Here is a 115343-nt window from a genome sequence, read left to right as displayed (position 1 = left end):
TCTTTAATAATTATTTCAATTCTTGTTTAGATTTTACAACATTAATAAAAATGAATTAGGATTAATCAGAATCGAAAAAAAATAACCCTAATATTTTGTTAATATAGAAAATTTGTTTTACACTTGTAGTCAAATTTACCATAAGATAAATTCAAATTGACTATAAGTTTAAAAGGCAAAGATAAAACTTAACTTAAACTTACCACAATTGTTTTTTTAAAAGTTGGTTTCGATTGGTTTTTGGATGTTGACAACAACAGCAAAAAGTAAAATTTAAATCGGCTTTGATAGGATGAAGATTTAGTTTTCAAAATATCTGCATATAGTCGTTGCAAGTACTAAATGTTAGAAATGAGATTCAGGCCCTCATTTTTGGCATGACCTGCTTGGGAAGTTTTCCAGATTTCTCTTAGGGTAAAGATTACTAACTATAACTTAAACTTAATCAATTCTTATTATGAAAAGCAAAAATTGTATTAAAACAACAAAGCTTCCATATTTTATGGCGGTGCTGCTTAGCGTATTTATGATGCAGTTTGGATTTGCGCAAGAATCCAAAACTGTAAGTGGGACAATCACCTCTTCCGAAGACGGATTTGGGGTTCCCGGAGCAACTGTACAAGTACAGGGAACAAAGTCGAGTACTGTTACCGATTTTGATGGAAAATATAAAGTGGAGGCTAAAACAGGAGATGTTTTAGTAATCACTTTTGTGGGGTTCAAAACACAGAATATTACGGTTGGAACTCAAAAAGTTGTGAATGTAGTTTTGAATCCAGAAACTGCGGAACTTAAAGAAATTGTAGTAATTGGTTACGGTACTCAAAAGAAGAAAGTAAACACTGCTGCAACTTCATTGGTATCTGGAAAAGATATCCAGCAAGTTGCCAGTCTTGATGTTGTAAATGCTTTACAAGGTCAGGCTTCTGGGGTTTCTGTAACTTCATCTTCTGGTCAGCCGGGAGCGAATATGGTGGTAAATATTCGTGGAGCAGGTACAGCAGGAAACAGCGATCCTCTTTATGTGGTTGATGGTGTAGTGGTAGATAACGGAATTGGATATCTTGATCCGTCTGTTATTGAAAGGGTTGACGTTTTGAAAGATGCTTCTGCAGCTTCTATCTACGGAGCAAGAGCGGCAAACGGAGTTATCTTGGTTACAACTAAAAAAGGAAAAGATGGTAAAATGAATGTGTCTTTCAGCTCTTATACAGGTTTTCAGCAAATTGCTAAAAAACTAGATTTGATGAATACACAAGAGTATACAACAATCATGAACGAAGCTCGTGTAAATTCTGGATATGCTCCATTATATTCGAAAGAGCAAATTGCTGGATTTCCAAATCATGATTGGCAAAAAGATCTTTTTAACGAAGGTGCAATGAAACAAAATCACTCGCTTTTGATTACAGGCGGTGACGAAAAATCTACTATTGCAACTGGTTTGTCTTACTACGGACAAGAAGGTATGATTGGAGGTTCTACCAATCAATCTCAATACGATCGTGTTACTTTTTCTGTAAATTCTACTTCAGAAGTAATTAAAGGTTATTTGAAAATTGGTGAAAACTTCACTTTATCAAACATCAAATCAAGCGGTGTTGCAGATGACGGAATCTACAGCAATGCAATTAGAAGTTTCTTAAACGCTGCGCCAATTGATCAGGCGTATGACGAAAATGGAGATTTTGCTCGTTCTATCATTTCTCAAGATATTAGCAACCCTGTTGGATCTTTATATTACAACAACTTCAATCAGACTAAAACAAATCGTTATGTAGGTAACATTTTTGCTGAATTGAAATTTGCAAAAAACTTTACTTTCAGAACCAGTTATGGTGTTGATATGACAGATAGCAACTACCGTTCTTTCAGACCTGTTTATTCTCTTTCATCAAATGATAATAACACGGTTTCGAGCGTAACGCAAAGTGCTACAAAATCTTTAGGATGGATTTTTGAAAACACACTTCAATACAAATTTGATATTGCAGGTTCTCATAATTTTGATGTTTTAGTTGGTACTTCTGCTAAAAAGAACACTTCAGATTATATGGAAGGTCAAGGAAGAAACTTGATTTTTGATGATTTTGAGCATGCTTATTTAGATAACGCAAAAGACCCAACATCAAATGTGGTAAAAGGAAATCGTAAAGATTATGCGATTCAGTCATACTTCGGACGTTTATTGTACGATTACAACAATAAATACTTATTCTCTGCAACAGTTCGTCGTGACGGTTCATCAGAATTTGGTCCAGACAACAAATATGCTATTTTCCCATCGTTCTCTGCGGGATGGAATTTAGATAAAGAAGCTTTCTTCAAAGAAAACAAAGTTTTAAATACATTCAAATTAAGAGCAAGCTGGGGACAAAATGGTAACGACCAATTTGGTAGAAGATTTGCTTATTTGTCAACAGTAAATTCAACAGACAAAACGTACCATTTCGGAACGGGTGACGAAACTTTATTAGTAGGTTCAAGCCCAGATCAGTTAGCAAACCGTAACCTTAGATGGGAAACTTCTGAGCAGTTAGACTTAGGTTTTGATGCTACATTATTCACAAACTTTACTTTGACTTTCGATTACTATGACAAGAAAACTAAAGATTGGTTAGTATTGGCATCTATCCCAACTTATGCGGGAGCAACTGCACCTTACATTAATGGTGGAGACGTAAGCAATAAAGGTTTTGAAATTGGATTATCTTACCGCACACGTTTTGGAAAAGATTGGAATTTTGCAGTAAACGCAAACCTTTCTCGTAACCAAAATGAAGTGTTGAGAATTGCAAATAACGAAGGAATCATTCATGGAGAATCTAACGTATTATTCCAAGGTTTAGACGAAATGAACCGTGTTGAGGTTGGAAAACCAATGGGTTATTTCTACGGATTAAAAACAGATGGACTTTTCCAAAATGCAGCTGAAGTTGCGGCGGGCGTTCAGCCAAATGCACAGCCAGGAGACGTTCGTTTCGTAGATTTAAACAATGACGGAAAAATCGATGCTAATGATAAAACACAAATTGGTGATCCGAATCCAGATATTAACTACGGTGTTAATTTAGAATTATCATACAAAGCTTTTGATTTCTCTATTAATACTTACGGTATCGCTGGTGGACAAAACGTTTTTGGAGTTCATGATTACACTCGTGCTTACACAAACAACACTACAGAAGTATTAGGCAGATGGACAACTGAAGGAACTTCTAACAGAATTCCAAGAGTAACTTACGGAACAGACGATAACGGGAACTATACTAAATTCTCTGATTTGTATATTCAGGATTCAGATTTCTTCAGAATTAAAAATGCTACAATCGGATGTGATTTGACGAAGTTAACAAACAAATTAAGTTTCTTCTCTAAATTCAGATTGTATGTGGCAGGAAACAACATTTATACTTTCACGAAGTACAAAGGAATGGATCCAGAAATTGGTTTCGGAAACGTAAATCAATCTTGGGCTAAAGGAATTGATGTTGGATATTATCCGCAGCCAAGAACCTATATGATGGGTGTAAATGTTAACTTTTAAATTTTGAAAATCATGAAAACATATATAAAATTATTTGCCCTTTCAAGCTTACTTGTTTTGGGTTCTTGTTCGGAAGATTTTTTAGAAAATGAACCATACACTGATAAAGTAACGGAGAATTTTTATAAAACTCCTTCTGACGCTTTTGAAGGCTTAGTAGCGGTTTACGATATTTTGCAAAGAGAAGCTTACGGTACACAATTGATCGTAAGTGAGCAAGCTTCTGACAACTGTTTCGGTGGATTTGGAATTGCAGATCCAACAGTAGATTTGCAATGGGATCGCTTTCAATACAATACAGATAAAGATATGAACGCTTTAACGTGGACAAACTCTTATCTTGGAATTTACCGAGCTAACATTTTGTTAGAAAATCTTGATAAAGTAAATTGGGGAGCAGACACTGCTTTGAAAACTCGTTACGAAGCTGAAGCGCGTTTCTTAAGAGCACACTTTCATTTCCAAGCTGCAAAAATGTTCGGAGATATTGTTCCGTTAGATCATACTGTAACTACAAGTGAGTTCGAATTGCCAAGACAAGCACCAGAAGTGACTTATGCTTTAATTGCAAACGATTTAAAATTTGCTGCAGACAATTTAGGACCAGAAAATTACTCGCAAGCAGGAAATGCAAACTACGGACGCATTACAAAATGGGCGGCTGAAGCTTATTTGGCTAGAACATTTTTATTCTACACTGGAGCTTACAGCAAAACAGATTTGGCTGGTGTAGTAACAAAAGCACAAGTCATAACTTATATTAATGATGCTGTAAATAATAGTGGTCACGGATTAGTGGCTGATTTTGCTAATCTTTGGTTAGCAGCTTCTTTCGAAAATTTTGCTGGAGAAGACAATACAGAAATGGTTTGGGCAGTTCGTTTTAACGGATCTGGAAAAGGAAACTGGGATCTTCATGAAGGAAACCGTTTTCAAGTAAACATTGCGCCTCGTGGCGGTTCAATCGGAAGATATGCAACAGGATGGGGAGGAGCAACGGTTAACCCTAAATTGGTAAATGCTTACGAAACGGGAGATTCTAGAAAAGCAGCTTCGTTTATTGATTACGCAGGAGAAAATTTAAATTTTGATGCTCAGGCGAGAGAACAGCGCCAGTACACTGGATATTCTTGGAAAAAATATTGTCCGATTACCAATGCAGCTGGAACAGCAGTTGTTGAGGCAAACGGAGGAAATTTCCAAATTGACAACTATCAAGATTATGCAATTATTCGTTTTGCAGATGTTTTATTAATGGCAGCTGAATTGAATTTGGGTACGAATGATGCATTAGCGCAAACAGATTTAGACAGAGTTCGTGATCGTGCTTTCAAAAACACAACACATAGAATTCCGGTAACTAAAACTGCTATTATGGAAGAGCGTCGTTTAGAATTGGCATTGGAAGGATTACGTTATTTTGATTTAATCAGACAAGGAATGCCAGCAATGAAAGCTGCGATTGATAACAATACTGGAGACTCTCAGTTTGCAGTAACCTTTAGACCAGAAACTTTAGGATGGTTTGCTTTGCCACAGTCTCAGATTGTACTTTCGAACAATACTATTCAGCAAAATCCAGGTTGGAATTAATTTAAAACAAAATGACTATGAAACGTATATTATATATTTTAATAGCAGCTGTTACGATTGGTTCGCTGTTATTTTCATGTGAAGCAATTGATGATCGCGAAAGCCTTCCAGCAGTTACTTTGACACCAGAAACCCTTAAGTTTTCTATCACTCAAGATGCTACAAACAAAAATCTTGTAAATTTTAAAAGTGATGACCCAACTGTTATTGCATTTTGGAAATATGTAGATGCATCAGGAAATGAATTAGGATATTCGAACAAAAGCACAGACCAAGTAATCTTGCCTTTTGCAGGAAAATATAAAATCTATTACACAGCCTACACAAGAGGAGGTTTTGTAGAAGCGGCTCCGGTTGAAGTAAATGTTCCCGAAAATGATGAATCTTATTTTAGAGATCCAAAATGGGAAATGCTGACAAATGGTGTTGCTGGTAAAACTTGGGTTTTAGATTTCGTTGATCCAGTAGGATGGGCAGGTTTAGATTACCCAGCTGCATCTGGAGATAACTGGAGCTGGCTGCCAGACTATGCAAGCAATTCTTGGGTAATGGCAAATAAAGATTGGGGACAAATGTATTTTGATTTGAACGGAAATTACAATACTTCTGTTACGCAAACAGCGATTGCAAACAACAATCAAACAACAAAAAAAGGAACTTATTCATTTGATATTGCAAATAATAAATTAGTTTTTAATGGTGGAGTAGAAATGCTTTATGGTGGAGACTATTATGGAGACTGCAGCAACTGGATCAGTGTAAAAGTAGTTGAGCTTACAGCAACTTCTATGAGACTTGCTGTTATACGAGACAAAAGTAGAACTGGTGAAGGAGTTTGCTTAATTGTATTCCACTACAAGCCAAAATCATAAGTTAGTTAGTTTTGAAGTCTCAGTTTTAAACATGTTTCTAATATGCTTTAAGACTGAGACTTAAATTATTTTATGAAGAAATAAATGAAATCGTTTTTTATTTCTATCTTCAAATTCCAAAAAATAAAAAGTACCTATGCATATTAGAAAAAACATAAAAAATATACGTTTATGGGCAATTGCAGCTGGAGTTCTTTTCTTGAATTCTTGCGCTAAAAAAGAAGATGCATTTGTAAACAGAAAAGTTTCTTTTAATGCAGATTGGAGTTTTCATCTTAATGACAGTATAATTGATAAAGACACTATCGGAACTGCAACCAAATGGAGAACTTTAAACGTACCTCACGATTGGAGCATCGAAGGAAAATTTGATGAAAAAAGTCCTGGCGGTTACGGTGGAGGATCGCTTAACGGAGGTTTAGGCTGGTACAAAAAAACATTTAAAGTTGCTGCACAAGACAGCACAAAAGTAACTTCAATTACTTTTGATGGCGTTTACAGAAACAGTGAAGTTTGGGTAAACGGTCATTATTTAGGAAAACGTCCAAATGGCTATATTGGCTTTCAATATGAAATCTCTAAGTTTTTAAATTATGGAGAAAAAAACAACGAAATAATTGTTAAGGTTGACAATTCAAAACAGCCTAATTCACGCTGGTATTCGGGTTCTGGAATTTTTAGAAATGTCTGGATCGAAACCACAGATAAATTGCACGTTGGATTATGGGGGACTTATATTACAACTCCAAAAGTTACAGCCGAAAAAGCTTCAGTTAATTTTGAAACAACAATTAAAAATCAATATGCTGAAAACAAAAAGGCAACTGTAATTACCACTATTTTTAAAGAAGACAAAGAAGTAACATCGGTTACTCAAGATATAACGATCAATGCTGGCGAAAATCAAACTTTAAACCAATCAGCTGAGGTTGAGAATCCATCTTTATGGTCGGATGAAAAACCAGAATTGTATACAGCAGTTACCGAAATTTCGCTTGACGATAAAATAATCGATCAATACAAAACGATTTTCGGAATCAGAGATTTTAAATTTGATTTGAACAAAGGTTTTATTTTGAATGGAAAGCAAGTCAAAATAAAGGGAGTTTGTATGCATCATGATTTAGGTCCATTAGGTTCAGCAATCAACACGCGCGCTATCGAACGTCAGTTAGAGATTTTGAAAGAAATGGGTGTAAACGGAATCAGAACTTCTCATAATCCTCCCGCTCCGGAACTTTTAGAACTTTGTGATAAAATGGGTTTCATCGTGATGGATGAAGCGTTTGACATGTGGAAACAAACGAAAACCAAATACGATTACGGAAACGATTGGGACAAATGGCACAAACAAGATCTAATTGATCAATTACTGCGCGACCGAAATCACGCCAGTATTTTTATGTGGAGTATTGGAAATGAAATTCCAGAACAATGGAGCCAAACAGGTGTTGAAATTGCAAAAGAATTAGCAGCCATCACTCGCGAGTACGATAAAACCCGTCCACTTACTGCAGGAATGAATCCGCCAGTAAATATGAATATCGATGCCGTGACTTTGCAATTTGAGAAAAAAGATGTTTCTATTAATCCGCTTGCAGGATCAGGAGTTTTAGATTTGATTGGCTACAATTACGCGCATCAGACATTTGAACACCATTTGAAAAATTTCCCAAAAACGCCTTTCATTGCAACTGAAACGACTTCAGGTTTACAGACAAGAGGATATTATGATGCCGTTTCAGATACCATAAAAAAATGGCCGGTAAGATGGGATCTTAAATTTACAGAAGGAAATCCTGGAAATACCGTTTCAGCTTACGACCAAGTGCAGACTCCTTGGGGTTCAACGCACGAAGCAACTTGGAAAATCATTAAAAAACACGATTTCTTAGCAGGAATGTATGTTTGGACCGGTTTTGATTATATCGGAGAACCAACGCCGTACGAATGGCCATCGGTTAGTTCGTATTTCGGAATTGTCGATTTAGCCGGTTTCCCGAAAGACGTTTATTATATGTACCAAAGTGAATGGACAACAAAAGATGTTCTTCACATTTTCCCACATTGGAACTGGAAAGTCGGACAAACCGTTGATGTTTGGGCCTATTACAATAATGCCGATGAAGTCGAACTTTTCGTAAACGGAAAATCAGTTGGAAAAAGAGCTAAAAAAGGTGATGATTTACATGTAATGTGGAGAATTCCTTTTGAAGCAGGAACGCTTAAAGCCGTTTCTCGTAAAGGCGGAAAAGTAGTTTTAGAAAAAGAAATCAAAACTGCTGGAAATCCTTCGCAATTAAAATTAACTGCAGACAGAGCTTCAATAAAAGCTGATGAAAATGATTTGTCTTTTGTAACAGTTGATATTTTAGACGATAAAGGAACATTAGCGCCAAATGCGAATAACGAAATTAATTTCTCTTTAAAAGGAGACGGAAAAATCGTTGGTGTTTGTAGCGGTGATCCAGTAAGTCACGAACCGTATAAAGGAACAAAACATACGGCGTTGGCTGGAAAATGTTTGGTGATAATTCAATCTTCAAATAAAACAGGAAGATTAGAATTAACCGCAAAAGCAAACGGATTAAAACAAGCAGCAATTGTAATCACAGCAGAATAATAACTTGGCTCTCCTGCAATCCCGAAGCGTCGGGAAAAACCTTGTAGGTATGAATTTAACGAACAGATTTTAAAAAGAAAATATAACCACAAATTACACAAATTACCGCGAATTATAATTTGTGAAAATTTGCGCAATTTGTGGTTAAAAACACATACAGCTATGTGCTTTTAAACAAATGAAATGCCTTTTTAACGCAAAGAAAAGCTATGATTCTATGTGTTAAAAATTAGTAAAAGTTTAAACCTACAAGGTTTTGAAAACCTTGCAGGATGGAAAATAAAAAAAACAACCAATGAAAAAATCACATTTAAAAACCCTGTTCTCGATTTGTGCTTTCGGACTTCTAACCGTTCCAAATGCTTCAGCACAAATTCAGAATGCAGACGTATTAAACGCACCGATCGATATCAGTAAAGATTTTCAGAACTACCTGAACACCTTTTATTTTGCAGATGAACTAGCTTCTTTTGACCCGGCAACAGGAAAAGGAACTATTAAATATTTGAGATACAATTACAAAACACGTCAGGCTTTCAACAATATGATGATGAAACCAGATGTGGAAAAAGCCAACGAATTCCCAACAACAGAATACGCAGAATCTCCAGTTTTGCCTTTTGAAATTCAGTTTGTTTCTGATAGAACAATTAGAATCAAAACCACTTCTGGACCGCAATTTCATCCTCAAAAAGAATCTTTAATGTTGGTTGACGGTGTGGCACCAAATCATCCTGAATTATGGAAATATGCTAAAATCGAAGGAGGTCACAGCTACACTAGCAAACACGGAAAAGTCGAAATTTTGACAAAACCTTGGCACGTAAAAATCTACGATGAAAAAGGAAAATTATTGACAAGCACACTTCACGATACCGATTTTAAAAATACCTATACGCCGACACTTCCATTTTCTTATGTTCGCAGAAACAGCGATTACTCAAGAAGTATGGGTGCTGCGTTCAGTTTAGAACCGGACGAAAAAATATTTGGTTGTGGAGAATCATTCACACAATTCAACAAACGCGGACAAAAAGTAGTTTTATGGACAGATGACGCCAACGGAATCCAAAATGAAACGATGTACAAACCGATTCCGTTTTATATGAGCAGCCGTGGTTACGGAGTTTTCATGCATCATTCAACACCAATTACAGTTGATTTTGGAAAGTACTTTTCTAGTGCAAACGAAATGTACATTGGCGATGACGAAGCCGATTTGTTTTTCTTTATCGGAGAACCAAAAGACGTGTTAGACCAATATACCAATTTGACGGGAAAAGCAGCTATGCCGCCACTTTGGTCATTTGGATTCTGGATGAGTCGTATTACGTATTTCTCAGAAAAAGAAGGACGTGACGTTGCCAGAGATTTAAGAAAATACAAAATTCCAACAGACGTAATTCACTTCGATACTGGTTGGTTTGATGTAGATTGGAGAAACAATTACGAGTTTGCAAAATCCCGTTTCCCAGACGCGACAAAAATGATGTCTGATTTAAAGAAAGACGGGTTCCAAGTTTGTCTTTGGCAATTGCCGTATTTCACTCCAAAGAATACATTGTTTCCAGAAATAATGGACAAGAATTTGGCAGTAAGAGACAGAAAAGGAAATCTTCCTTACGAAGATGCAGTTTTAGATTTCTCAAACCCAGAAACGATTTCTTGGTACCAAGGCAAACTGAAAAAATTATTTGACGAAGGTGTTGCCGTTTTCAAAGTAGATTTTGGTGAAGCTGCACCGCCAGATGGAATTTATCATTCTGGAAGAACAGGTTTCTACGAACATAATTTATACCCATTACGTTACAACAAAGCCGTTGCTGAAATCACGCAGAAAGAAAAAGGGTATACTTTAATCTGGGCGAGAAGTACTTGGGCTGGATCGCAGCGTTACCCGTTACATTGGGGAGGAGATTCTGAAACTACAAACGGCGCTATGTCGGCAGAATTACGCGGCGGACTTTCATTAGGTCTTTCTGGATTCAGTTTCTGGAGTCATGATGTTGGAGGTTTCGCAACTAAATCTCCTGAGAATATTTACAGAAGATGGACGCCATTCGGCATGTTAACTTCTCACGTAAGAAGCCATGGGGAACCACCACGCGAACCTTGGTTGTACAGCAAAGATTTCTTGGAAGGATTCAGAAAAGCTGATAATATGCGTTACGAATTAATGCCATATATCTACGCACAAGCCAAAGAAAGTTCAGAAAAAGGATTGCCAATGATGCGTGCTTTATTCGTAGAATATCCAAACGATCCAGGAGCTTGGTTGGTTGATAATCAATATTTATTCGGTTCAAGTATGTTGGTTGCACCGCTTTTTGAAGAGGTTGAAGAAAGAGACGTGTACCTTCCAGAAGGAACGTGGATCGATTACCAAACTAAAAAAGTATACCAATCAGGATGGCATAAAATCAAAGCGGGTGAAATTCCGATTATTGTTTTGGTAAAAGACGGAACAGCAATTCCGCACATCGGTTTAGCGCAGTCTACAAAAGATATGGATTGGAGCAAACTGACGCTTAAAGTTTTTGCTAGTGATAAAACAAATGCCGCTTCCGCGAAAGTGTATCTGCCAAACGGAGACGCCTTACAAGAAATCAAAGTAACCAAAAACGGAAATAATTTCGAAGTAAACGCAAATCCATTAAACGGAAAAACCACTTTCAAAACGGAGTGGGTAAAATAAAGTTATAGCCACGAATTCACGAATTTAATTTTTTTTATAATTCGTGAATTCGTGGCAAAAAAAAACATAACCACAAATTACACAAATTACCGCCAATTAAAATTTGTGATAATTTGTGCAATTTGTGGTAAAAAAACAAACACACAGAAACATAAATTTTTTGTTTTGTTAACTATGATTCTATGTGTTTAAAATAATCTAGCCAAAGATTTATTAATAAAATTCGTGAATTCGTGGCTAAAAAAACATAATTCCAAAAAACATGAAAAACTATCTAATTCTCCCAGCGGTACTGCTTTCGATCACAATCGGATACAGTCAGAAAACAAAAAATGCTTACGAACTGGCTTCGCCAAACGGCCAAAATAAAATCAAATTTGAGTTAGTAAAGAATGCTCCAAAATATGGCGTTTCACACGGAAAAACCGAAGTGATCTCACCATCAGAAATGGGATTTTTACTAAAAGGAAATGAAGATTTAAGTACCAATTTCGAAATCAAAGGAGCCAAAACTTCAACCTTCGATGAAACTTGGGAACAAGCTTGGGGAGAAAAGAAAAATATTCGAAATCACTACAACCAATTGGTAGTTGATTTACAGCAAAAAACTGGAAACAAAAGAAAACTACAGATTCAATTCAGAGCTTTTGATGACGGAGTTGCTTTTAGATATGTTTATCCAAAACAAAATGTGAAAGACAGCATTTTCATCATGGATGAAAAAACTACTTTCAACCTAAAAGAAGACGGAAAAGCATGGTGGATTCCAGCAAACCGCCCAGACCGTGATGAATATTTATTTAAAGATGCTCCAGTAAGTACTTTAGATACAGTTCTAACACCGCTTACAATCGAAAGTAAAAGCGGATTGGCGTTAAGTTTTCACGAAGCCAACTTGTATGATTTTGCAAGTATGACTTTGGTAAATACAAAAGGAACAGAACTAAAATCAGATTTAGTGCCTTGGGCTGACGGAGTAAAGGTTCGTGTAAAAGATTCATTTACTTCTTCATGGAGAACCATTCAAATTGGAGAAAATCCAGGAGAATTGATTACTTCTTATTTGATTTTAAATCTGAACGAACCAGACAAACTAAAAAACACAGCATCTTATTTCAAACCATACAAATATTTAGGAATTTGGTGGGGAATGCACATCGGAAAATATACTTTCTGGGAAAGCGATAAACAAGGCGCAACAACTAAAAATGCTGAAACTTACATTGACTTTACAGCAAAAGAAGGTTTCAACCATTTATTAATCGAAGGATGGAACAAAGGATGGACACCGGCTTGGTATGAAAATCGCATGCACATGTTCAGCTTCACGAAAAGTGCGGATAATTTTGATTTAGAAAAAGTAGTCGCTTACGGAAAAAGCAAAAACGTAGAATTAATTGGATACCACGAAACAGGTTCTAACTTAATCAACTATTTAAAAGAAGTTGACGAAGGTTTTGCTTTATACAAAAAACTAGGAATTCATACCGTAAAAATCGGTCACGTTGGTTCGAAGTTGAATATGAAACAAATGCACTTCGGACAATTTGGAGTGAATTATTTCAGATACATTTTAGAGAAAGCAGCGCAATATGATTTAGCCGTTTTATACCACGAATCTATTAAAGATACCGGAGAAAGAAGAACATATCCAAATATGGTTTCGAGAGAAGCGGCGCGCGGACAAGAATATAACGCTTGGAGCGAAGGGAATCCGCCAAACCATTTGAGTATTATTCCGTTTACAAGATTACTTTCTGGACCAATGGATTTCACACCAGGAATTTTTGACGTTGAGGTAAAACAAGGTTATCCAGGAAAAAGAATTCAAGGAACCGTTGGGCAGCAATTGGCATTGTACGTAGTGCTTTATTCTCCGATTCAAATGTTGGCAGATCTTCCAGAAAACTACGAAGGAAAACCAGCTTTGCAATTCTTAAAAGACGTTCCAACAGATTGGGAAGACACTAAAATCGTAGAAGGAAAAATTGGTGAATACATCACTACAGCAAGAAAAGACAGAAAAAGTGCCGATTGGTATTTAGGAACTTTAACGAATGAAAAACCAAGAAAAGTAGACGTTTCATTATCATTCTTAGATCCAAACGCAACTTACGAAGCGCAGATTTATGTAGATGCCGAAGGAACAGATCAAAAAAATAATCCGGAAGCAGTTGCCATTTCGAAGAAAACAGTAAAAGCATCAGATAAATTACAATTGAATTTAGGCGGTGCCGGCGGTGGAGCAGTAAGATTTAAAAAGTTATAATTCGTAGAGACGCACAGCAGTGCGTCTAACATATAATTAGACAATAAAATATTTAGCCACAGATTAAAAATCATTAAAAGATTTATGCTCTCGCAGATTTAGCAGATCAAACAGATTTTTTAATATTGAATTCTGTGTAAGAAATATAACCGCAAATTTCACAAATTTTCGCTAATTAAATTTGTGATAATTTGTGCAATTTGTGGTTAAAAAAACCATTTCCAAATGAAAAAACTTTTAATAGCAACAGTTTTAATTAGTTCAGTCCATTTGATGGCACAAAACCGAACGATAAAAGTTGATTACAATAAATCGGCTGGAAAATTAAACACCATGTTTAAAGAATGCATCGGAGCGGGAAGAGCAAACGAAGGACTTCGCGCCGACTGGCAACAGCAATTGGCATTGGCAAAGAAAGAATGCGATTTTAAATACATTCGTTTTCATGGTTTATTGTCTGATGATATGGCAGTGTATCGTGAAGATTCGAAAGGAAATCCAGAATACAATTACCAATACGTTGACGTTTTGTTCGATTATATTTTGAGTTTAAAAATGAAACCATTTGTCGAATTAGGCTTTATGCCGAATGCACTGGCAAGCGGAAAAGAAACTATTTTTTGGTGGAAAGGAAATGTTACACCTCCAAAAGATTATAAAAAATGGGAAGATCTAATTAAAAATCTAACCCAGCATTTTACTGAAAGATACGGAGTTGAAGAAGTGAAAACTTGGTATTTTGAAGTTTGGAACGAGCCAAATCTTTCACCAGGTTTCTGGTCAGGAACTCAGGCCGAATATTTCAAATTATACGATTATGCAGCGCGTGGTGTAAAAGATGTAAACAAAGACTATAAAGTTGGCGGGCCAGCAACAGCAGGCGCAGGATGGGTTCCAGAAACTATTGAGTTTTGCGAAAAAAACAATGTTCCGATGGATTTTGTATCAACACATACCTATGGCGTAAATCAAGGTTATTTGGACGAATTTGGAACTTCGGGAACCGTTTTGAGTCCAGACGAAAACAGCATTAGCGGTGACGTTATCAATTCGCGTAAGCAAATCACCAATTCGGCCAAACCCAATTTAGAATTGCATTATACAGAATGGAGTTCGTCTTATACGCCAGCAGATCCAATTCACGACAGTTATCATTCGGCAGCTTATATTTTGCAGAAATTAAAACAAGTTGGCAATGCAGCCAACTCCATGTCCTACTGGGTTTTTACCGATATTTTTGAAGAACCGGGACCAAGATTCACACCTTTTCACGGAGGTTTCGGATTGTTGAATACGCAGGGAATCAAGAAGCCGGCTTATTTCTCGTATCAGTTTTTAAATAAATTAGGAGAAACAGAACTTCAAAATTCGGATAAAACTTCATGGACGACTAAAAATGCAAAAGGTGATGTGCAAATTTTGCTTTGGGATTTTACTAATACGCATCCAGGCGAAAAAATGTGGAATCAAACCTATTATGTTAAAGATCTTCCATCAAAAGAAAAAGGAACTGTAAAAGTTGAAGTTGATGGATTGCAGAAAGGAAAATATACTTTAGAAATTTATAAAGTAGGCTACAAAGTAAATGACGTTTATGCAGATTATTTGGCTTTAAATAAACCTAGCCAGTTAACGCGTGAGCAGGTCAATTCGATGAAAAAGAAAAATAACGGCGATCCAATTGCAACAGAAAAAATTACAATCGACGCAAAAGGAACTTTTTCTAAAGAATTAAAAATTAATGAAAATGATGTTGTTTTTCTAAATTTGGTAAAACAATAAATGAAAAACAAAAAACCACAAACATATAATATTAACTGGATTTACAGATCGCGCGTGAGGAATCAAAATCTTTAAATCTAAAAACATCTAACTATCTATGAAAAACAAAATGATAATGTTGTCAGCGGTTGTTTTTGCCTTATTTGCTTCTTGTAAAAATGATGCACAGACAGCAGCTTCAAATTCGGCACAAACCGAAGAATACGCAGGAAAAGAAATTGGAACAGAGCATGACGCAGAAATCGACAAATTGATTTCGCAGATGACTTTAGAAGAAAAAATCGGAATGCTTCACGGGAACAGTATGTTTGCTAACGCAGGCGTAAAACGTTTAGGAATTCCGGAATTAAAAATGGCCGATGGACCGCTAGGAGTTCGTGAGGAAATTTCACGTGACAATTGGGCGCCAGCAGGATGGACAAACGATTTTGCGACGTATTATCCAGCGGGCGGAGCATTAGCAGCGACTTTTAATGCAGAAATGGCTCACAAATTCGGAAGCAGTTTAGGAGAAGAATTACGCGCAAGAGACAAAGACATGTTACTTTCGCCAGCAATTAATATTGTGAGAACACCACTTGGAGGAAGAACGTATGAATATATGTCTGAAGATCCGTTTTTGAACAAGAAAATTGCGGTGCCGTTGGTAGTTGGTTTACAAGAAAAAGATGTTATGGCCTGCGTAAAACATTATGCGGCAAACAATCAAGAAACAAATCGTGATTTTGTAGATGTACAGATTGACGAGCGTACACTTCGCGAAATTTACCTTCCAGCTTTTGAAGCGACTGTGAAAGAAGGAAAAGCATATAGTATAATGGGCGCTTACAATAAATTTAGAGGAGAATATTTATGTGAAAACGATTATATGCTAAACAAAATCCTTCGTGACGAATGGGGATTCAAAGGAGTTGTAGTTTCGGATTGGGCTGCGGTTCATTCTACAGCAAAATCTCTTAAAAGCGGTTTAGATATCGAAATGGGAACTCCAAAACCATTCAACGAATTTTGGTTAGCAGAGAAATTAATTGCCGCAGTAAAATCGGGAGAAGTTTCAGAAAAAGAAATTGATCTTCATGTAAAACGTATTTTACGCGGTTTATTCCATATCAAAGCAATGGGCGGCGGAACACGTGCAAAAGGAAGCATCGCAACAGAAGCACATTACAAAGACGCTTACGAAATTGCTGCTGAAGCTATTGTTTTATTGAAAAACGAAAATAATGCGCTTCCGCTAAAATTAGACGGAGTAAAATCTATTGCCGTAATCGGAAACAACGCGACAAAGAAAAATGCCCTTGGCGGATTTGGAGCGGGTGTAAAAACAAAAAGAGAAGTTACGCCACTTGAAGGTCTAAAAAACAGACTTCCTTCATCAGTAAAAATTAATTATGCTGAAGGATATTTAGAGCGTTACGACGAAAAAAATAAAGGAAATTTAGGAAATATCACTTCTACAGGACCTGTTACAATTGATAAAGTTGATCCAGCGAAAATTAAAGAAGCAGTAGAAGCAGCTAAAAATTCTGATGTTGCGATCATTTTTGCAGGTTCAAACCGTGATTATGAAACTGAGGCTTCTGACCGTAGAGATTTACACTTGCCATTCGGACAAGAAGAATTAATCAAACAAGTAGTAGCCGCTAATCCTAAAACTATTGTGGTAATGATTGCCGGTGCTCCATTTGATATTAATGAAGTAAGCGCAAAATCATCAGCTTTGGTTTGGAGCTGGTTTAATGGTTCTGAAGGCGGAAATGCTTTAGCAGATGTTATTTTAGGAAAAGTAAATCCGTCAGGAAAATTACCTTGGACAATGCCTAAAAACATCATGGATTCTCCAGCGCACGCAACAAAAAGTTTCCCTGGAGACAAAACCGTAAATTATGCGGAAGGTCTTTTAGTAGGATACCGTTGGTTTGACACTAAAAATGTAGCGCCGTTATATCCTTTCGGTTACGGATTATCATACACTACTTTTGCTTTAGAAAATGCAAAAACAAACAAAACCGATTACGCACAAAACGATGTTATTGAAGTTTCGGTTGATGTTAAAAACACAGGAAAAGCAGACGGAAAAGAAGTAGTTCAGGTATATACTTCTAAATCGGATTCTAAAGTAACACGTGCTTCAAAAGAACTGAAAGGTTTCAAAAAAGCAGCAGTTAATGCAGGAAGTTCAGAAACAGTAACAATCAAAGTTCCTGTTAAAGAATTAGCTTATTACGATGTTACTTCAAAAAAATGGGTAGTAGAACCAGGAAAATATACTATTAAAGTAGGAACGTCTTCAAGAGACATCAAAAAAGAAATCGCAGTAACAGTTAAATAAACCAGTTATTCTTCTTCTTTATTATAAATGAAATTGACGCCAGCCTATTTAAAGCTGGCGTTGATTTTAAAACTTACACTTAACTTAAACCAAACCAAATAAAATGAAAAAAGCCATCAAAGATTACCTCTTGAGTCTAGTTTTATGTTTTGCTTTTTTGGGAGTTTTAGCCTGCAGTTCAGACAAGGAAGAAAATCCTCCAGTAAGTATAAAATCGTTAGGAGCCAGTACAGATAAAATTGATTTTGAAAGCAAAGAAAAAACTATTGAAGTAACTGTTAATTCTAATGGAATTGCATGGACTATGACGAGTCCTGTAAGTTGGATAAAATTAAGCCAAAGCGCTGGAAGTTCAGGAAGTACAATCGTAAAAATTACCGCTTTAGAAAATACAGCAGCATCGATAAGAAATGCGGTGGTCACATTAACAGGAAGTCAAGTTCCGTCTGTGGCAATTTCAATTTCGCAGGCAGCGGCTGAAGCAACAGCCTTATATCCAAGTTACAATACCAATCCGATTGCGGCAGACGCTTCGGGCATGGGAAGTTCGGCAGTTGAATTGGCGGCCAAAATCAAACTGGGTTGGAATATCGGAAATACTTTGGAAGCAACGGGCGGAGAAACCGCTTGGGGAAATCCGAAAGTAACAAAAGCTTTAATCGACGCTGTAAAAGCAAACGGATTTAATGCTATTCGAATTCCGTGTTCATGGAATCAGAATTTAGAAAACGCTGCAACAGCAAAAATCAAAACCGATTGGTTAAATCGTGTAAAAGAAGTGGTTCAGTATTGTGTTGATAATGATATGTACGTTGTAGTGAATATTCACTGGGACGGTGGCTGGCTGGAAAACAATATTACCGAAGCTAAAAGAGTAGAAAATAATGCCAAACAAAAAGCATTTTGGGAACAAATTGCCACACATTTACGCGGATTCGACGAGCATTTGCTTTTTGCAAGTGCCAACGAGCCAGCTGTTGAAGATGCCGCACAAATGGCCGTTTTAAATTCGTATCACCAAACTTTTATTGATGCGGTTCGCTCAACTGGAGGAAAAAATGCGACTCGTGTTTTAGTTGTTCAGGGCCCAACAACCGATATCGAAAAAACAAACAAATTAATGACTACATTGCCTGTTGATAAAGTTACAGGAAGAATGATGGTCGAAGTGCATTATTATTCTCCTTGGAATTTTGCTGGTTTAACCAAAGACGAAACTTGGGGTAAAATGTTCTACTATTGGGGAGCTGGTTTTCACTCCACAACCGATACGGAACGAAATGCAACTTGGGGCGAAGAAGCCGATCTAGAAAAGAATTTCAAACTAATGAAAACGCAATTTGTAGATAAAGGAATTCCAGTTTTGTTAGGAGAATTTGGAGCAATTCGCAGAACAACTTTGACTGGAGACGCTTTGACTTTACATTTAAATTCGAGAGCGTATTATTTAAAAACGGTGGTCAAAACAGCAAAAGCAAACGGACTTCTTCCTTTTTATTGGGACGAAGGAAGCATCGGAAATAACGGTTTTGGAATCTTCAACAGAACCGATAATTCTGTCTTCGATACAAAAGTTTTAACCGCTTTAAAAGAAGGTTTACAATAGAAAAAATTGTTATAAACCATATAAGTAATATAAGGCATTTTAAGTTTCTGCTCAGTTTGTGTTTAAATTTACTTATATCACTTATATGGTTTAAAAACATTAAAATTAGAAAGAATGAAAAAAAGAATTGTTTTTATTTTATTGATAATTAGTGTTATAGCGAATGCTAATGTTAGAATGCCTTTAATCTTTTCTGATGGAATGGTATTGCAACGCAACAAACAAATTCCGATTTGGGGTTTTGCTGATGCTAATGAAAGTATCGAAGTGCATTTTAACAAACAAATTAAAAAAACAACAGCCGATAAAAACGGAAAATGGACACTAAATTTAACTGCAGAAAAAGCGGGCGGACCATTTGAATTAATCATTATCGGAAAAAATAAAATCACCATCAAAAATGTTTTGGTTGGAGAAGTTTGGATTTGCAGCGGACAATCGAATATGGAATTTCAGGTTTTCAAAACCATGAATTCAGAAAAAGAAATTGCAGATGCCAATTATCCAATGATTCGTCATTTTGGCGTGGCACAAGATTTAAACGGAACTCCGAAAGACGATTTAAAGCAAGGAAAATGGGAAGAAGCCGATCCAGCAAATGTTGGTAGTTTTACGGCAGTTGGCTATTATTTCGCCAGAAAATTATATTCAGAATTAAAAATTCCAATCGGTATCATCAATACTTCTTGGGGTGGAACCAATGTTGAAACATGGACAAGCCGTGAAGCTTTCGAAAAAAGCGACGAATTTAAATCGATGATTGCCAATGTTCCAACGGTAGATATCAATGCTATTTTTGAAACGTATAAAAAATCGGTTTTAGACAATTTGAAAAAAGTGCAGGGTTTTGAAGTTTCGATGGAAAACGAAGAGCAGTTTAAAAATGCAAATTTTCAAGATAAAAACTGGCCTGAAATAAAAGCGCCTTCACTTTGGGAAAACCAGCAAATCGGAAACATTGACGGAATTGTCTGGATGCGTAAAACCATTGTTTTAACCGCTGAACAAGCCAAAAAAGAAGCCATTTTACATTTAGCCAAAGTAGACGACGAAGACAAAACCTATGTAAACGGAGTAGAAGTGGGAACCAATAATCTTTGGGATGCAAAAAGAATTTACAAAATTCCGGCAAATGTACTGAAAGAAGGAACAAACGTAATAGCAGTTAGAATTACAGATTACAGTGGCGGTGGCGGAATCTACGGCGATCCATCCGATTTAAAAATCGATTTTAAGGATTCAAATTTACCATTAGAAGGATTTTGGAAATTTAACGTGATAAAAGTTAGAATCGAAGTTTCGCCAAACAGTTATCCATCATTATTGTACAACGCAATGGTAAATCCGCTGGTTCCGTATGCGATTCAAGGCGCTTTATGGTATCAGGGCGAAGCCAATGTTTGGCGCGCGAAACAATACAAAAAAGCATTTCCTTTAATGATCAACGATTGGAGAAGCAAATTCAAACAAGGCGATTTTCCTTTCTATTTTGTGCAGTTATCCACTTTCGACGAATTTGGAGGCAACAGCCAAAAAGGAAGCCGTTGGGCAGAACTTCGCGAAGCACAATCTGAAACTTTAAAATTGCCCAATACCGGAATGGCCGTGACAACCGATATCGGAAACGCAAAAGACATTCACCCAACCAACAAACAAGATATTGGTTTGCGTTTGGCAGCGATCGCGATGAACAATATTTACGGCAAAAAACAAGTTCACAGCGGACCAACTTATAAATCTCAGGAAATAAAAGGAAATCAAATCATCCTAACTTTCGATAACATCGGCAGCGGACTTTCAACGCCAAATAACGATGAATTAAAAGGTTTCGAAATCGCAGGCGCAGACAAAGTTTTTCATTCCGCGAAAGCGATAATAAAAGACAACAAAATCATAGTTTCGAGCGAAAAAGTTCAAAATCCAGTTGCCGTGCATTACGGTTGGGCAGACGACGATACGAATATCAATTTGTTCAACAAAGAAAAATTCCCCGCATCGCCATTCAGAACTGATAATTGGGAAATGGTTACAGAAAATGAAGTTTATAAAGTTAGTAAATAAGTTCTTAGTTTTTAGTCCTTAGTTCTTAGAAATGAATAATATTTGGGCGTGACCCTACCGAGATAAGAAGGCAAACATACTTTACGAAAATACGCCTTCTTATCTCGGTAGGGTCGGGCTATCCGCTCCGCCGCGGCGGATTCTCCTATCCCTCACGCAAGCAAAGCATTAATGGACGTTTTGTTTGTCATTCCGAGGAACGAGGAATCACACTAGGAATTCCGCAAAGAGAATTATCAATCTTTGTAGATTTACGAGTGTGATTCCTCGTTCCTCGGAATGACAAAATAGGAGACGATAAATAAAAACCAAAACAACAAAGCCTATGAATTCAAAAATCATAAAAAAAACATTTTACATTTTACTTCTAACATCTTTCTACGGAAAAGCACAATCCACTCATAAATTGTGGTACAAACAACCCGCAGAATTCTTTGAAGAAAGTCTGGTTTTAGGAAACGGAAAAATGGGTGCAACGGTTTTTGGAGGCGTGAATTCAGATAAAATTTATTTGAATGATATTACGCTTTGGTCGGGCGAACCCGTAAATGCTAATATGAGTCCGGAAGCTTACAAAAATATTCCGGCAATTCGCGAAGCATTAAAAAACGAAAACTATAAACTTGCTGAAGAACTGAACAAAAAAGTTCAAGGAAAGAACTCTGAATCGTATGCACCTTTAGTAACCTTAGAAATAAGCAATGCAGAAAAAGGAAAAGCGACGAATTATTATAGAGAATTGGATATTTCTAATGCAGTAACAAAAGTAAGTTACGAATTAGATGGCGTAAAATATACACGAGAATATTTTGTGTCAGCACCCGATCAGATTATGGCTGTCAAATTTACAAGCAGTCAGAAAGGCGCTTTAAATTTTGATGTTAATTTGAAAAGCCTTTTAAAATCAAATTTAGAAATTCGAAACAATACCATGATGATGACAGGTACCGCGCCAATTCATGAAAATGCAGGTTATACTGTACAGCCAAAATATTTGCAGATACCAGAACGAGGAACACGATTTACTACTTTACTTCAAGTCAAAAATATAGAAGGAAAAGTGAGCAATAACAGTTCGACTTTGACGGTAAAAAATGCTTCAGAAGTTATAATTTATATTTCGGTTGCTACAAGTTTTAATGGTTTCGATAAAAATCCTGCAACAGAAGGTTTGGATGATGTTACAATAGCAATGCAAAATCTTAACAAAGCAACTTTAAAATCTTTCGATAAATTAAAACAAAGCCACATTGCCGATTTTGAGAAATTCTATAATCGTGTCAATTTAAATCTAGGAAAAACTACGGCTCAAGATTTACCAACAGACGAACGTTTACTGCGTTACGCCGACGGAAAAGAAGATAAAAATCTCGAAATTCTGTATTTCAATTACGGACGTTATTTACTAATTAGTTCATCCCGAACCTTGGGTGTTCCTGCCAATTTACAAGGATTATGGAATCCTTATTTAAATCCGCCTTGGAGCAGTAATTATACGATGAATATTAATCTGGAAGAAAATTACTGGCTGGCAGAAAACACCAATCTTTCAGAAATGCACGAATCGCTTTTGAGTTTTATCAAAAACCTTTCGGTAACGGGAAAAGTCACAGCCAAAACTTTTTATGGAGTAAACGAAGGCTGGGCAGCGGCGCACAATTCAGACATTTGGGCAATGACCAATCCCGTTGGACAATTCGGAAAAGAAGATCCGATGTGGGCGTGTTGGCCAATGGCGGGAGCTTGGTTAAGCACTCATGTTTGGGAACATTACACTTTTACACAAGATCAAAATTATTTAAAAAAAGAAGGTTATCCGTTAATGAAAGGCGCAGCAGAATTTTGCTTAGGCTGGTTGGTTACCGATAAAAACGGAAATTTAATCACATCGCCTTCAACTTCGCCAGAAAATCAGTATAAATTGGCAGACGGATTTGTTGGAGCTACTTTTTACGGAGGAACAGCTGATTTAGCCATGATTCGCGAATGTTTTGATAAAACGATAAAAGCTTCAAAAGTGCTAAATACCGATGTTGCTTTTAGAGATAAATTAGAAAAAGCATTGGCAAAACTTTATCCGTATCAAATTGGTAAAAAAGGAAATCTACAAGAATGGTATTTTGATTGGGAAGATAATGACCCGAAACACCGTCACCAATCGCAATTGTTCGGACTTTTTCCTGGGAATCATATCACTCCAGTTAAAACTCCAGATTTGGCGGAAGCCTCAAAGAAAACTTTAGAAATAAAAGGGGACGAAACCACGGGTTGGTCAAAAGGTTGGAGAATCAATCTTTGGGCAAGACTTTGGGATGGAAACCGTGCTTATAAAATGTTCCGCGAGTTATTACGCTACGTTGATCCTGACGGAAAGAAAACCGAAAAACCAAGACGAGGCGGAGGAACCTATCCGAATTTATTCGACGCGCATCCGCCATTTCAAATTGATGGTAATTTTGGTGGCGCTGCAGCTGTTGCAGAAATGTTAGTGCAATCTGATGAAAATGAAATTAGATTATTGCCTGCTTTGCCAGACGCTTGGGAAGAAGGTTCTGTAAAAGGAATCTGTGCTCGCGGCGGATTCGAAATCGAAATGAATTGGAGCAATAAAAAATTGCAAAAAATTATTGTTTCTTCCAAAAAAGGAGGTAAGACAACTTTGATTTTTGGAGATAAAAACCAAGAAATTGTTTTGAAAAAAGGAGAAAGTAAAGAGATTATTTTTTAAATACATTTGTCACCCTGAGCGAAGTCGAAGGGCGTGCCAATTGGGGCGTGGCTTCGACTCCGCTCAGCCTGACAAACGATATGATAAACCCGACAGGTTTCTAAAACCTGTTGGAATTTGTTGTTAAAAATGCTTCGGAGAAGCGTCATATTTATAGAAAACAAATGTTCAAAAATGTAAAGCTCCAGCGGAGCGACATATTATTAATTAGAAATAAATTTATATGTCGCTCCGCTGGAGCTCTTTTATAATGGCATGATTTAATTTCTATAAATATTTCACTCCTCCGGAGTTTTCTTCTTATTACTTCTGACCTTGAAAAGGTCAAATATTTATAGAAAGTGACATTGTCTAGACGTACGACCCCGAAGGGGTCGAATAATTAGGTGCGTAAATTTTTCCTATAAACATATAATCTCTTCAGGATTAACTGTAAGTCGAGTAAACCCGACAGGTTTTTAAAACCTGTTGGGTTTAAACTTTGTATCGAATCAATTAATTAATCCAATTTATAATTATATCCTAATTGCACATAAAACGGAATCATAGGCGTGGTTTTAAAATCTTGTGTCATTACTTTTCCGGCTCTTAAAGTGAGATCGCTTTTGCCGAAAGAATAACCGCCTTGAACTCCGAAATTAAAATTCCCTCCCGTTGTGGGTTCGTACCAGCCATTTTTAACTTCTGGATAAACATCTTTATAAATTTCAGAATGTTTGAAATGGGTTACAATAGCTTTATCAAAACCGAATTCTCCTGCGACAAACCATTTCGGTTTATAATAGCCCATTGTAATCGAAGCATCGGCACCAAAATTTTGTAAAGTCACAATCGGATTTCCGTAACGTCTGTAAATTCCGTGAACTGCTGCGTTAAAACGGAAATTTTCAATTTTATAAACATTGACCTGTCCGCCGATTTTGGTTTTAAAATCATCGAAAATAATTTCGCCTGATGCAAAAGAAATTGAACTTTCGAGAATAATTGGCATTTTGGTTTTTAGATGATAACCGTAACTTAGTCCGTAAACAAAACTATAATCCCAACCAGCATTGACATTCAAGATATGTCTTTCTTCACTTTTCAAATTTTCCCAATTAATGGTTTGCGATTGTAAAATGTTGGAAGTGAGAAATGAAAGGAGAAACGTGATTAATGCTACTATTGCTTTCATGGCTGTTCTTTTAGATTATTTAAATAATTCAATACTAAAGGCTCGACATTTTCCCATTTGAAATAAATCATTTCATGGCCAGTTCCTTTTACTTCTTCAATTTCAGAAACAGGAAAATAAGCGGCTTCTTTTTGTGCAAAACTCAATCCGTAAGATTCATTTAATTCGCCATATAAAAACAAAACATTAGTCTGATATTGATCGAGATTAGTGGTGAAATCAAAACCATCATTTTCTGAAATATCGATAAAACTTTCTAAAACCGTGGTTCCGATTCTCCAAAACGGAGAAGGTCCCAGAATTCCTTCGGTATTGCCTTTTGCATAAGAAAAACTCGATGAGATTCCGTATTTATAATCTAAAATAGCATGCTGATTTTCTTTTCCGGTTATAAATTGATCGACATACAAAAGATTACTTGTCACTTCAGAAAAAATGTTGATTTTCCGGCTCATTTCGCCATATTCGTCTAGCAGATTTTTGTTGAGTCCGCCTGGTTCTGCCAAGATTAAGCCATCAATTTTATCAGGATACGAATTCACATATGCCGTTCCGAGCATGGCGCCCCAAGAATGTCCAAACAGAAATACTTTCTGATTGGGAGAAGTTCTGTAATATTCGATAACCGCAGTTAAATCATCTAAAACCAGTTGAATCGAATAACTTTTTTTATTGTGACGTTTGGATAATCCCGAACCACGCTGATCGTAAAAAATGACGTAATAACCGTCATCGGCAAGTTCTTGTACGTTTAATCCGTTTCGGTAATCAGAACCTGGACCGCCGTGTAAAAAGATGAGCATCGGATTATTTGAGTTTCCGAAAGTTTCAGCATGCAGTTGTGTCCCGTTTACAAAAATCGAAGGAATCGAAGGATCTTCATCGACGGTTTTCGGAACTAAATATCCCGATTCATTAATGTTATTTTCATTTTCACATCCAATAAAAAAGAAAATTAAAACAGCTATTACAGCTGAGTAAAGTAAGTTGGTTTTCATTGCAAGAATTGATTAAAATTTCTGCAAAGATGCGCTCCAGTACTATGCTGGTCGCCCCAACTTGTAAGGTGGGGCTTTTTTTTTAAGGTTCTAAGATGCTAAGGGGCTAAGCTTCTAAGTTTTTTCACTACCGAAATTTGCTCGCAATCCCGATAACTATCGGGAGCGAAGTCGCAAAATTTTTTCTAACCATATAAGTCATGTAAGTTCATTTTAGCAAAACTTAAATTATCTTATACGACTTATATGGTTTAGTCATTTTAAATATTCAGAAGGAGAAAGTCCGGTCACTTTTTTGAAGTTTCGGTTAAAAGCCGTTTTTGAATTGAAGCCACATTCAAAAGCAACCGAAAGTAGAGTATATTTTTCGTTTTCAGGAAGAAGAATCAGCTTTTTAAATTCTTCAACTCGTTGTGAATTGATGTAATCATAAAAGTTTTTTCCCTCCGCCGAATTGATAACCTGTGACAAAATGTTAGGATGAATATTTAGCTTTTGAGACAATTCGGCTAAAGTCAGATCAGGGTTTTTATAGAGTTTTTCATCCTTCATAATCTGCGTTAATTTTTGATGAATGGATTGAAGTTTAACGTTGCTTAAACCTGATTTTTCATATTTAATTTTTTCAGCGGCATTTTCGATTTCGATGCTTTCGTTAGAAGAAATATTCAAAACTAAATTTTCGGCGATTGTTTGATTGGTAAAAATCCCAACTTGTTTGATTCCGAAATAGCCAATAAACATCAGATAAAAAACGACAAAAGAAAAGATGTATTTGTCTTCAAAAAAAATAACCACACACCAAATAATACTCGAACCTAAAATTAAGTACTGTAGCCAGCGAAGATTGATTTTTTCGCTTGACGAAAATTGATCAGAAATATTTTTCTGGTGTTTGGAAAGCTTTCTTAGCGAAAGCAAAGCATAGGTTATTCCAGAAAGTAGAATGAAACCGTACAAAACCAAAATCAGATTTTCGTAGCCTTTGCCTTCATTTTCGAAGACCTTTAATTTTTCAGAAAAAGGAAGTGTGAAAAACGGCATCAGAAATAAAACAGCAATGAGAAAAGGAAGAAAATGCAAAAGATTGTATTTTTTGTACAAATTCTGATTCGTTAAAGCTGAAGTATACAAATACAAAAATGGGCCTTGTAGCAACGGCATTGGAAGTTCAAAACCTAAAAGAAAAGGAAACGAAGCAAAATCTTTTTGATAATGCAGGTAATACAAAAACAAATGAAAACCGGTGCAAAATAACCAAATTGCCAAAATTTTATCGGCTTCACTTTTGTTTCGTTTGCTTGCGAGAATAACAACCAGAAAAAAGGTAATTATAATGCCCGTTAAGTACAACATATTGGTTTTTGATTTTAGATTAAATCGGTTGTTGGAAATACGGAGCAAGATAAAATATTTCCTGCAAATATTTGAAAATGAAATGTTTTGGATTTGTTATTTTAGAAATCTTGGTAGAATCAAGATAAAAATGCTTCGGAGAAGCTAAATATTTATAGAAGTCAAATCATCTAACAGAAAAAGCTCCAGCGGAGCGACATATTTAAATCTTGTAAAAATCTAAATATGTCGCTCCGCTGGAGCTCTCTTTCGTTTACGTAATTAATTTCTATAAATATTTCACCTCCTTTGGAGGTTTAGAAAAACATCTTCAAAGTGTACGGCTCAGTTGACCTTGAAAAGGTCAAATGTTTATAGAAAAAAAATATCGAGGAGACTTACGACCCCTTCGGGGTCGAATAATTTCGGGTGGATTTTTTTCTATAAACATTTAACCCCGTTGGGGTTTTATTCGTTCTCAGAATTTTCTTTTTCTTCTGGTTTTTGAGAATGCTCTTTTTTAAAACTTTCATACCATTTTTCAATCGACGGATAAACAAAAGCAGCCACTTTTTTCACGGGATTATAAAAAACATAAGAATCCAAAGTTTCCTTTTTGGCAAAAGTGTTATTGAAGTTTATTTTTTCGAATAAAGCAATGAAAATACTCAAGATCAGAATCGTTTTTAAAACCCTGAAAAATCCGCCCCCTAGTTTGTTCATCCAGCCTAACATCGCAAAATCGGCAATTCCGGTTAAGATTTTCGCTAAAAAATAAACGCCGATTACAACGAGAATAAAAGTCAGGATAAAAGCGGTGATTTGAATATTAGTCGGATTCCAAGACACGTGTTTTGAAATCATTCCCGTCATTAAGGAAGAAAATTTAATGGCAAGGTAAATTCCTAAAAGCAACGAAATAAAAGAAGCGACTTCTACAAAAAGTCCGTTTTTGATGCCTTTGTATAAACTATAACATAAAAGAACGGCAACGATAATATCAAAAAAACTCATGTTCTGGTTTGGTGTTTAATGTGGTGCAAAGATAGATTTTTTTAGTGACAGAGGTTCAAAGTGGCAAAGTGGCAAAGGGTTTTTCTTTGAGATGGATTTTTTTTCAGGGACAGAGGTTCAGAGGGCAAAGTGACAAAGGTTTTTTGGGATGGAATTTTAAACACATAGCTATGTTTGTTTTAAAATAAGTGAAACGCCTTTTTGGGCATGCTAAATCCTATGATTCTATGTGTTTAAAAACAACTACAACGCATATATATGCATTATATGTAAAGAGTATGTATCTTTGCGACTTCATATTTTAGAGTTCAGATTGCAGTTTCGATATTTTTAGAAATATTCAAATCACTTCGCAATCTAAAATCTACAATCAAAAATCATAAATTAAAATGTCCAGAGATACACAATTAAAAGAGCGATGGGAAAAGCTCGTTGATATACTTTCTAATCAATTTTCGCAAGGCGAAGATTTAGATTTAGATGCCATAATTTACCTAATCGGCGTTCAGGAATACGGAAAAGTACACCGTGAATACAAAAAAGACGAAAAACTGAACTTAATGCACATCGCAATCTGTCGATTATTAGAACCATACGGATTTTACGAATTCGAATATTTTGATGAAGAAGGCTGGCCACATTATAGAGTAAAAGAAGAACTGCCGCCTTTAAAAGCTGGTGAACAATCGGTTTTGATGAAAGAAGCGATTGTAAATTATTTTTTAGAAAGAAAATTAATAGATTAGTGTTCAGAAATCAGTTTTTTAGTGTTCAGTATTTTGAACTAAATAACTAATGCAAACTGAATTTAACTTCTGCCTGTTTTAATTGTTGAAAAACATTTAAAGAAGGAAACTTTGAACTTTAAACATTAAACTTTAAACAAAATACTTAAATTTGTATTCTCAAGCATTGGAGGAAAATGATAGACAAGATAAAACAACACATAGAGGAAGCAAAAGCCTTTAATGAAAAAAACAAAGAATCTTTAGAGAAGTTCCGTATTAAATATTTAGGAAGTAAAGGTTTAGTAAAAGAACTTTTCAATGAGTTTAAAAATATTCCGAACGACCAGAAAAAAGATTTTGGACAAGTAATGAATACTTTGAAAGCGGTTGCTGAAGAAAGAGTAAAATCGATTCAGGAAGAGCTTGAAAGTAAAGAAGAATCAAAAGGAATTTTTGGAGATTTAACGCGTGCGGCAGAACCGGTAATTATTGGTTCTCGTCACCCGATTTCTATCGTTAAAAATCAGATTATTGATATTTTTGCGAATATCGGATTCAACGTTTCTGAAGGTCCAGAAATCGAAGACGACTGGCATAACTTTACGGCATTAAACTTGCCAGAATATCACCCAGCGCGTGATATGCAGGATACGTTTTTCATTCAGACAAACCCTGACGTGTTGTTGCGCACGCATACATCCTCTGTTCAGGTGCGTTATATGGAAAATCACAAACCGCCGATTCGTACCATTTCTCCAGGACGTGTTTTCCGTAACGAAGCGATTTCGTCTCGTTCGCACTGTATTTTCCATCAAGTGGAAGGATTGTACATTGACAAAGATGTTTCTTTCGCAGATTTGAAACAAACGTTGCTTTATTTCACTAAAGAAATGTTCGGAAAATCTAAGATTCGTCTTCGTCCGTCTTATTTCCCGTTTACAGAACCAAGTGCCGAAATTGATATTTATTGGGGACTAAAAACAGAAACCGATTATAGAATCACTAAAGGAACGGGCTGGTTGGAAATTGGAGGTTGCGGAATGGTAGATCCAAACGTTTTGAAAAACTGTGACATTAATCCAGACGAATACAACGGATTTGCTTTCGGAATGGGTGTAGAGCGTATCGCAATGCTTTTATACCAAATTGGCGATATCCGTATGTTCTACGAAAATGATGTTCGTTTCTTAGAGCAGTTTAAAGCCAACATATAATTTTAGATTTCTGATTTTAGATTATTCTAAATCTTTAATCATTTATAATAACAAACCTTTGTTGAAGTCTAGGCTTTGACAAAGGTTTTTAAAATTTAATAAAAATGAAAAAAGATATAATTATTCCAGAAGTTGAAAACGTATTTCTTGCTGCAGTGCAGGAATGGAGTGACGATTTTATGGAAAAAGTGTGGTACGCATATTTAGTAAACGACAGCGACTTTAATCTAGACAGCGTAATGGTAGTTTCGAAAGCTTTCGGAACTATAGACGGCGAAATGAAAAAAACATCGATTCTGCGTCACGCTTTTGTTGAGGTTCCGTCTGTTTCGGTTGTAAAAATCGAATTGGTTGAAAAAAGCCTTTTAGCATTAAATAACGAATTCATGGTGACTTTCTTTATCGGAAATACTTTGTACGACAAGAAGTTTACTTTTAAAGCCAATTCGCTTGACGAAAACAATACAGAAGAAGTTCCGATTTTGTTTGTTGAGGGGGTAATGGTTAAGTAGTGTTTTGGAAGAAGCAAGAAGCAAGAAAAAAGACTTTTTAGAAATAGAGTAAAAAAGAGGCAAGACTGAAATTCGGTTTGGCTCTTTTTTTATTTCAACGTAAAAGTCTTTTTTCTTGCTTCTTGTTTCTATTTTATAAAGAAAACTTAATCCAAAGACTCCGTTAATTTTCTAAACACAGATTTTGCATCTTTACCTTCATATAAAACTGCATAAACCGCATCGATAATTGGCGTTTTAGCACCATAACCCTGATTTAATTTATAAGCACTTTTTGTAGCATAGTAACCTTCAGCAACCATGCTCATCTCCATCATAGCAGATTTTACGGTGTAGCCTTTTCCAATCATATTTCCGAACATTCTATTTCTCGAGAAAACCGAATATCCTGTAACCAATAAATCGCCCAGATAAGCTGAATCATTGATGTTACGTTTCATTTTATGCACTTTTCTAATGAATTTCTTCATTTCGCGAATCGCATTACTCATTAAAACCGACTGAAAGTTATCTCCATAACCCAAACCGTGAGCAATTCCTGCCGCAATAGAATAAATGTTTTTCAGCATTGCCGCATATTCAGTTCCGATAATATCGTCTGAAATTTTAGCTTTAATGTAATTTCCAGAAAGTGTTTTAGCGACCGTTTTAGCTTTGTCAGGATCACCGCAGGCAATTGTTAAGTATGAAAGTCTCTCAAGAGCAACTTCTTCTGCGTGACAAGGTCCTGTAATTACGCCAATATTGTAATAAGGAATGTCGTATTGAATGTGGAAATGTTCACCAACAATTAAGCTAGTTTCAGGAACAATTCCTTTAATCGCAGAAAAAATGATTTTATCAGCCAAAGAAACCGTCATGTTTTTTAATTCAGCATCAAGGAAAGCAGACGGAATTGCAAAGATGATATAATCTGCATATTCTATCGCCTCGTTTATATTGTTGGTTAATTTGAGTTTTTTAGTATCAAATTCAACAGAACTTAAGTAGTTTGGATTGTGTTTGTACTTCTGAAGGTGCTCTATAGCAGCATCATTGCGCATGTACCACGAAATTTCGGAAAGATTTACACACAACATTTTCGCAATTGCCGTTGCCCAACTTCCACCACCAATCACTGCAAATTTTAAATTTTCGCTCATTATTTTAATAATTTAAAACAAAAGTACTTAATAATGTGCTAATAAAGCAAAATCTGTTTTAAGAAATTTTGAAAAATGGCTTTAATTGCAATGACTTTCAAGAAGTTTAAGAATAAAATATTTTTTTTGAATAGCCAACAATAAAACCATTTAGCTCACGTTATAAAAGATTATAAATTAGAATTTTAATGAATTTAAAAAAAATTGAGTTAGTTAGTTTTGTTTTAGTATTTTGAAAAGGCGTTCCTAAACTTGTTAAGAACGCCTTTTTTATTGAAATTCCAATTTTGAAATTCCAAATACCAATTTGAAATCCCAAGTTTATTCAAAATAAAAAAATCCCAAATTCCAAAATGTAGATAATCTTGGAATTTGGAATTTTTAAAATTTGGAATTTATATTTTAGTAGCTAAGCTCGACAATAGATCTTACTTTATCTAAAGTTACCAATTGATTTTCTCCTAAACCTTTCCAACCTCTTTCTTCAAAACGATTTACGATAAAATCGGCTGTTTTTGAATAGTCTTCTGTGTATTGAGAAAGTTTAGTGTCCATTCCCATTGTATGGAAAAATTCTACGGTTTTATTGATCGCTTCTTTTGCAACTTCTTCGTCAGAACCTGTTAGATTAAAAATTCGTCTTCCGTATTGTGCTAATTTCGCTTTTTTAGTTTCGAACATTACGTGATATAAACTAGGCCCGATAATCGCTAAAGTTCTTGCGTGATCAATTTCGTAAAGTGCTGTTAATTCGTGGCCAATCATGTGTGTTGCCCAATCGCTTGGAACACCTTTCTGGATTAATCCGTTAAGAGCCATCGTACAGCTCCACATAAAGTTGGAAGCCAAAGTATAATCGGTTGGATTTTCTACAACGCCTGGACCAACTTCAATCAAAGTCTGTAAAATTCCTTCGGCGATTCTGTCTTGAAGAAAAGCATCAGTTGGATACGTTAAATATTGTTCCATAACGTGTGTATAAGCATCTACAACACCATTTTGGATTTGTCTTTTTGGTAAAGAAGCAATTACTGCCGGGTCGCAAATAGAGAATTTTGGAAACAAAGCGCTTCCGCCAGAAGATAATTTTTCCTGCGTTGCTTCGATTGTTACCACATATCCAGAATTCATTTCGCTTCCTGTTGCTGGAAGTGTCAGAACAGTTCCGAATGGCATTGCATTGTCTTTGATCAGGATTCTTTTTTGAAGAATATCAATCGGATTTCCTTCAAAGTTAACAGCTGCTGAGATAAATTTCACACCATCAATTACAGATCCACCACCAACGGCCAAAATAAAGTCGATTTTTTCTGCTTTAATTACATCAACAGCTTTCATTAAAGTTTCAAATCTCGGATTTGGCTCAATTCCGCCAAATTCAACAATTTCAAAACCTTTTAAATTTGCGATCACCTGATCGTAAATTCCGTTTTTAAAAATACTTCCGCCACCATAAGCCAAAAGCACTTTTGCGTTTTTTGGGACTAAAGTCGAAAGTTTTTCTATTTGTCCTTTTCCGAAAACTAAATTTGTCGGATTGTATAATTCAAAGTTGAGCATTTTTTTTTAAGGTTCTAAGCTGCTAAGTTTCTGAGGTTCTAAGTTTTTTTCTCTTTGAACTTAGTAGCAATGTTGTTTGATTTTTTTAAGATTCTAAGATGGTTAAAGTTCCGAGAAGAAAGCTTAGAAGCTTAGCAACTCAGAACCTTAGTACCTTTTATTTATTCAATTTAGCGAGCAATTTTCCAGCTACCAATTTAGACGATGCTGGATTTTGGCCTGTAATTAAAAGCCCGTCTTCAACAGCGTAGGGAGCCCAGTTTGGTCCTTTAGAGAAAACCCCTCCGTTTGAAGCTAAAGCATCTTCTAATAAAAACGGAACTACTTTGGTTAAACCAACTGCTTCTTCTTCATCGTTTGTAAAACCAGTTATTTTTTTGCCTTTTACTAAATATTCACCGTTTACTTTTACGTTTTTCAAAACTGCTGGTGCGTGACAAACAAAAGCTACGGGCTTATTATGGGTATAAAAAGATTCAATTAAATTGATTGAATTTCTGTCTTCAACCAAATCCCAAAGCGGACCGTGGCCTCCTGGATAAAAAACAGCATCGTAATCTTTTTGATCAACAGAAGATAGCTTTAAAGTATTTTTTAATTTTTCCTGTAAAACTTTATCAGTGTCAAAGCGTTTGGTGTCTTCTGTCGCCGATGCTGGATCAGCACTCTTCGGATCAATCGGCGGTTGTCCTCCAAGCGGAGAAGCAATGGTAATTTCGACTCCTTGATCTAATAATTCGTAATAAGGTGCAGCAAATTCTTCTGACCAAAATCCTGTTTTTTCTCCTGTATTGCCCAGTTTATCATTGCTGGTAACAACAAATAATACTTTTTTCATACTCTTCTTTTTTGATTTTTGAGCCTCTGCCGAAATGCTTACGGCTGTAAATGCAGTTATTGCGAATAGCGCTAATTTTTTCATGAATATTAAATTTTGAACAAATTTACGGCTAATGTGATATCAGTAAAAATAAATTAAACTATGTTTGTTATAAATATATTTATATCATGGTAAATCTAGAATGGTACAGAACTTTTAAAGCAGTTTACAAAAACGGTAATTTTTCAGTGGCGGCGAAGGAATTATTTATGAGTCAGCCTGCGGTTAGTCAGCAGATTTCAATGCTTGAAGCGCACGTTGGTAATAAATTATTTAATCGGAAATCAAAAGGCGTTGAACCAACGGAGTACGCTAAGTTACTGAATAATTTGATAATAGATGCACTCGATCGTCTTGAAAGTGTTGAAACTGGTTTTCGTGCAAAAGCAGAAGATGCGAACCGATTAATTTCGGTTGGAATTTCAAAACATCTTTTCGATTGCGTTGGAAATCTGCTGATTTCGAAATTTGATATGATCGATTTTACTTTTGCAGAAAACGATGAACTTTTTGCCTTGGTGGATTCTAAAAAATTGGATTTTGCCATAACGACTAAAAGGTTTGATACTTTTGATACGACTTATGAAATAGTGGGAAAGATTAAACTTATTATGGTTGCTCCATCAAGTTTAGACATTACAGAATTCCGCAATCGCTTAAAAGCAGATAATTATACTGGAATTGAACAATGGCTCAACGAGCAAAAATGGTACAGTCATGACGCAAGAATTCCGCACATAAAATTATTCTGGCTGCATGCATTTAATAAAAAGAGACCTTCAATGGTGCCTAATTATATTATTCCTTCAGAATCTGAAATGCTTAGGCTTTTAGCTAAAAATGAAGGCGTTGCAGTAACATGGAATTGTAATGCACGAAATTATATTAAAGAAAATAAGCTCCAGTTAGTTTGGAACAGCTTTCATGTTCCAGAGGAATTTGTGTATTTGTTGGCGCCAAAAAATAATAATGTGAAATCAATATTCGATTCAATAGAAAAAGAACTTAAACTGTTTTTTGGAAATCGATTATAGTTTTTTAGCCACTAATTACACAAATTCGCACGAATTGATTTTTAGATATTCTAAAGAAAAAATTAGTGAAATTCGTGGCAAACCTTTTTGATTATGGAAAATCTACAAAATATTAGAGTTGCAGTTGATGCCATTGTTTTTGGGTATCAAAACGGTCAATTGTATGTGCTTTTAATTCAGCAGAAATTTGGTTCGGCAGAATCGTATTGGGCATTGCCAGGCGGATTAGTAAAGAATGATGAATCACTGAACGATGCTGTAAAACGGGAACTCAAAGAAGAAACCAATGTCGAAGTAAACTATTTCGAACAATTGTTTACGTTTGGCGATGATATAACACGAGATCCAAGAAACCGTGTGATTTCTGTGGCTTATTTTGCATTGGTTGATCCTTCGAAACTTGAAATAAAAGCAGATTCAGATGTTGATAAAGTGCAATGGTTTCAAATAAATGAAATTCCGAAACTGGCTTTTGATCATAATTTAATCCTTAAAAAAGCGATTGAAAGATTGAAAGCAAAATTAAGTTACGAGCCAATTGGTTTCGATTTACTTCCAAAAGAGTTCCTTTTTTCAGAACTCGAAAATCTATATTGCACCATTTTAGAAAAAGAAATCGAGCGTAGAAACTTCCGAAAAAAAATCCTCAGTTTCGGAATCGTGGAAGAAACAGAAAATTATTCTCCAATAAAAACAGGCCGTCCAGCAAAATTATTTCGATTTAATAAGCTGAAATATAAAGAGTTAATTAAAGAAGGTATTCACTTCGAAATAAAGTTTGCGTAATTTTTACACAAAATAAATTGTTTATTTAAAATTAAATTCTACATTTGCGTATAATTAACGCAAACTATAAAACTATGATACTAAACCTCGACCCAAAATTCGCTCCTTTTCAAAATCAGGAACAAATCAAATTTCAAAGTTTTACTTTTTCTGGAGGAGAACCGCACATCAAAATTGCTCCAGATTTTGATCCAAATCGAAAAGTAACTATTACACATCGATTAAATTCATTCAACGATTTAGGATTATTGTGTGTTACTGTTGATGCATTAAGAAGAATGGATGTGAAGATCATCGATCTTTTTATTCCGTATTTTCCAGCAGCAAGACAAGATCGTGTTATGATTCCAGGCGAACCGTTGTCTGTAAAAGTATATGCAGATATCATCAATGCGATGCAGTTAAATAAAGTTTTTGTTTTTGATGCGCATTCTGAAGTGACACCAGCGCTTTTAAATAACAGTACCGTAATTCCGAACTACACTTTTATTAAAGAAGTTTTAAATAGAATAGGAGAAAATGTAAAATTGATTTCTCCAGACGGAGGCGCTTTGAAAAAAATCTACAAAGTTTCTGAATTTTTAGGTGGAGTTGAAGTGGTAGAATGCAGCAAAAGTCGTGATGTAAAAACAGGAAAATTATCTGGCTTTAAAGTTTACAATGACGATTTAGAAGGAATGGATTGTTTAATTGTTGATGATATTTGCGACGGAGGTGGAACTTTCGTAGGATTAGCCGAAGAACTAAAAAAGAAAAACGCTGGAAAATTATACTTAGCAGTAAGCCACGGAATCTTCAATAAAGGTTTTGAAGTTTTAAACTGCTTCGACGGAATTTTCACAACGAATTCTTTTAAAGATTTTGAGGGAGAAAACGTCGGGGTTGTAAAATTAGAATTATGAATAAAAATTATAGAGTAGAAATAGCAAATAAAACCTTAGAAATCATTAAAAATGGTTTTTATGAATACAAAGAAAAAAAGATAGTCATAGAGCGAGAGCTCGAAGAATCTAAAAAAAATACGTTCACTATTGCACCAAACGATTGGAATGCAATCTTAAAAATACCGATTGAAAATACGTTTGAAACAGAAATTGTAACCAAAAACTGTTCAACTATTGAAGCGATTGTTGAAGAAGAAAATGGTAAAATCGGAGTTTTAAATTTCGCTTCAGCGAAAAATCCAGGAGGAGGATTTCTTGGCGGTGCTTCGGCTCAGGAAGAAAGTCTGGCAAGATCATCTAATCTTTATGAAACGCAGATTAAAGACAAGACAATGTATGACTTTAATAGAAATCAATCTTCGTTTTTATATTCAGATTACATGATTTACAGTCCAAATGTTTTGTTTTGGAATGATGATAACGGAAGTTATTTTGAAAAACCATTTGTTGTAGACATGATTACTGCACCAGCACCAAACAAAGGTGCAATGTTGCAGCATAACAGAAAAGAAGAAATTGCAGCAATAGGAGAGGTTTTCAAAAGTAGAATGGATAAAGTATTGGCAATTGCTGCAAAACAAAATATAGATACCTTGATTTTGGGAGCTTGGGGATGCGGGGTTTTTAGAAATGAGACCAAAGATGTAGCGGAGATGTTCAAAGAAATCATTGCAGAAAAATATGCAGGTGCTTTTAAAAAGATCGTTTTTGCAGTATTTGATAGTTCTGAAAAGAAAGAAAACTTTAAACAGTTTCAAAAAGTGTTTAATTAATTTAAAGTTTCAAGTTAAATGCCGATTCTAAAAAAACAAATCTATTAACCGTTTCAAGTTTAAAACCAATTTCCAAGTCAAGTACACAACTTGAAACCTGAAACTTGAAACAAAATTTAAACAACCAAAAGTTATGAGCGACGATTTAAAACCAAGATTTATTGAATCTTTGAAAAGAAACAATGATCAGATTAGAGAAGACAGAGCCAAAGTTATTGGCGAAGATTCTGAATTAATTTACAGAAGAAGAGTCGAAGATATCGAATTAAAAATCAAAAGACTCGAAAGAGAACAAGAAGGATTGATAGATATTAGTCCGTTGGATAAAAACAGTTTGACCTTTGCCGATTTTCAGCCGGAATCCTTTGTTCAAAAAGACATGGAACTTTCGCTGACGATCAGAAATTTAAACATTCAGTTTGAAGTAACAAAAAAGAGATTTGAATATTTATTTGGTAAAAAATATTAGTTATGGGAGGTACAAGATATGATTTCAGTGCTCGCGAAAGCAGAGCAAAAAAAGTAGGTTATGCTAGTAAATCAGCTGCTGAAATTTTTACACAGAATGCGTTACACATGGCTCACGAATCGATGAATCCAAACGGAGTGCTTTTTAGAGAAGCCAGAGATTCTGATGTTCATCCAAATACAGTTCCAATCATTTTAGGTTTGGACGTTACAGGAAGTATGGGACATATTCCGCACGAACTGATCAAAGACGGATTGCCAAAATTAATGGGAGGAATCATCCAAGGTGGTGTTCCAGATCCAGCACTTTTATTCTTAGGAATCGGAGACCACGAATGCGACAGATTTCCGCTTCAAGTTGGACAGTTTGAGTCTGGCGACGAAGAATTGGATATGTGGTTAACGAGAACCTACATCGAAGGTGGAGGCGGAGGAAATGCTGGCGAAAGTTATCTTTTAGCATGGTATTTCGCTGCTTTCCATACCAAAACAGATGCATTCGAAAAAAGAGGTCAAAAAGGATTGCTGTTTACTGTTGGTGACGAACCAGGATTGAAAACGCTTCCAGCTTCTGCGATCAAAGAAATTATGGGTCAGGGACAACAGACGTATACGCATCTTGAATTATTAGCAGAAGCGCAAAAACGTTACGATGTATATCACATTAGCGTTTTGCACTCAGGACAAGCTATTAATGCCGATGTGGAATGGAAGGAATTGTTAGGTCAGAATTGTTTATCAATTGAAGATCACAGAGAAATTCCGAACGTAATTAAAAAAATTATCTGCGATAAACATAAAAATTCTGGATTAGGAACTATGCCAGTTTCTGATTCAACGGACAGTAGTTTAGATAATATCGAAATGCTTTAAAAATTTTGCGACTCTGTGTCTTTGCGAGATTAACAAATAAAGTTTTTTTAGCGAAAGAAAATTTGCTCGCAAAGACGCGAAGTCGCAAAGATTATTAAAATAAAAACTTAAAAAATACTTTGCGCCTTCGTGCCTTTGCGGCATAAAAAAACAACAAAATGAAAACAGCACAAATAGTTATAGGTTTAGGATTTGGTGATGAAGGAAAAGGCATAACAACAGATTTTCTGGCAAAGCAAAACACTGAATCTATAGTTATTCGCTTTTCGGGAGGACAGCAGGCGGCACATACGGTTATGATCGAGGACAGAAAACACGTGCACTCGAGTTTTGCAAGTGGAGCGCTTCGTGGACTTCCGTCTTATTACAGCGAGCACTGCACGATTCATCCGCTTTTTTTATTCAACGAAAGAGAAGAATTAAAAGAGAAAAAGGCTAATCTGAATTTGTATATTCATCCGTTAGCAAAAGTTACAACCCCTTTTGATGTCTGGCACAACAGAGAAAATGTGCGAAACATCGAAAACGGAACCTGTGGAAAAGGTATTGGTTCAACCATGAAGAGAAACGAAGGTCCGTACAAATTATTCGCCATCGATTTGATTGCACCGCGCGAAATGCTTTTAGAAAAACTAAATCAAATCGCTTATTATTATGGTTTTTTAAACGAAAGCGGAATTGATGAAGAAGTGGAACGCTATCTGGAAGCAATCGATAATTTACAATGGAATATCGAAGATTATACATTCTTAAATAAGTATGAAAATCTAATTTTTGAAGGAAGCCAGGGAATTCTATTAGACATGGATCACGGTGTTTTTCCGAATGTGACGTATGCGAATACCACTTCAAAAAATGCAATTGAAATTTGTAATAAACTGAAAATCGAAGACGTAGAAATATATTATGCCACTAGAAGTTACACCACACGACACGGAAATGGCTGGATGCCAAATGAAGGAGAATTACAATTAAAAAACAACGAAGAAGAAACCTGTGTTTTTAACGAATTCCAAAAAGATTTGCGATTTGGAGCTCTGGATTATAAATTGTTGAATTACGCTCTAAAACTCGATGCAGCTTACAGCCCAATGGCAAAACGAAATTTGGTTGTAACCTGTATGGATCAGCTGGAAGAGCAAAATTATGAGTTCGAAAGTCTCACAACAGAGTTTGCAGCAATCTACGGATCATTTTCACCCGATTCAAAAGATTTCAAAAACATCACTTCTTTGTATCAATAAATAGAAAATATGAAATACAATATAGATAACATAATTCCAGAAAGTAAGTTTTTATTTTTCTGGGGACATCAGCCCAATAAAGACGGAAGCATTTCTAAGACCTGTTTTAGCCAATGGTGGTTAAGTTCTTTTGAAGTAGAGAATGTGGTTTACAAAACAGCCGAACATTGGATGATGGCAAAGAAAGCGGAACTGTTTAACGATCAGGAAATTTTAGCTAAAATAATAGATTGTAAATCTCCAGCTGAAGCTAAAAAACTAGGTAGAAAAGTGAGAAATTACGATGATAAAGTTTGGTTAGAAAATCGATTTGAAATCGTAAAACTAGGAAATTATCATAAATTCAGTCAAAACAAAGATTTAAGAGAATTTCTAATTAATACAAATGAAAGAGTTATTGTAGAAGCTAGTCCCGTAGATCCAATTTGGGGAATCGGAATGGCAAGCGATCATACTGATGCTAGTCATCCTGAAAAATGGAAAGGATTGAATTTGCTAGGTTTTGCGTTGATGGAGGTGAGGGATGAATTGAAATAATTTGATTCGAATTTATCAAAGTTGTTCCGTTAGGAACAATTCATCGGTAGAAAAAATATTGATAAATTGGATTAACGTTCCATCGGAACGTTTGATTAAAATGAATAAAAACGCATTGCAAGGTTTATTTGAAAAATTATCGATAAAATTTAAAATCGAATAACTAGCAAAACAATAAACCATAGAGTTTACTTTATAGTTTTTGAGTTTTTCTCATTGCAACACACTAAAAAAAGAAATAAAAATTAAACGAATTATAGAATCCCAAAGATGTTCCATTGGAACATTTGATTGGTAAGAAGAGAAAAAATGAATGAAAAAATAGCAAAAAGCGTCAGCAAGTTTTTGAGTCTGGTGCTGCGACATTCGCCTGAAACTATCGGATTAAAATTAGACGAAAATGGATGGGCAGATGTCGATGAATTAATTGTAAAATGTAATAAAAAAGGAAACCAACTTGATGTAGATCTTTTGAATTACGTTGTAGAAAATAATGACAAAAAGCGTTTCGCTTTTAACGAAGATAAAACCAAAATCCGTGCAAGTCAGGGGCATTCGATTTCTGTCGAATTAAATTTAGCAGAAGCAGAACCTTTAGAATATCTATATCACGGAACGGTAGGCAAATTCATGGAAAACATTCGAAAAGAAGGTTTGAAAAAAATGAGCCGTCAGCACGTGCATTTGAGCAAAGACAAAGAAACGGCAACAAAAGTAGGAAGCCGAAGAGGAGTGCCACAAATCTTAACCATAAGAAGTGGAGCTATGCATAAAGATGGATTTATATTTTATTTATCCGAGAATAATGTCTGGCTTACAGATGAGGTTCCTGCGAAATATATTGAATTTTAAAAATGAAAAAAACACTTGTTTTTGGAGATATCCACGGAGGTTTAAAAGCCTTGATTCAGTTATTGGAAAGAATTGATTTATCTGAAAATAACCGATTAATTTTCCTTGGCGATTATGTAGACGGCTGGAGCGAATCGGCACAGGTTATTGATTTTTTAATTGAATTATGCCAAAAACAAGAATGCATTTTTATAAGAGGAAATCACGATGTTTGGTGTCACGAATGGCTGATGAACGATGTTTTAAACGAAATTTGGTTTATGCACGGAGGCGAATCAACCATAAAAAGTTATCAGAATATGGATCTTTCGCGAAAGCAGAAACATCTTGATTTCTTTGTAAATATGAAAGATTACTTCGTCGATGAAAAGAACAATTTGTTCATCCATGCTGGTTTTTCATCTATGCATGGACCAGAAAAAGAACATTATCAAAGCAACTTTTCTTGGGATAGAACACTTTGGGAAATGGCTTTAACAATGGATAAAAGAATCAAGAAGGATTCGGTTTTATATCCAAAAAGATTATTGCTTTTTAATGAAATTTATATTGGTCATACGCCAACGCTTCATTACAATATAGAAATCCCAATGCAGGGTTGCAATGTTTGGAATGTTGATACGGGGGCTGGTTTTTATGGAAAACTTACTTGTGTGGATATTGAATCAAAAGTTTTTTGGCAAAGTGATGTTGTGCAGACATTTTATCCGAACGAAAAAGGAAGAAATAAATGATAAAAAATAAAATACAATCAGGTTTACTTGGAGTTGCAATTGGCGACGCTTTAGGAGTTCCGGTTGAGTTTAAATCTAGAGCTTATTTAAAAGAAAACCCAGTTACTGAAATGTTTGGTTTTGGAACGCATCATCAGCCTTTAGGAACTTGGAGTGATGACAGTTCACTTGCTTTTTGTTTAGCCGAAAGTTTAAGTAAAGGTTTTGATTTAAATGACATCGCTAAAAACTTTGTGAGATGGTATAATGCAGATTTATGGACACCGCATGGAAAAGTTTTTGATATCGGAATAGCCACAACGCATGCCATTCTTAATATTTCGAAAGGCCATCAGCCCGATTTATGCGGTGGTTTTTCTGAACAAGACAACGGAAATGGTTCGTTAATGCGTATTTTGCCTTTGGTTTTTTATCTTCAAAACGAAAAAGATGTTGAAGTAATTTACCAAAAAGTCAAAGCGGTTTCTTCGATAACTCACGCACATTTTAGATCAGTATTTGCTTGTTTTATTTACGTGATTTATTGCTTGGAAATTCTAAAAGAAAAAGATAAGTTCGATGCTTATAAAGGCATGCAGAATGTTCTTTCGAATTTTTTAGAAAATAAAAGTTTTAATCCTCAAGAAATTCAGTTATTTGATAAAGTTTTAAAAACTGATATTTCGAAATATGACGAAAGTGAAATACAATCTTCGGGTTATGTTTTGCATAGTTTAGAAGCCAGTATTTGGTGTTTTTTAAATTCAGATTCTTACGAAGAAACAGTTTTAAAAGCCGTAAACTTAGGAGAAGATACAGATACGACAGGAGCAATTGCTGGAGGTTTGGCAGGAGTTTATTATGGAATCGATGGAATTCCGAAAAAATGGATAGAAAATTTAGTCAGAGTTGACGATATAAAAGATTTGGCAGAACGATTGGCGAAAAAATTAATGTAGAAAACAGAGTTATACGAACATTTAAAATAATACCACAAATATATGAACCCATTATTATTAACCGACGGTTACAAAGTTGACCACAGAAGACAATATCCAGACGGAACTACAATTGTATATTCTAACTGGACGCCAAGAAAATCAAGAATTGAAACAGTTGATGAAGTCGTTTTCTTCGGATTGCAGTATTTTATCAAAAAATATATTATTCATGATTTCGAAGAATATTTTTTCAAAAAGCCAAAAGAAGAAGTGGTTAAGAAATATGCTCGCAGAATCAATAATTATTTGGGTGAAAACCAAGTAGGAACCAAGCATATAGAAGATTTACACGACTTAGGATATATTCCGATGGTATTTAAAGCATTGCCAGAAGGAGCGAGCGTTCCATTGAGAGTGCCAATGTTTACGATGTACAATACAATTTCAGAATTTTTCTGGCTGACGAATTATTTCGAAACTTTACTTTCTGCGGTAGTTTGGTTGCCTTGTAATTCTGCTACAATTGCAAAAGAGTATAGAAAAGTATTAGACAAATATGCAGCAGAAACTTCATCTGTACCAGAATTTGTAGATTGGCAGGCGCACGATTTCTCTATGAGAGGAATGGGCGGAATCGAAGCAGCTTTGACTTCTGCAGCAGGACATTTATTAAGTTTTACAGGATCAGATACGATTCCAGTAATTGATTTCTTAGAAGAATATTACAATGCCAATTCAGACCTAGAATTGGTTGCAGGATCAGTTGCGGCTACAGAACATTCTGTAATGTGTATGGGAACAACAGAAGGCGAGTACGAAACTTTCAAAAGATTAATTACAGAAGTTTATCCAAAAGGAATTGTTTCTATAGTTTCTGATACTTGGGATTTATGGAAAGTTTTAACGGATTATCTTCCAAGGTTAAAAAATGAAATTGTTTCTAGGGAAGGAAAAGTAGTAATTCGTCCTGATAGCGGTGACCCAGTAGATATCATCTGCGGAAATCCAAACGGAAAAACTGAACAAGAGAAAAAAGGTGTTATCGAATTGCTTTGGGATGTTTTTGGCGGAACCACAAACGATAAAGGATTTAAAGAATTGGTTCCGCAAATTGGAGCAATTTATGGAGACAGTATTACCGTGGCAAGAGCAACTCAAATCTGCGAAAGATTAAAAGAAAAAGGATTTGCTTCTACAAATGTGGTTTTAGGAATCGGTTCTTTTACATACCAATACAATACTAGAGATACTTTTGGTTTTGCCATGAAAGCAACTTACGGAGAAGTGAACGGAGAGGGAAGAGCTATCTTCAAAGATCCAATTACAGACGACGGAACTAAAAAATCGGCTAAAGGATTAATGAAAATTGATTTAATCGATGGCAAGTATCATCTAACGGATAATGTTTCGTGGGAAGAAGAAAAACAAGGAGAATTAAAGGAGGTTTTCAGAGATGGAAAACTTCTCGTTAATCAAACGCTGAGTGAGATTAGAACAAGAGTAAAAAGCGACGTGAGTATCGAAGCTTAATTATAAACGAAAGCCTGAATTTTTGGATTCAGGCTTTTTTATTTAATTTAAAAAAGAGCCATCGGCTCGAAACATATTGTAGGGCCGGATTTTAATCCGGTCAAAATAATGAGATAAGTTTTTTTGTGAGAGCCATAGGCTCGAATTATGTTGAAGAATATACGTCGTTCCTGTGGAACTCTAGATGGCGGTACTTCTAAATCGACGGATTAAAATCCGTCGCTACAATATAAATCGTTTCTCCGAAACTTTTCTCGATAAAATTTATTGCTATATGTAATTTTTGATAAAGATTGATTCAAAAATCAATTGCCTCCAGCTTTAGCTGGAGGTGAATAAATGTATGGGCAAAAATGGCTTTAGCCAAAATTGCGAGTTTTTGGCTAAAGCCATGTATTGTTGAAAATAAAAACCTCCAGCTAAAGCTGGAGGCAATTGAAATCAAAAAAATGTTGTTTCTATTTTTTATAAAAATTATTATGATCAATATATTCCCAAACCTTCGGCGGTAATAATGGCTGAATATTTTTTCCTTCTTTTATATTATTTCGAATAAAAGTCGAAGAAATCTCTACAATTGGCGCATCGATGACATGAATTTTTGGATGCGATTTTAATTCCACATTTTCAGGTTCGTCAGAAATTCTAGGATACACATAAATATCATGGTTTTCGAGAATCACCTCATAGTTTCTCCATTTATGAAGCGTTTTTAAATTGTCTTCACCCATAATCAAAGAAAACTCGTGATTTGGATATTTTTCTTGTAAATGCGCGAGCGTGATTACCGTATAACTCGGCTGAGGCAATTTAAATTCGATATCAGACGGTTTTATCTTCGGATAATCTTCTGTTGCCAGAAAAACCATTTGCAAGCGCTGTTGGTCGTCTAATAAAGTCGATTTCTTTTTTAACGGATTATGTGGCGTAACCACCATCCAAATCTGATCTAAATCGGCATATTCTGCCATATGATTGGCAATAATCAAATGCCCGACATGAATTGGGTTATATGTGCCGAAATAAAGACCTATTTTCATTTTTTGTTGTTTCGCAAAGAGTCGCTAAGATAACACAAAGATTCGCAAAGTTTTATTTCAACTTGGCGAATCTTTGCGTTTTTTCTTTGTGAATCTCTGTGGAATAAAATTACTTGCTTATGAAATCTTTTACCAGTTGATGCGCTTCTTCAAGAGCAACTTCTAAATCATAATTTTTGATAATAACATCGAACTGAGGTGCCGTTGCCAATTCTACAGAAGCTTTTGCAATTCGCATATTGATTTTATCTTCACTTTCTGTAGAACGCTGTTTTAATCGGCGTTTTAATTCGTCAACACTTGGAGGTTTCACGAAAACCGCTAAAGTTTCTTCTGGAAATTTATGTTTGATACGAAGACCGCCAACCACGTCAATATCAAAAATTACATTTTTTCCTAAAGCCCAGATTCTTTCAATTTCCGATTTTAAAGTTCCGTAGAAATTATCTCGGTACACTTCTTCCCATTCTAAGAAATCTTCTGCTTTAATGTGTTTTTTAAATTCTTCTAACGAGATAAAATAATAATCTTTTCCGTGCACTTCTTCACCGCGTGGTGCGCGCGAAGCAGCCGAAATCGAAAATTCAAGATTTAAATCTTCTTGTCCTAATAAGTGTTTTACGATAGTTGTTTTTCCTGATCCTGATGGTGCAGAAAAAACAATTAGTTTTCCTTTGTTCATTGTGTATGCTTTAGGCTTTAAGCAATAGGCTGAAAGCTTTAATTTTTTGTAGTAGTATTACAAGACGTTCAGAACCTGCTCCTTAATTTTCTCCAATTCATCCTTCATCATCACGACCAATTTCTGCATTTGGGCATGATTCGATTTAGAACCCATAGTATTGATTTCGCGACCCATTTCTTGAGTGATAAAACCCAGTTTTCGACCGTTAGCTTCAGAACCGTTTAAAGTTTCTAAAAAGTAATCCAAATGGTTTCCTAAACGAACTTTCTCTTCTGTGATATCTAATTTCTCTAAATAATAGATTAATTCTTGTTCAAAACGATTTTCGTCAACGTTCACTTGTAATTCTGAAATTGCAGTTTGCAAACGATCTTTAATAGCCTGTACGCGTTCTGGATCAAGCGCCAAAGTATCATTCATGTATTGACGAATATTTGAAATTCTGAAATTGAATTCTTTTTCAAGTGAACCGCCTTCATCTTTTCTGAAGGTTAAGATGTTTTGAAGCGCCTCGTCAATAATAACCTGAATTTGTTCCCAGTCATTTTCGTCGATTTCTTCACGTTCTGTTTTCAATGTGTCTGGCATACGAACAGCCATTTTCATTAATTCAGTTTCGTCTGCATCAGGATTAACCTCTTTTAGTTGTGCAATATAATTTTTTACAACAGGCACATTTACTTTAGTTGAAGTTTGCTCGGCAGTGCTTTCCACGTAGATTGCAAAATCGATTTTTCCTCTTTCTAGTTTGGTCGAAATAAGAGTTCGTAATCCAAGTTCCATTTCACGGTAAAGCGATGGCATTCTTACATTCAAATCTAAACCTTTACTGTTTAGGGATTTTACTTCAACGGTAATTTTTTTTGTAGGCAATTGCAAAGAAGCTTTGCCAAACCCTGTCATAGATTGTATCATATAATTGAGTATAAAGGCGCAAAGATACTAAAAAACTTTACAGCCTAATATTTTAAAAAGGTTTTGGGCGTTCCCTACGGTCGGGCTATCCGCTCCCAATCTTTTTTAGGGCAGAAAAAGCCCTAAAAAAGGATTTCCGCTTCTATCCCTAACGCATCAGAATTCAAGAAAACGTTCTGTGGAATTATTTTGCTAAAACCTTAATAACTTCAGCAACATTTTTCTGACTGTTACCTATGTAAATTTTGCCATCAATAATAAAAACAGGACGGCTTAAGAAAGTATAATGTTCTAAAATGTATTTTTTAAAATCGGCTTCTGTAAGCGATTTGTTTTTCAAGTCCATTGATTTGTACAATTGCGCTTTCTTACTGAATAACGCTTCGTAACTTCCTGCAAGTTTGTACATTTCTTCTAGCTGTTCTTCTGTAATTGGGTCTTGGCGAATGTCTTGAAAAACCAAATCGTTTTCTGGTAGACTTTTAATAATTTTTCTGCAGGTATCGCAAGAGGCTAAATAATATATTTTGTTCATTGTTTTATGAATTTGTTAGAATGCAAAGAAAATCCATTTGAAACTTAAAAATGACTAATTTTAGAAAAAAAATAAAATTATGAGTTCAGTTTTTGATGTACAAAAAACAATTAGAGAAATTCTTTTAAAAATTTTAGATGGTCATTCGTTAGAACAATTAAACAAGATTCCAGATGGTTTTAGCAACAATATTATTTGGAATATTGGTCATTGTATTTCTTCTCAGCAAGTTTTGGTTTATAAATTATCAGGTCTTCCGACAGTAGTTTCTGAGGATTTTATTGCCAAATATAAAAAAGGAACCAAGCCAGAAGGCGACGTTTCTCAAGCTGAGGTAGACGAGATTAGAACATTGCTTTCGGCAACATTAGAAAAAACGAAAAATGATTTTGAAAGTGGTCTTTTTGTAGATTACCATGAATATACTACAAGTGTAGGTTTCACGCTTCGCCATGTTCAAGGTGCTTTAGATTTTAATAATTATCATGAAGGACTTCATACGGGAATAGCAATGGCCATTAGAAAATTGGTTTAAACAAAAAGTCCCGCTTCAAGCGGGACTTTTTTTATTCTATTATAGTTTCAATTGTGACTTTCATAGCTCCAGCACCTTTGTGTTTGGTGATGTCCATAAAAGCTCTTTTAGACAAATCGATTTCGCGGGTTTTTACAAAAGGACCGCGGTCTGTAATTTTTACGATAACAAATTTGCCATTGGCTTCATTGGTTACCTTTACTCTTGTTCCAAAAGGAAGTTTTTTGTGAGCTGCTGTATAAGCGTTGTTGTTAAATCTGCTTCCGTTAGCGGTTCTTTTTCCATTAAAGCGATCTGCATAGTAGGAGGCATGAGCGTTTTTTTTGTATGGTCTAAGTTTTAAACCTTTATCTGTAAAAACCGAATCTGGCAATGGAATGATAGTTGGTTTTAGATTTTTAACAGTATCTTGAATGATTTTAGGTTCTGTTGTAGGTTTGGTTTGGCTTATGACATAAGTAAAGCCGCTAATTAAAGTTAAAGCGATTGTGGCGAATAAAATATTTTTTTTATTTCTCATGGGTTATTTCTTTTCAGACTTGGGGGGAGTTTGTACAAATAATATGCCGAGATAAAAAAAGCCCTGTAGGAGGGCTTTTAAATGGTTTTTTTAGAACCAAAGATTCCAAGGAATTCTGCTTAAAATAAGCAATAATCCTAATCCGTAAAAAATAGCAAAGGTTTTAAATTTAGCTTCACTATTGATTAATTTTTTATGTTTAGACCATCCAATAGTAATTAAAATGATGGCAATAATATTAATTAGAGGGTGCTCCAATGATGTTAATCTTAATTCTGCATTAGACATTTGTCCAAATGCTGCTTTTCCAAGAGGAGAAACAAAATATAAGATTAAACCAATCAATAATTGGGTGTGAGTTCCAATTAAAGCAAATAAAGCGATTTTACGATCTTTACCTGTAAACTCTTTTTTTGATGTTACTCCGATGATAGCGTTAACAACTGCAACAACTAAAAGAAGCAATGCTAAATACGCCCAGCCAGAGTGAAATTTTTGTAGAAAATTATACATAAAGGGTGTTTTTTGTTTAAAAACAAATATAACAAAAAAGGCTATAAAAAAACGGCATTAAACTTAAAAGTCAATGCCGTTTTTATTATTTATTTAGATTCTAAATTTTAGAAATCGTAACGTAATGCGAAGTTCCATGTTCTACCAAAACCAAAGAATACTTGGTTGTTTGTAGCAATTCCTTTGTACGTTGGCTGAGTTGGAACATCTGCAGCAAAAATATTTGTTTTTGCTTCAGCGATGTAAGTGTAATCAAAAACGTTGTTTACGTTTAATCTGAAACCTACAGAGTTGTTTTTAGTTTTACCAACTAACCATTTGTAAGATAAACCAGCGTCAGCAGTACCATAAGATGGTAATTGTAAAGCACCTCTGTTATCTTCTTTAGTAAAGTTTCCTGCAGAAATCTGAGCATACAATTTATCAATATAGTTGTAATTTGCATCAACAGTAAAACGAGGCAAGATTTCGTAAGTTGCTCCTAAAGCAGCAGTTGTTTGAGCAGCATCTCCAACTCTTACACCGTCAAGGAATAATGTTGAACCAGTTCCAATAGGATTGTTGGCTGAATCGTAACGGTTACTTGTACTTGTTCCTTCATATTGCCAATCTCCAAGAGATAACATTGCAGTAAGAGTAAGTTTGTCAAGTACTTTTGCAGTACCATCAATCTCGATACCTGAGTGAATTTCTGTGATTCCAGCGAAATCAAAGTAACCACCTGGGTTGTCTGCAGCATTATCAGTTTGTCTTTGGTATCTGTCTTTCCAAGAAGTTCTGTATAAGTTTACGTTTGCAGTATATTTACTTGAACGGAAACCGTATCCAGCTTCAACAGCAAAGATTTTTTCGTTTGTTAAGTTACCAGCTACAATAGAACTGTTGTTTGGATAAACTGCATTAAAGAATGGCTGTTTTGAGTAGTATCCAGAGTTAACAAAAACGTTATGGTGCTCGTTGATGTTGTAGTTTACACCACCTTTTACGTTACCACCTAAGATGTTTTCGTAATCTGTACTAGCTAACTCGCTTCCAGCTGGATATTTAAAATAATCCACTCTTTTGAATCCTTGTTGAGAAAGTGCACCTTGAACGAATGCAGTGAATTTATCTGAAGTATACTCTAATTGAGTAAAACCACCATACCATCTTACGTCACCATCATTGTTGAAGTTGATTTTTTCTTCTTTGTCAGTATCTTTAAATACATTCCAAGAAGCGTATGTAGAATATGTACCGTATAAAACTCTATTTGGGTTATTTACGTCAAGGTTATCAATATATGAGTCTGCACCCAATCTATTGTTTACGTTTTGGTAGTGAAGACCTTTGTATCCTCTTACGTCAACTCCAAGATCCCATGTTAAGTTGTCTGTGAATTTTTTGTTGAAGTTAACAATCGCACCATACCAGTTGTGAGAGTTAACAGATGAAATCTGAGAGATACCAGATGTAGAGGTTGTTAAACTTCCCGTAGAAGAACTGTTTTGGAATTCTCCACTTGTACCGTTAGTTGTACGAGTGTAATTAGTGCCATTGATGCTTACTGTTTGTCCTGAGTTGTAAGCAACAATTTTATCATAATCAACTAAGCCGTTTGCAGTTCTGAATGCGTTATTAGCATAGTTAAAGCCTCTAATACCACCTGCTCCTCTAGATCCTCCTCCACGTCCGAAAGAAGCGTAAGCTACAGCAGATAATTTAGATGTTTCATTAATTTGGAAATCATAGTTTAATGAAGTTACAGGTTTGTGGTAGTAGTTTCTTACCATGTTGAAAGCCTGTCCATCTTTGTAACCCCAATCAGAGTTGTATTTGATGTTTGGGTCAGATACAGTACCATATTGTTGATACTGTGCTATAGTGATAAATGTAGATCTCTGATCGTGCCATTGTGGAGCACCAGTAACTGTAAATTGGAAATCGTGTTTGTTATCTTTTGTAGCATAACCAAGAGCGATGTAGTAGTTGTCTCCGTTAAATTTAGTTCCATCTACGTACCCATCACCTTGAGTGTGGCTGTATAAAACAGAAGCAGAGAATCCGCTATCTAATTTTCCTGTGTTGTAAGCAACATTAGATTTGAAGAAGTTGTCGTTACCAAAAGAAGTACCAACTGTACCACCTTGTTTCAAATCTGAAGCTTTAGTTACGTAGTTCATAGTACCCCCAACAGAAGCAATTGCTAATTTTGAAGATCCTAAACCTCTTTGAACTTGAATGAAAGAAGTTACATCAGATAAACCAGCCCAGTTACTCCAGTAAACAGCTCCGTTTTCCATGTCGTTCACAGGCATACCGTTAACCATTACCGCAACGTTGTTTTGGCTAAATCCACGAATAGTAATTCTTGAATCTCCAAATCCACCACCAGATTTAGTTACATAAACAGATGGAGTGCTTTTTAACATTTCAGGAAGTTCTTGGTTTCCTAATTTTGCCTGAATTTCAGCAGCTTTAATTGTAGAAACAGCAACCGGAGTTTTTCTGTCCTTTGCAATATCTACTGTGCTACTTTTTACTACGATCTCGCTCAATTCGTTTGAGTTAGAAACCAAAGTGATAGTTCCTAAGTTTGTAGTTGCGCCATTTGACACATTAAATTTCACAGTTTGGTTGTCATAACCTAAGAAAGAGATAACAATCTCTCCTGTGCTTGATGGTGAAGTAAGAGTAAATTTACCATCAAAATCTGTTGAAGTTGCTGTAGTAGATCCTTTGATCACCACATTTGCTCCTGGTAATCCACCTGTTCCGTCGGTAATTTTACCAGTAACTTTTCCTTGAGAAAATACGGTTGAAACTATCATAAAGAATAGTCCGGTCAGTAACCAATTTTTCATTTTCTTCATTTTGTTATTGAGTTTATTGTTTTTGGCAAAATTATAACAAATAAATCAGTTAATGTTATCGAAATGTTAAGAAAAGTACGTTTTGTTTTTTCTGTTGTATATTAAAATGATTTTTTCTTTTTTTCTTAAATATTATATTGAATTTTTTAATTTACAGAGGTGTTTTTTGTTAAAAACGCAATAATTCTATTTGTTTTGTAAGTGAAAAGGTCTAGATAAATGCTTTTTTTGTGCTTTTTGTCGGTTTTTTATGTAAAAAACGCCTTAATTTAATGAAAATTAAGGCGTTTTATAGTGTTACGGAATTCTTAAATTTCGGGTTTCTTATTTATTCTTCAAGAAGTGGTTTAGTAAAAATGAAGTCGAACTGTCGTGGTTTTTAACAGTCTTAGAATTGATTTCATCTAAGATAGAATTGGCCAATTGCTTACCTAATTCAACTCCCCATTGGTCAAAACTGAAAATGTTCCAAATAACTCCCTGAACAAAAATCTTGTGTTCGTATAAGGCAATTAAAGATCCTAAACTTTTTGGAGTCAATTTTTGAATCAAAATGGTATTGGTTGGTTTGTTTCCTGTGAAAACTTTAAATGGTTTTAAGTAAGACGCTTTGTCTGCTGCAAGACCTTGTTTGTCAAATTCTGCTTGAACCTGCTCAGCAGTTTTTCCATTCATTAAAGCTTCAGTTTGTGCAAAAAAGTTTGACATCAATTTATCATGATGATCTTCGTTTCCGTATAAAGGCTTAACAAATCCAACAAAATCTGTTGGAATTAATTTAGTCCCTTGGTGAATTAACTGAAAGAAAGCATGTTGTGAGTTTGTTCCTGGTTCTCCCCAGATAATTGTTCCAGTTTGATAGTTAACAGGTTTTCCGTCACGTCCAACACTTTTTCCATTACTTTCCATAAATGCTTGCTGTAAATAAGGAGCAAGTTTGTGTAGATATTGAGTATACGGAATCAAAGCTTCGCTTTCTGCGCCATAAAAATTATTGTACCAAATACTTAATAAAGCTAAAATAACGGGAATGTTTTCGTCAAATTCTGCCGATTTGAAGTGCTCGTCCATTTCGTGCGCACCGCTTAATAAATCATTATAATTGTCAAAACCAACTGCCAAAGCAATGCTTAAACCAACAGCGCTCCAAAGAGAAAATCTTCCTCCAACCCAGTCCCACATTGGGAAAACATTCGCTGGATTAATTCCGAATTCGGTTACTTTCTGAATGTTTGTAGAAACGGCAACAAAATGTTTTGCAATATCTTCCTGAGAAGCCGATTTTAAAAACCATTCTTTAATAGTTTCAGAATTCGAAAGTGTTTCCTGAGTAGTAAAGGTTTTAGAAACAATTACAAAAAGAGTTGTTTCTGGATTTAATTTTTTGATGATTTCGTTTACATGATCGCCATCAACGTTTGAAACGAAATGTGTATTTAAATGATTTTTGTAAAATTGTAAAGCTTCAACAGCCATAACAGGACCAAGGTCAGAACCTCCAATTCCAATATTTACGATGTCAGTAAAAGCTTTTCCTGTGAATCCTTTTCTTTCTCCTGAAATAACTTCTTGAGTAAAACTTTTAATTTTATTTTTTACTTCGTAAACTTCTGGAATTACATTTTCTCCATCAACTTTAATAACAGCCGATTCTGGAGCACGCAATGCAGTATGCAAAACAGCACGGTTTTCTGTCTGATTGATTAATGCACCGCCAAAATATTGTGCGATTGCATCTTTAAGTCCGATTGAATTTGCTAATTCTAATAAAAGAGAAACAGTTTCCTGACTGATATTATTTTTAGAATAATCTACTAAAAAGTCATTCCATTGCAAATTGAATTTTTCGGCACGTGCACTATCTTGTTGAAACAATTCTTGTATTGTGGTTTCGTGAATTGCGTTATAGTGGTTTTGTAGATTTTTCCACGCTTCAGTCCCAGTTGGGTTTGTTGTGTTTAAAGCCATTTTTATCTATAATTGAGTTTGTTCTTTGAAACACAAAAATACTGAAATAACTTTTAAAAGGGTAGCGGTTTGCGATTATATAACAATTAGTTACGAAAACGTTTTATGGATTGAAAAACCATATAACGTGTGTTTGTATTTAATTGCAAAAATCCCGGAGGGATTATATGTTTATAGAAAATTGTTGATTAAATGTAGTACGACCCCGAAGGGGTCGAATAAATAACACGTAAAATATTTGGTTCTATAAATATTTGACTTCTCCGAAGTCATTTTTTTTTAAATGAATGTTTTTTTATAACCGAAATCTACCAAAACTTCCACCAAGGCTTTTTGTTGATATGAATAATTTTCTTTTCAGTGTCGACTTCGATTCTTTTTAATTCTTCAATTTTAATTTTAGAATCATCAAAAAACAATTCGCCATTTTCGGTCATTCCGAGTGGAGATTTTGTTCTTTCTCTCCATTCTTCAGTTTGTAATTCTGGAATTAAGTTAGCATCGATTTTTTCGCGAAAGCGTTTTTGAGCTTTTTCAATAATTTCTTCTTCTAGATTTGAAGTTGAATTTTTGAAAAGTGAAATTGAATTGTCTGGAATATTTAAAAGGAAAACCTGTGTTTTATCTCCAATTTTCTGAATATCTAAAACTTTAAAATAGGTAATTGAATCTAAAAGAAAATGACCAATTTTTGCAGAATCAGGATTGAATTTTGATAAATCTTTTGGATGAGCACTTGCAATCAAATATCTGAGATTTCCTGAAAGCCCTCCGCCAATAGAAGTCATGTCGGTAAAACCTTTTTCTTGAATAATTTGTCCGATTTTATATTTCGAAATTAAATTTTCTGGAAGAATGGTGTCTCTGTAAAATAATTTTAAACCAGAAAAAGTTTCATTGTAAATGGTTTTAAGGCGTTCTTTTTTCATGATTCAAAAATATTTCAAAATGGATTCTTACAAATTGCCAATACTGTCCAATTCTCTTTTCAAAGGTTCGATCTGATTCATGAAACGAGTTCTGTCATTTCCAGTAAGCGATTCTCCTGTTGGAAGATTCAGTCTGAGCGCATCTACTTGAACTCCATTTTTCCAGAAGCGGTAACAAACGTGCGGACCAGAAGCTAAACCTGTACTTCCCACTAATCCAATTGTCTGTCCTTGTGTAACGCGCTGTCCGCGGCGAACCAAAATTTTAGACATGTGCAAGTATTGCGTAGAGTAGGTTCCGTTGTGTTTTACTTTTACAAAGTTTCCGTTTCCTGCTGTATATCCTGTTGCTTCTACAACTCCAGAGGCAGTAGTCGAAATTGGTGTCCCAGTTGGAGCTGCATAATCGGTTCCTTTGTGGGCTTTCCAAGTATGCTGTACCGGATGGTATCTGTTCATGGTGAATCTAGAAGTGATTCGGCTGAATTTAATCGGAGTTTTTAAGAAAAAGTTTTTAAGTGTTTTTCCTTGATCGTCATAATATTCAATTTTTCCAGAAGTAGTGTCTCTTTCAAAAGGAAAAGCATAGATGATTTTTCCTTTATACTCAAAAAATGCAGCTTCAAGATCTTCAACGCCATCGTAAGTTTTTCCGTTAATGAAGCGTTCTGTAAAAATTAACCCGTAACGATCTCCTTTTTTAAGTTTAAAGAAGTCAATCGACCAAGAAAATACTTTTGTAATTCTGCTGGCCAATGCTGTTTCGACACTTTCGTTTCCTAAAGTTTCAGATAAAGAACTTTTTAAAACTCCACCAATCATTTTTCTTTTGAAAGTGACAGGTTTAATTTTTTTATAAGCTTTTGCAATGCTATCTCTTAAGTCAATAACATAATAGCTAAGTGCGTCTGGCTGATAAATAAAAACTTGAAGATTGTTGGTTTTATTTTTAGAACGAAGTAAGGTAAAAGGTTTGCCGTAACGAATACTTCTCACATTGAAAGAATCTTTTACCTGCTCGACAATATCGTGTACTTTTTTGTCTCCGATATTTTGACTTTGTAGGATCGAGCCAAAAGAATCTCCTTTTGAAATAGTATCATTAACAATATTAAAATCTGCGTAATTAAAACCGAATTCTATTTTTTTGGTTGCTGGTTTAGTAATTTTTGCTTCTACTTTTTCTTCTGCTTTTTTACATGAAAAAATAGAAAACAAGACAATTAAAATTACGACTGCTTTTTTCAAACTTTTTGGATTTTTGTGGAGAGATTATTCTTCGTTTTCATTTCCCCAATTGGACAATTCTTCTTCGGTCCACAATTTAGGAAAAAAGATGCGTCTTTGGTATTTTGGATGCATATATTTTTGCCAGTCACTTCCGCCCGTTGCTTCACCGTTACCTTTTCCGCTTTCCAAAATATATTTTCTAGCCGTATTAAGGTGCTGCATTACCCAAGTAATATTTACAGTTTTATCGTAATGACGCATAGCATCGATCAATTCTGCATTTTGCTGATCTTCAATAGGTAATTGCGTGAATTTCTGCCAGATATTTTTTGTTTTAAAGTCTGACATCTGTCTTAAAAACTGAACTTTATATTTTTTCTCAAACTCATTGAGCAAATATGATTTTTCGCCAGTGTGATAATCTTTTCCGGCAGCTTGCCAATATAAATGTTCGAATGAAGTTTCTAAATCGGTGTTTTCGTCGAAGTTTGCTTTGTATCTGCGGTCTGTTAAATTGATAACGTCAGTCGAAGCAAATTCGATCATGCGATATTGCGCGCTCTGAAAACCACTTGCAGGAGTAAGTGTATTTCTAAATTTCATGTATTGATCTACTTCCATTCCGTTTTCCATAATGCTGAACGAATTGGTAAGCATGTCAAAATATCTTGTAATCCTTGATAATCTTTCGCTGAAAAAATCAACCTGAATATTTTCTGTATCGGCAATCTGATCAATTTCCCACAAAATCATTTTAAATATTAATTCATTTACCTGATGGTACATAATAAAAACCATTTCGTCAGGAAGTGTGGTGCGCTGAGTCTGTAGGCTTAAAAGAGCATCAGTCTGAATGTAGTCCCAATAGGTAATAGGTTTAGACCAAAGCAATCCTTCTAATTGAACATCAGTTTTTTGATTTATGGCTTGAAATTTTAGGTCAATTTCTTTTAAAATCGCTTCAGAATTATCTGTAGGGTTCATTATTTTTTTACTTTAAGTGGACTTTGTAATCCTTTATATTCGTCGAGATCAGCTTTAAGAGAACCTACGGCTAAATCTGCTTTTATTCTAATAGGAACTTTGTTTACATCATCTGTTATCCAGAGGGTTAAGCTCTCTTTTTCTTTAAATACTCTGCCTTTCTGTACCAATGGTTTGAAGACCATCGTAGAAACGGTTCCAAATTTAGTCGTAATATCTTGACGGCCTACATATTTTAACTTAAATTTTGTGATTTCATCATCAAAAAACATGTCGACTGTAATGGCTTCACCAGATTTCAGTTTGTCGATGTTTGGATGGTTTCTTAAAAAATAAAAAGCAGAAACAATATCTTGTACCTCTTCTGTTACAATAATCGTTTTTTCTGATTTGCGTTTATAGTCTTTTACTAAAACTCTATTTTCATTTTGATTGAAAAAACCTTCTTGATTTTTAGTGTAACCGCCTTCGTCAATTTTTCTAACATAACGATATGGTTTACCCGTTTCTTTGTCAAAATAGCTCTCGTATAGATCTTCTACTTTAAAGAAAAATTTGGACATTCCGGTTGTGTAACCTTTTCCAACAGAGTGAAATACCTTTTTGTTGTTTATTGTCGCATCTTTAATTTCAAGAGTGGCGTAACCGGCATTTACAATTCCATAATGTATTCTAAATTTGAAATATTCTCCAGTATCGAAAGCAGTTTCCTTTTGCGGCGCAAAGGCAAGTGTTGTTAGTGCTAATATAGTGAGGATGAGCTTTTTCATAGTACATTCTTTACGTTTTATTATAAAGATAGATAAATGCAAATTCTATTCCAAATGTATGAAAACAAAAAAACTCAGTCAAAGATGACTGAGTTTTTATGCTATTAACTAACCAAAAAACTATAAATTATGAAATTTATATCAATTCGGAAGGAAACCACCCCTTCCTGATTTGCGAGTGCAAAGATAGATAGAAAGTTCAAAAAACAAATAGCCAAAGTCAAGTTTAACATAACATTTGCAAAAAAAGCATCGTTTTTTAAAGAATTATGCTGTTTTGCATATGAAAATTAACATTTTACAGTGTTCCTCTCAATTCTTGCTCTCTTTCAATCGACTCAAAAAGGGCTTTAAAGTTACCTGCACCAAATCCTTTTGCACCCATTCTTTGGATAATTTCGAAGAAAAGTGTTGGTCTGTCTTGAACGGGCTTTGTAAAAATCTGTAATAAATATCCATCTTCGTCAGCGTCTACCATGATAGCAAGCTTCTCAATTTCGTTCAAATCTTCTTTCATCATATCCATATGAACACCCAATCTTTCTGGAATTGCTTCATAATAAGTATGAGGAGGAGCAGATAAAAATTCAACACCACGTGCTCTAAGTTGTGATACGGTTTTAATAATATCATCTGTTGCAATAGCAATGTGCTGAATTCCAGGTCCACCGTAGAAATCTAAATATTCTTCGATCTGAGATTTTTTCTTTCCTTCTGCCGGTTCATTGATTGGAAATTTAATTCTTCCGTTTCCGTTTGACATTACTTTACTCATCAAAGCTGAATATTCGGTAGTAATTTGTTTATCATCAAAAGATAGGAAGTTTACAAATCCCATAACTTCTTCGTAGAATTTTACCCAAGTGTTCATTTCGTTCCATCCCACATTTCCAACCATGTGGTCAATGTATTTTAATCCAGTTGGTTCTGGGTTAAAATCAGATTTCCATTCTCTATAACCAGGCAAGAAAACGCCATTGTAATTTTTTCTTTCTACAAAAATGTGAACCGTTTCGCCGTAAGTGTAAATTCCAGAACGAACCACTTGACCAAATTCGTCTTCTTCTATAGTTGGTTCCATAAAAGAACGCGCGCCACGTTTCATCGTTTCTTCGTAAGATTTTGTAGCGTCTTCAACCCAAAGTGCTGCTACTTTTACTCCGTCACCATGTTTTTTCAAATGTTCATTTATTGGAGAATCTGCTTTTAAAGGCGTTGTCAGAACAATTCTAATTTTGTCTTGTTTTAAAACATAAGATGCTCTATCTCTAACTCCAGTTTCCAATCCGGCGTAAGCCAAAGACTGATATCCAAATGCAGATTTATAATAATGTGCAGCTTGTTTAGCATTTCCCACATAAAATTCTACATAATCTGTTCCTAATAAGGGAAGGAAATCTTGTGCTCCTTCAAATATTTTCTCTAATCCGTATTCTACTGATTTTACTTCTTTTGACATAATGTTTATTTTTTAAATCGATTTTTTGATGAATCGAAAGTGTTGTTTTTTTGATTGTGTTTTTTTACCGCAAAGAGCGCAAAGTTTTGTTTGAGCTAGATTTTGTAAAATCGAAAAAGAACGCAAAGCTTTGCGGACTTAGTTTGATAAAACTTAACTAGAAAATCTTTGTGAACTTTGCGAAAATCCTTTGCGGACTTTGCGGTTAAATTCGGCTAGCTACTCCGTCCAGGATTTGTAATATTTCCCATCATCAAGACCCATTGCTTCTTCAGTAACCATAAGCGGTCTGAAAGTGTCAACCATAACGGCTAATTCCTGAGTTTCTTTATGACCAATACTACGTTCCATTGCGCCTGGCGCTGGTCCGTGCGGAATTCCTTTTGGGTGTAAAGTAATATGGCCTTGCTCAATATTATTGCGGCTCATAAAATCGCCATCTACATAATATAGTACTTCGTCAGAATCTATATTGCTGTGATTGTATGGCGCTGGAATCGCTTTTGGGTGATAATCGTAAAGTCTTGGGCAGAATGAGCAAACTACAAAAGCAGCTGTTTCAAAAGTTTGGTGTACCGGAGGCGGTTGGTGAACACGTCCCGTTATAGGTTCAAAGTTATGAATTGAAAATCCGTAAGGGAAATTGTAGCCGTCCCAGCCTACAACGTCAAACGGATGTGTGGCATAAACCACTTCATGGATCATTCCTTCTTTTTTGATTTTAATTAAAAAATCACCTTTTTCGTCATGTGTTTCCAATTCGTTTGGCAGAATAAAATCGCGTTCGCAAAATGGCGAATGTTCTAAATGCTGACCCGACTGGTTTTTATAACGTTTTGGAGTATAAAAAGGAGAGTACGATTCTACATAAAAAAGCCTGTTATCTTCCGTCTCAAAGTCTATTTGATAAATAATACCGCGCGGAATAATTAGGTAATCGCCATATTCAAAAGGAATGTTTCCTAACATGGTTCTTAATTTTCCTTTTCCTTTATGAATGAAAAGCATTTCATCGGCATCGGCATTTTTGTAGAAATAATTTCGAAGCGATTCTTTAGGCGCAGCCAAACCAATAATACAGTCTTTGTTAACCAACATTGCTTTGCGGCTGTCTAAAAAGTCATTTTCAGGTTTTAATTCAAAACCTTTAAAAAGAAGTGATTTTATGTTTTTTTCGATTGCTATTTTAGGTTCAACCGAATAAGAGTTCAAAATTTCTTTAACCTGTGTTGGTCTGTGTACATGATAAGACAATGACGAATGACCATGAAAACCCTCTGTTCCGAACAATTGTTCATAGTAAAAACCTCCGTTTGGTTTTTCAAATTGGGTGTGTCGCTTTTGCGGAAAGTCTCCGAGTTTATGATATAATGGCATGGCTTTTTCAATTAGATAATTTATAAATTAGATAATTAGAAAATGTAAATTGTGAACAGATAATCAGCTCATTTTCTAAGTTGGCTAATTATTCAATTCATAGTATTACTCAGGATTTCTCTTGATGAGGAATTGAAGATACTCTAATAAACCTGTCCATTTTGTTTTCATTATAACAAATGTCGTAATTTTTTCGAAGTAAAAATAAAAATTATATTATTTATAACTAAAAAATGTTCTGATTTTTTTGATTTAATTTTTACTAAGCAAAAAAATAGCTTGATTTTGTTGAAGTATTCTCTGTCATACTACTAAAATAAGAATCCGATGCTAAACCATGTAAAGCTTTTTGACATTTCTGGAGACCAAGATTGTTTTACTTCTATCGGGCCAATAATAGTTTCTAAACCGTAACCAACTGCATAACCCGTATATTTTGGCATAGAAACCCAGTCAACGGTAGAAAAAATGTCGTTTCCGAGATTGGCAAAATTCGCAGATAAATTAATATGGTTTTTTCTAAGAATTTCGTAATCCAGTGTAATTCCAGTTTTGATATAGCTGTTACCCGCAATACTTAAAAAGTCATAACCGTAAAAATAATTGAAGTTGTTGATTTTGTTATAACCGTAGCCACCTAAAATAAAGTCGAAAAACGGAACACTAGTATTTCCAAAAGTAAAACCTGCATCGGCATCAATCTTAAAAGTGGCTTTTCTAAATAAAGTATTGACAAAAGAAACTTCAGCTTTTGCAATCGAAAATGGTTTAAAAGTATTGGTGTAATCTGAAGATGCCATATAAGTCTGCAGATCGGTAGAAAAATACAATCCAGAACTTGGGTAATATTTTTCGTCAAGCGAATCGTATTTTAAATAAGCAAAGGCGCTAAAATAACTGCTTTTGTCAATTATATTATCCTGATTGGAAAGTGTCGGCGAATTGATTTTTAGGTATTTGTATTCTAAACCTCCGCCCATTAAAAACTTCTGGACAAAAATAGTCTGAAAATAAGCTTGATTGTTGACGTCCATAAAATCAACATTAATAAGGTTGACATTTGGAGTTTCATTTAGAATGTTGCTCAAACTTGTCGTTACATTTCGATTAAACTGGCTTAGTCTAGAACGAAAACCAAAGCTGATATTAAAACCATTTTCGACATAATAATTAAAATCATATCTGAAATTATCTCCTAAAATAATATCTAGAGAAGTAACATCATTTTTTAAAAAGGTCTTTTTATGCGTAAGATTTAACAAAATACCACTTTTATAAAGTCCGTCATAGTGAAGTCCAAGTTTTAAATACGTCTGCGTTGGATTTTCTTTTAAAACCAAATCAAGATCGTCCTTTTCGCCATTTGGCTGAAGACAATACGAAATGGTGCTAAAGTTTTGTGTTGCATTTAAGTTGTTTATTCCGGCTTTTAGCCCATCATAAGTTATGGTACTTCCCGGTTTGAAACGAAGTTTACCGCGAATATATTCTTTCGTATAATTTTCTAATTTGTCTGTATTTATGTTTTGAATTTGAATGGTATCTGATGCAATTTTTAACTTTGGTTTTTTATAAAAGTTATTTTCATCGGTCAAAGATTTTATTTTTTCATAAACAGCAAAAGCGGCTTCTTCTCCTTTTCTAATGATTTCTTCTCCTCGGTCAAATGAAATAACACCAAAATCACGAATATCGGGTTTGATATAAATATCAGTTTCCTGTCTTTTGCCTTTCATTTTTTCAATCGACTGGAGATTGGTAATTTGGACCAAAATTCGGGTTGCGTTTTTTAAGCCTTTTCTATTTTGCAAATCATCTTGCACATCTACACCAATAATAATGTCTGCACCGAGATTTTTCACTTCTTGAATAGGGTAATTGTTGACTACACCACCATCGACCAAAAGTTTTCCGTCAATTTCAACGGGTGTAAATAAGGATGGAAAAGCAGCGCTCGCCATCATGGCCTGAACCAAATTGCCCTTATTGAGCAGTACTTCTTCGCCAGTTTCAATATTGGTTGCAATACATAAAAATGGAATTGGCAAGTTGTTGAAATCTCTAACGTGACGTACGTTTCGAGTCAAACTGCTTAAAAGATTGTAATTGTACATTCCTTTTGAAAGCGCTTCTGGAATTCCAATTCTGAAATTGCTGAAAGGCAGAGATATGGCATATAATTCGTCATTTTTTTTGCCGTAAAAGTTTTTTGACGAACGTGGAATATAATCGTTTATTAATTCGTCGAAATTGGTTTGTTTGAAAATGGAATCAATTTGCGAAGCATTGTAACCAGAAGCATAAAGTCCGCCAATTACAGACCCCATACTGGTTCCGCCGATATAATCAATTTTGATTCCGGCTTCTTCCAAAACTTTCAAAACTCCGATATGTGCAAAACCTTTGGCGCCGCCACCACTTAAAACTAATCCTATTTTGGGTCTTTTTACACTGTCTTTTTTAATTTCTTGAGCATTTATTTCCTGTGAAAGTAAAAATGTGCTGATGAAAAAGAGTGTTGACACGCCCCAGATGGAAATGGAAAACTGCGAGAGGCAAAAGGTTATTTTTTCCTGCCAAAAAAGAGCGACCCAAGAAGCTCCTTTTTTGGTATTGGAAAAAAAAGCTTTTGACCGAGTATTTGAAATGGACAGCTGGAATGGGCGCATACAAATTTTAATTGGTTTTGTAAAAGTCGACAATTTTTTTGGCTTTAGAAACCCCTATCACTGCTGAAATTTCCTTTTCTGTTGCTAATTTTAATCTTTTAACACTCTTGAAATGTTGAATTAACGTTGTCATGGTTTTTTCTCCGATTCCCGGAATGCTTTCGACAGAAGAATTAAGCGCGGCTTTACTTCTTTTATCACGGTGAAATGTGATTCCGAATCGGTGCGCTTCATTTCTTAACTGCTGAATGACTTTTAAAGTTTCTGATCTTTTATCTAAATAAAGCGGAATTGAATCGCCAGGATAGAAAAGTTCTTCGAGGCGTTTTGCGATACCGATAATAGTAACTTTTCCGCGAAGTCCAAGTTCGTCAATACTTTTTAAAGCTGCAGAAAGCTGCCCTTTTCCACCGTCAATAATTATTAATTGCGGTAAAGGCTCGTTTTCTTCTAATAATCTTTTATAACGTCGGCCAACAATTTCGGTCATCGAAGCAAAATCGTCTGGACCTTCAACAGTTTTTACGTTAAAATGGCGGTAATCTTTTTTGCTTGGTTTTCCGTCTTTAAAAACCACGCAAGCCGCAACAGGATTAGTTCCCTGAATGTTCGAGTTATCAAAACATTCTATATGTCGAGGCTCAACAGGAAGACGTAAATCTTTCTGCATCTGAGCCATAATTCGGTTTACGTGACGATCTGGATCTACAATTTGCAATTGTTTCAATTGTTCGATTCGGTAGAATTTGGCATTTCGAATGGATAAATCTAAAATCTGTTTTTTGTCACCAAGCTGCGGAACAGTGATTTTGATATTTTCGCCCAAATCCAATTCAAAAGGAACAATAATTTCTTTTGATAATAACTGGAAACGTTCACGAAGTTCTACAATAGCTAATTCTAATAATTCTTCATCGCTTTCGTCCAGTTTTTTCTTCATTTCTAAAGTATGCGAACGAATAATCGAACCATGAGAAATCTGCAAAAAGTTAACATAAGCGGCACTTTCGTCAGAAACAATTGAAAAGACATCAATATTAGTAATCTTCGGATTTATAATTGTCGATTTGGATTGGTAATTCTCCAGAATATCAATTTTTTCTTTAATTTTTTGCGCTTCTTCAAACTGAAGATTCTGCGCATAATTGGTCATTAACTTCTTGAAGTCTTTTAAACTTTCTTTGAAGTTTCCTTTCAGGATTTCGCGAATCGCATTGACCTGTCTTTGATATTCTTCCAAAGGTTCTAAACCTTCACAAGGACCCTTGCAATTGCCAATATGATATTCTAAACAAACTTTAAATTTTCCTGAATTAATATTCGATTCGCTCAAATCGTAAGTGCAAGTTCGAAGCGGATATAATTCTTTAATCAAATCCAAAATCGTGTACACCATTTTGAAATTGGTGTACGGGCCAAAATATTCTGAGCCATCTTTGACCATTCTTCTAGTTAGAAATATTCTAGAAAAAGGTTCTTTTTTAATGCAGATCCACGGATAACTTTTGTCATCACGCAGTAAAACATTATATCGCGGCTGAAGTGTTTTAATTAAATTGTTTTCTAATAAAAGCGCATCGGTTTCGGTTGGAACTACGATGTGTTTTATAGTCACGATTTTTTTTACCAAAACATTCGTTTTCGCAGTATCGTGAATTTTATTGAAATAGGATGAAACCCTTTTTTTTAAATTTTTGGCTTTGCCGACATACAAGATTTTCCCATCTTTATCGTAATATTGATAGACACCGGGATTATCAGGCAAAGTTAAAATTTGAAGATCTAAGGCTGGTTTTTGCATTCTATTTTGTTTCTGAAGATTGTTCGAAAAGCTTTTCAAAAATCATTCCGATTTCCAAAAGAAGCTTAACATTGAATTAGTTTCAAATTTACAAAATCAAAAGAATAATTTCTATATTTAGATTTTATAATTCTACATGAAAAATAGTACTCCATTGGTTATTTTTGGCGAATCGATTTTGCCGGGAGAACACCGAACGATAAACGTCGAAATTGCTCGGCTGCATACTACAACAAAGTTGAATATTCCTGTAATTGTGCGCCGTTCCAAACATGAAGGCCCAACCATTTTATTTTCAGCAGGAATTCATGGCGACGAAATTAATGGTGTTGAAGTTGTTCGTCAGATCATCAGTAAAAAAATAAACAGACCTGCTCGCGGTACAATAATCTGCATTCCGGTTATCAATATGTACGGATTTGTCAACAAATCTCGAGAGTTTCCAGACGGACGCGACTTAAATCGTGTTTTTCCGGGAAGCAAAAAAGGTTCTCTTGCCAGCCGATTTGCCTATCATATTGTCGAAGAAATTTTGCCCATTTTAGATTATGCAGTCGATTTTCATGCAGGTGGAGCAAGCCGTTTTAATGCACCGCAAATCAGAATCACAGAAAATAATCCTGAATTGAAAGTTCTGGCCGATATTTTTAATGCACCTTTTACACTTTATTCTAAAAATATAAGCGGTTCTTTTAGAAAGACTTCTGAGAGTGCCAATGTAAAAATGCTTCTTTTTGAAGGCGGAAAATCTTTAGATATCAATAATGAAATTGCAAATCAAGGTGTTTTAGGCACAAAACGTTTGCTTCACTATTTAGGGATGCTCGATTCTAAACAAATTATGGAACCAGCATTAACACCAACTATTTACATTAAACAATCGGTTTGGCTTCGAGCAAAATGTTCTGGTTTGCTGCATGATTTTAATCTAGTTGGGAAATTTGTAACCAAAGGAACTATCTTGGCCATAATTACAGATCCGTTTGGGAAATTTGAGCAAAAAGTTAAAGCGCCTCATGATGGATATGTAATTAATGCCAATCATTCGCCAATTGTTTACGAAGGCGATGCTATTTATCATTTATCTAAAACACCCGATAATGTCGACGAGTAAAAAAGAACTTCGAATTGAATATAAAAATTTCCGTAAAGCGCTTTCTTTTGATGAAATAGAAGAGAAGAGTCTGGCAATTGCGAATCAATTAATTCAAATGCTGATTTGGGATAAAATCTATTATCATGTTTTTCTTCCAATTGAAGAACAAAAAGAAATAAACACCGAATATATTCTGCATTTACTTTCTGGAAAAGACAAAGAAATCCTGATCTCAAAAAGTGATTTCGATACCAGAAAAATGACTCATTTTCTTTTAACAGATAATACGAAAATCAAAAAAAACGAATACAATATTCCTGAACCTGTTGACGGAATTGAAGTTCCTTCTTCTAAAGTGGAAGTGGTTTTTGTGCCGCTTTTGGCTTTTGATGTTTTCGGAAACCGTATTGGTTACGGAAAAGGTTTCTATGATAAATTCTTAGCCGAATGCAAACCAGAAACAATCAAAATCGGACTTTCTTTTTTTGAATCAGTAAGCCAAATTGATGATGTTTTTGAATCTGATATCAAATTAGATTTCTGTGTAACGCCAGAGAAAATTTACGATTTCCGTTGATGGTTTTTTTCGCCAGAGATTAAATGGATTGTAATGATTTTTCTTTTAGCCACGAATTACACGAATTACACTAATTTTTAGAATTTTTGTCGAAAAACTTTGTGTTGATTTTTTGCCACGAATTACACGAATTCGCATGAATTAGTTTTTACAATTCCAAAATAAAAAATTTGTGAAATTTGTGTAATTCGTGGCGAAAAAAAATCTACGCTACATACCCTTTAAAATCTAGGTTTCTCAGTTTTTGTTTCCTGTAAGAAAAACGTTTGTAATTTTTTGGCACGATTTTTAGCCTTCGAAAATTACAAATAATCGCCTCTAGTAAATCCGGAATGCTAGTCCTTATTTGAAGCCAATAACCCATTTATTAATTTTTAAAAATTTACTTTATGAGAAATCTTAATTTCTTTATGATGGCATTCCTCGTACTTACTATTTTCAGTTGTAAGAAAGCTTACGCTCCAGACGAGGCCGCAGAAGCAATGGACATGACAGTTGTTGCAACCGATGAAATTCCAGCAGAAAATTATGCCGCCGATCCTAATACAGAAAGCTACGCAGCGTTAGAAGAAAATCCGTTTGAATCTCCGCTAAAAGAACCGCTTTCTACTTTTTCTATCGATGTTGATAATGCATCGTATACCAATATCCGCCGATTTATAAACGAAGGACAGAAAGTTCCAAAAGACGCTGTTCGAGTAGAAGAAATGATTAATTTTTTCAAATACAAATATCCGCAGCCAGAAGGCGAACATCCGTTTGCTATAAATACAGAATACAGCGATTGCCCGTGGAATAAAAATAGCCGACTGCTAAAAATTGGCTTGCAGGGAAAAAACATTCCAATGGCAAATTTACCAGCTACTAATCTGGTTTTTTTAGTTGACGTTTCAGGCTCAATGGATGAACAGAACAAATTGCCATTGCTGAAAGAATCGATGAAAGTTCTGGTAAAAGAACTTCGACCGATTGATAAAGTTTCGATTGTAGTATACGCTGGTTCTGCGGGAGTGGTTTTAGAGCCGACTTCTGGTGATAATAAAGATGAAATTATAGAGGCTTTTGACGATTTGCATGCAGGTGGAAGCACAGCTGGAGGAGAAGGAATTGAACTTGCGTATAAACTAGCGCAACAAAATTTTATTAAAGAAGGAAACAATAGAGTGGTAATTGCTACTGATGGTGATTTTAATGTTGGCGCTTCTTCTGATGATGATATGCTGAAATTGATTGAACAAAAAAGAGAATCTGGTGTTTTCTTGACCGTTTTAGGTTTTGGAATGGGCAACTACAAAGACAGCAAAATGGAAATTCTTGCCGATAAAGGAAATGGAAATTATGCTTATATCGATAACATTCAAGAAGCGAATCGTTTTCTTGGAAAAGAATTTAAGGGGTCAATGTTTGCTATCGCGAAAGATGTAAAAATCCAAATCGAGTTTAATCCGTATCATGTTCAAGCCTATCGATTGATTGGTTATGAAAACAGAAAATTAAATGCAGAAGATTTTAAAAATGATAAAATTGATGCGGGAGAATTAGGTAGCGGACATTCGGTTACGGCACTTTATGAAATTGTTCCGATTGGTGTAGAAAGTGATTATGTTCCGTCGGATCTAAAATATACCAAAACACATAAAACTACTGAAAATCATAGTGATGAGTTGGCTACGGTGAAATTTAGATATAAAAAACCTGATGGCAATAAAAGCATTGAAATAGTTAATGTAATCGCAGATAAGAAAACGGACCTAGAAAACAGTTCTCAAGATTTCAAATTCACAACAGCAGTTTCTTGGTTCGGATTAAAATTGCGCGAATCAAAATATATTGCCAACAGTTCAAGTTCTGATATTAAAAGATTGGCAAAATCGGGTTTGTCAAACGATGAAGAAGGGTATAGATCTGAATTTTTAAGATTGGTTGATGCGGTGAATTAATTATTAAATTCCAAAAAGAAAAATTCCAAATTCCAATTGTTTTGGAGTTTGGAATTTTCTTTTTCAATGAAGTTTTAAGAAAAGAATCCGAAGGATTCAAATGTTTATAGAAATTCATTTTAGAGCGTTCAATACGACCCCTTCGGGGTCGAATATTCTTTGAAGATACTATTTCTATAAACATTTGAATCCTTCGGATTCTGTGAATAACAAATTCCAAATTCCAAAATTCAAATCCCAAATCCCAAATCCCGAAATCTAAAATACTTGGAATTTGAGATTTCTTTTTGAATGAAGTTTTAAAAATGAATCCGGAGGATTTAAATGTTTATAGAAATTCATTTTAGAGCGTTCAATACGACCCCTTCGGGGTCGAATATCCTTTGAAGATATTATTTCTATAAATATTTGAATCCTTCGGATTCTTTGAACAGCAAATTTCAAATCCAAAAATAATTGGAGTTTGGAATTTCATTTGAATGAACCTTTAAGAAAAGAATCCGGAGGATTCAAATATTTATAGAAATCAATTTAGCAGTCTGTAATGCGACCCCGACGGGGTCGTATTTCTTTCGCAAAATCAAGAGCTATAAATATTTGAATCCTTCGGATTCTTTATAAAACAAATCCCAAACTCAAGCTATTTTGGGATTTCTATATTTAAATATTTTAAAATTTTACTTTACTTCTTTGATAGTCGATGAATCTATCCAACCTTGAGTTCCATCTGTCAATTCGATTTTTTTCCATCCTGCAATACTTTCCAGTACATACACTTTTGCTCCTTCATGTAAAAGGATAATGCCATTTCCAGATTTTTGAGGTTCGTTTCTAACTTGACTTAATTCAGAAAAAACAATAGCAACACGATCGTTGTCAAAATGGCTTTTCTCAGACATTCCAGCAGAAATGCTTAAAGCAAAAGCAATTAAAATAACAAACATTCCGACAAAATAAATTCTTTTTGCAAGTGTAGCGTTGGAGAAATAATAACCAATAAAACTCAATAAAAACACAAAACCGAGCACAACAGAAATCTTTGCCCAGGTATTATAATCAAAAATAGAAGTAAAGTTTTGGATCATTTTTGCAAAACCCACTTTCGGAACTTCTTTGATTTCGTCAATCGTCAGTTTTTTAGCAAATTTCAAGTTGTTTAATGTCTCTGGATCGTTTGGTTTAAGTACCAAAGCTTTTTCGTAATTATAAATCGAAGGCGCAACCTGATTTAATTTATAATAACAGTTTCCGAGATTAAAATACAATTCAGCAGAATGTAATTTATCTTCTTTTATGATGTTCTCATAAACTTGTGCAGCTTCTTTGTATTGCCCTTTTTGATACAATGAATTAGCCGATTCAAAGCGACCTTGCGCAAAGAAAACCTGCGAGATTAATAAAAAGAGATATAGTATGTTTTTCATTTTTTTATAATAAGATTTTCAACTTTGCGAACTTAAATTCGACTCAATCTAAATCAATTTTCTATTGCTCCCGATAGCTATCGGGATTGCTATAAAAATTAAACAATCTGTTTTTCTAATTCAGAAATAATCATAACCGCCTTATCATAATCCTGCTGAATTGAAGCGCTTGATGCTGGTGCATAACGCGCAAATTCGCAGTTTTCAGTCAGAGCAATAAAATTCTGAACCGTTTCTGGATTTGCATTTCTAGACAATAATAATTCTCTGATATTGTCTTTGCTCATTTCTGAGGTTTCAATATGCAGTTTTGCTTTCAAGAAATTATGCATTGCTTTCTCAAGTGCAATATAGAAAGGCTCTTTGTTGTTAAGATGTTTCTTCGCTTGCGATAAATATTTCTTCGCCAGCTTATTGTTCATTCTAATTCTATTTCCAGTAACATCACTATCCATAGCTTCTTTTTTCTTTCTAGCTAAAATGATAATCGGAATAATGATAAAAGGCGCAAATAGCAATCCTAAATACAATTTAGAATCATAAAAATCATTTTTAGCAATAGGAATTAATGCTGTTCTAGATTTTATGTTTTTGAATTGATCTGCTTTTTCTGCGATATTTTTAGAAGCAGATGCTCCTGTATTTGCTTCTGCAGGTGTTGGTCCGTCCAAAACATCAATCATAATTTCTTTTGAAGTGATGGTTTTGTAAGTACCCGTACTCAAATCAAAATACGAGAATTGCATTGGTTTTATCGCATATTTTCCTCTGTATTGTGGTACGATAGTATATTTGTCTGTGATTCTTCCAGACATACCGCTTAGTGAAGTCGTTACTTGTTCATCGTGAACAGGATCGTACATTTCTAATGCATTCGGAACAACTGGTTTTGGAAGCGTAAATAATTTCATGTTTCCAGTTCCCTGCGCACTTACGATTAAGTCAAGCCCTTCACCATTTTTAAGTGTTGTTTTTGATGGAGTAACCGTAAAATTCAATCTTCCGACACCACCTGTAAATCCTTCTGGTTTACTGCTTTCAGGAAGCGGTCTTACATTAATAGTTTTGGCTCCGGCAGAAACTACTTTATTGTCTTCAGTAATAATCATTTGACCAAACATATCACGACGATTTGTTGGTAACTGCACCCCAATATCTAGTGAAAGAGGTTCAATGGTAAGTTTTCCTGCTTTTTGAGGATATAAGATTGTCTTTTTCAGGATAACATAATAACATCTCTGACCTTGGAAACTTCCTTCCTCGATTGCCAATTGTTTGATTTCAATGTTCTGATTCCAGAAATCATTGTATTTAGGTTTTGCCAATTCTTTAAAACCAGTAACACCAATGTTATTGAAATACAATTTGTAAACCACAGTAATTGGTTCGTTTAAGTATGGATTAGTTTTTGAGATTTCGGCAACTAAAGTCAATAGTTCATTGCCATTTCCGCCTTGTGGCCTGTCGTTAGGATCTCTTTCTTGTGCAACTGCATTGGTAACCGTAACTTTAATTGGAGAAGTTTTATAAACTTGTCCGTTATATTCTATAGCCGCTTGTTTGATCGTAAGCGCTCCTTTTCTTTGTGGCTGAAGAATATAAGAATATATTTTTTGAAAAGAACTGCGTCCATTTACCCATGACTGGCTGATTTGCTGACTTGGTCCTGCAACCATACTGAATCCTTCAAAAGAAGGCTGTTCGAAATTGTCGCCGTCGACATTCATGATGAAATCGATGCGAAGTCTTTCGTTAACTCCAAGTGTGTTTTTGCTGACTCTGGCTTCAAATTGCACCTGAGCCATTAGTCCTTGAAAAGTGAGTAGAAATAGAATTAAATATCTTTTCATTACTTGTTTAGTCGTTGTTTATTTTAACTGTTTAATCGTTTAGCCGTTTTTGAATATTTCTTTTAATAAACAATTAACGACTAAACGATTTAAATTATTTTACCAGTCTTTTTCTGTTTTCTTAGGATTACCTTTTACTTTTTGAGCGTTTACTTTGTCCTGAATTTTCTTCTCTTCATTATTTACCGCATCTAACAAATTCTGAACACGTTCTTTTGATATTCCTCCAGGCTGCGGTTTTGGCTCTCCTTTATTGTCAGACTTGTCATCTTTTTTAGGATCGTTTTGACCATCTTTTTTGTCTTTGTCCTGGTCGCCTTTATCGTCTTTTTTATCCTTGTCCTTATCTTTATTTTTGTCTTTGTCCTTGTCTTTATTTTTATCCTTATCCTTGTCTTTGTCCTTATTTTTGTCTTTCTGATCGTTTTTAGGAGGATTCTCTTTTAGTTTTTGTTTTGCATAAGCATAGTTGTAACGCGTTTCATCATCAGTCGGATCATTGCGAAGCGCTTGTTTGTAAGCTTCAACTGCTTGAGTATAATCTTTCTCTTTCATGAAAACGTTTCCAAGATTATGATAGGCTTTATGCTTTTCAGGTCTTGTTTTAGCATTTTTTATTGCTTTCGCGTAAGCAAATTTAGCTTCCGAAATCTGATTTTGTCTGTAAATACTATTTCCTAAATTGTATGGAGCAGCGGCGCGTTTAGAAAATTTAGATTCCGAAATTCTATAGTTTGCCTCTGCATCAACAAATTTATTCTGTTTATATTCTTCGTTGGCTGCAGGCAATGTTTTGTCTTTCTCTTGAGCAGAAACTGCAAAAGAAACCGTTAGTAAAATATAAAGGAGAAAATTTTTCATTCTAATTTTGTTTTTTGTTTGCCACGAATTTGCTTCGCCTGTTCACTATCGTTCGGGTCACCAATTGGCACTAATTAATTTATTTTGTCTGAATTTCACAAAACTTTGTAATTTTCTTTCGTGTAAATTCGAGCAATTAGTGGCTAACTTTTTTATTTCTTTTCATTAAATAAATCCAACTCTTTGATCCAGCTTGTTTTTCTTTCTAATAAGAAAATATCTAGGAAAAGCAATAAAAATGCAAACCCGATAAACCATTGAAATTGCGATTGAAATTCGGCCATTTGTGTGGCTTCAAATTCTGTTTTCTGAATATTATTCAGTGCATTTTTTACGTAGTCTAAAACTTCTTTAGTGCTTCCGCCATAAACGTATCCGCCTTTTGTAGCTTTAGCAATAGTTTTTAAACCTTCCTGATTCAGTTTTGTTGTTACCGTTTCGCCATTTTGATCTTTCTGATAACCTCTTAAAACGCCATTTTCTTTTAACGGAATTGTTGCTCCTCTTTCTGTTCCAACTCCGATAGTAATGATTTTCATTCCAATTTTGTTGGCTTCTTCAGCAGCAGTAGAAGCTCCTTCAGAATGATCTTCTCCATCAGAAATTAAAATCAATAACTTGCTTGTCTTGCTTTTTTCATCAAAATAAGTTGTCGATAATCGAATTGCTTCATCAAGAGAAGTTCCTTGAGAAGAAACCATATCGGGATTCATACTTTGCAAGTACATTTTTGCAACACCATAATCTGATGTTATAGGCAAAACTGGAAAAGCACTTCCGGCATACGCTACAATTCCAATTCGATCGCTTCCAAGATTATTGATAATCTGAGAAACCAATTGTTTACTCTTTGCCAAACGGCTTGGAGCAACGTCTTCTGCAAGCATACTTTTAGAAACATCGACTGCAAAAACAATATCGATTCCTTCTCTTTTTACCGTTTCCATCTTGGTTCCAATCTTCGGATTTACCAAACCGATAATCAAACAGGTTAACGCTAGAAGAATCACTACAATTTTTAAAACGGGTTTAAAAACTGATTTTTCAGGACTCAATCTTTTCACCATTTCAAGATCACCAAATTCTCGCTGCGTTCTTCTTTTCCAATACATATTGAAAAGGAAAATACAGACCACAATTGGGATCAGTAATAAGAGATATAAATATTTTTTTTCGTCTAATTCCATAAATGTTTTTAAATTCCAATTTTAAAAATTCCAAATTCCAATTTGTTATTTGGAGTTTTATTGTTGGAATTTTTTAATTTTTTCAAAATTAAATGAAGCTTCTATAAACTGTGTTTCTTAATCCAACTTCTAGTAATAATAACAAGCCAGCAAATAAAACAAAACCTCTGTATTTTTCGTCATAATCATAGAATTTCAATTCCTGAATTTCTGTTGTTTCCAGTTTGTTAATTGCATTATATATTTCGGCTAATCTATCATTGCTTGTTGCTCTAAAATAAGTTCCGTCGGTTTTGCGCGCAATACTTTTCATTAATCGCTCATCGATTTCTACTTTTTGCATTTTGAATAGAAATCCTCCGTTTGGCCCGTAAGCGTATGGAGATGAAGCCATACCGTTTGTTCCTAAACCAATCGTATAAACTTTTATTCCGTATTGTTTTGCAATGTCGGCCGCAGTTTCTGGCTCAATAAAACCAGCATTATTTACACCATCTGTCAAAAGAATAATAACTCGGCTTTTTGCTTTGCTGTCTTTCAAACGATTTACAGCAGTTGCCAATCCCATTCCGATTCCGGTTCCGTCTTGGAGCACATTATCGTATTTAATTTCTTTTATTGCTTCAAGAATTATCGCTTTATCACTTGTAACAGGAGTTTTAGTATAAGCTTCAGAAGCGTATAAAACCAATCCGATACGGTCATTTGGTCTTTCTTCAACGAAATCGGCGGCAACTCTTTTTAGAGCTTCCATACGATTCGGTTTCAAATCTTTTGCCAGCATAGAACCAGAAACGTCAATTGCCATTACAATATCAATTCCTTTTGTGGTTTTAGTCTGATTGCTTATGTCTACAGTTCTTGGTCGAGCCAAGGCGATAATTAATGAACTTAACGCCAAAACTCTAAACACATAAAGACAAGGTTTGAATTTTGTCCAAAAAGATTCGCTGTTTTTGAAACCCGCTGTCGAACTCATTTTTAAAGTAGCCGACTGCTGGTTGCGTTTCCAGAAAAACCAGATTACTGCAATCGGAATTAATAGAAACAACCAAAGAAACTCTGGATTTAAAAAAGTGATCTTATTCATTAGTTGCTTGCTCTTTGAAGTTCAACAGAATTTAATATTCGGGTCGTGATTTCATTTGCATACGTATCGCCTTCTTCGTGTAAAATCAGGATTTGCTGTAAACCTTGATCTTGTTTGAAAAGCAATAACTCATAATATGCCTTTGTACTCGTTTTAGTTGCAGGATTCAGAACAGTCATTGTTCCGTAGCCTTTTACACCCTGAATGCCTTCATTAGTTTGAAAATCTTCTTGTTTTACAATAATATTTTGTCCGCCTTGAGCCTCAATAATTTTAATAGTGCCTTCTAAGGTTTTATTTAAATCAATCTCGGTTGGCTGTTTAAATTTAGATGTTGAAACGGTTACATAAAAATTGTCAATCATGCTTCCGTATGCGAAAAGTTGCATTTCTTTAATAAGTGCCATTGCTTCTTTCGGAAGTGTTTTTTGCGCGTCCATTCTTTTTAAAACCTTTGGAGTTTCAATAAGAACTGCAGGACTTCCGTAAGCGCTTTTTACCCATTCACCTTCTAATAATTCTTTCGAAGGATGTCCAATTATATTATCTTTTACATAATTGAATCCTTTGGTAACAACAAAGAAAGTCGTTGTAGCAAATAATAAAAGTATGGTAGCCGCAACAGCGTAGCCAATTCTAGCATTACGTTTTTTGCGAAGTTGTTCCTTAATTTGTTTTTGTCTTTGCGCTTCGTTCAATAACTGATCTTCAATTTCTTCTGGAACTTCAGTCGGAATGGCGTTATCAAGCGTTAAAATTACTTTCTGAATTTTATTTCTATCATCCGTAATTTCAAAATCAAGCGGTTTTGATTTCGCAAATTTTACCAAATCGGCCTGACGTAAAACGCGCTCTAGATTCTCTACAGTCTCTGGAGTTAGCGTCATTTTCTTTTTGGTAGAAGCTTCTCTAATTGCCGTAATTAATTCAGAAGTAGTACTTTCCATTGCTGGAATATGAATGGCTTCTTCGATATAATTTCTAGCAATATCTGTCAGTTCACTATAGTATTCTTTGATTTCGCCTTTTTGAACCAGTTCTTTCTGCTCTAGATTGTTTAATAAACTAGTCGCTTTTTCAATTGGCGTTTTATAAACCTCTTCTTCGATTTTTTTCAGCTGACGTTTTTTAACGTACCAATAAACGAAAGCACCAATTCCTAGAATTGCTAAAACAATTAAAGCGTAAATCCACCAAGTTCCCATTCCTTCATCAGCGGAAGTAATATCTTTGATGTCGTACATTTTCTGCTGTAAAGTATCCACTTTTACAGGCGCTACTTCAACTTTGATAGAATCAGAAAAGAATGGTTTTTTGTCGATTAAAATCTTGATGCTTGGAATAGTGTAACGGCCAGAATCAAATTGCGTTAAACCATATTTTTTTACCAGCTCATAAGTGTCGTCTTTCTTAACCGTGTCAATTGGATAAGATTGAATGACTTCTAACGGACCAATATTTTTAAGTTTTGGAAATTCAACTTTAGATTTAGAGCTTACAACCGTTTTTAGCGTCAGCTTGAACTCAGCACCAATCTTATTTTTGGTGGTATCAATACTCGTTTCTACCTGTTTTTGCTGGGCAAAAATCATAGTAGAAAAAAGCAATAAAAATATATAAAGTCTAAATTTCATTTGTTTTGAGCTTTCAGATTTTGGTCTAAAATGATGTTTAAAAAATAAATTTGCATCTACAGATTTAAACGTTTTTTTGTTTTTTGATAGAAGCAGAAATTACTTTTTTTCGATTTTCAAATCTAAAATGTAAAATCCACAATCTAAAATATATTTATCTTGATTTGAAATAGCCTAATAATTTCGTTACGTAATTTTCGTCAACTCTGGTGTTGACAATTCCAGCGCCCGATTTACGAAAAGTATCTTTAAAGTAATTCAGTTTTTCCTGATAATGTTTTTCGTAATTCAGGCGAACAGTTTTCGAACTTGTATCTACCAACTGTATTTGACCTGTTTCGGCATCTAGCATGTGCACCATTCCTAAATTTGGAATTTTTTCTTCGCGAATGTCATAGACACGAACCCCTGTAATGTCATGTTTTTTAGAGGCAATTTTTAAAGTATGCTCATAAGCATCAGACATAAAATCGGAAATCATGAAAATGATGGCTTTCTTTTTTTGAGTTCCAGACAGAAACTTTAAAGCTTGTGCGATATCGGTTTTGTGGCTTTTTGGTTCAAATTCAATCAATTCACGAATGATGCGAAGTACGTGCGAACGTCCTTTTTTTGGCGGAATATATAATTCTATAGTATCAGAAAATAAGATCAAACCAATTTTATCATTATTTTGTGTAGCCGAAAAAGCCATCGTTGCCGCAATTTCGGTTACGATGTCTTTTTTGAATTGATTTTTAGAACCAAAGGATTCAGAACCCGAAATATCGACCATTAAAACCATGGTTAATTCGCGTTCTTCTTCAAATACTTTAACGTGAGCTTCGTTATAGCGTGCGGTCACATTCCAATCGATGTTACGAATATCATCTCCGTATTGGTATTGACGCACCTCGCTAAACGTCATTCCTCGTCCTTTAAATGAAGAGTGGTATTCTCCCGAAAAGATATGATTACTCAGTCTTTTCGTTTTGATTTCTATTTTCCGTACTTTTTTTAAAAGCTCTTTTGTATCCATTTTTTTGGATTGCAGATTGTAGATTTTAGATTTTAGATTTTCGAGTTACAAAACAACTAAAATTAATTATTGAGTATTTTTTAGAGCACAGATTTAAAAATCTAAAATCTGAACTCTAAAATCTAAAATTTAGGGAACTTCAATCTCGTTAACGATTTTGTTGATAATGTCTACAGAAGTAATGTTTTCTGCTTCTGCTTCATATGTGATTCCAACTCTGTGACGTAATACATCGTGAACAACGGCACGAACGTCTTCTGGAATTACATAACCGCGACGTTTGATAAAAGCGTAGCATTTTGCAGCATTAGCCAAATTGATACTTCCACGAGGAGAAGCTCCAAAGCTGATAAGCGGTTTTAAATCGGCTAATTTGTATTTTTCTGGGTAACGTGTAGCAAAAATAATATCAAGAATATATTTCTCGATTTTTTCATCCATATAAACTTCACGAACTGCTTCTTGCGCACGTAAAATCTGATCTACAGAAACTACAGGATTTACTTTTTCATAAGATCCTTTTAAGTTTTGGCGAATTACAAAACGCTCTTCGTCAATTTTTGGATAATCAATTACAGTTTTTAGCATAAAACGGTCAACCTGCGCTTCTGGCAATTGGTATGTTCCTTCTTGCTCCACTGGGTTTTGAGTTGCTAATACTAAAAACGGACGATCTAGTTTAAAAGTAGTGTCTCCAATTGTAACTTGTTTCTCCTGCATGGCCTCCAAAAGTGCAGACTGAACTTTTGCAGGAGCACGGTTAATCTCATCGGCAAGTACGAAATTGGCGAAAATTGGTCCTTTTTTAATAGAGAACTCGTTTGCTTTAATGTTGTAAATCATGGTTCCGATAACATCGGCAGGTAATAAATCTGGTGTAAACTGGATACGGCTGAAAGATCCTTGAACCGCTTGAGAAAGCGTGTTGATGGCTAAAGTTTTTGCCAAACCAGGAACTCCTTCCAATAAAATATGCCCTTGTCCAAGTAATCCGATCAATAGACGCTCGACCATATGTTTCTGACCCACAATAACTTTGTTCATTTCCATTGTAAGAAGGTCTATAAAAGCACTTTCTCTTTCAATTTTTTCATTTATCGCTCTAATGTCTAAAGTCGTTGTATTTTCTTCCATATAAATATTTTTAAAACCTTGATTTTTACGCCTAATTTTTGAGAGTGCAAATTGAATATTTTTTGAGAAGTAAGATGTTAAAGAATGGTTAAAACTTCGACCAATGACCTAATTTTAAGGACTAATTGTGAATCTATTTTTATATTTTTAAGAACTTTGATGAATATGTTTTTACAAAGCATATTTATTACCAAAAATAACGCATAACTATTATGAGCAAAACAGTCTTATCGCCTATAATTTCGGGCACTATGAATTGGGGAGTTTGGGATAAAAACCTTACAACCAAAGAAATGGAAAATATGATACAAGTAAGTATCGAAAACAAAATTACGACTTTTGATCACGCGGATATTTACGGTTCGTATACGACCGAAGCCGATTTTGGAAAAGCCTTTCACGCTAGTAAAATAGATCGTGAAAAATTACAATTAATTACCAAGTGCGGTATTCAGATGATTGCTGACAAGCGTCCTGAAAACAAAGTTAAACATTACGATTATTCTAAAGACTATATTATTAAGTCTGTAGAAAAATCTTTGAAAAATTTAAAAACAGATTATGTAGATGTTTTTCTTTTACATAGACCGAGTCCGTTAATGCAGGCTGATGAAATTGCTGAAGCAGTTGAGAAATTAAAAGGAGAAGGAAAAATTATTGATTTCGGACTTTCAAACTTTACAAGTTCACAAACTGATTTAATTCGCAGTAAAACAGAAGTTAGCTACAATCAAGTGCAATTTTCTGCAACTCATTATGAACCAATGACAGATGGAAGTTTGGATTATATGCAAACACACGGCATTCGTCCGTTGTCTTGGAATCCGCTTGGGACTGTTTTTAGAGAAGATACTAAAAAAACACGCCGTTTAAAAAAGCTGTTTTCTGAATTAGTAGAAAAATATCATTTAGGTTCTGATACTTTATTATTGGCTTGGATTTTAAAACATCCAGCAAAAATAATTCCGATTGCGGGAACTGTTAATATTGCTAGAATCCAATCTTTAATGAAAGCTGTAGAATTGGATATGGATACTCAAGACTGGTTTACGATCTGGACAGAAAGTATGGGCGACGATGTGCCTTAATTTAATGTTCTGAAAAATGATACGCTTAGAAAAATTTGAGAAAAAGCATTATTCTGAATTGATCGATTCTGTTAAAAATGCAAAAGATTTAATGCAATTTGGTGGACCAGAATTCACTTTTCCGTTGACAGAGGAGCAAATCGATAAAACACTTTCTGATAAAAATAGAATTGCTTTTAGAGTTGCCAATACTTCTAATGCCAATACTATCGGGCATTGCGAAATTTATTTTTATGACGGTTTTGCAAAATTGGGTCGAATCTTAATTATGGATAAAAACCTGAGAGGTAAAGGTATTGGTGAGCAAATGGTAGCTTTATTGTTGCAATATATTTTTGAAAACAGAAAGGAAAGAAATATTGAATTGAATGTTTTCGACTTTAATGTCGGAGCTCAAAAGTGCTATGAAAAAGTTGGGTTTATTTTAAATCCCGATAAAAAATATTCAAGAGTAGTAGACGGAGAAGTTTGGACAGCTCTTAATATGGTGTTGAATTTGGAGGAATGGAAAAATAATAATTAAAAATATTTTACCACAGATTAAAAGAATTAGCACAGATTAGAAAATCATTTTAATCCTTTTAATCTGTGGCAAAAAAATAATTCAACAATGAAAAAAACAGCTTTAATTACTGGAGCAACCAGCGGAATCGGGAAAGCAACAGCACAGATTCTAGCCAAAAATAATTATAAAGTAGTGCTTTGCGGAAGACGTCAAGACCGTTTAGAAGAACTGCAAAAAGAACTATCCGCTTTTACAGAAGTTCATTCTTTACAATTTGATGTTCGTGATAAAGAAGAAGTTCTGAAAAAAATAAGTACTTTACCAACAGATTTTTCCGTTATAGATATATTGATTAATAATGCAGGGAATGCCCACGGTTTAGATCCTATTCAAAATGGAGATTTGGACGATTGGGATGCGATGATTGATATTAATGTGAAAGGGCTTTTGTATGTTTCAAAAGCGATAATTCCGCAAATGGTCGAAAGACAATCGGGTCATATTATTAACATTGGTTCGACGGCAGCAAAAGAAGTTTATCCGAACGGAAATGTGTATTGCGGTTCTAAACATGCGGTTGATGCGATTACTGCTGGAATGCGAATCGATTTGAATCCGTTTGGAATTAGAGTTGGAGGCATTCATCCTGGAATGGTAGCAACCGAGTTTAGCGAAGTGCGTTTTAAAGGCGATGCCGATAGAGCAGCAAATGTGTATAAAGGATTCACTCCGTTAATAGCAGAAGATATTGCCGATATCATTCATTTTGTGGTCTCAAGACCATATCATGTAAATATTGCCGATTTGGTTGTAATGAGTACCGCGCAGGCTTCTTCGACGATTGTCAAGAAGAATGTCTAGTTGATGTTTCGCGCAAAGACGCAAAGGCGCAAAGTTTTTTAAACACATAGAAACATAGATTTTCTTTGTGTTGAAAGGCATTTCATTTAGCATGAATTCACATAGCTATGTTTGTTGTGATAAGTGAAACGCCTTTTTATAGATTTCAACAATCTATGATTCTATGTGTTTTAAAAAATAAAATTTGTGGAATTAGTGTAATTAGTGGCAAACAAAAAAAGAGAGAATGATCAATAAACGCCTTTTAATTAAAAATCTCCTCGCTCATAATGACGAGAGCAGTTTTTATGATAAAAAAAGGCAATTGAATCTTCATTCAAGAGAAGGAAAAGGCAAATTCTTAAAACACATTTGCGCATTATCCAATTCTAACCCCAATAATAACTCTTATATCGTAGTTGGAGTCGAAGATCAGGATAATGAAATTGTTGGCGATGATTTCTTTGATGATAGCCGAATCCAAAATCTTGTAAATGCTTTTCTGGAAAATCCACCAAAAATTCAATACGAAAATGTCCCTTTTCCTAATCTTCCAAAAGATAAAGTAATTGGTTTGGTTACGATAAAGCCTAAAAGCAAAATTTCTTATTTTAAAAAAGGAATTCATACCATTTTGGCCAATAGTATTTTTGTGAGACGTGGGAGTAATTCGATTCCGTTAGAAGAATATGAGGAAGTTGAAAAAAACAATCAGAATACAGAAACGGTAATTGGAATTGAAAATAGCTCTAGAAACAGCATTCAGTATACTCTAGACGGTGTTATCGATTTTATGAATTTCAGGCATAAAGATATGTCTCCAAAATATCGTGTTTTTAAAGAATTATTTGTCATTTGTTGGGCTGGAGTTCCTAAAAAATTACGGGATAAAACTTATTTATCAAGGGTTGACATTGAGTTGATAAACGAACAGATTAAACTTTTTTATTCGGCTCAAGATGTTGTTACTATTTTCTATAATGAAGATAGTTTTACCATTACCGAATATGTTCCTTTAGGATTAAATGATAAAACAAGTTATTATCCGTTAGAAGAACAAACCATTCATTTTTTTGACAACGGTTACTATAAGATTGATCGTCAGATGCTTTTTCAGCCTCCAGAATTTAACCGAAAAATGCTGTATCATATTTATAATTCTAATATGGCTTTACTAGGGAAACTTCAAAAGGAAATCGCTTTGTCTGATCGCGAAATGAAAGATTTAGAAAATCTGCCTTCTACTTTTATGATCTGTTATTTAAATGGTTTTGAAGACGCAAGACAGAAATTAATTGACGCAAAATTATATTTGAAACCGTATAAAAATGTGTATTCTTCTTTTAAAGAAGCTTTAAGGGTGTTGCGTAAAATGAAATATGATGTACAGTGAGGAAAGGTGCTGAGATTCTAAGCTACTAAGGTTCTGAGGTTTTTGTAGAGACGGACTGTTGTGTGTCTTAGCTGTAATTTTCAATGAAAACATTTTGAATTTTTTTCAAACTGTCATTTTCTTCAAATTGCAGATGATTCATTTCTTTCATGTAAAATTTTTCAATAAAAAGTTTTATAATATACATTACTTCAGGTCTATTATCGCTATTTGTCAGAAGTTCTTGAACCAAATAATTACTTAGTTTTAATTTCTGATTTTTATACTGATCAAGCATCAATGTTGAATCAGAATCAAGATGCATAAGAATCATTTTATCAACCTTATCTATTTCTTCAATTAGATCTAAAATGTGATATAATTTATTGTCTTTCATTTGATAAAAATTTTTAAAAAAAACGTTCTTCTTTTATTATTGAAAATTCAAATATTTATTTACTTCTTCATACGAAAATAAAAGTTCTTTTGGACCGTCTGCATAAGATGCGGCTTCATACGAATTGTAAAATAAAAGCAAGCCGTCAGAAGTATAGAAGATGTTTTGAGGCAGTTGAAATTTATCGTTTTCAAACATTAAACCTGTTGCATTGATATTCGCTTTTTCAGGTATTTTGTATTTGGCTCTGAATGTCTTTTCGGCGAAAGCCTTAAATTCGTTTTCGTTTTTAAATAACTGCTTATTGAAAATCGTTTTTCCAGTTTTTCGATCAAATAATAAAGAGCGATAGCCTTGATATCCGTGAGCACCGCCTGTAAAAGTGTAATGATCAATTTTCAGATTTAAAATCTGTTCCGATTGAAATTCAACATTTCCAATTATTTTGGCTTCCCAGCCAAAAGTGTCCTCAGGAAATTTCTGGTGCATTTCTTCGTAAGAAGTAATAAAAGATTTTGACAATGACTTGTAATCATTAACCTTCGTTGAATCTTCGCCAAAAAAGACAATTTCTTTAATTACATTAAAAACCTTTTTATTAATGCTGTCTGCTACCGTTTTCTTAGTTTTTGCAATTGGAATTTCCATTGTAATTACAGGACAGTCTTTCTCGCATGGAAGATTTGATTTCTCTTCAAATGTCTCTTTTTCAAATGAAAGTTCTTTATTGCAACCCGAAATTAAAAGCAGTAAAAAGATATAAAATGGATATTGTTTCATGTCACGAAATGTTAATTATATAAAAAGAAAAAGAAGAGGAGCTGGAACAAATTAAATTAAAAGGTAAATTTGTATTCTAAAATTACGATTTTTAAAACATAAATCAAAAAAATCGCGAATATCAACAAATTTGTTGAGAACAAATATTTAAAATAAATTTTATTTATATGAAATTCAATACCAAAGTTATACACGGAGGACAGCATCATGATCCGTCTACTGGGGCAGTTATGCCACCGGTGTATCAAACATCAACATTTGTACAAACAAGTCCAGGAAAACCCTTGGCAGATTATGAATACAGTAGGGCTTCGAACCCGACTCGTACCGCGTTGGAAGACGCTTTGGCAAGTATTGAAAACGGAACTCGCGGACTAGCATTTTCATCTGGTCTTGCGGCTACAGACTGCGTTTTGAGATCTTTCAAAGCAGGAGACGAAATCATTGCTATGGATGATTTGTATGGCGGAACGTACAGAATGTTTTCTCGTGTTTATAAAGATTCGGGCATTAAATTTCATTTTGTTGATATGACGAATATCGAAAAATTGAAAAGCCTAATCAACGAAAACACGAAGTTAATCTGGGTAGAAACACCAACAAATCCGTTAATGAAATTGGCGGATATTCAGGAAATCGCAAAAATTACTCAAGAGAAAAAAATTCTTCTTGCCGTAGATAATACTTTTGCAACGCCTTATTTGCAGAAACCTTTAGATTTAGGAGCTGATATCGTAATGCATTCGGCAACAAAATATCTAGGAGGACATTCAGACGTTATTGCTGGAGCACTTATCGTAAAAGATGAAGCACTTGGAGAGCAATTGCATTTCCAGCAATTCGCAACAGGTGCAACTCTTGGTCCAATGGATAGTTTCTTGGTTTTAAGAGGAATCAAGACTTTAGCATTAAGAGTTCAGAGACATTGTGAAAATGGAGAAAAAGTGGTTGAATATTTAAGCAATCATCCAAAGATAAAAACGGTTTATTACCCAGGTTTAGAGAATCATCCGTTTCACGAAATCGCCAAAAAACAAATGAAAGCTTTTGGTGGAATGGTTTCTTTTGATTTTAAATCAGGAAAGAAAGAAGATTCTATTGCATTTTTAGAAAAGCTGAAAGTATTTACATTGGCAGAATCTCTTGGCGGAGTAGAATCATTAGCGAATCATCCGGCTTTAATGACGCATGCTTCTATTCCTGCAGACAAAAGAGCCGAAGTTGGTATTACCGACGATTTGGTTCGATTAAGTGTTGGTATTGAAGATGCAGAAGATTTAATTGCAGATTTAGAACAAGCGCTTTCTTAACGAAAGAAATTCCAATAAGAAAATCCCAAATTCCAAGATTAAACTGGAGTTTGGGATTTATTATTTGAGAGCAGGAACCTGAAAGGTTCAAATGTTTATAGAAATTAATATTCGTTACGTTGATACGACCCCATCGGGGTCGCACCTATCTTTGAGAAACAGATGCTATAAATATTTGAATCCTTCGGATTCTATTTGTCAATTTGATTTCAAACAAAAATCCCAAATTCCAATTTAATCTTGGAATTTGGGATTTTTTATATTGTAATTTATTTAGGTTTAGAACTCTAAATAGTAAATGTATCCAAAGTTAAACCAAACCTGCCAATCGTTAGATTTGTTTTCTGTGTAAATATCTTTGTTCGGATTTAATCCGTCGATCCAGTCTGAGTTGTACATTTGAAAACGAGTTTCAAACATTAAATCGCTCATTGTTGTTAGCTTGTAATGAACTCCAATAGCAGCTGTTGCAGATAAAGCAATGCCCGTTTCTGTAGAAAATCCATGAGCACGTCCATCAGATGGAGTTAAATATTTTCCTGGAGTAACATTAGGTAGTGTAATGTCTCCTAAATGAGATCCAACTTTTGTTGAATAATAGCTCACTTGAAATCCTAAAGCACCATACGGACTGAAGCTACCAATTGTATTTTCGAAATCGTGAATTTTCATGAAAGGAGAAAATTCAATCTGTGCACCCAGATTTACAAGACTAGAACTTGCGTGCATATTTCTCAATTGTGTCGCAAATACTCCGTTAGGCTTATATTCAACCCATTGACCGTGATGTTTTAAAGTGGTTCTGCTATAAGAAAGATCAGATCTTACTTTAAAATGTTCTGTGAAAAAGTTTTCTCTATTGTTATTAGCAGAAAAGTTTATAAAGTGCATGATTCCAATGCCAAAGCCTGTGTTTCCGACATTATTATCAAAGTTGTTCCTTTCTCCAAAATCGGACTGTAAAGTTACGGGTCCGGCGTAGATTCCGATCTCTTGAGCTAGTCCTTGTGCTGATACGGCAGTGGTGATGCCAAACAAGGCAAGTAATGTGATAAATAGGGGTTTAGACATTTTTGAGGGCTTACAAATCATGGCAAATATATAAAAAACATAATCGATTCAAAATATAAAATTACTGTATTGAAAAATAAGTAGCAAAATACTTAATTTACTAACTTTTAAAAGGTGATTTGCATGTAAACACCTACATGTAAAATGTGTTTTTTTGTAATGTTTGAAAAAAACACAAATCGCTTCAAAAAAGTGAAAATTGTAACATCGAATCATTATTTGATATATCTTTGTCTGTTAAAACGAAAACGTTTTCTTAAACATGATTTCTTATTTTTATAAGAGTAAAAATTAAAGCTAAATTATCTGAAAAATTTATTTCAAAGATGGAACAAAAAATAAATGAATTTATGGCTCTGGTTGAGTCAAAAAATCCAAATGAGCCAGAATTTCTTCAAGCAGTTAGAGAATTTGCAGAAACTGTAATTCCTTTTATATCTGAGCGTAAAAAGTATGATGGCAAGAATATACTTCTAAGAATTGCAGAACCAGAACGTTCTATCATTTTTAGAGTTCCGTGGGTAGACGATAAAGGAGAAATCATTGTAAATAGAGGTTTCAGAATTCAAATGAACTCTGCTATCGGGCCTTACAAAGGAGGGATTAGATTCCATCATTCTGTGAACTTGTCTGTTTTGAAATTCCTAGCATTCGAACAAGTATTCAAAAACAGTTTGACAACACTTCCTATGGGAGGTGGAAAAGGAGGTTCTGACTTTGATCCAGAAGGAAAATCTGATGCTGAAATTATGCGTTTCTGCCAGTCATTCATGACAGAATTATGCCGTCATATTGGCCCAGATCTTGACGTTCCTGCTGGAGATATCGGTGTGGGAGCAAGAGAAATTGGTTACTTATTCGGACAGTACAAAAGAATCAGAAATGAATTTACGGGAGTTTTAACTGGAAAAGGTTTGGCTTACGGAGGTTCATTAATCAGACCAGAAGCTACTGGATATGGAGTAGTTTACTTTACAGATCAAATGCTTCGTACAATTGGTCACGAAATTAAAGGTAAAAGGGTTGCAATTTCTGGATTTGGAAATGTGGCTTGGGGAGTAGCTTTAAAAGTAAATGAATTAGGCGGAAAAGTAGTTACTATTTCTGGTCCTGACGGATACATTTATGATGAAGAAGGAATTTCTGGAGAAAAAATCGACCACATGCTTGAAATGAGAGCTACTGGAGATAATAAAGCAGAAAGATACTTAGAGAAATATCCAAATGCTATTTTTCATAAAGGAAAAAGCCCTTGGGAAGTAAAAGTAGATATCGCAATTCCTTGTGCTACTCAAAATGAATTGAATGGCGAAGATGCTCAAAAGTTAATTGATAATGGCGTTTTATGTGTGACTGAAGCTGCAAATATGCCTTCTACACTAGATGCTATTAAACTTTTCTTAGACAATAAAGTATTATTTGCACCAGGAAAAGCTGCAAATGCTGGTGGTGTTGCTGCTTCTGGATTAGAAATGACACAAAACTCAATCCGTTTAAACTGGACTAGTGAAGAGGTAGACTTGAGATTGAAAGAAATCATGATCGGAATTCACAACCAATGTAAAAAATACGGTGCTGAAGAAGACGGATATGTGAACTACGTAAAAGGAGCAAACATTGCCGGATTTGTAAAAGTTGCCGACGCTATGCTTGCACAAGGTGTAGTTTAAGATTAGATTACAATAATTAGAAATACCCTCGTTATCTACGTAAGATATCGAGGGTATTTTATTTGGACTAAAAATTAAATAAAATCTCGTTTGTAGTATATTTGTCTATTCGAATACATTAAATGATGAAAAAAGTATCTTTCTGCGGTTTCTTTTTACTTCTTATTCAGTTTTGCGGGGCGCAAAGCAAACTGTCTTGGCAGGGATATTTTTCATTTAATGAAATAAAAGATGTTTCAGAATCGACTACAGCTGTTTTTGCCGCTTCAGAAAATGCATTGTTTTCGAGAAATACAGCAACAAACGTGCTCAAATCGACCACTACCGTTGATGGATTATCAGGTCAGACCATTTCTGTAGTTTATTATAGTGAAGCATTCAAAAAAACAATCATTGGCTACGAAAATGGTTTGATGATTTTGATTAATGATGCCGACGGAAGCATTTTAAAAGTGGTTGATATAATTAATAAGCAATTGCCAGCAAATACTAAAAAAATCAACCATTTTATGGAAAATAATGGGTTGGTATATGTTTCTTGCGATTTCGGAATTGTTCAGTTCAATCTTAAAACTTCGCAATTTGGCGATACTTATTTTATTGGTGATAATGGTGCCGAAATAAGTGTAAAACAAACTACGTTGTTTAACGGCTTTATTTTTGCCGCAACATCAAGCGGTATTAGAAAAGCAGATAGCGCTAGTGTAAATCTTATTGACTACAATCAATGGTCGGTTGTAAATGCGGGAGATTGGTCTAGTGTTGAGGCTTTAGATACAGAACTTATTGCGGTAAACACTTCTGGATACATTCATAGATTTAATTCAAATACTTTTGTAGGTTTCTCGCAATTGCCTCAAGCAACTGTCGATACAAGAGCCAAAAATCATAATTTGTTCGTTACAACTGCCAATACCGTTTATGTGTACAATAATCAAATGGTTTTGAATCGACAAATAACAAATTCGCAGGTTTTGGATAATACTTTGAATTTTAGCTGCGCAACTGCAGTTGGGAATCAGATTTTTATTGGAACAAAAGAAAAAGGACTGTTTTTTTCTGATTTGAATAATGCCGCCGCTTTTGAAAATAGTACACCTGCCGGTCCAGTACGAAATAACATTTTTGCTATCGATACTGGTTCAAATGTTTTGTGGACAGTTTATGGCGATTATGATGTTACCTATAATCCTTATCCGTTAGATAATTACGGAATTAGTCGTTACAATGCATCAGGTTGGCTGAATATCCCGTATTCTGAAGTTTATGATGCAAAATCAATTACAAGAGTTTTAGTTAATCCGAATAATGAGAAGCAGGTTTATGCAAGTTCTTTCTTTTCAGGATTATTAAAAGTCGAAAATGATGTGCCTAGTTTTTTATATAATGAAAAAAATAGCGGTTTAGAATCCATTACAACTGAAGGCCCAAATTATATCGATGTCCGCATCAATGCCACGGCTTTTGATAAAACGGGAAATCTCTGGGTTACAAACAGCCGTATCAAAAACGGATTAAAGGTTTTAAAAACAAACGGACAATGGGGTAGCTATGCCATGACTTCTATTTTAGACGATGCAGAAGAAGAGAACTACTCAAGTATAGCCATAGATCGTAATAATGTAAAATGGATTGGAACTCTAAAAAGCGGAGTTGTTGGATTTAATGAGAGCACCAATACATTCAAAAAAATGACTTTTGGCGTAGATGCTGGTAATCTACCAATAGCAGATGTTAGAACAGTAGCTTTAGATACAAAAAATCAGCTTTGGATAGGTACGACAAAAGGTTTGAGAGTTTTGTCTAATGTTTCGAGTTTTCAATCGGAAAGTCAGTTAAAAGCAAATCCAATTATTATCACCGAAGATGATTTGGCTCAAGAACTATTGTACGAGCAGTTTGTCACTTCTATAGCTGTAGATGGTGCAAATAATAAATGGATCGGAACAGCAGATTCTGGTGTGTTTATGGTTTCGCCAAATGGTCAGGAAACGAAATATCATTTTACAATAAATAATTCGCCATTGCCGAGTAATTATGTAAATGATATCAAAATAAATGCTAAAACAGGAGAAGTTTTTATCGCAACCAATAAAGGATTGGTTTCTTTTAATGGAATTGCAACAGAAGCTAACGACGATTTAAGCAATGTTTATGTTTATCCAAATCCTGTGCGTCCAACATACTCAGGAACCGTTAAAGTTGCTGGATTAATTGACAAAGCAAATGTCAAAATCACAGATATCGAAGGCAATCTGGTTTACGAAATAAACTCTTCTGGAGGAACAATCGAATGGGATACAACTGCTTTTGGAAAATATAAAGTAGCATCTGGAGTTTACATGGTTTTTATTTCTGCAGAAGATGGAGGAGAAACTAAAGTTAAAAAAGTGATGATAATTAGATAATATGGCAATTAGAAAATTAGAGAATTGCCAAAATCTAAAATCCACAATCTAAAATCTAAAATCTAAAAGTAAAAGTGCTCGTCAAAACCAAAGCCATAGTAATCTCCTCTTTAAAATTTCAGGAAAAAAGCTTGATTGTAAAATGCTTTACACTTTCGAGCGGACTGAAGTCTTATTTTGTGCGCGATGCTTTTTCTAGTAGAAAGGCAAGTCAGAAAATTGCGTACTTTCAGCCTTTTTCGATTTTAGAGATAGAAGCTGTTCATAAGAATAAAGGAACTTTAGAGAATTTTAAAGAAATCAGAAGCGCTGTTCCGTTTCAGACGATTCATACAGATATCGTGAAAAGTACGATGGTTATGTTTCTTTCAGAAATGTTGCATCATTCCATTCAAGAAGAAGAAAAAAATGAACAGCTTTTTTTGTTTTTAGAAACGGCGCTTACTTGGCTAGATCATCATGATGAAATTTCAAATTTTCACTTAATCTTGCTTTTAGAAATCACAAAATATCTGGGCTTTTATCCTGATACTTCCGATATAGATTTGCCTTTTTTTGAAATAAATGAAGGAATTTTTACGGTTTTCCACACTTCAACCGCACTTTCTGAGCATGAAACGACTTTATTTAAAAAACTATTAGAACTAAAATTTGATAACGATCAAAAAGTATTTCATGTACTTGAAAGACAAATATTGTTAAAAGTTCTGATTAGCTATTATTCATCTCATTTAGAAGGGTTTAAGAGTCCAAAATCGCTTGATATTTTGAAAGAAATTTTTTCATAACTGCATTTCTATTTTTATATATTTGCTCAGTATTTTTTTACTAAAGGATTATGTCTTTTTGGTAAAAAGTAAATTTCAAAAATATCTAAACCAACTAATTTAAAAAAAAATTCTACCATGAAGAAAATTACTTTTTCGATTATTTTTCTTCTGTCGGTAACGGTTTCATCAATTGCCCAAAGAAAATATGATGAAATAGTTACAACAGAAAATGCTGTCCAAGATTTGGTGCAGAATGGGGTTACTGGAGTTGTTGTCTTTAAAGAAGGCTCATCTATTAAAGGACTTGATCCTGAAACAAAAAAAATTGTATGGACTTTAACTAAAGAAGATTTTGGAGGTAGGTCAGTATTGGATATCGCAGGTGATACAGATCTTACAAAACTTTTCGCGGATAAAAGTACTTTAACTAATGTGCCTGGAAGCCCATATGTGGAAGCCTATCTTGAAAGTAAATACCTTATTATCAATACTGATACAGGTAAAGTAGTTTATAATTCTGCAAAAGAGTCTTTCTGGGTTACCCAATCAGATTTTATTCCTGAAACAAACGAGTATTTGCTTACTTTGAAAAAAGATGGCGATATGGCAATTGCTTTATTGGATATGACAACTGGTGAATTGAAATGGAATACAGCTGTTGATAAAGCAAAATCATTGTTTAGTTTTTCTTTTAAAGAATCTGCAAACACAAACATCGCTACAGTACACGGATCAGTAATTTACTATTTATTGTACGGAAAATTATATTCTTTTGACAGAGCTACAGGAAAGTTAAACTGGAAAGGGGAAGAAGATTATTCTAAATTCTTTTTAACTCAAAACGATAAAAATATTGTCGTAGTAAATAATGCAGGAACTTTCTCTTCAAAACAGTATTTAAATGTATTGAATACAGAAACTGGAAAAAGTATTTGGAAAGAATCAATCAAAACTAAGAGAGTAGTTTACCTTGAAGATTGGGGAACAAAAATCTTAGTGGCGCACTACAGCGGATTTAACTTTTATGACTTAACTTCTGGAGAGAAAATCTGGAAAAAAGACGCTCGTGGAGATGGTTTGAAAAGAGTAATTCCGATCGACCAAGATTTCTTATATGTTGCTGAAAACGAAATGATGTTGATCAACAAAGATGGAGAAAAGCTTTGGAAAAAATTCATCGAAATTTCTGATGACAAAGAAGATCCAATCTACTACTTAGGAAAAGTGGGTGAAAAAGTAATGTACCTTACAGGAACTTACGGAAACATGGTAGATTATAAAACAGGAGTTAAGCTTTGGAAACGTAATATTAAGTTTGAAAAAGACCGTCCAGTTTTACCAACTTACGATGAAGCTACAAATTCTTACTTAGTGTATAATGATGAGAAATTATACAAATTTGATCCAAGCATTAGCGATAAGCCAGAGCCATTTGCTAAAGTAAATATCAAAAAAGAAAAAGAATTAAACAGTATCGAACAATTTCCTTGGGGAGTTGTGCTTTCAGGACCACTTGAAGTTATGGGAGTAAATATGGATGGTACTATAAAATATCACCATACTTATTCACAGCCAGGGGAAGGAACAAGACGTCTTTTAAAAAGTGCTGCAATTGCGGGAAGTATTGGTTTAGGAATTGGTTCAGGAGTAAGTTCAGTTAAAGGTGCTGATTTGACTATGACATATCGTGATGCTGATGGTAACATGAGAACCGTGGTTGCAAAAGGAGATCAGCATAATAAGGATCAGGCAAAAACTTATGCGGCTGGATCAGCGGCTCTAGGTGTAGTAGCGGCTAAATTTGACAAGCGTTTCAACGCAATGAAACAAAACAGAGACTTCTCTTATATTTTTGCAAAAGCAGATTCTGGAGAAAAAATTCTTGTAAAAGTGAGTAAAGTTGATGGTGTTGAAGTTGATAAAATTATTTTCAACAACAACAAGCCAATTTATGAAGTGGATCCTGCGACTCAGAACATTTTTTATGTTTCTGATAAGTCAATTCAGATTTTCAACAAGAAAGAAAAATAAAAAAAGACAAGGCCATCAGGATCTGATTCTGATGGTTTTTTTTTGCCTATGAAAAAAATACTACTCCTTATTGCTTTGCTTGTAATTGGTTCAATTCAAGCACAAGAAAAAATAAGCTCTAAAAAAAAGAAATTTTATATTCCGGTAATTAAGTATTCAGAATTTCCTGCGCTTGATAATGTATTGACACAAACTGCTTTTTATCAGATAGACAGATCATTGCAAGAAGAAGAATCTAAACTGAAAAAGCATTTTTTTAATATCAACGGATTTATAAAAGATCCTGTAAATGGAAAGCTGAAAATCTATTTGACTTTTGCACTTCCTAGGTACACTGAAACACAAGTGGATAGTGCCTTCAATAAAAAAGAAAACAGGTGGGTTTACAGTGCACATTCTAACTATGTCACAAGCGTAAAATTAGATGTTAGGCATGGGGATAAGCTGTTGCTGACCAAAGATTTTGGAGGATCAGAATCGTATTCAATAAGTGTTGGAAATAGTCTGGGATCTATGAAAATAGCAGCTTCAGAACACGATAAAAAAATCAGGGCAGCGGTTAGTGATTCAGATTATACAGATGATGGTTTTGAAAATGTTATTTATAAAGCTGCAGGCAGAGTTCAGGATTTCCTAAATTATAAATTTGGATATACAACTGATGAATCTAAAGAAAGATTTGAATTTGTAACTTCAAAAGGGCATTCAGAATATAAACAAATGCTGGCTTTCGAAACAGAGATTACAGCTCAAATGGAGAAAGTAACGCTTGAAAAAGGTCTAGATGAGAAATTGCTGGCGCCGCATTTGCAATATCTAGAAAGTCTTTTGGTTAAATATCCCCCTTCACCTGCAAACGTAAACATTCGATTTATTGTTACAAATAACTTAGCAGAGACTTATTTTTTACTTGAAAACAAAGAGAAAGCATTGCTTTATGCTAATTTATTAATTGAAAACGATAAACTGGATTCGAGAGGATCTTCAATTATTGAAAGGGTAAATAACGCTAATTTCGCTGATAAGAAAATTAGAAGCCATACCAATCGTTTTGCTGAACTTCAAAAATTAGGGCTTAAAATAGCAGAAGAAAAAGAAGAGAAAAGGTTGGCGTTTTTCGAAAAAATACACCAGCAGGATGCCGAATGGGAAATCGAAAAATCTAATCGTGAAGCTTATTTGGAAAAGATTAAAATGCAAAGACATAATTTGCTTGATTCAATAGCGTATCAATTAAATGCAAATCTTTTAGCAAAAGTAATCGATAATCTTGGTGGAAGCCAGGCCTTGAAAAAAATAGAAAAAACACATTTGCTTTCTAAGATTTCGATAGAAGGAACTAATATTCCTCAAACAGAAGAAAAATGGGCTACAACTTCGCATTATCTTCTAAAGAAAAAAATGCCTGAAGCTTATTACGAAATAGTAAATGGACCAGAAGCATGGAGCCATGACGATCGTGAAACAGGTATAAATGCTAAATGGGCAAAGTTAACCGCATACGATTATAGCAATTTGTCTAAGAATGTTGATCCAGTAAACTTTTTGACAGACTTAAGACTTGATCTGTGGAATAATTTTGAGATTTTAGGAGAAGAAATGTACGAAGGAAAATTGTGCTATCATTTAAATTATTTTGAAAAAACGTTGAGTTCTGGAAACAGAACAATTCCGAAAACAGATTATCATGTTTTTATTGATAAAGAAAACTTCAATATTGTTTCTACAGAGAAAACAGAATTTGATAACGGAAATAAAAGTTTTTTCGAGAGAAAATTATTTGGTGATTACCGCCCTGTAACAGGATTAAATTCTGGAAAAATCCCTCATAAGATTAATTATGAAATTGAAGATTTTAACGGTGAAACCTTGTATCAGGAAACTCGTGAAAAAGTAGAAATAAATCCTGTTTTTGGAAATAGAATTTTTATGAAAGAAGTCTATTTCGGAGGGTTTAAATAAGATATAAGCTTGCAGAAAGCTATTTTTAGAATTGGTTATTTTTTGATTTTATTGTCTCAGAAAAATGAGAATAATGTCAGAAAGTAACCAATTCTTGTGTTTTTGTATCTATTCTCTCAACAAAACTTTGTGAAATTTAATGAAATTGGCGGTCAATAGTTCAAAATTTCTTACTTTCGCACCTCGTTTAAGAAAAGGATAAAATGAGTACAAAATTTACTGAATACAAAGGACTTGACTTACCAACTGTAGCGTCTGAAGTTCTTGATTTTTGGAAGAAAGAAAATATATTTGAAAAGAGTGTAACAACTCGCGAAGGTGCAGAGCCTTTCGTATTTTTTGAAGGTCCGCCTTCAGCAAACGGATTACCTGGAATTCACCACGTAATGGCACGTGCGATTAAAGATATTTTTTGCAGATATAAAACTCAAAAAGGTTTTCAAGTAAAAAGAAAAGCCGGTTGGGATACTCACGGTTTGCCTGTAGAATTGGGAACCGAAAAAGAATTAGGAATTACAAAAGAAGATATTGGTAAAACGATTTCTATCGAAGAATATAACGAAGCGTGTAAAAAAACCGTTATGCGTTATACCGACGTATGGAATGATTTGACCGAAAAAATGGGGTATTGGGTAGATATGGAAGATCCGTATGTGACTTATAAACCAAAATATATGGAATCTGTTTGGTGGCTTTTGAAACAAATCTACGATAAAGGTTTGTTGTACAAAGGATACACGATTCAGCCGTATTCTCCAAAAGCAGGAACTGGATTGTCTTCTCACGAAGTAAACCAGCCCGGAGCTTACCGCGATGTGACTGATACTACAATTGTAGCGCAGTTTAAAACATTGCCACAAACATTGCCTTCGTTTTTACAAGGTTTTGGAGATATCCACATTTTAGCTTGGACGACAACTCCTTGGACACTTCCTTCAAACACTGCTTTAACAGTTGGTCCAAAAATCGATTATGTTTTAGTAAAAACTTTCAATCAATATACTTTTGAGCCAATCAATGTGGTTTTGGCTAAAAACTTAGTTGGAAAACAATTCGGAAAAGGCTATTTCTTAAGTGAAGACGATGCTGATTTTGACAATGTGAAAAACGGCGACAAAAAATTGCCGTACAAAATCTTAACCGAAGCAAAAGGAGCAGATTTAGTAGAAATCCGTTATGAGCAATTATTGCCTTATGTGTTACCATATGAAAACGCTGAAAATGCATTTAGAGTAATTTCTGGAGATTTCGTAACAACAGAAGACGGAACGGGAATTGTACATACAGCTCCAACTTTTGGTGCAGATGATGCTAAAGTAGCAAAAGAAGCAAAACCAGAAGTGCCGCCAATGTTGGTTCTGGATGCAGATGGAAATGCAGTTCCTTTAGTAGATTTACAAGGAAAATTCACTTCACATGTTGGTGATTTAGCTGGAAAATATGTTAAAAACGAATATTACGATGCAGGACAAGCTCCAGAGAAATCTGTAGATGTTGAAATCGCTATTCGATTAAAAGAAGAAAACAAAGCTTTTAAAGTTGAAAAATACGTGCACAGTTACCCACACAGCTGGAGAACTGATGAGCCGTTATTATACTATCCATTAGATTCGTGGTTTATTAAAGTAACCGACGTAAAAGATAGAATGTTCGACCTGAACGAAACTATCAATTGGAAACCCAAATCTACTGGTGAAGGACGTTTTGGAAATTGGCTTAAAAATGCCAACGACTGGAACTTATCTCGTTCTAGATATTGGGGAATTCCGTTACCAATCTGGAGAACAGAAGATAAAAAAGAAGAAATTATTATCGGTTCTGTTGAAGAATTGTGCCATGCAATCGAGAAATCGATCGAAGCAGGTTTCCAAAAAGAAAATCCGTTTAAAGGATTTGAAATCGGAAATATGGACGAATCAAATTATGATTTAATCGATTTGCATAAAAATGTCGTAGATCAAATAACATTAGTTTCTGCTTCTGGCCAGCCAATGAAGCGCGAAAGCGATTTGATCGACGTTTGGTTTGATTCTGGAGCAATGCCGTATGCACAATGGCATTATCCTTTTGAAAACAAAGAAAAAATTGATGAAAACAAAGATTTTCCAGCAAACTTTATTGCAGAAGGAGTAGACCAGACACGTGGATGGTTTTACACGCTTCACGCAATCGGAACTCTAGTTTTTGATAAAATTGCATACAAAAACGTAGTTTCAAACGGTCTTGTTTTAGATAAAAATGGAGTTAAAATGTCTAAGAGTAAAGGAAATACCATAGACCCATTTAAAACCATTGCAGAAAACGGTCCAGATGCTACGCGTTGGTATATGATTATGAATGCAAATCCGTGGGATAACTTGAAGTTTGACCTTGAGGGAATTGCTGAGGTTAAGCGTAAGTTCTTTGGAACATTATACAATACGTATTCTTTCTTCTCGTTATATGCTAACATCGACGGATTTAAATACGAAGAAGCTGAAATTCCGTTAAACGAAAGACCGGAAATTGATCAATGGATTATTTCTGAATTGCATTCCTTAATAAAATTTGTTGACGAATGCTACGAAGATTACGAGCCAACAAAAGCGACAAGAGCTATTTCAGATTTCGTTCAGGAGAATTTAAGTAACTGGTACGTTCGTTTATGCCGTCGCCGTTTCTGGAAAGGAGAATATGCAAAAGATAAAATTGCAGCTTACCAAACGCTTTATACTTGTTTGCTTACTATCAGTAAACTAAGCGCTCCAGTGGCTCCATTTTTTATGGATAAATTGTACCGCGATTTAACAACTTCTACGGGAACCGAGGGTTTTGCTAGTGTTCACTTGGCAGAATTCCCAAAATTTGTCGAAAACTTTGTTAATAAAACGTTGGAAAGCAAAATGCAGAAGGCGCAGACGATCTCATCTTTGGTGTTATCACTTCGTAAAAAAGAGATGATCAAAGTACGTCAACCTCTGCAAAAGGTAATGATTCCAGTACTTGACGAGAATCAGCGTGCTGAAATCGAAGCTATTTCTGACTTGGTAAAAGCTGAGGTAAACGTTAAAGAAATTGAACTTTTAGACGATGCTTCAGGTATTTTGGTAAAACAGATTAAGCCTAATTTTAAGGCTCTTGGACCACGTTTTGGTAAAGATATGGGGTTGATTTCTAAGGAGATACAAAGTTTTTCTCCAGATCAGATCAATCAGTTGGACAAGCAAGGAACGCTAGATATTGTTATTGCAGGAAATAGTGTAACTTTATCATTAGAAGATGTGGAAATTACATCACAAGATATCGAAGGATGGTTGGTTGCTAATTCAAACGGAATAACAGTTGCGCTTGATATTACAATCTCCGAAGAATTAAAAAATGAAGGTATCGCGAGAGAATTAGTAAATAGAATACAAAACATTCGTAAAGATTCAGGATTTGAGGTTACGGATAAGATTAAAGTTCAAATAAAACGAAACGGCATTTTAGAAGAAGCAGTTTCAAAAAATGAAGACTATATTAAGTCTGAGACATTAACAGATGATTTGGTTTTTGCTGACGCGTTAGAAAACGGCACAGAAATTGAGTTTGATGACATTAGAACCATTATATTAATTTCAAAATAGTAGAAAATGATAGATGAAATTACAAGATACTCTGATGCTGATTTAGCAGAGTTCAAAGAAATAATCCAAGCAAAAATTAAGAAAGCACAAGAAGATCTTGATTTGATCAAAAGTGCGTATATGAACGATTTGAATAACGGAACTGACGATACTTCTCCAACTTTTAAAGCTTTTGAAGAAGGAAGTGAGACCATGTCAAAAGAAGCAAACTCTCAGTTGGCTATCAGACAAGAGAAATTCATTCGTGACTTAAAAAACGCTTTATTCCGTGTAGAAAACAAAACATACGGTATCTGCAAAGTGACAGGTAAATTAATTAGCAAGGAAAGGCTTAAAATCGTTCCTCATGCAACAATGAGTATCGAGGCTAAAAACCTGCAAAGATAATCGCGTAGAAATACGTAAGAAAAAAGCGCTCCTTTTAAGGGGCGCTTTTTTTGTTTAATGTTTAGCTATGAGCGAGTTTGTTACTAAATCTAAGCTTTGAAAGAAATTATTTATAATTAATCAAAATAGAATTGAATATCTCCTATAAGTTTTTGTAAGAACAAAATTGAATGCGAGTTCTCTTCATTTTGAGTTTTCTAAATAAAAAAACCGCCTTAGAATTAAGACGGTTTGTAATAAATTGAAATCAAGAAATTAAGCTAGGTTTTTTTCAACTTCAGCTTTGTGTTTTCTTAAAATAGCTCTAGTCATTCCTAAATTAGCTTTTGAAGCATCAGCAGCTAGATAGATCATGAATTTTTTGTTTGGAGAAATGTCGATAATGTGGATTTGATTAGAAAGTGTGATCAAAATATCTTCGATGTCCTGATTTAATCCTAAAGCTTTTACAGCGCTTAATTTAGCTTTTACTACTTCTAAGTTATAAGCTGCGGCAAGTTCTGGGTCAAAACCTGGGTCAATAGTTAAATTTCCGAAACTTAATCCAGATTCAATTTCTGTTACTGCTACAGCGATAAAGCCGTTTACGTTAGTTTTCATTTCGTTTAAAAACACGTTTAAAAAGTCATTGCTCATAGTTCATTTGGGTTATTTGTTAATAGAATTGTATGTTATTTCAATAAAGAATTTTTACTTAATTCGGCAGAAACTTCTTCTGTAGAACGCATCAATAATGCTAGATTGCTTCCTTCTTTAGAAAAAGCAACAATAAAGTTGGAGCCGCTTATTTTGTTTCCAACAATAACGCCTTCTGCACTTTTTAGATATAACTGTTTTAAAGAGCCTTTTTCTAAATCAATTAAGAATTTTTCGCTCATAGATAAAATTGCTGCGCTCATTGCGGCAATACTGTCTCCGTAATCAAGATTCAGTGAAGTAATTAATTTGCCTTTACCATTTAAAATTAACGCTGCGGTAGATTTTGTGCTGACAAGAAAGTCATTTAGAGTAGTTGTAATTTCATTCATGATTTGTAGGATTTTGGGAGGAATGTTAAATTCAGTTCGTTTTGGTGTTGTTTTTAGAAAATAATTCAACTTGTGCTAAACAAGTGTTAATTTTTATTAACAAATATAAATTAAATTATGTATCATTGTAGTACCAAATCAGTAATAATTTAAATTATTTACTACAAAAAACTTACATTATGGCTAAAGTATTGAAATTCAAAGAAGTAAACTCTGATGTGGAGCGCAGAATGAAAGAATTTGAAAAACTGCGTGTTAAGTTTAAAGCTGATGTAAAAAAAGGGGAAGCTAAGAAATTGGCGGCCGGAAAAGAAAGTAAAGGTATCTTTAAGTCAATCTCTGAATTCTTTTCCGACAGTCCGAAAACACCAGCAAAAGCTGCTGTTAAAAAGTAAACTTTACCGGGTTTAGATTAGCAGATAAACTTGTTTAGTTTGTTACAAAAGAATTAACGCTCCTTTGGGAGCGTTTTTTTTGATTTAATTGTTATTTTTGCCCATCAAAAAATCATAAAATGTCATTACGAAAAGCGTATTTCCTTATATTCTTAGTTTTAATTGTTGATCAGCTTTCCAAAATCTATGTCAAAACAAATTTCGTTCTTGGTGAAGAAGTTGTAATTGCAGATTGGTTTAGAATTCATTTTATTGAAAATGAAGGAATGGCTTGGGGAACAAAAATACCAGGCGAATACGGTAAATTAATTTTGACAGTGTTCAGAATCTTTGCTGTTGTCGGAATTGGCTGGTGGCTTTCTGATTCGGTAAAAAAACGTCATTCTACTTATTTAATAGCGGCTATTGCATTAATCTTTGCAGGAGCGGCAGGAAATATTATAGATTCTGTTTTCTACGGAGTTATTTTTGATGACAGTACGCATAACTTGGCGACTATTTTCTCGCCAGCTCCATACGGAACTTGGTTTCACGGTTTGGTTGTAGATATGTTCTATTTTCCTATCTGGGAAGGCGAACTTCCAACTTGGCTTCCGATTTTTGGCGGAAAACATTTTGCTTTCTTTAATGCTATTTTTAATGTAGCCGATGTAGCAATTTCTACGGGTGTGGGTATACTTTTGGTTTTCAACAAAAGAGCTTTTCCAAAACACTAAATATTTAAAATTCCAAATAGATAAAAATTCCAAATTCCAATATCTATAATGCTCCTCGCTGTAGATATTGGAATTTGGAATTTTTAATTATTGGGATTTAATTTTTTATTATCTTATTTTTACGATATAAAAAATCAAAATTATGCAAAGTCCGTCTTTTTCTATTTATGATGCTTCTGCGGGATCAGGAAAGACGTATACTTTGGTAAAAGAATATTTAAAAATTATTCTTTCTTCTCCAAAAAACGATGCATATCGAAATATTCTAGCTATTACGTTTACCAACAAAGCGGTTCATGAAATGAAAAGCCGTATTGTTGGAAATCTATCTGAATTTGCAAAAGACGATCCGTCTTCAAAAGCAGTCGATTTAATGGAGGATTTGTCTCGAGAAACAGGACTTTCCATTATTAAAATTAAAACCAAATCGCAACAAATCATTAAGCACTTAATTCATAATTATGCTGCTTTTGATATTTCTACCATTGATAAATTTACTCATAAAGTTATCCGTGCTTTTGCGCACGATTTAAATCTGCCAATGACTTTTGAGGTTACTTTGGATACTGAAAATTTATTGGTCGAAGCTGTTGATGCGATTATTGCGCAGGCAGGTGAGGATGAAACGCTGACAAAACTGCTCATCGATTTTACGATGGAGAAAACCGATGATGATAAAAGTTGGGATGTTTCGCGAGAAATCCTAGATACTGGTAGATTGGTTTTGAATGAAAATAACCGAAATGAAATTCTCCATTTTCAAAACAAAACAATCGAAGAGTTTGTAGAGATCAAAAAGAAAATGCAGGCGCTTTGCAAAGAGCTGGAAGAAACTAATGAAGGTCTTGCGGTCAAAGCAATTGAATTGATTGATGAAAATGGAATTGACCCAAAATCATTTTCTAGAGGAACTTTTCCAAATCATTTGCAAAGTATTCGAGAAGGTAAATTCAATCCGAAAAATAAAACCTTTCATGAATTTGATGATATTGCGATTAATAAAACAGCAAAAGATCGTGCTTTAATCGAAAATATTATTCCAGAACTTCTTCAGATATTAAAGGAGGTTTATCAAAATTTTGAAAAAAGGGATTTTTATAAAGCCTTTTTAAAAAATATTACGCCACTTTCTTTGTTGAATACTGTGAGTAATGAGCTTGCAAAAATTCAGTCGGAACAAAATGTTTTGTCGATTTCAGAATTCAATGCTATAATTCACCGCGAAATTCAGAATCAGCCGGCGCCTTTTATTTATGAGCGTTTAGGCGAGCGTTATCGAAATTTCTTTATTGACGAATTTCAAGATACATCAGAAATGCAATGGCAGAATCTGATTCCGCTGATTGACAACTCGCTTTCTGGTTTAGATGATTTGGGAAATAAAGGAACTCTGATGATTGTTGGAGATCCGAAACAATCTATTTATCGCTGGCGCGGAGGAAAAGCAGAACAATTTATTGAATTAAGTAAAGAAGAAGTGACTTTTTTTCATCATGAAAAAAAAGTGAAGCATTTAGATACAAACTATAGAAGTTATAGCGAGGTTATTGAATTTAATAATGCTTTTTTTAAACTCATTTCTTCAGAATTTACAAATGAAGACTATAAGAATTTATACGAAAATCATAGTTTTCAAAATACAAATTCCAAAAAAGGCGGTTATGTAAATATTTCTTTTCTTCCGATTGCTGATAAAAATGAATCTGCCGATGAAGAAGAAGTTGTAGAGAAATCTGATTTGTATGTTTTAGCCACTTTAAATACAATTCAAGAAGTAGTAAGGCAAGGTTTCGAATATAAAGATATTGTAATTCTGACCAGAAAAAGAGATCAAGGAATTGCGGTGGCAAATTATTTGACAGAGCAAGGCATTCCGTTGCTGTCTTCAGAAACTCTGATGATTCAAAATGCATCAGAAGTCCGTTTGGTTATTCATCTTTTAAGATATTTAAACAATAACGCTGATTTAGAATCGAAAGCTAATTTTTTGCATTTCTTGGCTTCAAGCAGAGATTTGACAATGCCTATCCACGATTTTATCGCAATGGGAATGAGCTATAAATTTGAAAAAGAATTTGAAGAATGGCTTATGACTTTTGATGTTTCTTTTTCTTTTGAGGATGTAAGGAAGAAATCTTTGTATGAAGCTGTGGAAATTATCATTTCTAAATTTATTCTTTCCTCCGAAGGAAATGCTTATGTGCAGTTTTTTCTGGATATTGTTTTAGAAAGAGATATTAGGAATCAATCGGGAGTTTCAGACTTTTTAATTTTCTGGGATAAGAATTCGGAGAAATTTAGTATTCCGTCGCCAGAAGGAAATAATGCTGTTCGAATTATGACAATCCATAAATCTAAAGGATTAGAATTTCCAGTCGTAATTATGCCTTTTGCAGATGAAGATTATAATCGAAAACCAAAAGATAAATTGTGGCTAGATACCGAGGAAATAGATTTGGGAGTTCCAAAAGCTTTGGTTGATAATAGCAGTGCGGTTGAAAGTTTTGGTGAAAGCGCATCAGCAGTTTTTAATTTAAAAAAACAAGAAGAGCTTTTAGATAACATAAATGTGCTTTATGTTGCTTTGACTCGCGCAGAAGAGCAATTGTATGTGATTTCGCAATCATTAAAAGCAAAAAATGATGGTGAATATCCGAATAATATGGCTTCTTTTTTTATTAAATTCTTAATTAACCAAGGAGTTTATGATGAAGAAAAATTGAATTACGAATTTGGAAATAAAACCAAACTGTCAAAAACGACCAAAACAGTTGACACTGTTAAATCAATTCCGATTGTCAGAGAGGTTTTAAATCCGAAAAATATTAAAATAGCCCAGCGTGAAGCTTTGATGTGGGGAACGCATCAGCAAGAAGCTATTTCGTATGGAAATATTGTTCATGAGATTTTGGCTTTCGTTAAAGATAAATCAGATGTTGATTTGGCAGTAACAAAGTCAATTGAGAATGGTTTGATAACTTATGATCAGCTCGACAAAGTGCTTAAAACTTTGAATGAAATTGTAAATCATCCAGAACTGAATGTTTGTTTTAATGGAAAACATACAGTTTTAAATGAGCAAACTATTGTTCAAAAAGAAGGGAGAATTTTGAAGCCAGATAGAGTTGTGTTTTTAGAAAATAAAGAAGCTTATCTGTTGGATTATAAAACTGGAGCTGTAAATGCTAAATACCAACAGCAAATTCAGGAATATCAAGATGCAATACAAGATTTGGGATACACGGTTTTGAAAAAAGCTCTTGTTTACATCGGAACTGAAATTGAAGTGGTAAATTTGTGAAAAAATTAATCAGATGTTAAAGAAAAAGCGAAGCTATATTATGGTTAAGTTGTTAATTTTTAACGTTTTAAATAAATAAAAAATGTACGGTAAAATAAAAGAACATCTGCAAAATGAGCTGCAGACAATCGAAGAAAATGGAATTTTTAAAAAGGAGCGTGTTATTACTTCTCCACAAGGTGCGGAAATCACAATTTCAACAGGAGAGACAGTATTGAATTTTTGTGCTAATAACTATTTAGGACTTTCGTCACATCCAGAAGTCGTGCAAGCTGCAAAAGATGCAATGGATACTCATGGTTTCGGAATGTCATCTGTTCGTTTCATATGTGGGACACAGGATATTCATAAAACATTGGAGAAAAAAATTGCAGATTTTTATGGTACAGAAGATACTATTTTATACGCTGCTGCTTTTGATGCCAATGGAGGAGTTTTTGAACCTTTATTAGGAGAGAATGATGCAATTATTTCAGATAGTTTAAATCATGCTTCTATTATAGATGGTGTTCGTTTGTGTAAAGCGGCACGTTACCGTTATGAAAATAACAATATGGAAGATTTGGAACAGCAATTAATAAAAGCAAATGAAGCAGGAGCTCGTTTTAAATTAATTGTTACTGATGGAGTTTTTTCTATGGACGGATTAGTAGCGCCTTTAGATAAAATCTGTGATCTTGCCGACAAGTATGATGCCATGGTAATGGTAGACGAGTGTCATGCTGCTGGTTTTATCGGAGCTACAGGAAAAGGAACTCTAGAAGCAAAAGGAGTGATGGGAAGAGTAGATATTATAACAGGTACTCTTGGTAAAGCTTTAGGAGGAGCAATGGGAGGGTATACTACTGCTAAAAAAGAAATAATTGAGTTGTTACGTCAAAGATCTAGACCGTATTTGTTTTCAAATTCTTTGGCGCCAGCAATTGTTGGGGCTTCAATTAAGGTGTTTGAATTATTGGAAAAAGATACTACACTTCGAGATAAATTAGAATGGAATACCAATTACTTTAAAGAAGGTATGAAAAAAGCAGGTTTTGATATCATCGATGGTGATTCTGCAATTGTTCCAGTTATGTTGTATGATGCAAAATTGTCTCAGACAATGGCAAATGAACTTTTGAAACAAGGAATTTATGTAATTGGCTTTTTCTTTCCGGTAGTTCCAAAAGATAAAGCCAGAATACGTGTTCAGCTGTCTGCAGCGCATGAAAAAGAGCACTTGGATAAAGCTATAAATGCCTTCACAGTTGTCGGTAAAATGTTAAAAGTTATATAATTACCACTTTGGTCAAATTTTTGTAGGTTTTTTTTAACATTTCATTTTGTATTTAAAAAATTTGGTGTTACTTTTGCTTGTAATTAACTAAATTGTAATTAAAAAAATTAAGTATGAAACATCTTAACAAACTTTTAGTTGCTGTATTGATGGCGATGGGTTTAAATGCTCACGCGCAAGACAGTAACAATCCATGGGCTATCTCTTTTGGAGTTAATGCCGTGGATACTAGAACAAGTTCGGGTTCAGGAAGTGGATTTTTCGATCAGCACTTCTCTCAGCCATTCGCAGTAAAAGATAACTGGAATATCCTTCCTTCTCTATCTTACATTGGAGTAAACAGATATGTAGGTAGCGGTTTCTCTGTAGGTTTACAAGGATCTGTAAACAAAATTGATAAATTGGTTACTTTTGCTCCAGGATCTGCTGGTCAAGATGCGAGAGGTAACGTAGTTACTAATCCTGGTGATTTAATGTACTACGGAATTGATGCTACTATCAAATACAGCTTCCAAGAATTAATCAAATCTAAAGTGATTGATCCTTCGTTATCTGTTGGTGGTGGTTATACTTTCTTCGGAGATAACAGTTTTGGTACTGTTAACCCAGGTGCAGGTGTTACTTTCTGGTTTACAGATGCTATTGGTCTTGAGTTAGCTACAAGGTACAAATGGGCTGTTGCTGCTAATGAGGATAAACCTCTTGACAGATCTGTGTTCCAACACACTGCAGGTTTAGTTTTCAAATTCGGAGGTAAAGATACTGATGGAGACGGAATCTATGACAAAGATGATGCTTGTCCAGATGTTGCTGGTTTAAAACAATTCAACGGATGTCCTGATACTGATGGTGACGGAATCGTTGATGCTTCTGACGCTTGTCCAGATGTATTTGGTTTAGCTGCATTAAACGGATGTCCTGATACTGACGGAGACGGAATTGCTGATAAAGATGATGCTTGTCCAGATGTTGCTGGTTTAGCTGCTTTAAAAGGTTGTCCTGATACTGACGGTGACGGAATCGCTGATAAAGATGACAAATGTCCTACAGTTGCTGGTCCTAAAGAAAATGGTGGATGTCCATTCTTAGACGCTGACAAAGATGGTGTTGCTGACAAAGATGACGACTGTCCTACAGTTGCTGGTCCTGCTAGTAACAGAGGATGTCCAGAAGTAACTTCTGAGGCATTAGAAGATCTTAAAGTTCAAGCTAGAGCGGTATACTTCAACTCAGGAAAAGCTACTTTCAAAACTGGAGACAAAGAAACTCAAGCTAGATTAGATGCTATTAAAGAAATCCTTAAAAACTATCCAAACGCGAAATTCTCTATCGAAGGACACACAGATAGTACAGGTTCTGCTAAAATCAACCAAAAACTTTCTGAGGACAGAGCTAAAGCTGTTCTTGATGCATTAGTTCAAAGAGGTGTAAACCCAGAGAACTTAGAGTCTAAAGGATTTGGTGCTTCTCAACCAGTTGCTAGTAACAAAACTGCTGCAGGTAAAGCTCAAAACAGAAGAACTGAAATTAGACACATTGGTTCTAAATACCAAGGTAAACTATAATTAGTTTTCTAAATAAATATGAAAAGCCATTCTTAATTGAATGGCTTTTTTTATTTTTATCCTATGGTAAATACTTCTTTTCTTCAAAAAATTGCCTCCGTTGTAATTCAGGATTATGCAGATAAACTTTCTGAGATAACAATAATACTTCCGAATAAAAGGGCAAAAGTTTTTTTGATTGAAGCTCTGAAAAAAGAGACTTCAAAAACTATCGTTGCACCCGAAATTACAAGTATAGAAGATTTTGTTCAAAATGTAGCCTCAATACGGTCAGTTGATTCTATTGAGCTTTTGTTTGAGTTTTACGAAGTTTATTTGTCCGTTACTGAAAAAAAACACCAACAGTCTTTTGAGTTATTTGCAAATTGGGCAAAAACTCTATTGCAAGACTTCAATGAAATTGACAGATATCTTTTAGATCCTTTACATGTTTTGTCTTATCTAAAAGATATTGAAGACATAAAAAAATGGGGGCTTGAAGTCGATCAAAAAACAAAACTTCTAGAAAATTATATTGACTTTTGGAAATTACTTCCATTGTACTACGAGTCATTATATAACCATTTGCTGTTTAAATCAATCGGATATCAAGGGTTGATTTATAGAGAAGCTGTAAATAATCTTAATCATTTTTCGAATACTATTGGAAACCGCACTTTTATTTTTGCAGGATTTAATGCTTTAAATGCTGCTGAGGAAAAAATAGTGCAACATTTGCTTGCTTTGGATCAAGCTAGGATTTATTGGGATGCTGATCAAGCTTTTATTAACGATCCATATCACGATGCGGGGCTTTTTTTGAGACGTTTTAAAGAAAGCTGGAAACACTATAAGTCTAATATCTTTGAGTGGATTGTAGATGATTTTTCTCAGTCAAAAAATATTCAAATTATTGGAACTCCAAAAACGATTGGGCAAGCAAAATTGGCGGGTAGCATTATTGAAAATTTAATAGATCAAAATCCCGATGCTTCGTTAGATAAAGTTGCAGTCGTTCTTGGTGAAGAGAATCTGTTGGTTCCTGTTTTGTATTCGCTGCCATCTTCTGTTGGAGCTTTAAACATTACAATGGGATATTCTGGAAAGAATAATCCGTCGCAGATTTTTGTTGCTAAATTATTTAAAATGCATACAAATGCACTTTCTCGAAAAGGTGGTAGTTATGTATTCTATTACAAAGATGTGTTGGATGTTTTGACACATCCTTTGGTTGAGCCTTATGCAAATGCACAGAGATTGGTAAGAATAATAAAAGAGAATAATTATACTTTCATTACTCATTATAAAATTTTAGAACTTCATCCTGAGCCGTCAAGCTTTTTTAATTTATTATTTGAAAAATGGGAAAGTGGTTCAATTGCGGTTTTAAAAAATATTTCTGCTTTATTAATTGCAATTAAAGAGCATTTCAGCAACGATAACGAAGAAGAAAAGATTGCAAAAGCTTTTGTTTATGGCGTCTTTAAAGTGATAAATAAGCTTATAAATTATTATTCTAAACACCATCATATTGATAATATCGATACCCTTCATTCGATTTATAAGCAAATTATAGATTTGGCAGAAGTGTCTTTTGAAGGTGAACCATTGCGTGGACTGCAGATTATGGGAGTTTTAGAAAGTCGTGTTTTGGACTTTGAAACTGTGATTATAACGTCTATGAATGAAGGAAAATTTCCGGCCGGAAAATCACAGAATTCATTTATTCCTTATGATGTGAAAAAAGAACTTGGGCTTCCAACTTTCAAGGAAAAAGATGCTATTTATACCTATCATTTTTATCATTTATTGCAAAGAGCAAAAAATATTTATCTGATTTACAATACTGAAAATGACGGATTGGATGCTGGAGAAAGAAGCCGTTTTATCACGCAGCTTGAGGTCGAAAAACAGCGAAATCATAATCTTACTTTTGATATTTATAATCCCGTTTTACCAACAACGGCATACGAACCTATTTCTGTTCCGAAATCTGAGATGGTTATGGAGCGTTTGAAGGAAATTGCTGTTAACGGTTTTTCACCATCGGCATTGACCAGCTATATTCGAAATCCTATTGAGTTTTATTTTCAAAAGATATTGAGAATTCGTGAAGTTGAAGAAGTTGAAGAAAATATCGCTTTGAATACTCTTGGAACGATTATTCACGAAACGTTGAAAGCGCTTTATGAGCCTTTTATTGGAAAATTTATTTCTGAAGGCGATCTTTTAAATTGTTATAAATTATTGGACGATGAAGTTCTCAAGCAGTTTAAGTTGGTTTATAAAGAAGGTGAAATCAAAAAAGGGAGAAATCTTTTGGCTTTTGAAGTAGCAAAACGAAATGTTTCTAATTTCCTAAGAATGGAATTAGAGTCTGTAAAAAATAACGAAGCGATTCAAATTGTTGCATTAGAGCAGACTTTTGAACGAGAATTTGTTCACCCAAAACTGCCGTTTCCAGTTTTAATAAAAGGAAATGTAGATAGAATCGAACTTAGAGACGGAAAAATTAGAATTATCGATTATAAGACGGGAAAGGTTGAGAAATCGAATGTGATATTGAAAAGTTGGAACGGATTAACTCAGGAGCTTAAAAACGATAAAATCATTCAGGTTTTGGCGTATGCTTTTATGTTTGAAAAAGAAGCTGGAAACCTTCCGATAGAAGTTGGTATTATTTCATTCAAAAATTTAAAATCTGGATTTTTGCCTTTTGGTTTTAAGGAAGAGAAAGATTTAAATGTTATCGTAACGCCTCAAATATTAAATTCTTACTTAGAAGAAATTGCCAATTTGCTCAGTGAGATTTTTGATATGAATATTCCTTTTGAGGAAAAAATCTAGAAGTTCTTATCAGGAAATTTAGAAACATATTTGAGTTTTATAAGACGACTTTGGTCATGAATTTGGCTATCTCTACTACTGTATTTCTTTTTAGTGGACTTAACAATTTTTTATTGATGATAGCTACACTAGGTTTTGCATTAAGTATCGGATTTAAAGAGATGTATCGTCAGAACGAATATTTGTTTTACATGAACAATGGTTTTTCTAAAGGAAGACTTTTGTTTTACACTTTCTTGCTGAATTTTGTTTTTGTATTTCTGTTTGCGACGGTGCTAATTATAATTCAAAAAGCATTTTGAATAAGCATATTCTAGAAATAAGTGGAATTCAAAAAAGTTTTAATAATAAATTATTACTTTCAGATATTTATTTGAAATTGGAAACGGGACAAATAATCGGTTTGTTTGGCAGAAATGGTTCTGGTAAATCTACATTATTAAAGGTTATATTTGGAATAGTTCCAGCATCAGATAAAAGTATTTTTGTTAACGGAATTTCAAAAAACAATTCATCTTTGTTGTTAAATGAAATTAGTTATCTACATCAAAACCAATTTATTCCAAATCATTTTTCAGTTTTACAAACTGTTTTGTTGGCTGTCGATAAACAAAAAGCACACCTGGTTTGTGAAGATGAATTTTTAAAATCTCTTTTAAATCAAAAAATTAGGAATTTGTCTTTTGGAGAATTAAGATATCTTCAGGTTAAATTAGTACTTTCTAATGAATCAAAATTTGTATTATTAGATGAACCGTTTAGTGGTTTGTCTCCTAAAATGATTGAGATTGTAAGTTTATTAATTAAAGCAAATTCTCAGAAAAAAGGAATCATTATTACTGATCACAATTATAGAAGTGTAGTAGGAATTGCAACAGATTTAAGAATGTTAAGCGGAAGTAAGTTGCAGATAATCAGTAAAAAAGCCGAACTCATTCAAGAAGGTTATCTGACAAGTTCGGCAAATTTTTAGATGCTTTTAGCTAAATATTTTTTTAAAGAAACCTTTTTTAGATTTTTCTCCAGAAGCAGTAGTGTTAATGTGTCCGTTCTCAATACGAAATCTTCTAAACTTTTCCAGTTTTACATTTAGGTCAAAGCGTAATTCGTCAACTGTTTTCATTTAATAAAATTTTTTGCAAAGCTATATAAAAACTTTTGTCAAACACAACATTCTGCAAATGTTAATTTTAGAAATGAGTTTTGTTAAGTGAAATGTTATGTTTTTGATATTATTTGCTTTTTATGTTAATTTTTTTTGCAGATTTTTTGCAAAAAAATAGGATTAATTAAGTGATAAACAAAAGTGACTCAGTACGTTATATTACATCTTTTTTTAACAAGTGTTTATCGCGCAATTGTTAATATTAAAATATCTTTGGCGCTCCAAAAACATGACAAATAAAAGAAAATGATTGATTTACAAACACTAGTAGAAGAGACTGGCGCAGAGTCTGGACTCAGTTTTAATATTGATGGGATCTTAAACGAGTCTGTTAATTTAGAATACGACGGAAATGTTGCAGCAATGATCGGAATGATCTTAAAGATGTGCCTAGAAATGTCAGAAGACGTTAACAATGGAGATCTTAAACAGGTCATGATTAAAAATAACGACGGAATTGTTGTAGCAAGCAAAAATCAAGATGATAATTGTATTGCGTTGCTTTCTAAAGATTTAAGTAAAATGGGTCTATTGCTAAGAAAAATGGATTCTATTTTTAACAACTAATTTAAAACCAAATATTTTAATAACATGTCAGATTTTTTACAAAATTTTCAAAACGATTTAAAAGAAAATGTTAACGGATTTATTGCTGTTTCAGTTACAGAAGTGGAAACAGGAATGTCTTATTGCTCATTAACAGTAAAGCCTGATTTTGATCCAGAATTGGCTTCGGCTTATAATTTAGAAGTTGTAAAAGCTAAATTAAACGCACTTAGAGCTTTAGGGTTAAATCAGAAAATTAATGACATTTTAATTACACTGACAGATCAGATTCATATTATTGATGTTTCTGAAGATGGAAGATATTTTATCTACCTAGCAGTAGATTCTACTAAAGCAAATCTTGGCTTAACAAGAGCGACTCTATCGAAATACAAAAAAGATATTACATCAAAGTTATAATGATATTTTGCCCCCAAGAATGAGAAAAAGGCTGTTTCAACTCTAAGTTAGAAATGGCCTTTTTCGATTTTAATAGTTTTAGTTTTTACTGGAAGAACTCTTGTAAAACGGTTTTGAGTTCTTCTTTGTTTTCAATTTGACTCATATGTCCATCTTCAAAAGAAACTAATTCTGCAGTGGTGTCTTCAATTTGAGAAAGACTTTCTTCGTAATTTAAAACAGGATCTTTTTTTCCTAATATCAATAAAGCTGGAAATCTATTTTCTTTCAAAAGCCATTCTCTATCTTTTCTGATTTTCATTCCTTCCAAAGAAGCAACGATTCCCTGTAAAGGTGCTTTTAAGGCTTCCGTTTTTACTTTCTCAATTTCTTCTGCTAATCGGGTTCGATTATTTTCGCTAAATAAATTTGCAATTGCCAAACTTACAAAGCTTACATAGTTTTGTTTTACAGCTTTAATGGCGCGAGTTCTGTTTAACTTTTTTTCTTCGTTATCTTCTTTTGAAGTAGAATTTTGTAGAACTAATTTTTGAATTTTCTGCGGATATAATTCGGCGAAAGCCAAACCAACATAACCGCCCATAGAATGCCCGTGAATTATTGCTTTTTCGATTTCTAAATTTTCCAAAACTTCATTGACTGCGTAGGCATTTTCTTCCATTGTATGAACATATCCTAAACAATCCGATTCGCCATGACCTAACAAGTCGATTGTAATTACGCGGTATTTCTCTGAAAAAAGCGAGACATATTCTGCCCACATTTTTTTGTTTTCTAAGAAACCATGAAGAAAAACAATCGCATTGCCTTCTCCTGAGTCAGTAAAAGAGATTTTAGTGTTTTTATATAAGATAGTTTTCAAAATAATAGTTTTGATTTAAAACACAAAGTTAGTAATTGATCATACCATATAAGTCATGTAAGTTCATTTCAGTCAAAAAAAAATGAATCGAGTTAATTTTAAATATTTAATATTAGATATAAGGTTTAAAAAGAAACGGCTCTCATTCTGAAAGCCGTTCTATAAATTAAAAACGATTGTCTCCATCTAGAAGATTACCTAATCCGCCGAGCAGACTTCCTTCATCACGACTGTTTCCACCAGATCGTGGTGCCGATGCAATAATTCGATCGGCCAATCTTGAGAATGGTAATGACTGGATATAAACCGTTCCTGGGCCTTTTAAAGTAGCATAAAACAATCCCTCACCTCCAAAAATTGAATTCTTGATACCGCCAATAAATTCAATATCGTAGTCTACATCTTTGGTAAAACCAATAATACAGCCTGTGTCTACTTTTAAAACTTCGCCATGGGCTAATTGCTTTTTGGCCATTGTTCCTCCAGAATGAACAAATGCCATCCCGTCTCCTTCAATTTTCTGCATAATAAAACCTTCACCGCCAAATAAGCCTCGGCCTAATTTCTGAGAGAATTCGATTCCAACAGAAACGCCTTTGGCAGCGCACAAGAAAGAGCTTTTCTGGCAGATAAATTTTCCTTGAAATTCTGTTAAATCAATCGGAAGGATTTTTCCAGGATAAGGCGATGCAAATGAAACTTTACTTTTGGTGTTGCCCTGATTTAAAAAAGCAGTCATGAATAAACTTTCTCCAGTAAGAACTCTTTTTCCTGCATTCAAAAGTTTGCCAAACAAACCAGATCCTTGCTGTTGAGAACCATCGCCAAAAATGGTTTCCATCTGGATATTGTTTTCCATCATCATAAAACTGCCAGCTTCGGCAATTACAATTTCTTGCGGGTCCAATTCTATCTCGACATACTGCATTTCTTCTCCAAAAATCTGATAATCTATTTCGTGTGATTGCATAATTTCTAAGTTATTTGTTTTTAAAATTAGTCGAAAACCACTCTAGAATGTTACAGATTTTAGTGTTCTAAACATCTTTTTCAAAACAAAACATGATTTTGTTATTTTAAATTAGTCTTAATTA

General features: G+C 34.4%; 91 protein-coding genes. 52 read left to right on the top strand and 39 right to left on the bottom strand.

Annotated elements, in window-relative coordinates; all coding sequences use genetic code 11:
- Positions 1–457: 457 nt before the first annotated feature.
- The 11 genes from Q9Q97_RS01250 to Q9Q97_RS01200 all read left to right on the top strand — a co-directional run bounded on the left by Q9Q97_RS01250 (position 458) and on the right by Q9Q97_RS01200 (position 24108).
- Positions 458–3547, top strand: a complete 3090-nt coding sequence (locus tag Q9Q97_RS01250) for a TonB-dependent receptor (protein WP_306153636.1) — start codon at positions 458–460, stop codon at positions 3545–3547.
- A gap of 12 nt (positions 3548–3559) precedes the next feature.
- The gene (locus Q9Q97_RS01245; protein ID WP_306153634.1) at positions 3560–5140 is read left to right on the top strand and encodes a RagB/SusD family nutrient uptake outer membrane protein; all 1581 of its coding nucleotides are present in this window, start codon (positions 3560–3562) and stop codon (positions 5138–5140) included.
- A 17-nt stretch (positions 5141–5157) separates the two neighbouring features.
- Positions 5158–6012 carry a hypothetical protein gene (locus tag Q9Q97_RS01240; RefSeq protein WP_306153632.1) on the top strand — a complete coding sequence of 285 codons (855 nt, stop codon included), beginning with the start codon at positions 5158–5160 and terminating at the stop codon, positions 6010–6012.
- 136 nt (positions 6013–6148) lie between these two features.
- Entirely contained in the window at positions 6149–8635 is a 2487-nt protein-coding gene (locus tag Q9Q97_RS01235; protein WP_306153630.1) for a glycoside hydrolase family 2 TIM barrel-domain containing protein, read from the top strand.
- Positions 8636–8930: 295 nt separating this feature from the next.
- Positions 8931–11330, top strand: a complete 2400-nt coding sequence (locus tag Q9Q97_RS01230) for an alpha-xylosidase (protein ID WP_306153628.1) — start codon at positions 8931–8933, stop codon at positions 11328–11330.
- Positions 11331–11592: 262 nt separating this feature from the next.
- A complete protein-coding gene (locus Q9Q97_RS01225) occupies positions 11593–13599 on the top strand; it encodes a glycoside hydrolase family 97 protein (RefSeq protein WP_306153626.1) in 2007 nt (668 codons plus the stop codon).
- Positions 13600–13824: 225 nt separating this feature from the next.
- Positions 13825–15381 carry a glycoside hydrolase gene (locus Q9Q97_RS01220; protein WP_306153623.1) on the top strand — a complete coding sequence of 519 codons (1557 nt, stop codon included), beginning with the start codon at positions 13825–13827 and terminating at the stop codon, positions 15379–15381.
- Between the two features lie 97 nt (positions 15382–15478).
- Positions 15479–17713 carry a glycoside hydrolase family 3 C-terminal domain-containing protein gene (locus Q9Q97_RS01215; RefSeq protein WP_306153621.1) on the top strand — a complete coding sequence of 745 codons (2235 nt, stop codon included), beginning with the start codon at positions 15479–15481 and terminating at the stop codon, positions 17711–17713.
- 103 nt (positions 17714–17816) lie between these two features.
- The gene (locus Q9Q97_RS01210; protein ID WP_306153619.1) at positions 17817–19319 is read left to right on the top strand and encodes a cellulase family glycosylhydrolase; all 1503 of its coding nucleotides are present in this window, start codon (positions 17817–17819) and stop codon (positions 19317–19319) included.
- A 114-nt stretch (positions 19320–19433) separates the two neighbouring features.
- Positions 19434–21380 carry a sialate O-acetylesterase gene (locus Q9Q97_RS01205; protein ID WP_306153617.1) on the top strand — a complete coding sequence of 649 codons (1947 nt, stop codon included), beginning with the start codon at positions 19434–19436 and terminating at the stop codon, positions 21378–21380.
- Between the two features lie 325 nt (positions 21381–21705).
- The gene (locus Q9Q97_RS01200) at positions 21706–24108 is read left to right on the top strand and encodes a glycoside hydrolase family 95 protein (RefSeq protein ID WP_306153615.1); all 2403 of its coding nucleotides are present in this window, start codon (positions 21706–21708) and stop codon (positions 24106–24108) included.
- 499 nt (positions 24109–24607) lie between these two features.
- Here the strand turns inward: Q9Q97_RS01200 and Q9Q97_RS01195 are convergent, their stop codons facing one another.
- The 4 genes from Q9Q97_RS01195 to Q9Q97_RS01180 all read right to left on the bottom strand — a co-directional run bounded on the left by Q9Q97_RS01195 (position 24608) and on the right by Q9Q97_RS01180 (position 28629).
- Positions 24608–25282, bottom strand: a complete 675-nt coding sequence (locus Q9Q97_RS01195) for a hypothetical protein (protein ID WP_306153613.1) — start codon at positions 25280–25282, stop codon at positions 24608–24610.
- The gene (locus tag Q9Q97_RS01190; RefSeq protein ID WP_306153612.1) at positions 25279–26280 is read right to left on the bottom strand and encodes an alpha/beta fold hydrolase; all 1002 of its coding nucleotides are present in this window, start codon (positions 26278–26280) and stop codon (positions 25279–25281) included. Before Q9Q97_RS01190 ends, Q9Q97_RS01195 begins: the two co-directional genes overlap by 4 nt.
- Before the next feature lie 255 nt (positions 26281–26535).
- On the bottom strand, positions 26536–27636 hold the full coding sequence (locus Q9Q97_RS01185; protein ID WP_306153611.1) for an AraC family transcriptional regulator: 1101 nt from the start codon (positions 27634–27636) through the stop codon (positions 26536–26538).
- Between the two features lie 447 nt (positions 27637–28083).
- A complete protein-coding gene (locus Q9Q97_RS01180) occupies positions 28084–28629 on the bottom strand; it encodes a CvpA family protein (RefSeq protein ID WP_306153610.1) in 546 nt (181 codons plus the stop codon).
- A 389-nt stretch (positions 28630–29018) separates the two neighbouring features.
- Here Q9Q97_RS01180 and Q9Q97_RS01175 point away from each other — a divergent pair, with 389 nt between their 5' ends.
- The 3 genes from Q9Q97_RS01175 to Q9Q97_RS01165 all read left to right on the top strand — a co-directional run bounded on the left by Q9Q97_RS01175 (position 29019) and on the right by Q9Q97_RS01165 (position 31083).
- Complete coding sequence (locus tag Q9Q97_RS01175) at positions 29019–29375, top strand: hypothetical protein (RefSeq protein WP_306153608.1); 357 nt, start codon at positions 29019–29021, stop codon at positions 29373–29375.
- 176 nt (positions 29376–29551) lie between these two features.
- On the top strand, positions 29552–30571 hold the full coding sequence (pheS, locus tag Q9Q97_RS01170) for a phenylalanine--tRNA ligase subunit alpha (RefSeq protein ID WP_125718092.1): 1020 nt from the start codon (positions 29552–29554) through the stop codon (positions 30569–30571).
- A 104-nt stretch (positions 30572–30675) separates the two neighbouring features.
- Positions 30676–31083, top strand: a complete 408-nt coding sequence (locus Q9Q97_RS01165; RefSeq protein WP_306153606.1) for a hypothetical protein — start codon at positions 30676–30678, stop codon at positions 31081–31083.
- A gap of 146 nt (positions 31084–31229) precedes the next feature.
- Here the strand turns inward: Q9Q97_RS01165 and Q9Q97_RS01160 are convergent, their stop codons facing one another.
- The 3 genes from Q9Q97_RS01160 to Q9Q97_RS01150 form a co-directional block, all read right to left on the bottom strand.
- Positions 31230–32225 (bottom strand): NAD(P)H-dependent glycerol-3-phosphate dehydrogenase, encoded by a 996-nt coding sequence (locus tag Q9Q97_RS01160; RefSeq protein ID WP_306153604.1) that lies wholly within the window; start codon positions 32223–32225, stop codon positions 31230–31232.
- A 402-nt stretch (positions 32226–32627) separates the two neighbouring features.
- Positions 32628–33785 (bottom strand): iron-containing alcohol dehydrogenase, encoded by a 1158-nt coding sequence (locus Q9Q97_RS01155; protein ID WP_306153603.1) that lies wholly within the window; start codon positions 33783–33785, stop codon positions 32628–32630.
- 157 nt (positions 33786–33942) lie between these two features.
- A complete protein-coding gene (locus Q9Q97_RS01150; protein WP_306153601.1) occupies positions 33943–34707 on the bottom strand; it encodes a type 1 glutamine amidotransferase domain-containing protein in 765 nt (254 codons plus the stop codon).
- 86 nt (positions 34708–34793) lie between these two features.
- Between Q9Q97_RS01150 and Q9Q97_RS01145 the strand changes: the two genes are divergently transcribed.
- The 12 genes from Q9Q97_RS01145 to Q9Q97_RS01090 all read left to right on the top strand — a co-directional run bounded on the left by Q9Q97_RS01145 (position 34794) and on the right by Q9Q97_RS01090 (position 45360).
- The gene (locus tag Q9Q97_RS01145; RefSeq protein WP_306153599.1) at positions 34794–35699 is read left to right on the top strand and encodes a LysR family transcriptional regulator; all 906 of its coding nucleotides are present in this window, start codon (positions 34794–34796) and stop codon (positions 35697–35699) included.
- A 93-nt stretch (positions 35700–35792) separates the two neighbouring features.
- On the top strand, positions 35793–36485 hold the full coding sequence (locus Q9Q97_RS01140; protein WP_306153597.1) for an NUDIX domain-containing protein: 693 nt from the start codon (positions 35793–35795) through the stop codon (positions 36483–36485).
- Positions 36486–36559: 74 nt separating this feature from the next.
- Positions 36560–37387, top strand: a complete 828-nt coding sequence (gene prs, locus Q9Q97_RS01135) for a ribose-phosphate diphosphokinase (RefSeq protein WP_306153595.1) — start codon at positions 36560–36562, stop codon at positions 37385–37387.
- Positions 37384–38202 carry a TIGR02452 family protein gene (locus Q9Q97_RS01130; protein ID WP_306153593.1) on the top strand — a complete coding sequence of 273 codons (819 nt, stop codon included), beginning with the start codon at positions 37384–37386 and terminating at the stop codon, positions 38200–38202. The genes prs and Q9Q97_RS01130 overlap by 4 nt, the downstream gene beginning before the upstream one ends.
- A gap of 133 nt (positions 38203–38335) precedes the next feature.
- The gene (locus tag Q9Q97_RS01125) at positions 38336–38671 is read left to right on the top strand and encodes a hypothetical protein (protein WP_306153591.1); all 336 of its coding nucleotides are present in this window, start codon (positions 38336–38338) and stop codon (positions 38669–38671) included.
- A gap of 2 nt (positions 38672–38673) precedes the next feature.
- A complete protein-coding gene (locus tag Q9Q97_RS01120; protein ID WP_306153589.1) occupies positions 38674–39543 on the top strand; it encodes a hypothetical protein in 870 nt (289 codons plus the stop codon).
- Between the two features lie 158 nt (positions 39544–39701).
- Complete coding sequence (locus Q9Q97_RS01115; RefSeq protein WP_306153587.1) at positions 39702–40787, top strand: adenylosuccinate synthetase; 1086 nt, start codon at positions 39702–39704, stop codon at positions 40785–40787.
- Between the two features lie 9 nt (positions 40788–40796).
- A complete protein-coding gene (locus tag Q9Q97_RS01110) occupies positions 40797–41324 on the top strand; it encodes an NADAR family protein (protein WP_306153585.1) in 528 nt (175 codons plus the stop codon).
- A gap of 309 nt (positions 41325–41633) precedes the next feature.
- Positions 41634–42176 (top strand): RNA 2'-phosphotransferase, encoded by a 543-nt coding sequence (locus Q9Q97_RS01105; RefSeq protein WP_306153583.1) that lies wholly within the window; start codon positions 41634–41636, stop codon positions 42174–42176.
- A gap of 2 nt (positions 42177–42178) precedes the next feature.
- Entirely contained in the window at positions 42179–42910 is a 732-nt protein-coding gene (locus Q9Q97_RS01100) for a metallophosphoesterase family protein (RefSeq protein ID WP_306153581.1), read from the top strand.
- The gene (locus tag Q9Q97_RS01095; RefSeq protein WP_371878201.1) at positions 42907–43848 is read left to right on the top strand and encodes an ADP-ribosylglycohydrolase family protein; all 942 of its coding nucleotides are present in this window, start codon (positions 42907–42909) and stop codon (positions 43846–43848) included. The genes Q9Q97_RS01100 and Q9Q97_RS01095 overlap by 4 nt, the downstream gene beginning before the upstream one ends.
- A 42-nt stretch (positions 43849–43890) precedes the next feature.
- Positions 43891–45360 carry a nicotinate phosphoribosyltransferase gene (locus Q9Q97_RS01090; RefSeq protein WP_306153579.1) on the top strand — a complete coding sequence of 490 codons (1470 nt, stop codon included), beginning with the start codon at positions 43891–43893 and terminating at the stop codon, positions 45358–45360.
- A 458-nt stretch (positions 45361–45818) separates the two neighbouring features.
- Here the strand turns inward: Q9Q97_RS01090 and nadD are convergent, their stop codons facing one another.
- From nadD to Q9Q97_RS01070, 4 genes are all read right to left on the bottom strand, one after another.
- A complete protein-coding gene (gene nadD / locus Q9Q97_RS01085; protein ID WP_306153577.1) occupies positions 45819–46400 on the bottom strand; it encodes a nicotinate (nicotinamide) nucleotide adenylyltransferase in 582 nt (193 codons plus the stop codon).
- Between the two features lie 109 nt (positions 46401–46509).
- Positions 46510–47082 carry a guanylate kinase gene (gene gmk / locus Q9Q97_RS01080; protein ID WP_125718070.1) on the bottom strand — a complete coding sequence of 191 codons (573 nt, stop codon included), beginning with the start codon at positions 47080–47082 and terminating at the stop codon, positions 46510–46512.
- A 57-nt stretch (positions 47083–47139) separates the two neighbouring features.
- Positions 47140–48000: a YicC/YloC family endoribonuclease gene (locus tag Q9Q97_RS01075; protein WP_306153575.1), complete on the bottom strand. Its 861-nt coding sequence runs from the start codon at positions 47998–48000 to the stop codon at positions 47140–47142.
- Positions 48001–48184: 184 nt separating this feature from the next.
- A complete protein-coding gene (locus Q9Q97_RS01070; RefSeq protein WP_306153573.1) occupies positions 48185–48535 on the bottom strand; it encodes an arsenate reductase family protein in 351 nt (116 codons plus the stop codon).
- Positions 48536–48614: 79 nt separating this feature from the next.
- On the opposite strand from Q9Q97_RS01070, the gene Q9Q97_RS01065 reads away from it, so the two are divergent.
- Positions 48615–49070 carry a DinB family protein gene (locus Q9Q97_RS01065; RefSeq protein ID WP_306153571.1) on the top strand — a complete coding sequence of 152 codons (456 nt, stop codon included), beginning with the start codon at positions 48615–48617 and terminating at the stop codon, positions 49068–49070.
- A gap of 31 nt (positions 49071–49101) precedes the next feature.
- On the opposite strand, the gene Q9Q97_RS01060 is transcribed toward Q9Q97_RS01065, so the two are convergent.
- The 12 genes from Q9Q97_RS01060 to uvrC all read right to left on the bottom strand — a co-directional run bounded on the left by Q9Q97_RS01060 (position 49102) and on the right by uvrC (position 66142).
- Entirely contained in the window at positions 49102–49590 is a 489-nt protein-coding gene (locus Q9Q97_RS01060) for a septal ring lytic transglycosylase RlpA family protein (RefSeq protein WP_306153569.1), read from the bottom strand.
- Positions 49591–49680: 90 nt separating this feature from the next.
- Positions 49681–50103: a hypothetical protein gene (locus tag Q9Q97_RS01055; RefSeq protein ID WP_306153567.1), complete on the bottom strand. Its 423-nt coding sequence runs from the start codon at positions 50101–50103 to the stop codon at positions 49681–49683.
- Positions 50104–50210: 107 nt separating this feature from the next.
- On the bottom strand, positions 50211–52955 hold the full coding sequence (locus Q9Q97_RS01050) for a TonB-dependent receptor domain-containing protein (RefSeq protein ID WP_306153565.1): 2745 nt from the start codon (positions 52953–52955) through the stop codon (positions 50211–50213).
- A 324-nt stretch (positions 52956–53279) separates the two neighbouring features.
- Positions 53280–54923 (bottom strand): glucose-6-phosphate isomerase, encoded by a 1644-nt coding sequence (gene pgi, locus Q9Q97_RS01045; protein ID WP_306153563.1) that lies wholly within the window; start codon positions 54921–54923, stop codon positions 53280–53282.
- 308 nt (positions 54924–55231) lie between these two features.
- Entirely contained in the window at positions 55232–55852 is a 621-nt protein-coding gene (locus Q9Q97_RS01040; RefSeq protein WP_306153561.1) for a hypothetical protein, read from the bottom strand.
- Between the two features lie 27 nt (positions 55853–55879).
- The gene (locus tag Q9Q97_RS01035; RefSeq protein ID WP_306153559.1) at positions 55880–57100 is read right to left on the bottom strand and encodes a peptidoglycan DD-metalloendopeptidase family protein; all 1221 of its coding nucleotides are present in this window, start codon (positions 57098–57100) and stop codon (positions 55880–55882) included.
- 24 nt (positions 57101–57124) lie between these two features.
- Complete coding sequence (locus tag Q9Q97_RS01030; protein WP_306153557.1) at positions 57125–58066, bottom strand: tryptophan 2,3-dioxygenase family protein; 942 nt, start codon at positions 58064–58066, stop codon at positions 57125–57127.
- On the bottom strand, positions 58066–58836 hold the full coding sequence (locus tag Q9Q97_RS01025) for a DUF3108 domain-containing protein (RefSeq protein ID WP_306153555.1): 771 nt from the start codon (positions 58834–58836) through the stop codon (positions 58066–58068). The genes Q9Q97_RS01030 and Q9Q97_RS01025 overlap by 1 nt, the downstream gene beginning before the upstream one ends.
- Before the next feature lie 298 nt (positions 58837–59134).
- Entirely contained in the window at positions 59135–60295 is a 1161-nt protein-coding gene (gene hppD / locus Q9Q97_RS01020; RefSeq protein ID WP_306153552.1) for a 4-hydroxyphenylpyruvate dioxygenase, read from the bottom strand.
- 219 nt (positions 60296–60514) lie between these two features.
- The gene (locus tag Q9Q97_RS01015; protein ID WP_306153550.1) at positions 60515–61672 is read right to left on the bottom strand and encodes a homogentisate 1,2-dioxygenase; all 1158 of its coding nucleotides are present in this window, start codon (positions 61670–61672) and stop codon (positions 60515–60517) included.
- A 311-nt stretch (positions 61673–61983) separates the two neighbouring features.
- Positions 61984–64341 (bottom strand): patatin-like phospholipase family protein, encoded by a 2358-nt coding sequence (locus tag Q9Q97_RS01010; RefSeq protein ID WP_306153548.1) that lies wholly within the window; start codon positions 64339–64341, stop codon positions 61984–61986.
- A 7-nt stretch (positions 64342–64348) separates the two neighbouring features.
- Positions 64349–66142 (bottom strand): excinuclease ABC subunit UvrC, encoded by a 1794-nt coding sequence (gene uvrC, locus Q9Q97_RS01005; RefSeq protein WP_306153546.1) that lies wholly within the window; start codon positions 66140–66142, stop codon positions 64349–64351.
- Positions 66143–66278: 136 nt separating this feature from the next.
- Between uvrC and Q9Q97_RS01000 the strand changes: the two genes are divergently transcribed.
- The 3 genes from Q9Q97_RS01000 (at position 66279) to Q9Q97_RS00990 (ending at position 69755) form a co-directional block, all read left to right on the top strand.
- Positions 66279–67256: a succinylglutamate desuccinylase/aspartoacylase family protein gene (locus tag Q9Q97_RS01000; protein ID WP_306153544.1), complete on the top strand. Its 978-nt coding sequence runs from the start codon at positions 66279–66281 to the stop codon at positions 67254–67256.
- Positions 67243–67815: a 5-formyltetrahydrofolate cyclo-ligase gene (locus tag Q9Q97_RS00995; RefSeq protein WP_306153542.1), complete on the top strand. Its 573-nt coding sequence runs from the start codon at positions 67243–67245 to the stop codon at positions 67813–67815. The genes Q9Q97_RS01000 and Q9Q97_RS00995 overlap by 14 nt, the downstream gene beginning before the upstream one ends.
- A 389-nt stretch (positions 67816–68204) precedes the next feature.
- Complete coding sequence (locus tag Q9Q97_RS00990; RefSeq protein ID WP_306153540.1) at positions 68205–69755, top strand: VWA domain-containing protein; 1551 nt, start codon at positions 68205–68207, stop codon at positions 69753–69755.
- A gap of 677 nt (positions 69756–70432) precedes the next feature.
- Here Q9Q97_RS00990 and Q9Q97_RS00985 read toward each other — a convergent pair.
- The 8 genes from Q9Q97_RS00985 to Q9Q97_RS00950 all read right to left on the bottom strand — a co-directional run bounded on the left by Q9Q97_RS00985 (position 70433) and on the right by Q9Q97_RS00950 (position 79953).
- A complete protein-coding gene (locus Q9Q97_RS00985; protein WP_306153538.1) occupies positions 70433–71179 on the bottom strand; it encodes a tetratricopeptide repeat protein in 747 nt (248 codons plus the stop codon).
- Positions 71180–71277: 98 nt separating this feature from the next.
- On the bottom strand, positions 71278–73029 hold the full coding sequence (locus Q9Q97_RS00980; protein WP_306153537.1) for a BatD family protein: 1752 nt from the start codon (positions 73027–73029) through the stop codon (positions 71278–71280).
- Positions 73030–73128: 99 nt separating this feature from the next.
- A complete protein-coding gene (locus Q9Q97_RS00975) occupies positions 73129–73890 on the bottom strand; it encodes a tetratricopeptide repeat protein (protein ID WP_306153536.1) in 762 nt (253 codons plus the stop codon).
- Between the two features lie 152 nt (positions 73891–74042).
- Positions 74043–75077 carry a VWA domain-containing protein gene (locus Q9Q97_RS00970; RefSeq protein ID WP_306153535.1) on the bottom strand — a complete coding sequence of 345 codons (1035 nt, stop codon included), beginning with the start codon at positions 75075–75077 and terminating at the stop codon, positions 74043–74045.
- 88 nt (positions 75078–75165) lie between these two features.
- Positions 75166–76167 (bottom strand): VWA domain-containing protein, encoded by a 1002-nt coding sequence (locus Q9Q97_RS00965; protein WP_306153533.1) that lies wholly within the window; start codon positions 76165–76167, stop codon positions 75166–75168.
- Complete coding sequence (locus Q9Q97_RS00960) at positions 76167–77801, bottom strand: hypothetical protein (RefSeq protein ID WP_306153531.1); 1635 nt, start codon at positions 77799–77801, stop codon at positions 76167–76169. Before Q9Q97_RS00960 ends, Q9Q97_RS00965 begins: the two co-directional genes overlap by 1 nt.
- A 154-nt stretch (positions 77802–77955) precedes the next feature.
- The gene (locus Q9Q97_RS00955) at positions 77956–78819 is read right to left on the bottom strand and encodes a DUF58 domain-containing protein (RefSeq protein WP_306153529.1); all 864 of its coding nucleotides are present in this window, start codon (positions 78817–78819) and stop codon (positions 77956–77958) included.
- A 129-nt stretch (positions 78820–78948) separates the two neighbouring features.
- Positions 78949–79953, bottom strand: a complete 1005-nt coding sequence (locus tag Q9Q97_RS00950; protein WP_142451507.1) for a MoxR family ATPase — start codon at positions 79951–79953, stop codon at positions 78949–78951.
- A 212-nt stretch (positions 79954–80165) separates the two neighbouring features.
- On the opposite strand from Q9Q97_RS00950, the gene Q9Q97_RS00945 reads away from it, so the two are divergent.
- The 4 genes from Q9Q97_RS00945 to Q9Q97_RS00930 all read left to right on the top strand — a co-directional run bounded on the left by Q9Q97_RS00945 (position 80166) and on the right by Q9Q97_RS00930 (position 83779).
- Complete coding sequence (locus Q9Q97_RS00945; RefSeq protein WP_306153526.1) at positions 80166–81041, top strand: aldo/keto reductase family oxidoreductase; 876 nt, start codon at positions 80166–80168, stop codon at positions 81039–81041.
- 16 nt (positions 81042–81057) lie between these two features.
- A complete protein-coding gene (locus tag Q9Q97_RS00940; protein WP_306153524.1) occupies positions 81058–81564 on the top strand; it encodes a GNAT family N-acetyltransferase in 507 nt (168 codons plus the stop codon).
- A gap of 87 nt (positions 81565–81651) precedes the next feature.
- Complete coding sequence (locus Q9Q97_RS00935) at positions 81652–82407, top strand: SDR family NAD(P)-dependent oxidoreductase (RefSeq protein ID WP_306153522.1); 756 nt, start codon at positions 81652–81654, stop codon at positions 82405–82407.
- Between the two features lie 226 nt (positions 82408–82633).
- The gene (locus Q9Q97_RS00930; protein ID WP_306153520.1) at positions 82634–83779 is read left to right on the top strand and encodes an ATP-binding protein; all 1146 of its coding nucleotides are present in this window, start codon (positions 82634–82636) and stop codon (positions 83777–83779) included.
- A 67-nt stretch (positions 83780–83846) separates the two neighbouring features.
- Here the strand turns inward: Q9Q97_RS00930 and Q9Q97_RS00925 are convergent, their stop codons facing one another.
- Positions 83847–84155, bottom strand: a complete 309-nt coding sequence (locus Q9Q97_RS00925; RefSeq protein WP_306153518.1) for a hypothetical protein — start codon at positions 84153–84155, stop codon at positions 83847–83849.
- A gap of 36 nt (positions 84156–84191) precedes the next feature.
- Positions 84192–84935 carry a DUF3298 and DUF4163 domain-containing protein gene (locus Q9Q97_RS00920; RefSeq protein WP_306153515.1) on the bottom strand — a complete coding sequence of 248 codons (744 nt, stop codon included), beginning with the start codon at positions 84933–84935 and terminating at the stop codon, positions 84192–84194.
- A 167-nt stretch (positions 84936–85102) separates the two neighbouring features.
- On the opposite strand from Q9Q97_RS00920, the gene Q9Q97_RS00915 reads away from it, so the two are divergent.
- The gene (locus Q9Q97_RS00915) at positions 85103–86245 is read left to right on the top strand and encodes a cystathionine gamma-synthase (RefSeq protein WP_306153513.1); all 1143 of its coding nucleotides are present in this window, start codon (positions 85103–85105) and stop codon (positions 86243–86245) included.
- 279 nt (positions 86246–86524) lie between these two features.
- Here the strand turns inward: Q9Q97_RS00915 and Q9Q97_RS00910 are convergent, their stop codons facing one another.
- Positions 86525–87316 (bottom strand): glutamate dehydrogenase, encoded by a 792-nt coding sequence (locus Q9Q97_RS00910; protein WP_306153511.1) that lies wholly within the window; start codon positions 87314–87316, stop codon positions 86525–86527.
- 326 nt (positions 87317–87642) lie between these two features.
- Here Q9Q97_RS00910 and gdhA point away from each other — a divergent pair, with 326 nt between their 5' ends.
- The 7 genes from gdhA (at position 87643) to Q9Q97_RS00875 (ending at position 100149) form a co-directional block, all read left to right on the top strand.
- Entirely contained in the window at positions 87643–88986 is a 1344-nt protein-coding gene (gene gdhA, locus Q9Q97_RS00905; protein ID WP_306153508.1) for an NADP-specific glutamate dehydrogenase, read from the top strand.
- Between the two features lie 125 nt (positions 88987–89111).
- Positions 89112–91394, top strand: a complete 2283-nt coding sequence (locus Q9Q97_RS00900; RefSeq protein ID WP_306154843.1) for a T9SS type A sorting domain-containing protein — start codon at positions 89112–89114, stop codon at positions 91392–91394.
- A 74-nt stretch (positions 91395–91468) separates the two neighbouring features.
- Positions 91469–92182 (top strand): DNA repair protein RecO, encoded by a 714-nt coding sequence (gene recO / locus Q9Q97_RS00895; protein WP_306153506.1) that lies wholly within the window; start codon positions 91469–91471, stop codon positions 92180–92182.
- Positions 92183–92299: 117 nt separating this feature from the next.
- Complete coding sequence (locus Q9Q97_RS00890) at positions 92300–94195, top strand: PQQ-binding-like beta-propeller repeat protein (RefSeq protein ID WP_306153504.1); 1896 nt, start codon at positions 92300–92302, stop codon at positions 94193–94195.
- 48 nt (positions 94196–94243) lie between these two features.
- Entirely contained in the window at positions 94244–96157 is a 1914-nt protein-coding gene (locus tag Q9Q97_RS00885) for a hypothetical protein (RefSeq protein ID WP_306153502.1), read from the top strand.
- A gap of 203 nt (positions 96158–96360) precedes the next feature.
- On the top strand, positions 96361–99762 hold the full coding sequence (ileS, locus tag Q9Q97_RS00880) for an isoleucine--tRNA ligase (protein WP_306153500.1): 3402 nt from the start codon (positions 96361–96363) through the stop codon (positions 99760–99762).
- 6 nt (positions 99763–99768) lie between these two features.
- Positions 99769–100149 (top strand): TraR/DksA C4-type zinc finger protein, encoded by a 381-nt coding sequence (locus tag Q9Q97_RS00875; protein WP_012022792.1) that lies wholly within the window; start codon positions 99769–99771, stop codon positions 100147–100149.
- A 255-nt stretch (positions 100150–100404) separates the two neighbouring features.
- Here Q9Q97_RS00875 and Q9Q97_RS00870 read toward each other — a convergent pair whose 3' ends face one another.
- Positions 100405–100785 (bottom strand): hypothetical protein, encoded by a 381-nt coding sequence (locus Q9Q97_RS00870; protein WP_306153496.1) that lies wholly within the window; start codon positions 100783–100785, stop codon positions 100405–100407.
- Between the two features lie 35 nt (positions 100786–100820).
- Entirely contained in the window at positions 100821–101177 is a 357-nt protein-coding gene (locus Q9Q97_RS00865) for a roadblock/LC7 domain-containing protein (RefSeq protein WP_091494460.1), read from the bottom strand.
- A 179-nt stretch (positions 101178–101356) separates the two neighbouring features.
- Between Q9Q97_RS00865 and Q9Q97_RS00860 the strand changes: the two genes are divergently transcribed.
- From Q9Q97_RS00860 to Q9Q97_RS00825, 8 genes are all read left to right on the top strand, one after another.
- Positions 101357–101572, top strand: a complete 216-nt coding sequence (locus Q9Q97_RS00860) for a hypothetical protein (RefSeq protein WP_095928396.1) — start codon at positions 101357–101359, stop codon at positions 101570–101572.
- 119 nt (positions 101573–101691) lie between these two features.
- Entirely contained in the window at positions 101692–102288 is a 597-nt protein-coding gene (locus tag Q9Q97_RS00855; RefSeq protein ID WP_306153492.1) for a lipoprotein signal peptidase, read from the top strand.
- A 142-nt stretch (positions 102289–102430) separates the two neighbouring features.
- Positions 102431–105589, top strand: coding sequence for an exodeoxyribonuclease V subunit beta (locus Q9Q97_RS00850; RefSeq protein WP_306153490.1), 3159 nt, complete (start codon positions 102431–102433; stop codon positions 105587–105589).
- A gap of 82 nt (positions 105590–105671) precedes the next feature.
- A complete protein-coding gene (gene kbl, locus Q9Q97_RS00845; protein WP_306153487.1) occupies positions 105672–106865 on the top strand; it encodes a glycine C-acetyltransferase in 1194 nt (397 codons plus the stop codon).
- Positions 106866–106978: 113 nt separating this feature from the next.
- A complete protein-coding gene (locus Q9Q97_RS00840) occupies positions 106979–108430 on the top strand; it encodes an OmpA family protein (RefSeq protein WP_306153485.1) in 1452 nt (483 codons plus the stop codon).
- Positions 108431–108493: 63 nt separating this feature from the next.
- A complete protein-coding gene (locus tag Q9Q97_RS00835; protein ID WP_306153483.1) occupies positions 108494–111256 on the top strand; it encodes a PD-(D/E)XK nuclease family protein in 2763 nt (920 codons plus the stop codon).
- Between the two features lie 116 nt (positions 111257–111372).
- The gene (locus tag Q9Q97_RS00830; RefSeq protein WP_306153481.1) at positions 111373–111558 is read left to right on the top strand and encodes a hypothetical protein; all 186 of its coding nucleotides are present in this window, start codon (positions 111373–111375) and stop codon (positions 111556–111558) included.
- Positions 111555–112229 carry an ATP-binding cassette domain-containing protein gene (locus Q9Q97_RS00825; RefSeq protein WP_306153479.1) on the top strand — a complete coding sequence of 225 codons (675 nt, stop codon included), beginning with the start codon at positions 111555–111557 and terminating at the stop codon, positions 112227–112229. Before Q9Q97_RS00830 ends, Q9Q97_RS00825 begins: the two co-directional genes overlap by 4 nt.
- Positions 112230–112235: 6 nt before the next feature.
- Here Q9Q97_RS00825 and Q9Q97_RS00820 read toward each other — a convergent pair whose 3' ends face one another.
- Positions 112236–112379 (bottom strand): hypothetical protein, encoded by a 144-nt coding sequence (locus Q9Q97_RS00820; RefSeq protein WP_306153476.1) that lies wholly within the window; start codon positions 112377–112379, stop codon positions 112236–112238.
- Between the two features lie 288 nt (positions 112380–112667).
- Between Q9Q97_RS00820 and Q9Q97_RS00815 the strand changes: the two genes are divergently transcribed.
- Together Q9Q97_RS00815 and Q9Q97_RS00810 are read left to right on the top strand one after the other, a co-directional pair.
- Positions 112668–112988 (top strand): hypothetical protein, encoded by a 321-nt coding sequence (locus Q9Q97_RS00815; RefSeq protein ID WP_095928511.1) that lies wholly within the window; start codon positions 112668–112670, stop codon positions 112986–112988.
- Positions 112989–113012: 24 nt separating this feature from the next.
- A complete protein-coding gene (locus tag Q9Q97_RS00810; protein WP_294788253.1) occupies positions 113013–113387 on the top strand; it encodes a hypothetical protein in 375 nt (124 codons plus the stop codon).
- An 85-nt stretch (positions 113388–113472) separates the two neighbouring features.
- Here Q9Q97_RS00810 and Q9Q97_RS00805 read toward each other — a convergent pair whose 3' ends face one another.
- Positions 113473–114249, bottom strand: a complete 777-nt coding sequence (locus Q9Q97_RS00805; protein WP_306153473.1) for an alpha/beta fold hydrolase — start codon at positions 114247–114249, stop codon at positions 113473–113475.
- Between the two features lie 166 nt (positions 114250–114415).
- A complete protein-coding gene (locus tag Q9Q97_RS00800) occupies positions 114416–115219 on the bottom strand; it encodes a TIGR00266 family protein (protein WP_306153471.1) in 804 nt (267 codons plus the stop codon).
- Positions 115220–115343 lie beyond the last annotated feature (124 nt).

It is taken from the genome of Flavobacterium sp. DG2-3 (assembly GCF_030730925.1).
In the GTDB taxonomy this organism is placed as follows: domain Bacteria; phylum Bacteroidota; class Bacteroidia; order Flavobacteriales; family Flavobacteriaceae; genus Flavobacterium.
This window is presented reverse-complemented; position numbering and strand designations above follow the sequence as displayed.

Excerpts from the sequence above, each read along its gene's own strand:
- Q9Q97_RS01250 (WP_306153636.1), top strand. The coding sequence starts at position 458 with ATGAAAAGCAAAAATTGTATTAAAACAACAAAGCTTCCATATTTTATG.
- Q9Q97_RS01245 (WP_306153634.1), top strand. The coding sequence starts at position 3,560 with ATGAAAACATATATAAAATTATTTGCCCTTTCAAGCTTACTTGTTTTG.
- Q9Q97_RS01240 (WP_306153632.1), top strand. The coding sequence starts at position 5,158 with ATGAAACGTATATTATATATTTTAATAGCAGCTGTTACGATTGGTTCG.
- Q9Q97_RS01235 (WP_306153630.1), top strand. The coding sequence starts at position 6,149 with ATGCATATTAGAAAAAACATAAAAAATATACGTTTATGGGCAATTGCA.
- Q9Q97_RS01230 (WP_306153628.1), top strand. The coding sequence starts at position 8,931 with ATGAAAAAATCACATTTAAAAACCCTGTTCTCGATTTGTGCTTTCGGA.
- Q9Q97_RS01225 (WP_306153626.1), top strand. The coding sequence starts at position 11,593 with ATGAAAAACTATCTAATTCTCCCAGCGGTACTGCTTTCGATCACAATC.
- Q9Q97_RS01220 (WP_306153623.1), top strand. The coding sequence starts at position 13,825 with ATGAAAAAACTTTTAATAGCAACAGTTTTAATTAGTTCAGTCCATTTG.
- Q9Q97_RS01215 (WP_306153621.1), top strand. The coding sequence starts at position 15,479 with ATGAAAAACAAAATGATAATGTTGTCAGCGGTTGTTTTTGCCTTATTT.
- Q9Q97_RS01210 (WP_306153619.1), top strand. The coding sequence starts at position 17,817 with ATGAAAAAAGCCATCAAAGATTACCTCTTGAGTCTAGTTTTATGTTTT.
- Q9Q97_RS01205 (WP_306153617.1), top strand. The coding sequence starts at position 19,434 with ATGAAAAAAAGAATTGTTTTTATTTTATTGATAATTAGTGTTATAGCG.
- Q9Q97_RS01200 (WP_306153615.1), top strand. The coding sequence starts at position 21,706 with ATGAATTCAAAAATCATAAAAAAAACATTTTACATTTTACTTCTAACA.
- Q9Q97_RS01195 (WP_306153613.1), bottom strand. The coding sequence starts at position 25,282 with ATGAAAGCAATAGTAGCATTAATCACGTTTCTCCTTTCATTTCTCACT.
- Q9Q97_RS01190 (WP_306153612.1), bottom strand. The coding sequence starts at position 26,280 with ATGAAAACCAACTTACTTTACTCAGCTGTAATAGCTGTTTTAATTTTC.
- Q9Q97_RS01185 (WP_306153611.1), bottom strand. The coding sequence starts at position 27,636 with ATGTTGTACTTAACGGGCATTATAATTACCTTTTTTCTGGTTGTTATT.
- Q9Q97_RS01180 (WP_306153610.1), bottom strand. The coding sequence starts at position 28,629 with ATGAGTTTTTTTGATATTATCGTTGCCGTTCTTTTATGTTATAGTTTA.
- Q9Q97_RS01175 (WP_306153608.1), top strand. The coding sequence starts at position 29,019 with ATGTCCAGAGATACACAATTAAAAGAGCGATGGGAAAAGCTCGTTGAT.
- pheS (WP_125718092.1), top strand. The coding sequence starts at position 29,552 with ATGATAGACAAGATAAAACAACACATAGAGGAAGCAAAAGCCTTTAAT.
- Q9Q97_RS01165 (WP_306153606.1), top strand. The coding sequence starts at position 30,676 with ATGAAAAAAGATATAATTATTCCAGAAGTTGAAAACGTATTTCTTGCT.
- Q9Q97_RS01160 (WP_306153604.1), bottom strand. The coding sequence starts at position 32,225 with ATGAGCGAAAATTTAAAATTTGCAGTGATTGGTGGTGGAAGTTGGGCA.
- Q9Q97_RS01155 (WP_306153603.1), bottom strand. The coding sequence starts at position 33,785 with ATGCTCAACTTTGAATTATACAATCCGACAAATTTAGTTTTCGGAAAA.
- Q9Q97_RS01150 (WP_306153601.1), bottom strand. The coding sequence starts at position 34,707 with ATGAAAAAATTAGCGCTATTCGCAATAACTGCATTTACAGCCGTAAGC.
- Q9Q97_RS01145 (WP_306153599.1), top strand. The coding sequence starts at position 34,794 with ATGGTAAATCTAGAATGGTACAGAACTTTTAAAGCAGTTTACAAAAAC.
- Q9Q97_RS01140 (WP_306153597.1), top strand. The coding sequence starts at position 35,793 with ATGGAAAATCTACAAAATATTAGAGTTGCAGTTGATGCCATTGTTTTT.
- prs (WP_306153595.1), top strand. The coding sequence starts at position 36,560 with ATGATACTAAACCTCGACCCAAAATTCGCTCCTTTTCAAAATCAGGAA.
- Q9Q97_RS01130 (WP_306153593.1), top strand. The coding sequence starts at position 37,384 with ATGAATAAAAATTATAGAGTAGAAATAGCAAATAAAACCTTAGAAATC.
- Q9Q97_RS01125 (WP_306153591.1), top strand. The coding sequence starts at position 38,336 with ATGAGCGACGATTTAAAACCAAGATTTATTGAATCTTTGAAAAGAAAC.
- Q9Q97_RS01120 (WP_306153589.1), top strand. The coding sequence starts at position 38,674 with ATGGGAGGTACAAGATATGATTTCAGTGCTCGCGAAAGCAGAGCAAAA.
- Q9Q97_RS01115 (WP_306153587.1), top strand. The coding sequence starts at position 39,702 with ATGAAAACAGCACAAATAGTTATAGGTTTAGGATTTGGTGATGAAGGA.
- Q9Q97_RS01110 (WP_306153585.1), top strand. The coding sequence starts at position 40,797 with ATGAAATACAATATAGATAACATAATTCCAGAAAGTAAGTTTTTATTT.
- Q9Q97_RS01105 (WP_306153583.1), top strand. The coding sequence starts at position 41,634 with ATGAATGAAAAAATAGCAAAAAGCGTCAGCAAGTTTTTGAGTCTGGTG.
- Q9Q97_RS01100 (WP_306153581.1), top strand. The coding sequence starts at position 42,179 with ATGAAAAAAACACTTGTTTTTGGAGATATCCACGGAGGTTTAAAAGCC.
- Q9Q97_RS01095 (WP_371878201.1), top strand. The coding sequence starts at position 42,907 with ATGATAAAAAATAAAATACAATCAGGTTTACTTGGAGTTGCAATTGGC.
- Q9Q97_RS01090 (WP_306153579.1), top strand. The coding sequence starts at position 43,891 with ATGAACCCATTATTATTAACCGACGGTTACAAAGTTGACCACAGAAGA.
- nadD (WP_306153577.1), bottom strand. The coding sequence starts at position 46,400 with ATGAAAATAGGTCTTTATTTCGGCACATATAACCCAATTCATGTCGGG.
- gmk (WP_125718070.1), bottom strand. The coding sequence starts at position 47,082 with ATGAACAAAGGAAAACTAATTGTTTTTTCTGCACCATCAGGATCAGGA.
- Q9Q97_RS01075 (WP_306153575.1), bottom strand. The coding sequence starts at position 48,000 with ATGATACAATCTATGACAGGGTTTGGCAAAGCTTCTTTGCAATTGCCT.
- Q9Q97_RS01070 (WP_306153573.1), bottom strand. The coding sequence starts at position 48,535 with ATGAACAAAATATATTATTTAGCCTCTTGCGATACCTGCAGAAAAATT.
- Q9Q97_RS01065 (WP_306153571.1), top strand. The coding sequence starts at position 48,615 with ATGAGTTCAGTTTTTGATGTACAAAAAACAATTAGAGAAATTCTTTTA.
- Q9Q97_RS01060 (WP_306153569.1), bottom strand. The coding sequence starts at position 49,590 with ATGAGAAATAAAAAAAATATTTTATTCGCCACAATCGCTTTAACTTTA.
- Q9Q97_RS01055 (WP_306153567.1), bottom strand. The coding sequence starts at position 50,103 with ATGTATAATTTTCTACAAAAATTTCACTCTGGCTGGGCGTATTTAGCA.
- Q9Q97_RS01050 (WP_306153565.1), bottom strand. The coding sequence starts at position 52,955 with ATGAAGAAAATGAAAAATTGGTTACTGACCGGACTATTCTTTATGATA.
- pgi (WP_306153563.1), bottom strand. The coding sequence starts at position 54,923 with ATGGCTTTAAACACAACAAACCCAACTGGGACTGAAGCGTGGAAAAAT.
- Q9Q97_RS01040 (WP_306153561.1), bottom strand. The coding sequence starts at position 55,852 with ATGAAAAAAGAACGCCTTAAAACCATTTACAATGAAACTTTTTCTGGT.
- Q9Q97_RS01030 (WP_306153557.1), bottom strand. The coding sequence starts at position 58,066 with ATGAACCCTACAGATAATTCTGAAGCGATTTTAAAAGAAATTGACCTA.
- Q9Q97_RS01025 (WP_306153555.1), bottom strand. The coding sequence starts at position 58,836 with ATGAAAAAGCTCATCCTCACTATATTAGCACTAACAACACTTGCCTTT.
- hppD (WP_306153552.1), bottom strand. The coding sequence starts at position 60,295 with ATGTCAAAAGAAGTAAAATCAGTAGAATACGGATTAGAGAAAATATTT.
- Q9Q97_RS01015 (WP_306153550.1), bottom strand. The coding sequence starts at position 61,672 with ATGCCATTATATCATAAACTCGGAGACTTTCCGCAAAAGCGACACACC.
- Q9Q97_RS01010 (WP_306153548.1), bottom strand. The coding sequence starts at position 64,341 with ATGCGCCCATTCCAGCTGTCCATTTCAAATACTCGGTCAAAAGCTTTT.
- uvrC (WP_306153546.1), bottom strand. The coding sequence starts at position 66,142 with ATGCAAAAACCAGCCTTAGATCTTCAAATTTTAACTTTGCCTGATAAT.
- Q9Q97_RS01000 (WP_306153544.1), top strand. The coding sequence starts at position 66,279 with ATGAAAAATAGTACTCCATTGGTTATTTTTGGCGAATCGATTTTGCCG.
- Q9Q97_RS00995 (WP_306153542.1), top strand. The coding sequence starts at position 67,243 with ATGTCGACGAGTAAAAAAGAACTTCGAATTGAATATAAAAATTTCCGT.
- Q9Q97_RS00990 (WP_306153540.1), top strand. The coding sequence starts at position 68,205 with ATGAGAAATCTTAATTTCTTTATGATGGCATTCCTCGTACTTACTATT.
- Q9Q97_RS00985 (WP_306153538.1), bottom strand. The coding sequence starts at position 71,179 with ATGAAAAACATACTATATCTCTTTTTATTAATCTCGCAGGTTTTCTTT.
- Q9Q97_RS00980 (WP_306153537.1), bottom strand. The coding sequence starts at position 73,029 with ATGAAAAGATATTTAATTCTATTTCTACTCACTTTTCAAGGACTAATG.
- Q9Q97_RS00975 (WP_306153536.1), bottom strand. The coding sequence starts at position 73,890 with ATGAAAAATTTTCTCCTTTATATTTTACTAACGGTTTCTTTTGCAGTT.
- Q9Q97_RS00970 (WP_306153535.1), bottom strand. The coding sequence starts at position 75,077 with ATGGAATTAGACGAAAAAAAATATTTATATCTCTTATTACTGATCCCA.
- Q9Q97_RS00965 (WP_306153533.1), bottom strand. The coding sequence starts at position 76,167 with ATGAATAAGATCACTTTTTTAAATCCAGAGTTTCTTTGGTTGTTTCTA.
- Q9Q97_RS00960 (WP_306153531.1), bottom strand. The coding sequence starts at position 77,801 with ATGAAATTTAGACTTTATATATTTTTATTGCTTTTTTCTACTATGATT.
- Q9Q97_RS00955 (WP_306153529.1), bottom strand. The coding sequence starts at position 78,819 with ATGGATACAAAAGAGCTTTTAAAAAAAGTACGGAAAATAGAAATCAAA.
- Q9Q97_RS00950 (WP_142451507.1), bottom strand. The coding sequence starts at position 79,953 with ATGGAAGAAAATACAACGACTTTAGACATTAGAGCGATAAATGAAAAA.
- Q9Q97_RS00945 (WP_306153526.1), top strand. The coding sequence starts at position 80,166 with ATGAGCAAAACAGTCTTATCGCCTATAATTTCGGGCACTATGAATTGG.
- Q9Q97_RS00940 (WP_306153524.1), top strand. The coding sequence starts at position 81,058 with ATGATACGCTTAGAAAAATTTGAGAAAAAGCATTATTCTGAATTGATC.
- Q9Q97_RS00935 (WP_306153522.1), top strand. The coding sequence starts at position 81,652 with ATGAAAAAAACAGCTTTAATTACTGGAGCAACCAGCGGAATCGGGAAA.
- Q9Q97_RS00930 (WP_306153520.1), top strand. The coding sequence starts at position 82,634 with ATGATCAATAAACGCCTTTTAATTAAAAATCTCCTCGCTCATAATGAC.
- Q9Q97_RS00925 (WP_306153518.1), bottom strand. The coding sequence starts at position 84,155 with ATGAAAGACAATAAATTATATCACATTTTAGATCTAATTGAAGAAATA.
- Q9Q97_RS00920 (WP_306153515.1), bottom strand. The coding sequence starts at position 84,935 with ATGAAACAATATCCATTTTATATCTTTTTACTGCTTTTAATTTCGGGT.
- Q9Q97_RS00915 (WP_306153513.1), top strand. The coding sequence starts at position 85,103 with ATGAAATTCAATACCAAAGTTATACACGGAGGACAGCATCATGATCCG.
- Q9Q97_RS00910 (WP_306153511.1), bottom strand. The coding sequence starts at position 87,316 with ATGTCTAAACCCCTATTTATCACATTACTTGCCTTGTTTGGCATCACC.
- gdhA (WP_306153508.1), top strand. The coding sequence starts at position 87,643 with ATGGAACAAAAAATAAATGAATTTATGGCTCTGGTTGAGTCAAAAAAT.
- Q9Q97_RS00900 (WP_306154843.1), top strand. The coding sequence starts at position 89,112 with ATGAAAAAAGTATCTTTCTGCGGTTTCTTTTTACTTCTTATTCAGTTT.
- Q9Q97_RS00890 (WP_306153504.1), top strand. The coding sequence starts at position 92,300 with ATGAAGAAAATTACTTTTTCGATTATTTTTCTTCTGTCGGTAACGGTT.
- Q9Q97_RS00885 (WP_306153502.1), top strand. The coding sequence starts at position 94,244 with ATGAAAAAAATACTACTCCTTATTGCTTTGCTTGTAATTGGTTCAATT.
- ileS (WP_306153500.1), top strand. The coding sequence starts at position 96,361 with ATGAGTACAAAATTTACTGAATACAAAGGACTTGACTTACCAACTGTA.
- Q9Q97_RS00875 (WP_012022792.1), top strand. The coding sequence starts at position 99,769 with ATGATAGATGAAATTACAAGATACTCTGATGCTGATTTAGCAGAGTTC.
- Q9Q97_RS00870 (WP_306153496.1), bottom strand. The coding sequence starts at position 100,785 with ATGAGCAATGACTTTTTAAACGTGTTTTTAAACGAAATGAAAACTAAC.
- Q9Q97_RS00865 (WP_091494460.1), bottom strand. The coding sequence starts at position 101,177 with ATGAATGAAATTACAACTACTCTAAATGACTTTCTTGTCAGCACAAAA.
- Q9Q97_RS00860 (WP_095928396.1), top strand. The coding sequence starts at position 101,357 with ATGGCTAAAGTATTGAAATTCAAAGAAGTAAACTCTGATGTGGAGCGC.
- Q9Q97_RS00855 (WP_306153492.1), top strand. The coding sequence starts at position 101,692 with ATGTCATTACGAAAAGCGTATTTCCTTATATTCTTAGTTTTAATTGTT.
- Q9Q97_RS00850 (WP_306153490.1), top strand. The coding sequence starts at position 102,431 with ATGCAAAGTCCGTCTTTTTCTATTTATGATGCTTCTGCGGGATCAGGA.
- kbl (WP_306153487.1), top strand. The coding sequence starts at position 105,672 with ATGTACGGTAAAATAAAAGAACATCTGCAAAATGAGCTGCAGACAATC.
- Q9Q97_RS00840 (WP_306153485.1), top strand. The coding sequence starts at position 106,979 with ATGAAACATCTTAACAAACTTTTAGTTGCTGTATTGATGGCGATGGGT.
- Q9Q97_RS00835 (WP_306153483.1), top strand. The coding sequence starts at position 108,494 with ATGGTAAATACTTCTTTTCTTCAAAAAATTGCCTCCGTTGTAATTCAG.
- Q9Q97_RS00830 (WP_306153481.1), top strand. The coding sequence starts at position 111,373 with ATGATAGCTACACTAGGTTTTGCATTAAGTATCGGATTTAAAGAGATG.
- Q9Q97_RS00820 (WP_306153476.1), bottom strand. The coding sequence starts at position 112,379 with ATGAAAACAGTTGACGAATTACGCTTTGACCTAAATGTAAAACTGGAA.
- Q9Q97_RS00815 (WP_095928511.1), top strand. The coding sequence starts at position 112,668 with ATGATTGATTTACAAACACTAGTAGAAGAGACTGGCGCAGAGTCTGGA.
- Q9Q97_RS00810 (WP_294788253.1), top strand. The coding sequence starts at position 113,013 with ATGTCAGATTTTTTACAAAATTTTCAAAACGATTTAAAAGAAAATGTT.
- Q9Q97_RS00800 (WP_306153471.1), bottom strand. The coding sequence starts at position 115,219 with ATGCAATCACACGAAATAGATTATCAGATTTTTGGAGAAGAAATGCAG.